The sequence below is a fragment of the Micromonospora sp. NPDC051196 genome (genome assembly GCF_040682415.1).
Taxonomy (GTDB): Bacteria; Actinomycetota; Actinomycetes; order Mycobacteriales; family Micromonosporaceae; genus Micromonospora.
Window position 1 is genome coordinate 1 of the sequence record NZ_JBFBAY010000001.1, and the last position, 113,579, is coordinate 113,579.

General features: G+C 68.9%; 109 protein-coding genes, 1 tRNA gene and 3 pseudogenes. 42 read left to right on the forward strand and 71 right to left on the reverse strand.

Annotation, left to right across the window (positions count from 1 at the left end; all coding sequences use genetic code 11):
- The 9 genes from AB0M35_RS00005 to AB0M35_RS00045 form a co-directional block, all read right to left on the reverse strand.
- On the reverse strand, positions 1 to 1,509 hold a 1,509-nt coding region (locus AB0M35_RS00005), incomplete at its 3' end, for a recombinase family protein (RefSeq protein WP_363740042.1).
- Positions 1,506 to 2,003, reverse strand: a complete 498-nt coding sequence (locus AB0M35_RS00010; protein WP_363740043.1) for a hypothetical protein — start codon at positions 2,001 to 2,003, stop codon at positions 1,506 to 1,508. The genes AB0M35_RS00005 and AB0M35_RS00010, both read right to left, overlap by 4 nt.
- Positions 2,004 to 2,318: 315 nt before the next feature.
- Positions 2,319 to 2,444 carry a hypothetical protein gene (locus tag AB0M35_RS00015; protein ID WP_363740044.1) on the reverse strand — a complete coding sequence of 42 codons (126 nt, stop codon included), beginning with the start codon at positions 2,442 to 2,444 and terminating at the stop codon, positions 2,319 to 2,321.
- Between the two features lie 1,198 nt (positions 2,445 to 3,642).
- On the reverse strand, positions 3,643 to 4,569 hold the full coding sequence (locus tag AB0M35_RS00020; RefSeq protein ID WP_363740045.1) for an LLM class flavin-dependent oxidoreductase: 927 nt from the start codon (positions 4,567 to 4,569) through the stop codon (positions 3,643 to 3,645).
- On the reverse strand, positions 4,569 to 5,627 hold the full coding sequence (locus AB0M35_RS00025) for a phosphotransferase (RefSeq protein ID WP_363740046.1): 1,059 nt from the start codon (positions 5,625 to 5,627) through the stop codon (positions 4,569 to 4,571). Before AB0M35_RS00025 ends, AB0M35_RS00020 begins: the two co-directional genes overlap by 1 nt.
- 12 nt (positions 5,628 to 5,639) lie before the next feature.
- Entirely contained in the window at positions 5,640 to 6,698 is a 1,059-nt protein-coding gene (gene trpS, locus AB0M35_RS00030) for a tryptophan--tRNA ligase (RefSeq protein WP_363740047.1), read from the reverse strand.
- A 29-nt stretch (positions 6,699 to 6,727) separates the two neighbouring features.
- Complete coding sequence (locus tag AB0M35_RS00035; protein WP_363740048.1) at positions 6,728 to 8,710, reverse strand: aminotransferase class I/II-fold pyridoxal phosphate-dependent enzyme; 1,983 nt, start codon at positions 8,708 to 8,710, stop codon at positions 6,728 to 6,730.
- A complete protein-coding gene (locus AB0M35_RS00040; protein ID WP_363740049.1) occupies positions 8,707 to 9,546 on the reverse strand; it encodes a hypothetical protein in 840 nt (279 codons plus the stop codon). Before AB0M35_RS00040 ends, AB0M35_RS00035 begins: the two co-directional genes overlap by 4 nt.
- Positions 9,543 to 10,208, reverse strand: a complete 666-nt coding sequence (locus tag AB0M35_RS00045) for an HAD family hydrolase (protein ID WP_363740050.1) — start codon at positions 10,206 to 10,208, stop codon at positions 9,543 to 9,545. Before AB0M35_RS00045 ends, AB0M35_RS00040 begins: the two co-directional genes overlap by 4 nt.
- 245 nt (positions 10,209 to 10,453) lie before the next feature.
- Between AB0M35_RS00045 and AB0M35_RS00050 the strand changes: the two genes are divergently transcribed.
- From AB0M35_RS00050 to AB0M35_RS00065, 4 genes are all read left to right on the forward strand, one after another.
- Entirely contained in the window at positions 10,454 to 11,647 is a 1,194-nt protein-coding gene (locus tag AB0M35_RS00050; RefSeq protein WP_363741793.1) for a helix-turn-helix domain-containing protein, read from the forward strand.
- Complete coding sequence (locus AB0M35_RS00055; protein WP_363740051.1) at positions 11,644 to 12,321, forward strand: HAD family hydrolase; 678 nt, start codon at positions 11,644 to 11,646, stop codon at positions 12,319 to 12,321. The genes AB0M35_RS00050 and AB0M35_RS00055 overlap by 4 nt, the downstream gene beginning before the upstream one ends.
- Positions 12,322 to 12,475: 154 nt before the next feature.
- Positions 12,476 to 13,486 (forward strand): hypothetical protein, encoded by a 1,011-nt coding sequence (locus AB0M35_RS00060; RefSeq protein ID WP_363740052.1) that lies wholly within the window; start codon positions 12,476 to 12,478, stop codon positions 13,484 to 13,486.
- Positions 13,487 to 13,823: 337 nt separating this feature from the next.
- The gene (locus AB0M35_RS00065; RefSeq protein ID WP_363740053.1) at positions 13,824 to 14,810 is read left to right on the forward strand and encodes a restriction endonuclease; all 987 of its coding nucleotides are present in this window, start codon (positions 13,824 to 13,826) and stop codon (positions 14,808 to 14,810) included.
- Between the two features lie 34 nt (positions 14,811 to 14,844).
- Here AB0M35_RS00065 and AB0M35_RS00070 read toward each other — a convergent pair whose 3' ends face one another.
- From AB0M35_RS00070 to AB0M35_RS00105, 8 genes are all read right to left on the reverse strand, one after another.
- Entirely contained in the window at positions 14,845 to 15,129 is a 285-nt protein-coding gene (locus tag AB0M35_RS00070; protein WP_363740054.1) for a hypothetical protein, read from the reverse strand.
- Between the two features lie 129 nt (positions 15,130 to 15,258).
- Positions 15,259 to 16,620, reverse strand: a complete 1,362-nt coding sequence (locus tag AB0M35_RS00075) for a hypothetical protein (protein ID WP_363740055.1) — start codon at positions 16,618 to 16,620, stop codon at positions 15,259 to 15,261.
- Between the two features lie 192 nt (positions 16,621 to 16,812).
- A tRNA-Arg gene (locus AB0M35_RS00080) sits at positions 16,813 to 16,885 on the reverse strand.
- Between the two features lie 283 nt (positions 16,886 to 17,168).
- Positions 17,169 to 17,738: a nucleotidyltransferase family protein gene (locus AB0M35_RS00085; protein WP_363740056.1), complete on the reverse strand. Its 570-nt coding sequence runs from the start codon at positions 17,736 to 17,738 to the stop codon at positions 17,169 to 17,171.
- Positions 17,739 to 17,772: 34 nt separating this feature from the next.
- Positions 17,773 to 18,006 (reverse strand): hypothetical protein, encoded by a 234-nt coding sequence (locus AB0M35_RS00090; protein ID WP_363740057.1) that lies wholly within the window; start codon positions 18,004 to 18,006, stop codon positions 17,773 to 17,775.
- 104 nt (positions 18,007 to 18,110) lie between these two features.
- On the reverse strand, positions 18,111 to 18,956 hold the full coding sequence (locus AB0M35_RS00095) for a hypothetical protein (protein ID WP_363740058.1): 846 nt from the start codon (positions 18,954 to 18,956) through the stop codon (positions 18,111 to 18,113).
- Positions 18,953 to 19,534, reverse strand: coding sequence for an RNA polymerase sigma factor (locus AB0M35_RS00100; RefSeq protein WP_363740059.1), 582 nt, complete (start codon positions 19,532 to 19,534; stop codon positions 18,953 to 18,955). The genes AB0M35_RS00095 and AB0M35_RS00100 overlap by 4 nt, the downstream gene beginning before the upstream one ends.
- A 129-nt stretch (positions 19,535 to 19,663) precedes the next feature.
- Entirely contained in the window at positions 19,664 to 20,779 is a 1,116-nt protein-coding gene (locus tag AB0M35_RS00105) for a hypothetical protein (RefSeq protein ID WP_363740060.1), read from the reverse strand.
- Between AB0M35_RS00105 and AB0M35_RS00110 the strand changes: the two are divergent.
- Positions 20,767 to 20,961, forward strand: a pseudogene (locus tag AB0M35_RS00110) (hypothetical protein); the annotation flags it as partial. The gene AB0M35_RS00105 and the pseudogene AB0M35_RS00110 overlap by 13 nt on opposite strands.
- Positions 20,962 to 21,102: 141 nt before the next feature.
- Complete coding sequence (locus AB0M35_RS00115) at positions 21,103 to 22,365, forward strand: ATP-binding protein (protein WP_363740061.1); 1,263 nt, start codon at positions 21,103 to 21,105, stop codon at positions 22,363 to 22,365.
- 47 nt (positions 22,366 to 22,412) lie between these two features.
- Here AB0M35_RS00115 and AB0M35_RS00120 read toward each other — a convergent pair whose 3' ends face one another.
- On the reverse strand, positions 22,413 to 22,640 hold the full coding sequence (locus tag AB0M35_RS00120) for a hypothetical protein (protein WP_363740062.1): 228 nt from the start codon (positions 22,638 to 22,640) through the stop codon (positions 22,413 to 22,415).
- A gap of 261 nt (positions 22,641 to 22,901) precedes the next feature.
- Here AB0M35_RS00120 and AB0M35_RS00125 point away from each other — a divergent pair, with 261 nt between their 5' ends.
- A complete protein-coding gene (locus AB0M35_RS00125; protein WP_363740063.1) occupies positions 22,902 to 23,546 on the forward strand; it encodes a hypothetical protein in 645 nt (214 codons plus the stop codon).
- Positions 23,547 to 23,846: 300 nt separating this feature from the next.
- On the opposite strand, the gene AB0M35_RS00130 is transcribed toward AB0M35_RS00125, so the two are convergent.
- Positions 23,847 to 25,505 (reverse strand): cellulose-binding protein, encoded by a 1,659-nt coding sequence (locus tag AB0M35_RS00130; RefSeq protein ID WP_363740064.1) that lies wholly within the window; start codon positions 25,503 to 25,505, stop codon positions 23,847 to 23,849.
- Between the two features lie 263 nt (positions 25,506 to 25,768).
- Here AB0M35_RS00130 and AB0M35_RS00135 point away from each other — a divergent pair.
- Positions 25,769 to 25,981, forward strand: a pseudogene (locus AB0M35_RS00135) (hypothetical protein); the annotation flags it as partial.
- Positions 25,982 to 25,983: 2 nt separating this feature from the next.
- Positions 25,984 to 26,247, forward strand: a complete 264-nt coding sequence (locus AB0M35_RS00140; RefSeq protein WP_363742000.1) for a hypothetical protein — start codon at positions 25,984 to 25,986, stop codon at positions 26,245 to 26,247.
- Between the two features lie 54 nt (positions 26,248 to 26,301).
- Here AB0M35_RS00140 and AB0M35_RS00145 read toward each other — a convergent pair whose 3' ends face one another.
- The 5 genes from AB0M35_RS00145 to AB0M35_RS00165 all read right to left on the reverse strand — a co-directional run bounded on the left by AB0M35_RS00145 (position 26,302) and on the right by AB0M35_RS00165 (position 30,296).
- Complete coding sequence (locus AB0M35_RS00145) at positions 26,302 to 26,505, reverse strand: cold-shock protein (RefSeq protein ID WP_013283833.1); 204 nt, start codon at positions 26,503 to 26,505, stop codon at positions 26,302 to 26,304.
- Positions 26,506 to 26,847: 342 nt separating this feature from the next.
- Positions 26,848 to 27,144 (reverse strand): helix-turn-helix domain-containing protein, encoded by a 297-nt coding sequence (locus AB0M35_RS00150; protein WP_349879237.1) that lies wholly within the window; start codon positions 27,142 to 27,144, stop codon positions 26,848 to 26,850.
- A gap of 1,128 nt (positions 27,145 to 28,272) precedes the next feature.
- On the reverse strand, positions 28,273 to 28,842 hold the full coding sequence (locus AB0M35_RS00155; protein WP_363740065.1) for a nucleotidyltransferase family protein: 570 nt from the start codon (positions 28,840 to 28,842) through the stop codon (positions 28,273 to 28,275).
- A gap of 324 nt (positions 28,843 to 29,166) precedes the next feature.
- The gene (locus AB0M35_RS00160) at positions 29,167 to 29,541 is read right to left on the reverse strand and encodes a RidA family protein (protein WP_363740066.1); all 375 of its coding nucleotides are present in this window, start codon (positions 29,539 to 29,541) and stop codon (positions 29,167 to 29,169) included.
- 56 nt (positions 29,542 to 29,597) lie between these two features.
- Entirely contained in the window at positions 29,598 to 30,296 is a 699-nt protein-coding gene (locus AB0M35_RS00165) for a PAS domain-containing protein (RefSeq protein ID WP_363740067.1), read from the reverse strand.
- 218 nt (positions 30,297 to 30,514) lie between these two features.
- Between AB0M35_RS00165 and AB0M35_RS00170 the strand changes: the two genes are divergently transcribed.
- Positions 30,515 to 31,762, forward strand: coding sequence for a pyridoxal-phosphate dependent enzyme (locus AB0M35_RS00170; RefSeq protein WP_363740068.1), 1,248 nt, complete (start codon positions 30,515 to 30,517; stop codon positions 31,760 to 31,762).
- 158 nt (positions 31,763 to 31,920) lie between these two features.
- Positions 31,921 to 32,631 carry an ElyC/SanA/YdcF family protein gene (locus AB0M35_RS00175; protein ID WP_363740069.1) on the forward strand — a complete coding sequence of 237 codons (711 nt, stop codon included), beginning with the start codon at positions 31,921 to 31,923 and terminating at the stop codon, positions 32,629 to 32,631.
- Between the two features lie 27 nt (positions 32,632 to 32,658).
- Here the strand turns inward: AB0M35_RS00175 and AB0M35_RS00180 are convergent, their stop codons facing one another.
- The 11 genes from AB0M35_RS00180 to AB0M35_RS00230 all read right to left on the reverse strand — a co-directional run bounded on the left by AB0M35_RS00180 (position 32,659) and on the right by AB0M35_RS00230 (position 47,230).
- The gene (locus tag AB0M35_RS00180) at positions 32,659 to 33,306 is read right to left on the reverse strand and encodes a CGNR zinc finger domain-containing protein (protein WP_363740070.1); all 648 of its coding nucleotides are present in this window, start codon (positions 33,304 to 33,306) and stop codon (positions 32,659 to 32,661) included.
- 117 nt (positions 33,307 to 33,423) lie between these two features.
- Positions 33,424 to 34,422, reverse strand: coding sequence for an aldo/keto reductase (locus tag AB0M35_RS00185; protein WP_363740071.1), 999 nt, complete (start codon positions 34,420 to 34,422; stop codon positions 33,424 to 33,426).
- Between the two features lie 244 nt (positions 34,423 to 34,666).
- On the reverse strand, positions 34,667 to 35,992 hold the full coding sequence (locus AB0M35_RS00190) for a UDP-glucose/GDP-mannose dehydrogenase family protein (RefSeq protein ID WP_363740072.1): 1,326 nt from the start codon (positions 35,990 to 35,992) through the stop codon (positions 34,667 to 34,669).
- Positions 35,993 to 36,000: 8 nt separating this feature from the next.
- The gene (locus AB0M35_RS00195; protein ID WP_363740073.1) at positions 36,001 to 36,960 is read right to left on the reverse strand and encodes an NAD-dependent epimerase/dehydratase family protein; all 960 of its coding nucleotides are present in this window, start codon (positions 36,958 to 36,960) and stop codon (positions 36,001 to 36,003) included.
- Between the two features lie 157 nt (positions 36,961 to 37,117).
- Positions 37,118 to 40,099, reverse strand: coding sequence for a BTAD domain-containing putative transcriptional regulator (locus AB0M35_RS00200; RefSeq protein WP_363740074.1), 2,982 nt, complete (start codon positions 40,097 to 40,099; stop codon positions 37,118 to 37,120).
- A gap of 583 nt (positions 40,100 to 40,682) precedes the next feature.
- Complete coding sequence (locus AB0M35_RS00205; protein ID WP_363740075.1) at positions 40,683 to 41,027, reverse strand: hydroxyisourate hydrolase; 345 nt, start codon at positions 41,025 to 41,027, stop codon at positions 40,683 to 40,685.
- A 302-nt stretch (positions 41,028 to 41,329) separates the two neighbouring features.
- Positions 41,330 to 41,677 (reverse strand): SRPBCC family protein, encoded by a 348-nt coding sequence (locus AB0M35_RS00210; RefSeq protein ID WP_363740076.1) that lies wholly within the window; start codon positions 41,675 to 41,677, stop codon positions 41,330 to 41,332.
- Positions 41,674 to 43,227 (reverse strand): aldehyde dehydrogenase family protein, encoded by a 1,554-nt coding sequence (locus AB0M35_RS00215; protein ID WP_363740077.1) that lies wholly within the window; start codon positions 43,225 to 43,227, stop codon positions 41,674 to 41,676. The genes AB0M35_RS00210 and AB0M35_RS00215 overlap by 4 nt, the downstream gene beginning before the upstream one ends.
- Positions 43,224 to 44,375 (reverse strand): acyl-CoA dehydrogenase family protein, encoded by a 1,152-nt coding sequence (locus tag AB0M35_RS00220; protein WP_363740078.1) that lies wholly within the window; start codon positions 44,373 to 44,375, stop codon positions 43,224 to 43,226. The genes AB0M35_RS00215 and AB0M35_RS00220 overlap by 4 nt, the downstream gene beginning before the upstream one ends.
- Complete coding sequence (locus AB0M35_RS00225) at positions 44,375 to 46,015, reverse strand: AMP-binding protein (protein WP_363740079.1); 1,641 nt, start codon at positions 46,013 to 46,015, stop codon at positions 44,375 to 44,377. Before AB0M35_RS00225 ends, AB0M35_RS00220 begins: the two co-directional genes overlap by 1 nt.
- 15 nt (positions 46,016 to 46,030) lie before the next feature.
- Positions 46,031 to 47,230 carry a glycosyltransferase gene (locus AB0M35_RS00230; protein ID WP_363740080.1) on the reverse strand — a complete coding sequence of 400 codons (1,200 nt, stop codon included), beginning with the start codon at positions 47,228 to 47,230 and terminating at the stop codon, positions 46,031 to 46,033.
- 255 nt (positions 47,231 to 47,485) lie between these two features.
- Between AB0M35_RS00230 and AB0M35_RS00235 the strand changes: the two genes are divergently transcribed.
- Entirely contained in the window at positions 47,486 to 50,104 is a 2,619-nt protein-coding gene (locus AB0M35_RS00235; RefSeq protein ID WP_363740081.1) for a LuxR C-terminal-related transcriptional regulator, read from the forward strand.
- Positions 50,105 to 50,191: 87 nt separating this feature from the next.
- On the opposite strand, the gene AB0M35_RS00240 is transcribed toward AB0M35_RS00235, so the two are convergent.
- From AB0M35_RS00240 to AB0M35_RS00295, 12 genes are read right to left on the reverse strand one after another with little or no spacing between them, the layout of a single operon-like run.
- Positions 50,192 to 51,433 (reverse strand): GTP-binding protein, encoded by a 1,242-nt coding sequence (locus AB0M35_RS00240; RefSeq protein ID WP_363740082.1) that lies wholly within the window; start codon positions 51,431 to 51,433, stop codon positions 50,192 to 50,194.
- Positions 51,434 to 51,435: 2 nt separating this feature from the next.
- Entirely contained in the window at positions 51,436 to 52,326 is an 891-nt protein-coding gene (gene cysD, locus AB0M35_RS00245) for a sulfate adenylyltransferase subunit CysD (protein ID WP_363740083.1), read from the reverse strand.
- Complete coding sequence (locus AB0M35_RS00250) at positions 52,323 to 53,105, reverse strand: SDR family oxidoreductase (protein WP_363740084.1); 783 nt, start codon at positions 53,103 to 53,105, stop codon at positions 52,323 to 52,325. Before AB0M35_RS00250 ends, cysD begins: the two co-directional genes overlap by 4 nt.
- Positions 53,106 to 54,008, reverse strand: a complete 903-nt coding sequence (locus AB0M35_RS00255) for a sulfotransferase (RefSeq protein WP_363740085.1) — start codon at positions 54,006 to 54,008, stop codon at positions 53,106 to 53,108.
- Positions 54,008 to 54,886 (reverse strand): family 3 encapsulin nanocompartment shell protein, encoded by an 879-nt coding sequence (locus AB0M35_RS00260; protein ID WP_363740086.1) that lies wholly within the window; start codon positions 54,884 to 54,886, stop codon positions 54,008 to 54,010. The genes AB0M35_RS00255 and AB0M35_RS00260 overlap by 1 nt, the downstream gene beginning before the upstream one ends.
- A 10-nt stretch (positions 54,887 to 54,896) precedes the next feature.
- Positions 54,897 to 55,790: a transketolase gene (locus tag AB0M35_RS00265; RefSeq protein ID WP_363740087.1), complete on the reverse strand. Its 894-nt coding sequence runs from the start codon at positions 55,788 to 55,790 to the stop codon at positions 54,897 to 54,899.
- Entirely contained in the window at positions 55,790 to 56,563 is a 774-nt protein-coding gene (locus AB0M35_RS00270; RefSeq protein WP_363740088.1) for a 1-deoxy-D-xylulose-5-phosphate synthase N-terminal domain-containing protein, read from the reverse strand. The genes AB0M35_RS00265 and AB0M35_RS00270 overlap by 1 nt, the downstream gene beginning before the upstream one ends.
- On the reverse strand, positions 56,563 to 58,407 hold the full coding sequence (locus tag AB0M35_RS00275; protein ID WP_363740089.1) for a M20/M25/M40 family metallo-hydrolase: 1,845 nt from the start codon (positions 58,405 to 58,407) through the stop codon (positions 56,563 to 56,565). The genes AB0M35_RS00270 and AB0M35_RS00275 overlap by 1 nt, the downstream gene beginning before the upstream one ends.
- Entirely contained in the window at positions 58,398 to 59,426 is a 1,029-nt protein-coding gene (gene argC, locus AB0M35_RS00280) for an N-acetyl-gamma-glutamyl-phosphate reductase (RefSeq protein ID WP_363740090.1), read from the reverse strand. Before argC ends, AB0M35_RS00275 begins: the two co-directional genes overlap by 10 nt.
- Positions 59,423 to 60,301, reverse strand: coding sequence for a RimK family alpha-L-glutamate ligase (locus AB0M35_RS00285; RefSeq protein ID WP_363740091.1), 879 nt, complete (start codon positions 60,299 to 60,301; stop codon positions 59,423 to 59,425). Before AB0M35_RS00285 ends, argC begins: the two co-directional genes overlap by 4 nt.
- Positions 60,294 to 60,476 (reverse strand): lysine biosynthesis protein LysW, encoded by a 183-nt coding sequence (locus AB0M35_RS00290; protein WP_363740092.1) that lies wholly within the window; start codon positions 60,474 to 60,476, stop codon positions 60,294 to 60,296. Before AB0M35_RS00290 ends, AB0M35_RS00285 begins: the two co-directional genes overlap by 8 nt.
- A 17-nt stretch (positions 60,477 to 60,493) precedes the next feature.
- On the reverse strand, positions 60,494 to 61,198 hold the full coding sequence (locus AB0M35_RS00295) for a 2OG-Fe dioxygenase family protein (RefSeq protein WP_363740093.1): 705 nt from the start codon (positions 61,196 to 61,198) through the stop codon (positions 60,494 to 60,496).
- Between the two features lie 630 nt (positions 61,199 to 61,828).
- Here AB0M35_RS00295 and AB0M35_RS00300 point away from each other — a divergent pair.
- From AB0M35_RS00300 to AB0M35_RS00320, 5 genes are all read left to right on the forward strand, one after another.
- The gene (locus tag AB0M35_RS00300; RefSeq protein ID WP_363740094.1) at positions 61,829 to 63,049 is read left to right on the forward strand and encodes an MFS transporter; all 1,221 of its coding nucleotides are present in this window, start codon (positions 61,829 to 61,831) and stop codon (positions 63,047 to 63,049) included.
- Positions 62,988 to 63,851, forward strand: coding sequence for a glycosyltransferase (locus AB0M35_RS00305; RefSeq protein ID WP_363740095.1), 864 nt, complete (start codon positions 62,988 to 62,990; stop codon positions 63,849 to 63,851). The genes AB0M35_RS00300 and AB0M35_RS00305 overlap by 62 nt, the downstream gene beginning before the upstream one ends.
- 685 nt (positions 63,852 to 64,536) lie before the next feature.
- Positions 64,537 to 65,796: a nucleotide sugar dehydrogenase gene (locus tag AB0M35_RS00310; RefSeq protein ID WP_363740096.1), complete on the forward strand. Its 1,260-nt coding sequence runs from the start codon at positions 64,537 to 64,539 to the stop codon at positions 65,794 to 65,796.
- 48 nt (positions 65,797 to 65,844) lie between these two features.
- Positions 65,845 to 66,558, forward strand: coding sequence for a PIG-L family deacetylase (locus AB0M35_RS00315; RefSeq protein ID WP_363740097.1), 714 nt, complete (start codon positions 65,845 to 65,847; stop codon positions 66,556 to 66,558).
- Between the two features lie 57 nt (positions 66,559 to 66,615).
- Positions 66,616 to 67,647 (forward strand): NAD-dependent epimerase/dehydratase family protein, encoded by a 1,032-nt coding sequence (locus AB0M35_RS00320; protein WP_363740098.1) that lies wholly within the window; start codon positions 66,616 to 66,618, stop codon positions 67,645 to 67,647.
- 48 nt (positions 67,648 to 67,695) lie between these two features.
- On the opposite strand, the gene AB0M35_RS00325 is transcribed toward AB0M35_RS00320, so the two are convergent.
- Positions 67,696 to 68,259, reverse strand: coding sequence for a dihydrofolate reductase family protein (locus AB0M35_RS00325; RefSeq protein ID WP_363740099.1), 564 nt, complete (start codon positions 68,257 to 68,259; stop codon positions 67,696 to 67,698).
- A 102-nt stretch (positions 68,260 to 68,361) separates the two neighbouring features.
- Entirely contained in the window at positions 68,362 to 69,078 is a 717-nt protein-coding gene (locus AB0M35_RS00330) for a TioE family transcriptional regulator (RefSeq protein ID WP_363740100.1), read from the reverse strand.
- Between the two features lie 54 nt (positions 69,079 to 69,132).
- On the opposite strand from AB0M35_RS00330, the gene AB0M35_RS00335 reads away from it, so the two are divergent.
- Positions 69,133 to 70,743 (forward strand): DUF6194 family protein, encoded by a 1,611-nt coding sequence (locus tag AB0M35_RS00335; RefSeq protein ID WP_363740101.1) that lies wholly within the window; start codon positions 69,133 to 69,135, stop codon positions 70,741 to 70,743.
- 123 nt (positions 70,744 to 70,866) lie between these two features.
- Positions 70,867 to 71,274, forward strand: coding sequence for a nitroreductase family deazaflavin-dependent oxidoreductase (locus AB0M35_RS00340; RefSeq protein WP_363740102.1), 408 nt, complete (start codon positions 70,867 to 70,869; stop codon positions 71,272 to 71,274).
- 110 nt (positions 71,275 to 71,384) lie between these two features.
- On the opposite strand, the gene AB0M35_RS00345 is transcribed toward AB0M35_RS00340, so the two are convergent.
- The 6 genes and pseudogenes from AB0M35_RS00345 to AB0M35_RS00370 all read right to left on the reverse strand — a co-directional run.
- Positions 71,385 to 72,206 (reverse strand): aminoglycoside phosphotransferase family protein, encoded by an 822-nt coding sequence (locus AB0M35_RS00345; RefSeq protein WP_363740103.1) that lies wholly within the window; start codon positions 72,204 to 72,206, stop codon positions 71,385 to 71,387.
- Between the two features lie 112 nt (positions 72,207 to 72,318).
- On the reverse strand, positions 72,319 to 73,878 hold the full coding sequence (locus AB0M35_RS00350) for an MFS transporter (RefSeq protein ID WP_363740104.1): 1,560 nt from the start codon (positions 73,876 to 73,878) through the stop codon (positions 72,319 to 72,321).
- Positions 73,875 to 74,432 carry a hypothetical protein gene (locus AB0M35_RS00355; RefSeq protein ID WP_363740105.1) on the reverse strand — a complete coding sequence of 186 codons (558 nt, stop codon included), beginning with the start codon at positions 74,430 to 74,432 and terminating at the stop codon, positions 73,875 to 73,877. Before AB0M35_RS00355 ends, AB0M35_RS00350 begins: the two co-directional genes overlap by 4 nt.
- A gap of 409 nt (positions 74,433 to 74,841) precedes the next feature.
- Positions 74,842 to 77,505: an HAD-IC family P-type ATPase gene (locus tag AB0M35_RS00360; protein ID WP_363740106.1), complete on the reverse strand. Its 2,664-nt coding sequence runs from the start codon at positions 77,503 to 77,505 to the stop codon at positions 74,842 to 74,844.
- Positions 77,506 to 77,998: 493 nt separating this feature from the next.
- The gene (locus AB0M35_RS00365) at positions 77,999 to 78,586 is read right to left on the reverse strand and encodes an ATP-dependent Clp protease proteolytic subunit (protein WP_363740107.1); all 588 of its coding nucleotides are present in this window, start codon (positions 78,584 to 78,586) and stop codon (positions 77,999 to 78,001) included.
- 685 nt (positions 78,587 to 79,271) lie between these two features.
- Positions 79,272 to 79,508, reverse strand: a pseudogene (locus tag AB0M35_RS00370) (helix-turn-helix transcriptional regulator); the annotation flags it as partial.
- A gap of 197 nt (positions 79,509 to 79,705) precedes the next feature.
- Between AB0M35_RS00370 and AB0M35_RS00375 the strand changes: the two are divergent.
- A complete protein-coding gene (locus tag AB0M35_RS00375; RefSeq protein WP_363740108.1) occupies positions 79,706 to 80,719 on the forward strand; it encodes a potassium channel family protein in 1,014 nt (337 codons plus the stop codon).
- A 72-nt stretch (positions 80,720 to 80,791) separates the two neighbouring features.
- On the opposite strand, the gene AB0M35_RS00380 is transcribed toward AB0M35_RS00375, so the two are convergent.
- Positions 80,792 to 81,829 (reverse strand): 2-oxoacid:ferredoxin oxidoreductase subunit beta, encoded by a 1,038-nt coding sequence (locus tag AB0M35_RS00380; protein ID WP_363740109.1) that lies wholly within the window; start codon positions 81,827 to 81,829, stop codon positions 80,792 to 80,794.
- Positions 81,822 to 83,669: a 2-oxoacid:acceptor oxidoreductase subunit alpha gene (locus tag AB0M35_RS00385; protein ID WP_363740110.1), complete on the reverse strand. Its 1,848-nt coding sequence runs from the start codon at positions 83,667 to 83,669 to the stop codon at positions 81,822 to 81,824. The genes AB0M35_RS00380 and AB0M35_RS00385 overlap by 8 nt, the downstream gene beginning before the upstream one ends.
- Before the next feature lie 218 nt (positions 83,670 to 83,887).
- Here AB0M35_RS00385 and AB0M35_RS00390 point away from each other — a divergent pair, with 218 nt between their 5' ends.
- Positions 83,888 to 84,265, forward strand: a complete 378-nt coding sequence (locus tag AB0M35_RS00390; protein ID WP_363740111.1) for an NADH-quinone oxidoreductase subunit A — start codon at positions 83,888 to 83,890, stop codon at positions 84,263 to 84,265.
- Between the two features lie 9 nt (positions 84,266 to 84,274).
- On the opposite strand, the gene folP is transcribed toward AB0M35_RS00390, so the two are convergent.
- Positions 84,275 to 85,144: a dihydropteroate synthase gene (folP, locus tag AB0M35_RS00395; RefSeq protein WP_363740112.1), complete on the reverse strand. Its 870-nt coding sequence runs from the start codon at positions 85,142 to 85,144 to the stop codon at positions 84,275 to 84,277.
- 140 nt (positions 85,145 to 85,284) lie between these two features.
- Here folP and AB0M35_RS00400 point away from each other — a divergent pair, with 140 nt between their 5' ends.
- The 4 genes from AB0M35_RS00400 to AB0M35_RS00415 all read left to right on the forward strand — a co-directional run bounded on the left by AB0M35_RS00400 (position 85,285) and on the right by AB0M35_RS00415 (position 87,641).
- Entirely contained in the window at positions 85,285 to 85,854 is a 570-nt protein-coding gene (locus AB0M35_RS00400; RefSeq protein WP_363740113.1) for a DivIVA domain-containing protein, read from the forward strand.
- Positions 85,851 to 86,348, forward strand: coding sequence for an SRPBCC family protein (locus tag AB0M35_RS00405; RefSeq protein WP_363740114.1), 498 nt, complete (start codon positions 85,851 to 85,853; stop codon positions 86,346 to 86,348). The genes AB0M35_RS00400 and AB0M35_RS00405 overlap by 4 nt, the downstream gene beginning before the upstream one ends.
- 74 nt (positions 86,349 to 86,422) lie before the next feature.
- Positions 86,423 to 87,010: a DNA-3-methyladenine glycosylase I gene (locus AB0M35_RS00410; protein WP_363740115.1), complete on the forward strand. Its 588-nt coding sequence runs from the start codon at positions 86,423 to 86,425 to the stop codon at positions 87,008 to 87,010.
- A 4-nt stretch (positions 87,011 to 87,014) separates the two neighbouring features.
- Positions 87,015 to 87,641, forward strand: coding sequence for a hypothetical protein (locus AB0M35_RS00415; protein WP_363740116.1), 627 nt, complete (start codon positions 87,015 to 87,017; stop codon positions 87,639 to 87,641).
- 3 nt (positions 87,642 to 87,644) lie between these two features.
- Here the strand turns inward: AB0M35_RS00415 and AB0M35_RS00420 are convergent, their stop codons facing one another.
- Together AB0M35_RS00420 and AB0M35_RS00425 are read right to left on the reverse strand one after the other, a co-directional pair.
- Complete coding sequence (locus AB0M35_RS00420) at positions 87,645 to 88,436, reverse strand: enoyl-CoA hydratase-related protein (RefSeq protein WP_363740117.1); 792 nt, start codon at positions 88,434 to 88,436, stop codon at positions 87,645 to 87,647.
- A complete protein-coding gene (locus tag AB0M35_RS00425) occupies positions 88,433 to 89,257 on the reverse strand; it encodes a PaaX family transcriptional regulator C-terminal domain-containing protein (RefSeq protein WP_363740118.1) in 825 nt (274 codons plus the stop codon). The genes AB0M35_RS00420 and AB0M35_RS00425 overlap by 4 nt, the downstream gene beginning before the upstream one ends.
- Positions 89,258 to 89,447: 190 nt before the next feature.
- On the opposite strand from AB0M35_RS00425, the gene AB0M35_RS00430 reads away from it, so the two are divergent.
- Entirely contained in the window at positions 89,448 to 89,615 is a 168-nt protein-coding gene (locus AB0M35_RS00430; protein ID WP_013283866.1) for a DUF3117 domain-containing protein, read from the forward strand.
- Between the two features lie 272 nt (positions 89,616 to 89,887).
- A complete protein-coding gene (locus AB0M35_RS00435) occupies positions 89,888 to 91,354 on the forward strand; it encodes a leucyl aminopeptidase family protein (protein WP_363740119.1) in 1,467 nt (488 codons plus the stop codon).
- Positions 91,355 to 91,433: 79 nt separating this feature from the next.
- On the opposite strand, the gene AB0M35_RS00440 is transcribed toward AB0M35_RS00435, so the two are convergent.
- On the reverse strand, positions 91,434 to 92,021 hold the full coding sequence (locus tag AB0M35_RS00440; RefSeq protein ID WP_363740120.1) for an O-methyltransferase: 588 nt from the start codon (positions 92,019 to 92,021) through the stop codon (positions 91,434 to 91,436).
- A gap of 281 nt (positions 92,022 to 92,302) precedes the next feature.
- On the opposite strand from AB0M35_RS00440, the gene AB0M35_RS00445 reads away from it, so the two are divergent.
- Together AB0M35_RS00445 and AB0M35_RS00450 are read left to right on the forward strand one after the other, a co-directional pair.
- A complete protein-coding gene (locus tag AB0M35_RS00445; RefSeq protein ID WP_363740121.1) occupies positions 92,303 to 93,625 on the forward strand; it encodes a trypsin-like peptidase domain-containing protein in 1,323 nt (440 codons plus the stop codon).
- Between the two features lie 73 nt (positions 93,626 to 93,698).
- A complete protein-coding gene (locus tag AB0M35_RS00450) occupies positions 93,699 to 94,118 on the forward strand; it encodes a preprotein translocase subunit TatB (RefSeq protein ID WP_363740122.1) in 420 nt (139 codons plus the stop codon).
- Between the two features lie 87 nt (positions 94,119 to 94,205).
- Here AB0M35_RS00450 and AB0M35_RS00455 read toward each other — a convergent pair whose 3' ends face one another.
- The 3 genes from AB0M35_RS00455 to AB0M35_RS00465 form a co-directional block, all read right to left on the reverse strand.
- Positions 94,206 to 95,354 carry a P-loop NTPase gene (locus AB0M35_RS00455; protein ID WP_363740123.1) on the reverse strand — a complete coding sequence of 383 codons (1,149 nt, stop codon included), beginning with the start codon at positions 95,352 to 95,354 and terminating at the stop codon, positions 94,206 to 94,208.
- 66 nt (positions 95,355 to 95,420) lie between these two features.
- Positions 95,421 to 96,050: a DUF1003 domain-containing protein gene (locus AB0M35_RS00460; RefSeq protein ID WP_363740124.1), complete on the reverse strand. Its 630-nt coding sequence runs from the start codon at positions 96,048 to 96,050 to the stop codon at positions 95,421 to 95,423.
- A complete protein-coding gene (locus tag AB0M35_RS00465) occupies positions 96,043 to 97,323 on the reverse strand; it encodes a CBS domain-containing protein (protein WP_363740125.1) in 1,281 nt (426 codons plus the stop codon). Before AB0M35_RS00465 ends, AB0M35_RS00460 begins: the two co-directional genes overlap by 8 nt.
- A gap of 33 nt (positions 97,324 to 97,356) precedes the next feature.
- Between AB0M35_RS00465 and AB0M35_RS00470 the strand changes: the two genes are divergently transcribed.
- The 3 genes from AB0M35_RS00470 (at position 97,357) to AB0M35_RS00480 (ending at position 99,964) form a co-directional block, all read left to right on the forward strand.
- A complete protein-coding gene (locus AB0M35_RS00470; RefSeq protein WP_363740126.1) occupies positions 97,357 to 98,226 on the forward strand; it encodes a PhzF family phenazine biosynthesis protein in 870 nt (289 codons plus the stop codon).
- An 84-nt stretch (positions 98,227 to 98,310) separates the two neighbouring features.
- Entirely contained in the window at positions 98,311 to 98,775 is a 465-nt protein-coding gene (locus AB0M35_RS00475; RefSeq protein WP_363741796.1) for a hypothetical protein, read from the forward strand.
- A gap of 226 nt (positions 98,776 to 99,001) precedes the next feature.
- Positions 99,002 to 99,964 carry a DMT family transporter gene (locus AB0M35_RS00480; RefSeq protein ID WP_363740127.1) on the forward strand — a complete coding sequence of 321 codons (963 nt, stop codon included), beginning with the start codon at positions 99,002 to 99,004 and terminating at the stop codon, positions 99,962 to 99,964.
- 7 nt (positions 99,965 to 99,971) lie between these two features.
- Here the strand turns inward: AB0M35_RS00480 and AB0M35_RS00485 are convergent, their stop codons facing one another.
- The 3 genes from AB0M35_RS00485 to AB0M35_RS00495 form a co-directional block, all read right to left on the reverse strand.
- Positions 99,972 to 100,691: a GNAT family N-acetyltransferase gene (locus AB0M35_RS00485; RefSeq protein ID WP_363740128.1), complete on the reverse strand. Its 720-nt coding sequence runs from the start codon at positions 100,689 to 100,691 to the stop codon at positions 99,972 to 99,974.
- 82 nt (positions 100,692 to 100,773) lie between these two features.
- The gene (locus AB0M35_RS00490) at positions 100,774 to 101,619 is read right to left on the reverse strand and encodes an SDR family NAD(P)-dependent oxidoreductase (protein WP_363740129.1); all 846 of its coding nucleotides are present in this window, start codon (positions 101,617 to 101,619) and stop codon (positions 100,774 to 100,776) included.
- Positions 101,620 to 101,716: 97 nt separating this feature from the next.
- The gene (locus AB0M35_RS00495) at positions 101,717 to 102,241 is read right to left on the reverse strand and encodes a DUF4190 domain-containing protein (protein ID WP_363740130.1); all 525 of its coding nucleotides are present in this window, start codon (positions 102,239 to 102,241) and stop codon (positions 101,717 to 101,719) included.
- A 119-nt stretch (positions 102,242 to 102,360) separates the two neighbouring features.
- On the opposite strand from AB0M35_RS00495, the gene AB0M35_RS00500 reads away from it, so the two are divergent.
- Positions 102,361 to 103,266 (forward strand): SDR family NAD(P)-dependent oxidoreductase, encoded by a 906-nt coding sequence (locus AB0M35_RS00500; protein WP_363740131.1) that lies wholly within the window; start codon positions 102,361 to 102,363, stop codon positions 103,264 to 103,266.
- Between the two features lie 6 nt (positions 103,267 to 103,272).
- On the opposite strand, the gene AB0M35_RS00505 is transcribed toward AB0M35_RS00500, so the two are convergent.
- The 4 genes from AB0M35_RS00505 to trxA form a co-directional block, all read right to left on the reverse strand.
- Complete coding sequence (locus tag AB0M35_RS00505; RefSeq protein WP_363740132.1) at positions 103,273 to 103,785, reverse strand: DUF4190 domain-containing protein; 513 nt, start codon at positions 103,783 to 103,785, stop codon at positions 103,273 to 103,275.
- Positions 103,786 to 103,917: 132 nt separating this feature from the next.
- Positions 103,918 to 104,361: a CoA-binding protein gene (locus AB0M35_RS00510; RefSeq protein WP_363740133.1), complete on the reverse strand. Its 444-nt coding sequence runs from the start codon at positions 104,359 to 104,361 to the stop codon at positions 103,918 to 103,920.
- A gap of 59 nt (positions 104,362 to 104,420) precedes the next feature.
- Entirely contained in the window at positions 104,421 to 105,464 is a 1,044-nt protein-coding gene (locus AB0M35_RS00515) for an Rv2578c family radical SAM protein (protein WP_363740134.1), read from the reverse strand.
- 147 nt (positions 105,465 to 105,611) lie between these two features.
- Positions 105,612 to 105,974, reverse strand: coding sequence for a thioredoxin (trxA, locus tag AB0M35_RS00520; protein ID WP_363740135.1), 363 nt, complete (start codon positions 105,972 to 105,974; stop codon positions 105,612 to 105,614).
- Between the two features lie 691 nt (positions 105,975 to 106,665).
- On the opposite strand from trxA, the gene AB0M35_RS00525 reads away from it, so the two are divergent.
- From AB0M35_RS00525 to AB0M35_RS00565, 9 genes are all read left to right on the forward strand, one after another.
- The gene (locus AB0M35_RS00525) at positions 106,666 to 107,169 is read left to right on the forward strand and encodes a hypothetical protein (RefSeq protein WP_363740136.1); all 504 of its coding nucleotides are present in this window, start codon (positions 106,666 to 106,668) and stop codon (positions 107,167 to 107,169) included.
- A gap of 49 nt (positions 107,170 to 107,218) precedes the next feature.
- Positions 107,219 to 107,842 (forward strand): RNA methyltransferase, encoded by a 624-nt coding sequence (locus tag AB0M35_RS00530; protein ID WP_363740137.1) that lies wholly within the window; start codon positions 107,219 to 107,221, stop codon positions 107,840 to 107,842.
- A 141-nt stretch (positions 107,843 to 107,983) separates the two neighbouring features.
- Positions 107,984 to 108,667, forward strand: coding sequence for a TFIIB-type zinc ribbon-containing protein (locus AB0M35_RS00535; RefSeq protein ID WP_363740138.1), 684 nt, complete (start codon positions 107,984 to 107,986; stop codon positions 108,665 to 108,667).
- 116 nt (positions 108,668 to 108,783) lie between these two features.
- Complete coding sequence (locus AB0M35_RS00540) at positions 108,784 to 108,942, forward strand: hypothetical protein (RefSeq protein ID WP_007455302.1); 159 nt, start codon at positions 108,784 to 108,786, stop codon at positions 108,940 to 108,942.
- A 6-nt stretch (positions 108,943 to 108,948) separates the two neighbouring features.
- The gene (locus AB0M35_RS00545) at positions 108,949 to 109,836 is read left to right on the forward strand and encodes a PH domain-containing protein (RefSeq protein WP_363740139.1); all 888 of its coding nucleotides are present in this window, start codon (positions 108,949 to 108,951) and stop codon (positions 109,834 to 109,836) included.
- A gap of 101 nt (positions 109,837 to 109,937) precedes the next feature.
- Positions 109,938 to 110,771 (forward strand): SigE family RNA polymerase sigma factor, encoded by an 834-nt coding sequence (locus AB0M35_RS00550; protein ID WP_363740140.1) that lies wholly within the window; start codon positions 109,938 to 109,940, stop codon positions 110,769 to 110,771.
- Between the two features lie 50 nt (positions 110,772 to 110,821).
- The gene (locus tag AB0M35_RS00555) at positions 110,822 to 112,051 is read left to right on the forward strand and encodes a hypothetical protein (RefSeq protein ID WP_363740141.1); all 1,230 of its coding nucleotides are present in this window, start codon (positions 110,822 to 110,824) and stop codon (positions 112,049 to 112,051) included.
- A gap of 9 nt (positions 112,052 to 112,060) precedes the next feature.
- Positions 112,061 to 112,921, forward strand: a complete 861-nt coding sequence (locus AB0M35_RS00560) for a PHP domain-containing protein (protein WP_363740142.1) — start codon at positions 112,061 to 112,063, stop codon at positions 112,919 to 112,921.
- Between the two features lie 32 nt (positions 112,922 to 112,953).
- On the forward strand, positions 112,954 to 113,568 hold the full coding sequence (locus AB0M35_RS00565) for a MarC family protein (RefSeq protein WP_013731434.1): 615 nt from the start codon (positions 112,954 to 112,956) through the stop codon (positions 113,566 to 113,568).
- Positions 113,569 to 113,579 lie beyond the last annotated feature (11 nt).

Consider the following 113,579-nt stretch of genomic DNA (forward strand, 5'->3'; position numbering starts at 1 on the left):
CTCGCGGTCACGGTCGAGTTCGGCTCGTCGCTCGGCGATCTCCGCGAACACGCTGCCGTCCGGGTCGTCGTTCTCCTCGATGACCCGTAGGAGGCGACGGCGGCGAGCGGCGATGTCGTCCAGAGTCCGCCGCAGCACTGCGATCTGTCGCCGTTGCTCCTCGGCGGCTTGCTGGGCGGCGATGTCCAGGCTGCGGGTAGCGAGTTGCACCCGGTCCGGACCGAGGACGTAGGTGTTGAAGAACCGATCGGCGAAGTCGAGCAGCACGTCCTCGGTCACGGAGATCATGCTCGGGTGGCCCTCGGGGATGGCCCTCTCGCGGGGTTGGCAGGAGTAGTAGGTGTAGCCGGTGACGGTGCGGCCGAACATGCGCCGCTGGCACGGCGCGCACCAGACGTAGGAGCGAAGCGCGTAGACCCGTTTGGTCTGCCGGTGCCGGTTGGGAGAACCCTGGCGGGCGTCGGCGCGGGACCGTTCCCGAGATCGGCCCACGTTCTGTGCAGCGAGGAACGTCTCGATCGGCACGATGCCCGAGTGGGTGGGCTGTTGGGAGACGACCCACTGCTCGCGTGGGTTGACCTTGCCGGGGTGCAGTTTGTCTTTGGTCGAGCGCCGGTTCCAGACCATGTGGCCGGTGTACTTGGGGTTGACGAGGATCTCGCGGACCGCCGAGCCGGTCCATCGTCCGACCGCGCGGGCTGGGTCGACGGGTTGTGGTGGCGGGTAGCGGTCGAGGTCGGTGTTGAGCCGGTCGGCGATGGCTCGGTAGGACAGCTTCTCGTCAATGCGCCAGGCGAAGATCTGCTCGACCACCGGCCCCCGGTCGGGGTCGATCTTCAGCTTCGTCTTGTGCTTGCCCTGTGCCCGCTTCGCGGGGACAGGGTGTTTGTGCTTCTCGGCGAGGTAGCCGTATGGCGGCTTGCCGACGTTCCAGCCCTGACCGGTGTGTTCCTCGAAGCCGTCCCACGACTTCTCCAGCATCTCGATCATGTACCACTCGGCCACGCCCTGCTTGGTGCGGCGCAGGAGGATCTGCGCGGCGCGTTTGCGGCTGTTCGACTGCGTGATCGGCTCGTCGGCGGCCAGCAGCGGCACCCCGGCGAGTTCGAGGTCGTGCTCGATCTTGGTGCCCTGGTGGGTCCAGCGGGCGATGCGGTCGATCGACTCGCAGATCACGACATCGAAGCGGCGATCCGGTGAAGTGGCCTCGTCCAGCATGTCGGCGAGGCCACCGTCGCGGCGAACGCCGATGTTGAACTTCTGCCACGCTGTGCTTCGGCCCCGCTGGCTGAGTTCCTTGCGGGAGGACTCCACGTCCCAGAACCACGCGACGATGACCATGTTGGGCAGCAGAGCCCGTTCGGAGTTGGTCAACTGTCGGGGGATGGACAGGGTGGGGTCCTGCTGCTCGTCGGTGGAGGTACGCCCGAGGAACGCGACCCGTATCGTCCGCTGGGGTACGGGCGTGGTGGCGGGTGAGCGTAGCCAGTCGGGCAGCGTGCTCGTCACAGGTGGCCTCCTTCGCTGATGAGTTGGGTCAGGGCGTTGATGTAGGCGACGCTGCGCAGCCGCCAGGGCATGACCGGCAGCCGGTCACCGTCGCGGATCTCGGGGGCGTGGAGGAACTCGATGCCGGCGACCGCGAGCGTGCGCAGGAGCGCGGTCCTCATCGCCGTGTCGCGGGACAGGCGGTGGAGGTCGGTGCTGATCACGAAGTCGAACCGGCGATCTGGCCGGTTCGCCTCGGTGAGCAGGTCATCCAGACCACCGTCACGGCTGATCTCCCGCTCGTGGCCGAGGAACAGGCGGGCGGGTGCCCGCCGGTAGTCAGGCCGGGTACCGAGGTCGGAGAACACCGCCGTGATCGCGCCGTCGGGCAGCACCGAGACGCACTGCTGGTACTGGCCACCGAGCACGAGGACCGCCGTGGCGAGGTCGCCGGCATCGGCGGTCCGGCCGTAGAACGCCACACGCGGAAGCACTGTCGCGCGGTGGATGTTCATGCCTCGGCCAGAGTGCCGGAAGTGCGGTCAGCGGCCCCCGATGGGCATATGGCGGCGGTGACTGCCCCATCGTTCGGCGCTGTGGCCGACGTGTCGTGGGGGCCGTAGACGACGATGCGCCCGGTGTCGTCGCGGGTGACGGTGGCGTACATGACGTGCGTACCTCCTGCGGTTGGTGTCTGGTCAGGCCACGGGTCGACCGCCGGTGCTGCCCGACCCGTTGGCGTCGATCACCGCGCAACTCGGTGAAGGGATCAAGACCGCCCCGACGGGGGCACACTCCACGGCACGCCGAGTGGCCCGGAGGGTGATCGGTCAGACGGGCTCGGCATGGTGCCGCTGGTCGTGAAGCCAGGTCAGCACGTCGAGGATCACCTCGGCTTGCAGCACGGCCAGCCGCCGACCGACCTCACCATCGAGCACGGTGACGTCGAATCGCACCTCCGGTGCATCACCGCGGGCGACCGCGACCTCTGCCGACTGCCCGTCACCGCGAGCCGGAGACTCCCGATCGGGCGAGGTCGACGCCCTGCGTTGTCTGCCGTCGCCGGGCTCAGGGGCGGACGGTCCGTGCCCGTCCGGTACGCCCGGATCGGGGGTGCGGGGGACGTGGGTAGGGGGAAGGAGGAACCCGGCGGTTGCCGGCTGGGGCCGGTCGCCGGGGGTGGTGGAACTGGGCTTCGGCATGGGCGTGTGAGCCACGTCCGCCGACGAGCGCTGACACTAAGGGATTACAAATCCGGGCCTCGGATTGGAAACCGCGCTCCGCGCCGGACAACTCGCGTCGCCCGAGCCGCCCGGTTGAACAAGATCCTCAACGGGTTGAACACACAGGTCAGGCCCCTGAGGTGCCAACTCTCGGCGGCACTGGAGCGGCGCGGAACGCCGATACGATCAGTGACAGGTTGCACAGAATCTCCTACTTGAACAAGATCATCCTCTACTCGAACGCGCGGCCTGGTTGACCGCCTCCGGCCATGGACGAGATCGCCACGAAGTACGGTGCGCCGGCCCGACCCGTCCGCGCCCCCGTCCGCCGTCCCGGACGGTCGGCGACCCCGTCCGCGCCCGGTCCTGCAAGGCCGTCCGCACCAACCAGCACGACCCTCGCCACCCCGGTCCGCCGTCCGCGCCGGACGGCCTCCGTCCCCGCCGCCGGCTCGCCCTGTCTGACCGTCCCCACCAGCGGCGCTCGTCCCACGGAGAGGTGATCAGCAGTACGCCCCCAGTGAGGAGGCCCCGATCAGGGCTCGAAGGTTGCGCGGCGAGACCGCACCGCTGCTACAAAGCCCGAATCCTCGGCCACCCGCCGAGCCCGCATCGGTCGAGCTGATTGGTGCCGCAAAACGTTCGCTGTTCAGGGTGAGGGTTCTAACGGGAGGTCTAACGAGCGATCCAACGAGGAACGCAACGACCACGAACAGCCGGGTGAACACGCCCCCTTGAACACGTCGTACGAGCACGTCAACGGGGGTGAGGAGGGCCGGTGGACCGGAACCGACTGATAAGAGATATCCCTCCTACCCGCACATCTGCCACCGGCAGTCCCCGCCTCGCAGCGTCCGTCGTGGCCGCCGAACTCGGCCGGCTCACCCCCGAGACCGACTCCTGACCCTCGGCGCTGGCAATATCGTTCCGACTACGGCCCCTTCGAGCCGGATAAGATCGTCAGCGCGTCTACAGCAAGCTCAAGCTGCTGGTTATCGTGAACGGCGAATGGCGCTCCAAATGAGCAGATGACCTGCTCGACCCCGGCTTCGCCCCACCGACGGAGCTGTTGGGCCACTTCCTCCGGTGTACCGACCAGGCGGGACCGTGCCCAGCTCCGCAGGGAGATATCAGCCAGAGCGCCGCCGGGAGCCCAGCGCTGCAAACTGTGCCACCGTCTCTCAAGATCGTCGTTGTCTCGGCCGATGAGCGTCGTCAGGCCAAGAGACCGGTGAACCGCCGCAGGGTCACGCCCACGACGGTGGCATGCTTGCCGCACCATCGCATCCCGGTGCCGGTACTCAGCCATTGTGCTGTCCCACGCGGTGTTCCAACCGTCCGCGAGCGCGGCGACCTCAAGTAGTTTTGGGCGCTTCCCGGCAACCCAGACGGGCACGCCCGGCACCCGCCGCCGAAGAAGCCCGACTGTGTCCTCAAGCGATACCAACCGTTGTCTTGCAGGCGGGAAGTCAAGGCCGTTCGCTCGGTGTTCCGACTCGTTCCACCCAGCTCCGACGGCGACGTCGAGTCGCCCGGCGGCGAGTTCGTTCACGGTCGCCGCCATGCGTGCGAGGAGGTTGGGGTTCCTGAACCCGATAGGCGTGGCCAAAGAGCCGACGCGGATGCGGTTGGTGCTGGCCGCTATCGCGGCCAGCAGGGTCCAACACTCAGCCGGCTCCTGCCGTTGCTCCGGTTGCCCTGCAGTGGCGACGTCGACCCAGAAGTGGTCGGAGACCCACACTTGGTGGAATCCCGCGTCCTCGGCCAAGGCGGCGTACTCGATCGCTCGTCGGGCGGTGGAGGGCTGCGGTGTCGGGAAGGAGAACGGGTAGTGGGGCAATGCCAGTCCGAGTCGCATTACATCGCCGCCCCGACCGGCGTCCTGAGTAGCCGGATGGCGGGATGATTCGAGTGCTCGCCAGTGGTGAGCCGGATGCACTCGCCGAGCAGGGGTGCGATGAGGTGACGTCGCCCAGCCAACACCGCTCGGGGGATCTCCCGGAGCAGAAGAAGCGCCACGTACCGAGCAACATCACTGAGATCCTGCTCTGTTCGGGCCGGCGTCGTCATCCGCCGGAACGCGTCGGCTGCCGGGATCCCGAACTGGCGTAGTCGGGGGGTTTCACCGATGGCATAGTCCAGCACGAGCCGGTCGGGTGTCGCTGAAGCCGTGCCGGAGGCGTGGTCTAGGAGTTCGCGTACGTACCAGCTACCGAGCAGGTGGCTGACCATCATGCGCCAGTCGTGATGGTCACCGGACCATTCCCAGTCGATGAGGTGCCAGGTCCCGTCGGAGGCAACCAGTACGTTGCCGGCGTGCGGATCGCCGTGACAGGTGATATGGGAGTCGGGCCTGCCGACGACGAGGAGCTGCTCGAAGGCTCGAAACCAGGAGCCCATGTCGCTTCCGTTAATCATGATGCTCAACCAATGCGAGGGCGGTCCGAGGTCTGTGGTGAGCACCTCCTCCAGCCCCTGATGGCCACGACGACACCGAAGATCATGATTGCGAGTGGCCCGGCTGGGATCGAATCCGGGCTCGGCGGTTGACCGCCATACCGTGACGAGAGTATTCACCACGTCTTGCCAGATCAGGTAAAGCTCCGGTGTCGGTCCGACACGAGCGATGGCTTCGTTGAGGCTCCACACCGCAGGTGCCGCCGTGACGATGACGTCAAGCGCGGCCTCGGTTGCGGTCCCGAGCACCGCCGGGGTGTGCGAGGCGAAGTGCTTCGCCATGACGGCGTGCCGTTGGGCCTGCACGGACGAGCTGACCCTTGGGTTGCGGGTGACCTTCGTGGCGACAGCCGCACCGCCGGGTTGTCGCAGCAGGAACACCTCAGCTCCCGAGGTCCCCGACCTGATTTTTCGCAGCAGGAAGCTGCCGGCCTGCCGGCCGGCTTCGTGGCGACTCATGAGGGTCCTCTTCTACACGGTGGTGGCTGCGGGTTTGCGGGACCGTTCGGCCTTGCGGCGGAGCTGTGTGTAAACGCCGGTGAGGCCCATCGCCTTGCGGGCCTCGAAGACGGTCTGCTGGACCTCGCGTCGGGTGCGTTCCGTGCCCTCCACGATCAGTTCGTCGACCAGGCCCTTGTCGGCCTCGTAGCGGGCACGCCGCTCGCGCATGGGATCGAGGAACGAGTTCAGTGCGGTGGCGAGTTTCTCCTTGACCTCGACGTCGCCGACCTTGCCCTCGCGGTAGCGGCTCTTGAGGTCATCGACCTCCGTCCGGTTCGGGTTGAAGACGTCGTGGTACTGGAACACGGGGTTGCCCTCGACCGTGCCGGGCACGTCCGCGCGGATCCGGTTCGGGTCGGTGTACATGCCCATGACCTTGCGGCGGACCTCGGCCGGCTCGTCTGAGAGGGCGATGGCGTTGCCCAGGCTCTTGCTCATCTTGGCCCGGCCGTCGGTGCCGACCAGGGTGGGTGTCTCGGCGCTAACCAACTCGGGGACGGGGAAGACCTCGCCGTAGAGATGGTTGAAGCGCCGGGCGATCTCCCTGGTGACCTCGACGTGCGCGGCGTTGTCCTTGCCGACGGGCACAACGTGGGCCTTGACGCAGAGAATGTCGGCGGCCTGCAACACCGGGTACCCGAGCAGACCGTACGGCATCTCCTCCTTGCCGGCGTCGCGAGCCATGTCCTTGAGCGAAGGCACCCGCTCCAGGCGCGGCACGGTGACCAGGTTCTGGAAGAGGGTGTTGAGATCCCCGACCTCCTGGATCGCAGACTGGAGGTAGAAGGTCGCGGTGTCGGGGTCGATCCCGGCGGCGAGGGAGTCAACCACCATGTCACGAGCGTTCTGGGTGGCCTTGGCGATGTCGTCCCGGGTGTTCTTGGTGGTCAGCATGTGCAGGTCGGCGATGATGAAGAAGCTCTCGTACTTCCGGTGCAGCCTCACCCGGTTGGCGATGCTGCCGACGTAGTGGCCGAGATGCAGTTTTCCGGTGGGACGGTCACCGGTGAGCATCCGCTGAGCGGTCATGACGATGGGGCCTTTCGCGGCGTGACGGGTCAACAAAGGTCGCGCAGGGCGCGCACCAACGGGGCGACGGTCGCCTCGTCGATGAGATGGACCTGGATCATCGACGGAAGTTGCCATCGTGCGCCGTCACGGAACCGCAGGCCACGCGCCCGCAGCAGGGCAAGGATCTGGTCGCGGCGGTCCCCGAGATCGATCAAGAGGAAGTTTGCGTCCGACCGGGCGTATCCGATGTACAGCCGGTCGAGTTCGGCGGTCAGCGTCGCGTACGCCCGCCGGTTCAACCCGATGGTGCGCCGGAGGCTTCTGTCGTCGCCCAGGGAGGCGCGTGCCGCCGTGGCAGCCAGCGCGCTGACAGCATACGGAAGCCGGTGTCGACGCAGCCGGTCGGCGTAGCCAGCGCTGGTGACGGCGTATCCGACTCTGGCACCGAGTAGGCAGTGTGCCTTGGACAGCGACCGGCACACCACCAGCTCGTCGCGCTCCTCAAGGAGTCGCGGTGTCAGCGAGAGGGGATGTGCCATGAACTCACCGTAGACGTTGTCGATGACCAGCTTCGCCCCGCTGGGCAGTTGAGGCGCGACTACAGCCAGCAAGTCGGACAACGGTACCGAGATGGCGGAGATCGTGTGCGGGATATCCACCACCATCGCGGCATGATCATTCTTCAGCGCGGCTCGCAGCGCCGCCAGGTCGTGTCGCAGTGCTCCGCCGTCCCACGCAACCTCGTCATAGCGCAGTTCGTTCCTGGCGGCGAGCTGCCCGTACAGCTCGAAGGTGGGGGCGGTCGCGAGCACCGCCGCACCGGCTGAAGCCTGCTCACACATGATCCAGTCGAGGATCTCGGTTGTGCCGTGACCGACCACGACCTGTTCCGGCACCACCCCGACGTACCGGGCGATCTCGGCCTCCAGGTCGACCGGCTCCCGGCTCGGTGGTCGGTGCAAACTGGGAACGACCCCGGCAACCGCCTTCGGTACGGCGGAACTTGTGCCGACGCGAGCGAGCGCGACCTGTCGACCGTCACCGCGAACGCCGGCAATCACATCGTCGAGGTGTTCGATCTTGCACTGCCCGCACAGCACCTCGCCGGCTCGGCATCGACGCGCCACGGCGGTCGCCCGCTCAGGTGCGGACAGTAGTTCGATGACCTCGAAGGTCGGGCAGTCGTTGGGGTTGCCCCCATATTGGCGCTGCTCCTCGGCGCGGGCTCGGCCGCCGGTCACCGCGCCGATGAACTTTTCCCGGACGGTGTCGGGACGATCGGTCAGGAGGATCGTGGAGGCCGGATCGTTGATGCTGGCCCGGCCACCACGACGCCGCAGGTTCGGAACCAACCGTCGATAGGCAACGTACGGCGTTGGTGCCGCGAGGCGATCCGACACGGTCCTCATCAGCGCCGTATGCGTCACCTGACCGGCGTCGACCAGCGCGATCGACCCTCTCGGGCTCTGCTCGTACAGGAAGAAGCTCATCATCGTCACCGCGTCCCGCAGCAGGCTCAGCCTGGTGTCATCGGACCAGCCATAGACCTGCCGCATCCGGCGCAACACCAGCCCGGACAACACATCGTCCTCGAAGGCCCGGACCTCGGCCGCGTCGAGGTCGATGACGCGATCGGGGGCGCGTCCGTCGAACTGCTTCACCCGTTCTGCCAAGAGTTCGACAACCGTTGCGGAGGCCGTGGTGCGGGTTTGGCGGCTGATGAGGGTCACGGAGTGGCCCTTTTCCCGCAGCCAGGCGACGTCCCGCGCGAGACTGAGATGGCCGAGGTGCAGCCGACTTCCGGCAACACCGACGCGCACGTCCGCACGGTCGTCACCCGTCGCGGCCAGTGCTGGGCTCGCAGGCTGCCAGGCCCAGATGGTCCGGCCCGCCAGGTTGTCGATCACCGGCGGTAGGCCCTCGGAGTCGGGAGCGAGCAGTCGGAGCCCGAAACGGCGTGCCCTTTCGGCGTGCTCGTCCGCTACCAGGCTATTGCGGGCCGCGTGCCACTCGGCGAGCAAGGCGCTCATCGGCCGGCCCGCCCACGCGAGATCCGTTGCAGCGACTCGTAGACTCGCTGCCGCTGCCCGACGGTCGTGCGCTGGCGAGCCTTGTCGCGGTAGAGGTCGGGGAAACGGACGTCGCTGTCGTGGCAGACCGCGCCGAACGCCCAGAACCGGGCCGCCGCGATGGCTCGCTCGTGCCGAAGGTCCCCGATCGCTGCCTGCCGGGAGTAGGCGTAACGGCCGTCCGCTGTGCGATCGATCATCTGCGCCTGTTGATAGGCGTCCACGATCACCTGCGCCTGCCGTCGCCACAACGGCGATGCCAGCACCGGTGTCTCCAGGACTCGGGCCACGTAGCTGTCGAAGTCTGGATAGATATCGAGAAACGCCAGGTAGGAGTCGGCAAGGATCTGGTGGCGGGTCCTAGTGGTCACGTTGAGTCGGCCGGCCACCTCAGCGGCCAGCGGAGCCAAGAACCGCGCCACGCTCGTCAACAGCTCCGCGGCCTCGTCGGCCGGTGTGCAGATGAACGGGCTGAACAGCTTTAGCGCGAAGTAGCCGCCGTACGCGCGGTCCTGCCCGTCGCGGTACAGGTCCGACCAAGGCAGCGAGTAGACAGTCACCGGAGCGTCGCGATAGGTGGTGCCAACGCGGGTCGGTGGAACCTCGTTCTCGCGATGGAGCATCATCACGTCTACATCACTGGCTGCGGTTGCCGTGCCGGTGATTCGGCTGCCGTAGAAGACCCAGACCCGGTCTTCAGTCGGGATGCTCTCTATCGCCGCACTCAGGGTGTCGATGAGTCGAGGGATCTCGTCGAGGAAGCTCTGGGCGGCGATGTCACGGTAAGGGCCGCTCACCAGGTCCTCCGCGTTGATGCGGCAAGCCAACCATCGACGACGGCGGTCCAAGAGCCGGACGTGTCGGCCTGGACGCCGTCGACCCCCAGCCTCCGGAACGCTTCGACGTTGACCTCCTTGTCATCGACGTACAGGAGGTTGTCACCGGGTGACGCCTGCTCAAGAATCTGGACGTAGGCGGAGGGACTCGGCTTGACCGCGCCGGTCTGGCTGGAGATAAAGATCCGATGGGTTTGACGGTGCAGGCCGGCCGCCTGCAGCGCGGGCACCAACCATTCGTGGCGATGGTTGGACAACAGCCAGATCTGCGCCCCTCTCGACCAGTTGCGTAGCCGGGAGACGGCCGGTAACGGCGTCATCGTCGACCGCAGCACCGACCGCCAGGCAGGCGACGGCTGCCCGAGACCGCAAGCCGCTGCGAACGCCGGCCAGAACGCGGACTCGTCGAGCAGCCCAGACCACAACGCGTCCCGAAAGTAGTGGCGGAAGATCGCTTCGACCCGGTCGGAGGAGGTCCCGGCCTCCTCGGAGACAACTCGAAAGAGAGGTGCCATCGGCTCCGCCAACAGAACCCCGCAGACGTCCAGCACCAGGACGGGCCGTGACCGTGAGTCCTCGTGAACCATCATCGGCCCGTACCTCTGGGTGTTCGCGCCGTGCATGTGCCCTCCCGTGGGATGAGAGGCACCGAGGCGGCGGGTTCAGCTCGCGGGCCGGGGGAAGCGCGCGTGCTCTCCGACACCGCCTCGGTGCCGGCTTGGGTATCGCCGCCGTCGATGCGGTTGCTGTGCACATCGAGCTTGGTCGGTACGGTGTGTGCGTCGGAAGCCACAGGGTGTAGGCCCACGGTGGCCTACACCTGGGCACTGGTCAGGGGGACCGGGTGGACGGTGAGACTTTCGGGCAGGTGCTACGCCGGCTTCGTCAGGAGCGACGGTTGTCGCTCCGGAAGTTGCAGGTGCTGACCAGCTATGACTTCACGTACCTGGGGCAGGTCGAGCGAGGTGAGAAGCCAGGTTCGATGGAGCTCGCCGAGGTGTGCGACCGGGCACTCGGCGTGGACGGCCTGCTCGTGAAGACATACGGTCGGGTTCCAGCGGCCCTGACCCGACCTGGGAGCCAGGAGGATGAAATGCGCCGGCGGACTGCGATCAAGGCTATGGCGGCTTCCCCGCTCGCTTTTGTCGATCAGGCTGGAGTGGTTCCAGAGCTTCAGGTGAGCCGACTCGAACGCAATGCGGAGGTGTACCGGCACCTCTACCACGGGTCTGGGAAACCTGGCGATCTGCTCAGCCTGGCACGCGATCACCTCGAGACCGCGGTCGACGTCATGCGGCAACTGCCCGACGGAGGACTCAAGCGCCGAGTCCTGCGCACCCGCAGCGAAGTCGCCACGCTGGCCGGCCGGCTGACGTTCTTCGACCTCCAGCGACCGGCCGACGCGCGGGGCTACTTCGGGCTCGCCCACGAAGCGGCCATCCAGGTGGGGGACGACCTCCTCGCCGCAGCCGCGCTCGGCCATCTCGCCTTCGTGCCGGCGGCCGAGCACAACACCTCGGCCGCCATCAGCTATCTCGCTGGCGCCGCTGATCATGCCCAACGAAGTGGTGTGCCGGTAGTCCAGTCATGGATCGCGGCGGTGGAGTCCGAGGTCCTGGGCACAGCGAACGCGGCCGGAACGCTGCGAGCTCTCGACCAAGCAGCCGCACGCCTTTCCCGACCCGCAGACGCGGCACCGCCCGCATGGTTCGACTACTACTCGGCGGACCGTCTCGACGGATTCCGCGGCCGGGCATTCCTCCAGCTCGGTCGACCCGAGGAGGCCCGATCCGCCCTGACAGCTGCACTACGTGGACTCGGTCCCGTGGCGGTCAAGCAGAAGGCGGTGTTCCTCATCGACATAGCCAGCTCGTATCTCGGCGACCACCCGCAGCTCGACCAGGCATGTGACCTCGCCGGAGACGCTGCCGCGACGCTGGCGATGGCCGGCTACGCAACCGCGAGCACCCGCCTTCAGGAGTTCCGTACCCGGCTGAGGCCGTGGGACGATGCCACCGTCGTTGCTGACCTTGACGAGCGATTGGGTGCGTTGACCGCATGACCATCCAGACCTCTTTCCCACGGCGAATCCGCGCTGTCTACTTCGACGTGGGCGAGACGCTGATCAACGAGTCCACCGAGTACGGCACCTGGGCGGACTGGCTCGGCGTTCCCCGGCACACATTCTCTGCGGTGTTCGGGCAGGTCATCGCGCAGGGGCGGGACTACCGCGAGGTCTTCCAGCACTTTCAGCCTGGATTCGACCTCGCACTGGAACGGCAGCGCCGGGCAGAAGCCGGATTGGCCGAGCACTTCAACGGCCGCGACCTCTACCCTGACGTCCGGGACTGCCTCGCCGCGCTGAAGGCCGACGGCTACTTCGTCGGTGTGGCGGGTAACCAGACCGCCCGCGCCGGCCGGCTGCTACATGAGCTGAACCTGGGTGTGGACCTGATTGCGACGTCGGACGACTGGGGCGCGGAGAAGCCGACCCCTGAGTTCTTCGTCAAGCTGGTCGAGTCGGCGGGGTGCGCGCCAGAGGAGATCGCATACGTGGGCGACCGCCTCGACAACGACATTCTCCCCGCGTTGGCCGCCGGCCTGACGACCGTGTTCATCCGACGTGGACCATGGGGATACTTCTACGCGACTCGCCCCGAGGTAGAACAAGCACACATTCGCATCGACAGTCTCCGGGATCTTCCGGGGCGACTGCAAGACATTCAGCTTCGGTGATTGACGGCGGCTCCACGAACCCCTTGCATGGTTGACCGACGGAGAGCGCAGCCCTTCGTCGGGTTCCGGGGCGCTCCCGACAGGGCCTGTTTGATCTATATGACGAGACCTGTGCCATGTGACTGGCACTGCGGTGGCGCACCGGGAGGCATCGTTGAAGTTCAAGCAACACACGCTGACGCTGCTCGGGGAGATGGTCGTCGGTAACCCTGGCAAGGGCGACGATCCGGAGCACTACTTCTTCCTGTACCGAAGCAGCAGCTTCATCACCGACTTCTTTCACGAAATCGACACCGAGTACACGCACGACGGCTCGACGCGTCACCGTTGGGCTGCGGAGGTCGTGGAGAAGATCCTCCAGAAGCCCCATGCTGGTGAACACATCCCGCCGGATACGTTCGCTCGCTTGATCCGCAGGCTGATGGACCCGGACGATGCCATCAACGAGGGGCGCGATCGACCGCAGGCGCTTGCGCGTCTGAACGCCGCGCTGTCTCGCGAGAACTTCGAAGCGTTCTACGCGGAGGACGGCCAGTGCTACTTGCGCCACGTCCCAACGAACACGATCGCCATGCCAGCGCCGAGCCCCCACCGACCCTTCTCACCGGCCGAGATCGCCAGGCGCGACCAGCTCATCGCCTACCTAGATCGTGCGAGTGAGGACCAGCTGATCGAGGAAATCCTGCTTCCGCTGTTCCGGCAGCTCGGGTTCCACGGGATCACTGCGGCCGGGCACAGGGACAAGGCACTGGAGTACGGCAAGGACGTGTGGATGAGGTACACCCTGCCGACCCAGCACGTTCTCTACTTCGGCATCCAGGCCAAGAAGGGCAAGCTGGACTCCTCGGGCGTGACCAAGGGCAGCAACCACAACGTCGCTGAGATCCACAACCAGGCCTTGATGATGCTGGGCCACGAGATCTTCGATCCGGAGATCGGCAAGAACGTCCTGGTGGATCACGCCTTCATCGTGGCCGGCGGGGAGATCACGAAGGCGGCGAGGAACTGGCTCGGCCGGAAGTTGGACACCTCGAAGCGCAGTCAGATTCTCTTCATGGACCGGGAAGACATCCTGAACCTGTACGTGGTGACGAACCTGCCCTTACCAAGCGCGGCCTGGCCACAGGCGGACGCTAGACCTTGGGATTCGGAGCCACCGTTCTAACTGTGGCGGCCTACTCCATCAGCATGATGCCACGCGACCTTGCGTGGGTGACGGTCTGCCCGAGCTGCCAAATCGGTTGCAGGTTGGCGGTTTCTAACAGGCTTCTGCGCCGACGATCGACCCGTTGCCTGTGGTCGCGCCATGTCGTCACCGTGCCAGCGCCGACGCACGCATCTGGCCGATGCGAATGTGTCGGGCCGCCGCCCGAAGGGCTATCAGGTGTATGCCATGGCTGGCCTTCCGAGCCCGGCGACCCTGCGGTAATGACGGCGGTAGCTGCGCATAGGGGACCGCAGAGGGTATTGGCCTAACGATAACCGGATGGCATGATCCCTTCATGGAAAACTCGGCGGAAAACGGCGACGACTGGCGTGCTCAATTTTTAGCTCTCGAGAGCATTCCGCAGGATGCGTCTGGGGCCGAAAAGCGACAGCGTGGGCAGAGGTTCGAAGGAGTGCTTGAGGCAATGTTTGCAAATGCCGGCCTAGATCCTCGTACAAGATACCGGCCCAAGGGTGAAGAAATCGATGGCTCCTTCGTTTTTCAGGGTCGCCCCATGCTACTTGAAGCAAAGTGGACCAAAGACCCTATCCCGGCATCTGCCCTTTATCAGTTTAAGGGCAAGCTCGATGGTAAACTCTCCGGAACCATCGGGGTCTTCATTAGCATGGGCGGCTATTCTGGCGATGCTGTGGATGCCCTCATTGCGGGAAAGTCCCTCAATCTGATTCTTTTCGACGGCTCCGAAATTCGTGAAATCGTGCGGCCTGAGGGTGTCGGAATCGTGGAAGCGCTGGCGATTAAGCTGAGGGCGGCGGCAGAGGCGGGCACTCCATTCTTTTCTATCGCTCCCCAGTCTCAAGCCCGGTCACCGAAGTCGCAGAAGCTCCTGTTTATTGTCGAAGGCGCGTACGACCTCCGGCTTATGATCTCGCTCGCTGAGCGATCAAGTAATCCACCGGACTTCAATATTATTCCCGCAGGAGGCTTGTTGAATATTGCGCCGGTTGCGTTGGCTCAACTGCAGATGCATCGCGAGGTTGATCGCCTAGTCATCGTTATTGACAGTGATGGCAAGGCGGGCTGGAATCAGAAGCGCATTGCCGACCGCTTACGAGTCGGCGATTTTTCAGACGAAGTCGAAATTGAGTTCATCACTCTCGATCCCACCTTCGAGGTGGCGCTAGGAATTACAGATACGCCTCGGCGTCGACCACAACCGGGAACTTTGGGTAGAAGCATCGCGGATCTAGATATCGACGCTCTTGCCGTCCAGTCAAAGGAGCTTCGCCGACTATTCCGACTACTAGAGATTCTTGGCTGAGGCACGGCTACTTATTGCGCTACTTCGCTGCTGCTTAATCAACGAAATGGCGCTCCGAGTCCATGAATCGACACTTCGATCCATTCGTTGTTCTACTCAAGTCGTCGCCAGGAAGGTAGGCGCCGGCCAGGTCCCCGGCGAGCGGTGTGAGGACCTGTCCGGAAATCGTCGTCACGCCGAGCACGCCGAGTGCGAGGAGGAGCACGCCGATCGACGGTGCCAGCGCGCACAGCAGCAGTGCGACGGCCGAGGTCAGCAGCATCACCGGGACGAATCGGCGGCGGTCGAGGACGTCGCCGAGCGGCACGAGCAGCAACACGCACCGTCATCGTGGTTGGCCGCGACGCACTCGTCTAGCCGATGAGCGAGCACCTGATCTTCAATGGCGGACCTGCTCTCGCAGACACGCGCCCCCATTCGCGGCGGACTGAACACTGGATCCGCCGCGTCAGTCTTCCCTGAGGAACACCGAGCTAAATAGGTCGGCTGCGTCGATGAGTTCGTCGGTCGGCAGATCGAGAGCGCCACTGGTCACCTCATCATTGCCGTCCTCGGTGAGGATCCAAGTGATTTCTACCGAGGTTGCCTGAGGATCCCTCGCGACGATCACGTAGTCGTCCTGGTCGCTCGTCCAGGGGACGTTCGGACGAAACGACTCTGGTGTCAACACGACTTCGGCGTCGTTTTCGCGATTGCGCCATGCCACCGGGTAATTGTGGGAGTGGGCTCGCAGGGCGGCGAAGTCGACGGGCGCTCCGAGCGGATTACTTTCGCGAAGAATGGGTTCGACCGCCGTCGCGTAGTCCGCGTCATCAGGATCGCGGTAGTCGAGCATCTCGCAGCCATGGAAGGTCACGATCAGGTGCGGCTTGGCGACGAACCTGTCCCGGCTGACGACGCGAACGCCGACACCCCTGAGCGCGACGCCCAAGAAGTGCTCACGGCCTCTCGCGATATGCTCGGTTCTCCCTTTCCGCCACGTGGCTAATGCCCGCTCCCGGTCTTCTGTAGTCAGGTGCGCTATGCCGCCGAAGACGCTCGAGGCCAGCCGAATCGACGTTGCCGCGAACGCGTCCTTCGCGAGCTCTGGCTCATTGCCGAACTGCTCTTCTTCGTAGTCGCGGAGGCTCTCCAGGACCTCTTCCACACGTTCAACTCGGCTGATCGGGCCAAGCACTTCCATCTCAAGTGTGATCGGCGGCTTCCTGCCACCGCGCACTCGTTCGACGAGTGCCTCGATCTCTCCGGAGCGAGCCGGCCTGGTGTTGCTTGTGCCCCGTACGTAGACCGCTCCGTCTTCCAGGTTGTCGCGGCGGTCGTCTCCCTGAAAGCTCTTGTGGCACGCGAAGATCGTATGCCCTTCCTGCGGTGGTTGCGCGATAACGAACAGCACCTCGTGCTCGGCGTCTACACCGATCCTTCCGAACTCGAACGCCGGGAACTGCGGCCCGAGGTAGGGACGGAGGCGATCTTCGAGTTCGTGTGCCTCTGTCCCGCGTGGTACGCCTGATGCGCCGTCCTTCTGCGCACCAATCACCAGCACCGCGTACCCACGGAAGTGCCTGGCGGCTTCGTGCGGACGCCGATTGGCTGCGCCCAGAAGGAACTTCGCGATCTTGGCTGCGGCGGCCTTGCCGTTCATGTCGAGAGTGCTCTTGACCTCAAGGTAGGTCGACTCAGCCTCGTCTCCGACAGCGATCACGTGGTCAAGGACGCCCCGAAGAGCGCGTTCACCGAGAGGGGTGATGTCGGTGTCCAGCCCTGAGCGCACCGAGCTCGAGCCGATGAGAGTACCGTAATCATGGGGCATGGCACGATTTTCTCATTAACCTCTACTCGCTCTCGGCTCGCTGCGGGGCTCTGTTGCATCGTGCGGCTGCGTGTTGAACGTGAGGATGCCCCGGGCGGTGCGCCCGGGGCATCCTCGATCGCTCAAAGCGTGAAGCCGACGTCCACAATCAGTGATTGAGCGGTCGCGCTGCGCGTTTGCAGTTCTGTGACGTGCCCCCGGCAGGATTCGAACCTGCGACACACGGTTTAGGAAACCGATGCTCTATCCCCTGAGCTACGAGGGCGCGAGGGCCCAGTCTAACGGCCTGCGGGTTGACCCGGGGTGGCAGGGAGTGGCCTGCGTTGACCTGGGTTGTCGCGGCAGGTCGGGGCGGCCGGTGACCACACGTCGATCACACCGACCACGTCTGTGGTTGTGATGGTTGGCCTGCTTTGAGCTGGTGTGGCATCGGTTGACCCAGGGTGGTTGCGGCTGGAGAGCACACGTCGCACACATCATCCAGGATCATTGTTGGTCGTCCGGGCTGCGGTCTCGGCGGCAACCCTTCATGGGTTTCGAGGGCCGGCTCAGGTCACGACGCGGACGCCGGGCCAGCGTTCGGTGGGGCGATGGCGGGCGAGTCGTTGCCGGGAGATCTGCGGGCTGACCCTGCTCGGGTTGCGTCGCCACACCCCGTCGAGCAGGTCGTCGAGGCCGTGCGGCGCGCACACCGTGATCTGGTCGTACGCGTCGAGGCGTACGGCGACGGCGGTGGCGTACTCGGGCCAGGTGGCAACGGCATCGGCGATGGTGCGCAGCGGGGCCACCGGGCCGTCGCCGAATTTGGCCGCGTACCAGGTGTGCACGGCGGCCTGGTTCTTTGCCTCCCACGGTGGCTCCGGCCAGGCCGTCACCAGCCGCCGGGTGGCCCGGTCGTCGTTGTCGCGGCTGAGGTCTGCCGCGTGGAGGAAGACGACGTCGACGTCACGCACCAGCGCGGGGTCGAACCCGTCGCCGTACCGCTCGCTCCAGACCAGGTCGCGGATGGCGCCCGCGCCGATCCAGGCGTCCGGCAGTTCGGAGTCCCGGACGACGCCCAGTGCCCGGATCAGCCATGGGCTGCGCTGGACCAGGTCCCGCAGTTCGTCTTCCCGCATCGGTTCCCCCGGTTGCCACTGTTGGGATTCCTGGTCAGTCGAACAACCGGCCCACGAGAGCGCCCTGGCCGGACTGCAGGACGTGCGCGGCCCGTAACGGTATCCAGAAGCACTCGAACCGGGTGGGCTCCTGCTCGCCGTCGTGGTCTTCCTGGCTCGCCCACCGCTCGGGCGTCGCCCCGTGCAGCACCAGCTCGAAGACGTGCCGACGTTGGATCTCGAAGCGGAGCGGGCTGATGTCGTACTCGATCTCCCCCAGCTTGCGCACGACGCTGAAGCCCGTCAGTCCGACCCGACGAGGACGCGCTACCACCGGGGCTGGTCCGCGAGTGACGACTCGCGTCCCGGGGCAGCAGTCACCCTCGATCATGGCTAACGCCCCCACTTCTCGGCAGGACGGCAGTTGCTGGTCGGTTTGCCGTAGATCCGCTTCCTGTCCGGGCCCGCGTAGCAGTGCTCGAGTTGGTCTTCGGCCTGGAACAGCGGGCGCCTGTCGACCTCCGTCCCCTTGGCGTCGTAGCTGACCAGTTCAGGGGCGTTGCCTGCCTTGAGTCTGGCGTCGCTGGTCATCAGGCCGAACGCCCCTTCGGAAAGTCGTGCTGCGGTGGTGTGGCCGTCACCGTGGTCGAGTACGAGCCGGTGGACGCGTCGGCTGACCCGGCCGCTGACGCTGACGTCTCCACCGTCGGGCTCGGTGGAGGTCAGCAGCAGTCGCTGCACCGGTCCGGGCAGCCACTCGCCGTGCGGCCAGGGATCGGTGGCGCCCCCGCCGGACTCGCGGTCCGTTCCCGGCGACTCGACGTCGCAGGTGGCGTAGCCGACGTCGTTCATGAACAACACCAGTGCGCGGTCACCCCGCTCGATGGCCACCGCCAGGTCGGCCAGGGACACCGGGACGGGTCGCTCTCCCGGGTCCTGGCGGGTCTGCCGTTGCGGGGAGTTCCACCGCAGGCACCGCTCGGCCGCATCCCGCAGTGTCGGCGACAACTCACCTGGTCCCATGGCCAACACTTGCACAGTCGAGTCGTCCGGCCGGTCCCACACCACCGCTGCGGCCCCGGACGCCACGGCCAGCAGCACTACCCCCGCCACGGCGGCTCGCAGTCGTGGCCTACGAGCTGGGCGCGGGCGCACCGAACCAAGGATCCGGGCCCGCATCACGTGCGCCGCCTTCGGCGGCAGGTCCCGCTCCGCAGGTAGGTCGAGAATGTCGTTCACCGCTTCCCCTCCTGAATCTCCTCGGGCAGCAGTCGCGCCAGGCGGCCGCGGGCACGACTGACCCGGGACCGCACCGCGACCTCACTGATGCCCAACACGGCTGCCGCGTCCGGGTACGACACGCTGGACCACAGGCACAACGCCACCGCCTCCCGCTCGGCCGGTGGCAACCGGCGGACCACCGAGAGGACCTCGGTCATCCGCCGCTCGTCGTCGAGCCGCGCGGAAACCTCCTCGGCGAGGTCACCATCGGCGTAACGCTCCGCCGGTAGACGCCGGAGCAGCGCCAGCCACCGACGCGCCGACCGCCACTCGGAGCGGACCCCGTTCGTGGCAATAACCAGCAGCCACGGCAGCGCCGAGCCCTCCACCAACCGGGCGTCGTGACGACGGCGCCACGCGACCAGGAACGTCGCCTGGGTGACATCCTCGGCCATCGACCACGACCCGGTCAGCCGGAACGCGTGGTTGTAGACCGGACGGGAGTAACGGTCGAAGAGCCGACCGAACGCCGATTCGTCACCGGCGACGATCGAGGACCACAGTTCCTCATCCGACGGCCGTACCTGATGCCTCACACCACACTATGGCCGCCCACGCCGGCCCTGTTGCAGGCAGACGGTCAACGTCTGAGGCCGTGGCGCCGGCGCGAGAGCAGCAGCGCGGGTAAGCGATGGTGGCCAGCTCACCGGGCGGCGAACCATGCGTCAGGTGTCGAGGCCTGCGAGGTTGAGGCGTTCGAGCAGGCTGGGCTTGCGGGCGTGCACCGCCCGTAGCTCGGCCAACCGATGTCGGAACGACATGCTGTCTCCGCCACCTTCGGCAAGATCGCGCAGGTCGACGAGGAGTTGAACGGCGGTGTCGTACTCGCGGGGTTTCTTCGTGGCGATGAGTTCGTCGACCCGCTGCCATGCGGCGGGTTGGTCGACTGCGAGGGTGTCAAGGTGCCGTTGCCGGGCGGCTGCGGCGGACCGTTCGCGGCGAATCCGGTCGCGTTCACGCTGCTCGGTGTCCCGTCGTTCCCGCTGGGCGCGCAACTCCGCGGCGGTGGCGAGCAGTTCCCCGGCGGTGCGGGCGACTGCCGGGGTGGGCGTATCAGTGCGGTGTTCGTCGCGGTAGCGGCGCAGCAGTCGGCTGCGCAGGTGGCTGTCGCCGCCGGTGATCAGGTCGGTCAGGATGACGTCCTTGTCCCGTACGGGCAGTCCGACGACCCAGGTCCGTAGTTGCGCGGCGGTCGGTTCGCCGGAGGTGGCCGGCGCCGACCCGGCCGCCGCGGCCGCGATCAGGTCGGGGTCGATGCGCAGGAACTCGGCGACGGCGGTGAGGGGCGCGCCGAGGGTGCCCATACCGCCGGGGACGGGCGGTTCGGGCTCATCGTCGGCGATCTCCTCGGACTGTACGCAGCGCAGCCAGGCCAGGTACAGCAGGCGCAGGTCGCCAGCGGCGAGGCCGGCCCGGACCGGGACGATCGAGGTGAGCAGACCGTGGCCGTCGATGTCCCACTCGTCGGTGCCGTCCTCGTCCTCGTCGTGGAGGTCGATGATGACGTGCTTGCCGGCAGTCCACGCGGACGCGCTGTCGCCCTGGCAGTACCGGGCGACGGTGGCGGGGTCGAGCACGTGTTTCGGTAGCCGCAGCACGAGCCGGCGGGTGCCCCAGTTTGCCAAGTACAGGTGCGCGTCGAAGTACCGTTCCATCAGCGTGCGCGGGTCGCCCTTGAAGTCGCCCCACTCGTAGGTGTTCACGAAGCTGGTGGCGGTGATGTCGGCCCGGGTCGACAGCGACCGCAACTCGGCCCGATCCCGGCCGGGATCGGGCCGCACGCCTGGCCAGCATGTTCAAGGTGGTACTCACCGAAGCCAGTACCGTCGAGGATCTCAACGCCTGGCTCGACGCGGACCTCCTCCGGCGACTCTGGCCCACCCTCTGGCTGCCGCCCCAGCTCCGCCAGCACTGGGAGGACGCCTTCCCCGAACTCGCCGCGACCCGCAGCAACGCGACGTAGCCGTGGACCCCTTCCACGAACCGCCCCGTCCGCCTGGCCCGCAGATCGAACATCAAATGACCGCGTATCGAACGCTTCGGGTGCCGCAAATCGAAAGCAAGTGGCTTCGCAGATCGAAAATGCGGCGGTTATGATGACGCCGTGTCCACACCGCATCTAATCCCCCGCCACGCCGCCGCGCAGGTCAACGCTGCTCTGGCGGACACCCGCGTCGTCTTGATCAGCGGGGCACGCCAAGCGGGCAAGAGCACCCTGGTCCGCCTCGTTGCCGGCGATCGTCTGGCCGAGCGCCGCGATCTTGATCGGGCTCAGGACCGGGCGGCGGCGATCGCCGATCCGGTCGGGTTCGTGGACTCCTCCGAACTCCTGGTCATCGACGAGATCCAGCGCGCTCCGGAGCTCCTGTTGGCCATCAAGGCTGCCGTCGACGAAGATCCCCGTCCTGGCCGGTACCTGCTCACCGGATCGTCTCGGCTGTTCGGCATGGTGGCTGCGCCGGACGCGCTGCCCGGTCGGATGGAAACCGTCGAGCTCTGGCCATTTTCCCAAGGCGAACTCGACGGAGCCCTGGACGGATTCATCGACGCCGTCTTCGCGCTCGGCCCGGACCTGCGACACGAGTCGGACGTGACTCGCGCCGACTACGCGGCCAGGATCGTGCGAGGCGGCCTACCCGAGGCCACCGCCCGCACCGACCCGCGCCGCCGCCAACGGTTCCTCGACGCCTATGTCCAGGCGCTCATCGACCGCGACGTCCGGCAGCTGTCCGACATCCAGCACAAGGGCGAGCTACGCAGGCTGGTACGCCTCCTCGCGGCCAGGTCCGCGACCATCATCGCCGCGAACTCCCTCGAATCCGCCCTCGGACTGAGCCGGCCGACGATCGTCCGCTACCTCCAAGCCCTAGAAGAGATCTTCCTGATCAAACGGATTCCCGGCTGGTCCCGCAACCTCGGCACCCGTGCCACCGCCGCGCCAAAGCTGATCTTCGTCGACTCGGGCATCGCCGCCAACGAAATCGCGACCGACGCCCGGGCACTGCTCCGGCCGGGCGCACCGTTCGGGCCGCTGCTCGAGTCATTTGTGCTGTCCGAGCTGTCCCGGCAGCTCACCTGGTCTGAGCAGTTCGTCGACCTGTCTCACTACCGCGACCAGAGCAGGTACGAAGTCGACGCGGTGCTCGAGAACCGAGCTGGTCAGGTGGTCGGGATCGAGGTCAAAGCAGCCAGCACCGTCGGACCCGACGACTTCCGCGGCCTACGCCGACTCGCCGACCGCCTCGGCGACGACTTCATCGTCGGCATCGTCCTCTATACCGGAACCGCCACGCTGCCGTTCGGCGACAGACTCCGCGCCATGCCGGTCAGCGCCCTATGGCAGGTTTCCGCCTCGACAGCAGACTGACCTCGCTCGCAGGCCGCTCCTCAGCCGTCATGGGAGTGGGCATGCCATCAGCCGGGCGGGGGCGGTGGTGTGGTGGCGACGAGCAGGGTGAGTTCCCGGACCAGGTCGTCCAGGGACTGGCCGGTCTGCGCGCGGACCAGCCCGAGGGCGAGGTCGGCGAGCAGGTAGAAGCCGAGCGTGCGGGCCTGGTCGGTGTCGAACGAGGCCAGCAGCGCCTCCGCGCCGGGACCACCACCAGCAGGCTCAGGCCGATCAACGGAACGGCGAGCTTCCACCGTGTGCCGGCGTGCATCGCCGTTCCCTCATGCCAAGTAGCGCCAGCGGGCGGATGCTGTCGTGGGCGTGGTGGCGGTTGGCGGCGGCGATGTTCGTGACGCCGCGGGATCGTAGCGAGGCATGGATAGACTTCGCTGTCACCGGCGGCCGGCGAAGCATCCGGTGGTGAGGAGGGTCCCGTGATACCTCAACCGTGTACGGACGGCACGCTCCAGCACCTGTCTGTGGATCTCAGCGACGAGGGCGGCGGGGAGGGCGGGATGACGGGTTACACGCTGTGTTCGGCTCCGGAGCGTCCGGTCCGGGGCAGCGACCAGGAGGCGACGGACATCCCGTACGACATGTATCGCACTGACGCGTGGGTCGAGATCGCCGCGTTGCCGCCGTGTGAGAAGTGCCTGCGGGTGGCGGAGCTACTGGCCGACCCAGATACGGCGCCGCCGCTGCATCGGAGTCCCCGGCTGGACTTTTCCTCCGAGTCGACCGGTGATGGGATTCGGGGCCTTCTCGCCACCGACATCGCGACCGGCGCCACGCTCGGCCGGCGGGCCGCCGTGCATCTGCTGACCTTCACGGCGGTTCCGGACCAGCCGGGCTTCGGTGACTTTGTGGAGCGCATCAGTCTGGTGTGGGACGCGGATGCCACCGTGGAGATAGGGCAGGTCCGCGATTGGGCGGCGGTGGTCGGCTTCGCGGCGGTCGCCGACGTGCCGGACCGTGACCGGCAGATGGTCGCTGTGGCCGCGAGCCTCGCCGGCGGGCCGCCGGTCGGCCTCGAAGCCGCCGTCAGATTCGTCGATGATCTGGCAGCGGCCCGACGGGTGATCGAGGCGATCGCGATCGCCACGGGTCACGGCGACCGGTGGGAACTCACGGAGAGGCCGACCCCGAGCGCCCACACCTGACCGCGGTCAGGTGCGTGCCCCGGCCCGAGAGGCACTGGGATGGCTGCCGCCCGGGCAGGTCTCCTCCACCTCGATGAAGACGCCGTACGACACGAGTCGTATAACGGGATATCGCCACATGCGGTTTTGCGAGTGGCCCGGGATGAAAGTTTCCCGGGCCACTCGGCATGGAGGCGCGAAGTTCGTTGGGCCGCTTTCTGGCGTTGTTTGGCACTGCGGGTGAGCGGCAACTGAGGCTCGACTCACTCAACGACGGCAGAGCGGCGACGATTCACGGGTGGCGCCGCGCCGTCGCTGGTGTTACGGGGTGACCACTCGGCCGCCGAAGGTCACGACGAGCCGGCCGTCGGACGCGAAGGACCAGCCCAACGCCCCCGAGTACGACGAGCATCGGGAGCCGTTGGTGCCGGACCAGAACTGGTTCGAGCTGTCGGCGTTGCCGATGATCCGGTCGTTCGAGCCGCCGTTGCACGAGGTGTTGTTGCGGAACACCGAGGAGCCGCCGTCGAAGTTGAAGTTGCGCTCGGTGTTGCCGATGTTGGCGTTGTTCGACACCGTCATCGTGCCGGGGTTGCGGTTGTAGGTAAACCCGTGCTTGCCGTTGTCGTAGGCGATGTTGCCCCGGATAGTGTGGTTCACCGCGATGTCCTCACCACCGAGCTTGAAGCCGTTGCGGTCACCGTTGCCGGCCTGACCACCGTTGCTCAGGGTGCCGTTGCCGTAGGCGAGGGAGGACTCGATGGTCACCGCGCCGATCGCGCCGGTGTCGCTCTTGGTGTAGAGGTCGTACCCGTCGTCGATGTTGTTGTGCGCGACGGTGTAGCGGAAGACGTTGCCGGAGCCCACGGTCAGCTTGGGGGCGAAGCCGTCGGCGTCCTCACCGTCGGAGTCCACGTTGTCGTGCGACACCGTGCTCACCACGAGGTTGTTCGAGGGCCACTGGTCCCGGGGCGCGTTGGCGATCAACCGCGAGAGCTGGAGGCCGGAGTCCCGGTTGTGGCGGGTCACCACCCGCTCGACGATGTTGTTGTTGCCGGCGAGCAGGATGCCGTTGTCCCCGGCGCGCTCGACGACGATGCCCCGGACGTGCCACCACGACCCGCCCATTTCGAGCCCCCGGTTGGCCGGGTCCTCGCTCTGCGCCGAGAAGTTCAGGATCGGCGTCTCCCCCGCGTACGCGAAGATGTTCTTGCGGGCGCTCGACGTGCCGTTGTTGCCTTGGCCGATGGTGATCGTCTGCGAGTAGCGGTAGGTGCCGCCGCGCATGAAGATCGTGCCGCCCGCGGCGATCCGGGTGATCGCGGAGGTGAGCGTCGTCGGGCTCGCCAGCGTCCCGGGCGCGCTGTCGGTGCCGGTCGGTGCCACGTACAAGGTGCCGGACGAGGGCGGCGGGGTGGTCGGCGGCGGGGTGGTCGGCCCGGTCGTCGGCGGCGGGGTGGTCGGCGGGGTGGTCGTGCCGGAGGCGTACGTCTCGAACTCGGCGACCCTCGGCGTGCCGCTCGCGCTGGTGATCTCGAAGTTGATTTTGCGCAGCGAGGTGGCGGCGAAGGTGATGGTCCCGGCCCCGGTGCCGCTGGCCAGGGTGGCTCCGGTGTCGTTGTTGACGAGTCGCCAGGCGCCGATCACCCCGACCGCGCCGGACGCCTCGCGGATGGTGACCGAGCCGACCGTGATGGCGGAGCCCCACTTGACCGAGATACGGCCGGTGGAGCCGGACGGTGACCAGTATGTGCCCACATCGCCGTCGATCACGTTGCCGTAGCTGGTGCCGCTGGCCTTGCTGGAGCCGTCGGAGCCGGCCCCGATACTGAGGTTGGTCGCGTTGGCGGCGGCCGACGCGGCGGCGAGGCCGTCAGCCGCGCCCGACGCGTGGGTCACCGGCAGCGCCGCGGCCACCACGGCCGCCGCGACCACGGCGGTGCCGCCGGCCAGAAGCCTGTGTCGCACTGTGGTTCTCACTGGGTGGTCTCCTCAGAGGTGAGCGCGGCGCGAGACATGTCCTGCACAGCCCGACACCGCGGGTGGCTACGTTTACGCAAGCCTCGATGGCTATAGAGCGAAACGTCGATGTAACCTCAGGCTAGGAAAGCGCTTACCCACGCACAAGAGCAGGGATGTGCAGGTTTGTTGCAGGATCCAAACACTTGTCGGAGAGTCGCGGGAAGATCACCGCGATCGGGCGACGCCGTCGCCAATGTCCGAGCTACCGGGGGAACCTCAGGCACGCCGAGTACGACCTCAACCGGACCGCGCGCCTGGCCAGTATGTACAAGGTGGTGCTCACCGAAGCCGCCACGGTCGAGGATCTCAACGCCTGGCTCGATGCAGACCTCCTCCGGCGGCTCTGGCCCACCCTCTGGCTGCCACCCCAGCTCCGCCAGCGCTGGGAGGACGCCTTTCCTGAACTCGCCGCGACCCGCAGCAACGCGGCGTAACGGTGGACCCCTTCCACGAACGCCTCGCCCGCACCGGGCTCGCGGCGGCTACTCGATTCGGCTTCGCTTTGGCCGGCGGTTACGCGGTCCAGGCCGCCGGGCTTCTCGAGCGGCCCAGCGAGGACGTCGACCTGTTCACCGCCTGGGACCGCCGCGACGAGTTTGCCGGAGGAGAACACGGGGGCAATGCTGGGCTGGCTCCAGACCGAGATGGCGGGCCTTCTGCCGATCAGATGATTTTCGCGATGGCGTCGGTGAGCGCATGAAACGCCGAATGGCGGCCCGCTGAACCAGTCGGGCCGCCGTTCAGAGAATGTGGATCAGAGCGGGCGGATGTTCTCCGCCTGCGGGCCCTTCTGGCCCTGGGTGATGTCGAACTCCACCTTCTGATTCTCGTCGAGGCTGCGGAAGCCGCTCGCCGAGATCGCGGAGAAGTGGGCGAAGACGTCGGCGCCGCCGTCGTCCGGGCTGATGAAGCCGAAGCCCTTGTCGGCGTTGAACCACTTCACGGTACCTGTAGTCATGTCTGCTCCTTCGCAGGCTGTTGGAGACCGCACTGTGCGGACCCTTACGCCGCCGCGTTGATCACCCGCGTCGAAACGACACGAAAAACGAAAAGCGCCTGGATGGGTTTCAGATGCCCCATCAGGCGCCGGAAAACGTCTACGGAAATCAAAACTGCAACTCAGCTACCGTAGCACATGATCCGTCGCCGATCCGATGGCGGTGAGTGGACCTGGCCACTGAGCTTGCTCCCCTGCGGAGGCGCGCCCGGATCCACGCCGCGCTCGGCGACCCGGCGCGCCTGGCGATCGTGGACGCGCTCACCGAAGGGTGGCCAGTCAGTCCTGTCGCCGCGGCCCCCGCTACTGCTTCTCGTTCTGCCGGAGGGCTTCCTCGAGTTGGTCTTCCAGAATGATGATCCGGCAGGCGGCCTCCAGGGCGGTGCCGTCGTCGACCATTTCGCGGGCCCGGGCGGCCAGGCGCAGCTGATAGCGGGAGTAGCGGCGGTGCCCGCCGCTGGAGCGGTGCGGGTTGATCAATTTTGCCTCGTCCAGGCGACGCAGGAAGTCCTGCGTGGTGCCGAGCATCTCCGCGGCCTGCCCGATGGTGTAGGCCGGGTAGTTCTCATCGCCGAACATGTCTTCGGGGTTTTGCCCCATGTCACCTCCACGTCGAGGGCCCCGGCGCTTGTGCGCCGGGGCCCAGGGTTACGGGTCAGAACACCATCTACCGACCGGAACGTCGGCTTGTCGTATCCGCACCAGCCGTCATTGACGGCTTCGGGTGCGAGGATCGCATATGCGTGACCGGAGACCACCTCTCGTTCGATGGAAACTGCGGTGTCCGCCCGGCCTGACATAACGGCCGACGGCGGGCGATCCAACGGTGAACGGCCCTCCCTTTCCTCTGCTACTTTTCCCTTGCTGTCGTACTGTCTGCCGGCGCCGGAGCCCACGCGACTTCACAGCCCCGACACGTGCGGCGAACATCAGCTGGAGCCCTGAAAGAACTTTGGCCCCACCTGCACCCCGGCTGTGTCACGCCGGAACTGACGTGCTCTTACTGCCTCTCGGGAGGAACGGTGAAGCATGTTCCTCTCCTAGCCGCCCGTCGTGTCCTCACGGCCGGACGGCCCGTCTGCGTCTTGACGGATCTTTCCTCTCGACTCGAAGAAGAGTATGCCATACCGCAGAGGATGTCTAGCCGTTCCAACCTAGATTTCCTGGCCGACGGTCACCAGGATGACTGGTCCGCCGAGCAGCCAGGGCGCGAGCCATGGCGACAACGACCCGACGCCGATGCCACCTACCGGCCGATGAAGACCGCCGCACGGTCGACGACGCACCCGGGCCGGCCGCGTTGGTCGCGTTCACCGCCCACGACGCAGCCCTCCGGAGGCCACCGCCGGCGGATACGGCCCCGCGCACTCCTCGCCATCGCCGTCGTTCTTGTCGGCATCGTCGCGACGGCCAGCGAACCCGGACACTCCTGCTGGCCGGCTTCGACCGCACCGCACGGCGGCCACGTCGTGGCTCCGTACGACGGGAGGGGGCCTGCCGGCTGTCCTGCAGCAGTGGCGAACCGACGCCGCACGCAGGGTCTGCGAATAAGACCGACGCCCACCCCGCCGGCGTGGCCAAGGCTTCTTATCGCGACGAGGCCGTGATCGGTCAATGCCAAGACGCCGAGGTGGCCCTAATGGCTGTCGGGCTCGGGCTCGGGGTCGGAGGGCCGCTGGCGGGCGGGTGTTGGCCGTGGCGGCGGCTGCCGAGGTGGGCGTGGGTGGTTCAGGTGATGACGCGGACGCGGGGCCAGCGTTCGGTGGGGCGGTGGCGGGCGAGTCGTTGCCGGGAGGTCTCGGGGCTGACTCTGGTGGGGTTGGGTCGCCATACGCCGTCGAGGAGGTCGTCGAGGCCGTGTGGTGCGCAGACGGCGATGTGGTCGTGTGGGTCGAGGCGGATGGCCACAGCGGTGGCGTATTCGGGCCAGGTGGCGACCGCTTCGGTGATGCTGCGCAGTGGCGGCACCGGGCCGCCGCCGAACTTCGCCGGGTACCAGGTGTGGACGGCGGCTTGGTTCTTTGCTTCCCAGGGTGGCTCCGGCCAGGCTGCTTCCAGCCGTCTGGTGGCGCGGTTGTCGTTGTCGCGGGTCAGGTCTGTCGGGTCGAGGAAGGCGACGTCGATGTCGCGTACCGATGTTGGGTCGAAGCCGTTGCCGTACCGTTCGGCCCAGACGAGGTCGCGGATGGTGCCGGCGCCGATCCAGGCGTCCGGTAGGGCGGAGTCCCGCACGACGCCCAGCGCCCGGATCAGCCAAGGGCTGCGCTGGACCAGGTCCCGCAGTTCGTCTTCCCGCATCGCGTCCCCTGGCTGCCGCTGTTCGATCCTGGCCAGTCGAGCAATCAGCCCGCAAGGGCGCCGGATTGCCCGGACGTTGCGCGGCCCGTGACGGCTATCGTTCAGCCTGAGCCCACCGGCGCAAGGTAACCAAACCTCCGGCACACCAGGGCACCTCAAGGCGAGGTCAGCCTGCTGACGGGGCGGAGACCTGCCACAAGGCACTCACTGGCGGCGCGCCGGGGCCAGTTGCCAGCCCCGCGTGGTCAGTTCCCCGCGCGGGAGCGTCCGTCCGGACTTGCACCGCACCGGCAAGTCGGCGGCGGCGAAGTTCCGGTCGCCCGGTCAGTCGAGGGCCGCAATGGCGTGCACCTCTACGGCGGACCCGTAGTGCAGCTCCTTCACGCCGGCGACGGCGCGCTGAGGGCGGTGGGCGCCGATCCAGTCCTGATAGAGGCCGTCGAAGGCGGGCCAGTCGGCGATGTCGATGACGTACACGGTGACGGACAGCAGCCTGTCCCGGCTGGTGCCGGCGATCCGCAGGCAGGCGTCGACGTTGTCGAGTACCTGGCGGGCCTGGACCTCGAAGGGCTCGCCGGACAGGCTGCTCCCGTCAGGCGCCAGGGGAAGCTGCCCCGAGATGTAGGCGACTCCCTGGTGGGTGGCGACGTGCGAGTAGTGGCCCGCAGGGGGCGTCAGCTCGGCACTGTCAGCCGTCATGATCGGCGATCGCGTGGTGTCGACGTCGCGGGGAGGCGTGTGGGTGGTCATCGTTCTCACTTCGTGTAGGTGTAGACGCTGGCGCGGGAAATGCCGAGAAGGTCGGCGATGGTCTGCGCTGCGTTGCGGGTGTCGAAGTAGCCGTCCGCGTACAGGCGGCGCACGAGGTCCTTCTTGTCGTCCCGGGACAGGGAGCGGGGGGTGGTGGAGCGTTCGGCCGCAGCCGTCTCGATGACCTCGCGCAGCTCGCGCCAGGAGCGGTCACGGAGGTTTTCCAGCGGGACGTCGCGGTGCGTAGGGTCGGTTGCCACCAGGTTGGACAGGGCCAGGGTGACCGGGGAGAGGGTCGAGACGTCGAGGTTCAGGCAGAGTGCCGCGATGTACTCGCCGGCGGCGTTCTTGATGCCGATCGAGGTGCTCTTGGCGGGGCGTCCGTCAGGGAACTGGTTGGCGTAGTTCTGGATGACGCTGGGGTAGTTCGGGTCCTGGATGCGGGCCAGTCCCAGCTCGGTGGCCGAGTCGCCCACCTGCCGTCCGGACAGGTTGTTCTCGATGGCCCGGATGGCATGGCGCGGATTGCGTAGATCGTGCAGCACCACCTCGCAGAGGCCGGGAAACATGCGGCCCACCGCGACAGCGATCTTCTCGGCCTCAGCGAGGATGTGCTCGTCAACGGTAGAGGCGGGCGGCGCTGGCCCTTCCGCCTGCCGATCGTCTTTCTCAGCGCGCCGGATGCTCTCGTCCTTCACGGACATCCGCTTGCTCCTTCCGGGTCGCCTGTGCCGGGCCCATCGCTGCCGTCACTCGCCGGTCTTTAGATTTCCTGTCTCAGGATAGACAGAAAATCTATCTGGATCTAGAGTTCCTGTCCCGAGGCGATGAGGAGGCTCGCCCGGCGTCGTCACGCAGCCGATCGCACCGTCACGCGCCTACCGAACTCTTGCGTCAGCTGAGTTCTCAGGAAGGACGCTTGATGCCCTCCGCGCGCCGGATCCAGTTCCTGGACACCGGGGCCACTGTCGTCGGCATGGTCTCCTCACCCTCCTCAACCAGCACCGACGAAGGAGCGTCACCCGCGATGTCCGACAACATGCCCCAACTCATCGACCGCAGTGGCCGCCGCTACGCATCCGATCAGCCCCGCTGGCGCGGTGACGACGGATCCCCGCTGATGATGGAGCCCCTGCCCGGCATCGCCCGCGAGCAGATCGACACCGGCGTCAACTCTCAGTGGCGCTACCGGGCCGCGCTGCCCCTGCCCCAGGTCGATCCCGTCACCCTGGGCGAAGGACGCACCCCCCTGCTGTCGCGGACCTTCGCGGGACTCCACGTGGCAGTCAAGCCCGAGTCCATGAACCCCACCGGCAGCTTCAAGGACCGCGGCAGCTCCGTCATGATCACCGCGCTGCGTCACCAGGGCATCGGGCAGATCCTCGAAGACTCCAGCGGCAACGGCGGCTCCTCCATCGCCGCCTACAGCGCCGCCGCCGGCATCGACGCCCAGATCATCGCCCCCGCCTCCACGTCTCCCGCAAAAATCGTGCAAGCTCGCCTGCACGGAGCCGGCGTGGATCTCGTTCCAGGCAGCCGCCAGGACGTCGCCAATGAAGCCATCCGCCGCGCCGACACCCGCTTCTACGCCAGCCACAACTGGCATCCCCACTTTCTCCAGGGCATCAAACTGATCGCGTACGAGATCTGGGAGGACCTGGGCTTCACCGCCCCCTCGGCCGTCCTCGTGCCGGCCGGCGCCGGCAGCCTCGTCCTGGGCTGCGCCATGGGCTTCGCCGAGCTCAAACGCGCAGGAGAAATCGACCAGGTGCCCCGCATCCTGGTCAGCCAGCCCGACCACTGCTGCCCCCTCGTCAACGCCCTCGCGGGCGGCGACACCGCGGTCGAGGCCCGCACCTGGCCCAAGACGCTCGCCGAAGGAACAGCCATCGCCCAGCCGGTACGCGACCGGGAGGTCCTCGCGGCGATCCGCGGCAGTGGCGGCGCCGCCACCGCAGTCGCCGAGGAGGAACTCCTACCCGCCGTGCGTGAGCTCGCCCGCACCGGAGTGTTCGTCGAACCCACCAGCGCCCAGGTCCTGCCCGCCCTCCGTCACTTCCACGCCGACGGCCACATCAACCCCGACGACACCGTGGTCCTCGTCCTGACCGGCTCCGGCCTCAAGGCCGGTCAGGCGCTCAGCAATCTCATCGAGGACGTCTCCCCGTGATCTCGTACCCGGGATTGTTCTGCCGCGACTGCCGGTCCGCGCAGGTCGAGCCGTCGCCGCTGATACCGGTGGCCCGGCACGACCGGCGTGCTGAGATGGACCTGCTGGGTCCCGAGTAGTGTCCATGGTCCGAACTACAGGATTGGCCGAAGAACTTGATGAGCCCGAGCAGCACGACTCCTCGGATCGTGAGGGAAGATGACGTCGCCGGTTTCACCACCGGCCAGTTGCTGGCCGTGACGAAAGCTCTCACGATGATTCTGGCTCTGCCGCCGTCGGCCGCCGACCACGTCGATGCGCTCGTCATAGCCAGCGGCCAAGGTGAAGAATGGCGTTTCACCCATGCGATTCGCGACTGGGAGGCGAATCCAGACCTTCGCTACCTGCTGGTGGCGAACGGCAATCCGGCCGAGCGGACCTACGTCGAGATCACGCTCGGCTACCTGCGCAGTCTCGGTCTCCGACGCGTCGACGGGGTGCACATCCAGACCGAGCCGGCTCCGAACACGGCCCTGCAAGCCGCATGGATCGTCGACCAGGTCAGGTGCCATAACATCAGGAGCCTCGCCCTCGCAGTCTCTCCCTACCACCTGCCCCGCGCCTACCTCACGCTCCTCAAGGCCCTCGATAAGACCGCTGTTCGCATCCCGATCATTCCGGTCCCCGTGGCCGTCTCCCCGGACGAACCGGTTCCGGAAACCGGAGCAAGTGCCTACGACCTCATTCCTGGGGAAGTGAAGCGCATTCTGACCTACATGGACAGGGGATGGGTCGCGACGCTTGAGGAGCTACAGCAGTACCTGCAGTGGCTGTGGAGCCGTCACGAATCCCTCCTGAGTGGGCGGGAGCGTGTCAGTTCCCGGCTCTGACCCGGGTGTGTTCTCGTCGATGTCGGTTCACGAGTCGGGGAGCCGGGCGGCACGGCGGCGCTCGGTGAGCCGTCGCGCCTTCACCGCGTTGCCGCAGTCGGCCATGCGACACCAACGGCGGGATCCGTTGCGGCTCTGGTCGAGGAACATCCAGCCGCAGCCGCCTTCGAGCACCGGGCACCGGCGCACCCGGGTGAGGTCGGCCGTCAGCATGAGGTCGAGGGCGGCCTCGGCGAATCGGTCGGGCACCAGCGTGGCCGGCACGGTGCCGTAGACCAGCCGTATCCGCGACGGGTCGAGCACGAGTCTTGCTCGGGCTGCCGCGCCGGACCAGCGCTGATGTAGTGCGACCAGCGCTGCGCCGGCCGTGACGGGGTCACCCTCCGATTCGCCGTCCGGGGAAGTGATCGCCGCGAGCATCACGGGATGCAGCCCTTTACGGATGTCCCGTACGGCGTCCAGCCCCGCGTGCGCCGCCGCAGGCTCGTCGCGCCATGCTCGACCGACCTGGTCGGCCTCCGCATCGCTGATCACGCTCACCCGTACCGCCCAGCGCAGCAGTGTGGGGCCGTCGGTCAGGAAATCGTGAGGCGAATCCCCACGTTCGAGCGTGTTGATCAGATCGAGTGCAGGGTGTCCGCCGACCAACGGTAGCTGGCACACGTCGGGTGGCATGCCACCCAGGCTACCATCAAAATTGTCTATGACGGTTACGCTCCTTTCAAGCAGCCGGTCGTCTCTGGTATCCGGGAGACTGGGTGGGGAACTTGACGAACGCCTTGGTCGCGAGGCTCAGGCGCCAGCGGCGTCGAGCCGCTCGACATGTGCGGCGTCCAGCTTGACGTCGAGCGCCGACATGGCGGAGTCGTACTGGTCGAGGGTCCGCGGCCCGATCAGCGGCACGATGCTCGGCGACGTCTGATGCAGCAGCCACGCGAGCACCAGCTGGGTAGGCCTGACATCCAGCTCGGCGGCCAGCGCGGTGAGTGCCGCGAGACGCGCCTCGGCGTCCGGGCCCTCGTACGGGGACATGATGTCGTGGCCCTGCCGCTTCTCGGGATCGTCGTAGACACCTTTGAGGATCGGCGAGTACGCGATCAGCGTCAGGTCTTCGTGCTCCCGCAGGTAGTCGAGCTGCTCGCCGTCCACTATGGATTTCTGATCGAGCCCGGCACGACTGCGGAGGTAACTGTGCTGCTGTTGCACCGCGACCGGCGCCGGCCAGCCATGCCGGTCACAGAGTTGCCGGATGCGTTCCAGCCGCCAGGTGCGTACGTTGCTCCAGCCGATGTACCTGGCCTTGCCGGCACGCACGATGTCCGCCAGGACGGACAGCGTCTCCGTCAACGGCGTCGACCGGTCGTCGACGTGTACGTAGTACAGGTCGACGTGGTCGGTGCCGAGCCGCCGCAGACTGTGGTCGATGCCCCGGCGGATCGTGTCACCGCTCGCCCCCTCGAACCGTGCCTGGACCTCCTCCCACGTCTTGCCGCGTGCCTCTTCCGGGTCGGGTATCCGCGCACCACACTTGGTGGCGAGGAAGACCTGATCGCGTCGGCCGCCACGGGCGAGCCAGCGGCCGAGCAGGCTCTCGCTCTCGCCGCCGGTGTTGCCGGGGGCAGGCCACCACGCATAGCAGTTGGCGGTGTCGAGGAAGCTGCCGCCGGCGTCGAGGTACCGATCCAGCATCTCGAACGACGACGCCTCGTCGGTCAGTGTCCCCATCAACATGCACCCGAGGGCGATCTGGCTTACCTGCTCTCCTGTGCGCCCCAATTCAACAGTTCTCATGAGCGGAAAGCTATCTGTCCGGGCACACACCACGTCAACCTGCCGGACTACTTCAAAACCGCTTCTGTCGTACGCCTTTGGGAAATCGCGAACAGGGCGCGCTGCACCGCTGCCGGCGCGTGGCGATCGGCCTGCGTGCGGGCGCGCCCTCGGGTGCCGCCACGGGTCCGCCGCATTCGCTCTGTCGCATTGTTCAGCTCGAATGGGTGGACCCGAACGCGGTGGCAGACCTTCACGGAACATTTCAGCCTTGCAACATGGGGCGGCCGGGCGCGAGATAGTGCCATCCTGCCCGGCGCCACTCCTCGGCGTTGAGCAGGTGCCGCGCGTCCACAACGTTCCGGCTTCGGACTTCCTTGCCGAGAACCAGCGGATCGATGGTGGCGAACTCCTGCCAGTCGGTCAGCAGGGCCACCGCGTCAGCGCCTCGTACCGCGTCGAGCGGACTTGTCGCGTAGGTCAGGTGGGGGAATGCGCGCCGGGCGTTCCCCATCGCCTGCGGGTCGTAGACGGCGGCCTCACCGTCCTCACGGCTGATCAGCTCAGCCACGTGCAGCGCCGGTGAGTCGCGGATGTCGTCGGTGTTGGGCTTGAAGGCGGCCCCGAGAACCGCGACCCGCCTTCCGGTGAATCCCCCGCCACACTGCTTGCGCAGCAACTCCACCACCCGGTCGCGGCAGCGCAGGTTCACGGCATCGACCTCGGCCAGGAAGGCCAGGGCGTGGCCGACGCCGAGGTCGTGGGCGCGGGCCTGGAAGGCACGGATGTCCTTGGAGATGCAGCCGCCGCCGAAGCCGAGCCCGGCCTTGAGGAACTGATCACCGATGCGTGGATCGCGTCCGAGCGCTTCGGCGACGACGGTGACGTCGGCACCGCTCGCGTCACAGAACTCCGCGATCGCGTTGATGAAGGAGATCTTCGTGGCCATGAAGGAGTTCGCCGCCGTCTTGATCACTTCGGCGGTGGGCAGGTCGGCCACCACCACCGGAACGCCCGCCTCGATCAACGGGGCGTAGACCTCGCGGAGCACCTTCTCGGCGGCGATGTCGGCCACACCCAGCACGAGGCGGTCCGGGCGCAGGGTGTCGGCCACCGCCGTGCCCTCGCGCAGGAACTCCGGGTTCCAGGCGACCGACACCTTCTCGGCGTCGGGCACGAGAACGCGGAGCATCTCGGTCAGGTGGGCCGCGGTGCCGACCGGCACGGTCGACTTGCCGACGACGAGGCATTCCTCGGCGAGGGACGGTGCCAGTCGCTCGACGGCGTTGTACAGGTGGCTGAGATCGGCTGCGCTGGCGTCGCTGCGTTGCGGCGTGCCGACACAGACGAAGTGCACGTCGGCAGGGGCGGCCTCCTCGAACGAGGTGGTGAAACGCAGTCGCCCGGCGGCGAGGTTGCGGCTGATCAGCTCGTCCAGCCCGGGCTCGAAGAAGGGCACCCGACCATCCGTCAACGCGGAGATCTTGTCAGAATCGATGTCGATTCCGATGACCTGATGCCCCAACTCGGCCATACCGGCGGCGTGGGTGACACCGAGGTACCCACAGCCCAGTACGGAGATCGTAAGCACTCTGCCTCCTAGTTCCAGTCCGCTGAGGGTCTGCGCGCGGCCGCTACCGTTCGCCGTAGCCCCTCCTCGAGGGCGACCTGTGGCCGCCAGCCCAGTTCCCGCTCCGCCCGGCTGATGTCGGGGCAGCGCTGCCGGGGGTCGTCCGCGTCGGGCTCGATGAACTTCAGTGGTGAACGGCTGCCCGTCACGTCGAGGACCATCTGGGCCAGATCGTGGATGGTGATCTCCTGGGTGTTGCCGATGTTGATCGGCCGCTGATAGTCGCTCTCCGCGATCGCCAGGAGTCCCCGCGCGGTGTCCTCGACGTAGCAGGGTGATCGCGTCTGGTTGCCGTCACCGTGGATCAGCAGGGGAACGCCGTCGAGGGCCTGGGCGATGAAGCCGGAGATCACCCGGCCGTCCGGCCGCATCCGCGGTCCGTAACTGTTGAAGATGCGTGCGATACCCACGCTCAGCCCGTGCTGCTTGCCGTACGCCGTGGTGAGGGCCTCGGCGTACCGCTTTGCCTCGTCGTAGACCGATCGGGCACCGATCGGATTGACGTTGCCCCAGTACTCCTCGTCCTGCGGATGCTTCAGCGGATCGCCATAGATCTCCGATGTGGAGGCCAGTACGAAACGGGCTCCATAGCGGTGTGCGATACGCAGGGCGTTGTGCGTCCCGTGGCTACCGACGAGCAGGGTCTCGATCGGCAGCCGATAGAATTCGGGAATCGACGCAGGTGATGCCAGGTGCATGACGAGATCGACCGGTCCCGGCGTCTCGAAATCCTGGATGACGTCCGCTTCCAGCAGCGTGAAGCCTGGGCGGCCCATCAGGTGTTCGAGATAGCTGCGGTGCCCGGTGGAGAAGTTGTCGACGCTGACCACCTCCACTCCGCAGGAGAGGAGCTGCTCGCAGACGTACGAGCCGAGAAAGCCTCCACCGCCGGTGACCAGAGCTCGTCGGAATCTACTGGCATGCGACACGGGAACCTCCTTACCACTGGGTGGACAATGCTGTCGGAACTCGACTGAGCACCACTTTCCGGTGGAATGAACGTACTGTCGGCCGGGTACTCTGCACGCGGCTCGAATGGCACTCAATGGATGCTCGTGCCTACGGTTGCGGCGGAAGGGCGGTACCTCAGGAGGCAGGCGGCGAGACAGCTCGGTCGCGGAAGCTCTGCGGTCGCTCAGCCGCTTCGTCGCGGATCTGCCCGAGCAACTCGTCGGCCTCCAGGCGACCCAGCGGTGCGTGGAACTGGTCGAAGATCCCGATGGCCCGGGAAGCCCACTCCAGCGCCGAAGGGTAGTCCTGCCGAGCCCGGTGCAGCCGCGCGAGCGCCAGGCAGAATCGCGCGGTGGCGAGCCGGTCGCCGTTGCGGCGGGCGATCGCGTACCCGTGATTGAGCGTCACCGCCGCCTGGTGGTGCTGGTGCTGCCGAAGTTTCACGAGGCCGAGCCCGTGCAGCACGTGTGCCTCGCCCGCTCGATCACGGCCTTCGCGCACCAGTCGCAGTGCCTTGGTCAGCTCTTCCTCGGCCCGGGTGAGGTCGCCGTCGTCCAGGTGCATCTCGCCCAGCCGGTGCAGCACCATCGCCTGGACCCGCGTGCTGTTGACCTCGGTCACCTTCCGCAGCGCATCGGCCAGCAGATCGGCGGCGGAGGCACGTTCGCCCAATTCCAGTTTGATCCGCGCCATGCCGCTGAGGATGTGGGCCGTGCCCGCTGCGTCCCCGAGCGGACGCAGCGCGGCAAGAGCCTCGCTGTAGCGCGCCCAGGCTTGATCGAGGTCACCGTGCACCCGGTCGAGGAAGGCCAGGTGCCGGAGAGCGAGCGCGCGACCGCGGGCCTCGCCGATCTCTTCGAACACTTCGAGCGCCTGGGTCAGCCGGACGCGGGCATCGTCGAAGCGCTGTTCGACGATGTTCAGTGCGCCGAGCGAGTACAGCATCGCGGCCGTACCGACTGGGTCGTCGGCCTGCCGCGTGGTGAGCAGGGCGATCTCGTGGGTGACCCGCCAGTCGTCGAGGTAGCTGCCGGTCTCGAAGAGCGCCACCATGGTGATCGCGAGATCCCAGCAGTAGTCGGCGGCGCCAGCCTGGGATGCCTGGCTCACCGCGGCCACCGCGGCGGCGCGCTCACTCTCGAACCACATCAGCGGATCGCGTAGCAGGTCGTGTACGAGCTGTCGAGGCAGCGTCCAACGCTGCGCGTTGCTGTGGATCACGGTGTAGTCGCCGCCGTACACGACGCGGTGCGCCTCATCGACGAGGAACAGCCACGCGCCGAAGAGGCGCCGGGCGGCTTCGAGCCGGTCCGACGCGGTCTCCTCGGCGGCGAGCCGCTCACGGGCGTAGACCCGGACCAGGTCGTGCATCCGGTAGCGGGTCTCGACGCCGAATCCACCCACGACTTCCAGGAGCTGTGCGTCCACCAGCGCGTCGAGCGTGTCCGCCGCGGTGGGCACATCGATGTCGAGCAGCGGCGCTCCGGTCCAACTCGGAAAGTCGTGCGGCTTGAGCAGGCCGAGCCGCCGTAGCAGCCGCTGCGCCTGCTCGTCGAGGCCCTCGTAGCTGACCGCGATGTTGGTCCGCACGTCCAGGCCGCCGTGCGTCAACTCGTCCAGCCGCCGGCCCTCGTCCTCGAGTCGTTCCGTGAGCTGCGACATCCGCCAGTGCGGACGGGCGATCAGCCTCGCCGTCGCGATCCGTAACGCCAGCGGTAACCGGCCGCAGAGCTCGACCAGGCGTACGGCCTCGCGTGGTTCGGCGGCGGCCCGATCCGAGCCGACCATCCGCGTCAACAGTTCGACGGCGTCGTGTTGTTCGAGCGCACCCACCTCGACCAGCCGGGAGCCGGGGACGCCGGCCAGGCGACGCCGACTGGTCACGATCACACCGCAGCTGGGGGTGCCCGGCAGCAGGGGATACACCTGGCGCTCGTCGACGGCGTCGTCCAGGATGATCAGCATCCGGGAGGCCGCGATCTGGCTTCGAAAAGTCGCCGCGCGAGCCTCCAGCCCTTCGGGTATCGAGGACCCGGGCATGCCGAGCGCGCGGAGGAAGCCGTCGAGGATCTGGGAGAGACCACCGCTGTGCGACTGCTCCGGGCCCAGCCGGGTGAACAGCTGCCCGTCTGGAAAGTCGGCGGCCAGCTCGTGGGCCAGATGTACGGCGAGCGTGGTCTTTCCCGCGCCACCACGGCCGGTGATCGTCAGGACCGGCACGGTGTCACGGTCGGAGTGCTCGCCAACGTTGCACAAGAAGTCGCGCAGCTCGGTCAACAGCTCGCCGTGGCCGGTGAAGTCCGGTATGTCGGCAGGCACCATCCGGGGCACCGAGGGGGTCGGCTCGATCGGTTCCGGTAGTTCCGGCTCCACCGCCGGGCCCGGATCGAGGTTGCCGTTCAGGATGGCGCGTTCCAGCAGCCGGAGTGACTCGCTCGGTTCCAACCCGAGGTCGTCGATCGAGGCCTGCCGCGCCGACCGGTACGCCGCCAGCGCCTCCGCCTGTCGTCCGGCCCGGTACAGCGCGGTGATCAACTGTTCCCACAGCCGTTCCCGTAGCGGGTGCTCGGTGACGAGCGACATCAGTTCGTCGATGATCTCGCGATGTCGACCGAGGTGCAGCTCCAACTCCAGACAGTCCTCAACGACGGCGAGCCGCCGCTCGGCGATGCGGGCCGCCGCCGCCTCGATCAGCCGGCTGTCCACACCACCGACCGGAATCCCGCGGTACAGCGCCAGGGCCTGCCGAAAGCCCGCGACGGCGTCCTCCAGTCGTTGCTCGCGTAGCGCCGCGCGGGCTTCGGTGAGAATGTCGTTGAAGATGTGCAGATCCAGCTCGCCCTCGGCGATCTTGATCTGGTAGCCGGCCGAGGTGGTGGTGATCCGATCGTCCAGACCAGCCGCCCGTAGCGCACGTCGCACCGCCGATACACAGATCTGGATCTGGCTTTTGGCTGTCGAAGGTGGGTTGTCCTCCCAAACCGCGTCGATGAGCCGCCCAAGTGGGACCACGTTGTTGGCCTCCAGTAGCAGCATCGCGAGCACGATCTGCTGCCGGGAGGCGGTGATGGTGGCGTTCTGCACGTGCAGCGGCCCGAGGATACGGAAGACCTGCACATTTCCTCCCCGTCAACCACGACGCATCGCGTCGGCCCTTCGACGCCCTCGAACTGGCCGGAATAACCGTTTGACGCCCCGCGTAGGAGAACGATCACATCGTAGCGAAGCAGGCCAGCGGACACCAGGAGAGATGCAGAATAGTCGATGTTCGGGGCATATCGTAGATCAGGTTGCCAAATTGTGGCACCGCGCGGTAGCGGTACCGATGGGCGGCCTGGTCGCATATGGGCAGGCGGCAGAGGATGTACCGGCGAAACCCTGTTTGGCGGAGACATCTCGGATCGCGCTGGCCATGTTAGCGTCGGGCAGAACAATTCGGCACCGCCACTGTCCGGCTGCGCGAGGGCCTCGATCCGCAGCACCGCCAACGCCTTGATCGACAATGCGGCAGGGCGCCCTCTTCGGCCCGAGGCCGCTAGTCTGGCGCCCAGAAACGTTCACCGGGACCATTGGATTCACTCGACGCCCGACAGCGGCGGACTGTGTTCCGAATGCGACAACGGGATTCAGGAAGGACCCGCCTCGCCGGATTATCGCCTGGGCCCTACCCGTCACACCACCCGGCTTGTCGGACACCGCACTAGCCGCGTTCTCCGTAGACGGCGAAACCCGCCGCGCTGAGATAAACGGCCATTCGCAGATCCGATTCGTCGTCCCGCATCTGGGTGTGCACCGTGAACTCGCGGTACTCGGCGACGGTACCGAGTCCTGCGAAATAGCGGGAGGGGTCGAACGTGAGCTGATGTGCGCCACGGCTCACCTGGACCTCCTCCAGCGCCGGCAGTTGGCCGTCATTGCCGGTGAACCCGGAAACCAGTGGCGTCCAGCCCTGGTCGTCGCGGCGGTCCAGTCGCACCAGCACGCTCGGGGCAGGTCGGCCGGACGCGCAGTCAAGAATGCGAACGCAAAAGACTGACATCGTCATCCTCTATCTTCTTCGATGCTTCGGGTGAATCTACATCCGCCTGCTTTCGTTCCGCTATCAAGTGGGTAAGCAACCTCCTCGGCTCGGTTAAGCACGACGATGACCGACCGACAGCAATCGAATATCAGGTCGACAGCGGGCGCTGGTGAACTCGGTTCGTGGTCGAGATCGAAGGGGGAGCAGAATCATGAGCCGTGACACCAACTGGGGCTGACGCATCGGGCCCGGGCGCCCACGACGTAGATGGTCCCTCAAGTCATCCACCGACTTGAGGGACCATCCTCATTCTTGCGGAGAGGCACCTACCAGCGAGATACCGTCATCCGAACAAAGTCCGCGAGTGCCCGCTCGACCAGCGAGTCGAGAATCCGGTCATATATCGGCACGCCTATGTCGTACGTTAACTCCAGCAACACCTCGCAGCCTTCCGGTGTGGGCGTCGTCTGCCATGCGCCGGACATGTTTCGGAAATCACCAGCGGTCTGGGTGAACGAGAGGCGGCGCTTGCCCGGCGCCGTTTCACACTGTTGCCGCCAATGAATGGATTTCCCTCGAAACGGCACCGTCCACTCGTTGCCGAGACCACTGATCCGGTCGAACGCGGCGTCCGCTGACAGTGCCGTCCGAGCTGCTACTCGAATCGTCCTCATGAGCTGCTCCGCAATGAGACCGCCTGGAGATGCGTCGTCCGGATCATCATGTAGCTGGCTTCGCCGAAGACCCCGCCCGTGAGGCCGGTGCCGCCGTGCGAAGGCAGGTACGGGAAGAACCCGGCGTGTGATTCGTCGTTCACCTTGATGACGCCGCCGTTGGTCACGGCGGCCACGAAGCGCTCCACGACCGCGTCGTCCTCCGACCAGAACGAGTTGCGCAGGCCGTACGCGTTGGTGTTGACGAAGTCGAGCACGTCCTGCAGCAGCGCGTCGTCGCTGCGCCCCGACTCGGGAACCACCACCGGTAGCAGCGGGAAGAAGGTCTCCGCACGGACCGCCGCCAGCTCGCGGCTACGCGCCAAACCGTCGACGCGCACCACGGTCGGTTCCACGAAGTAGCCGGTGTCGGACGGCGTGCCGTCCACCTCCAACTGGCGTCCACCGCACACCAGCCGGGCGCCCCCGGCCAACGCCTCGTCCAGTACCGCGAAGAAGCCCTCCCTGGCCAGGACCGGAGTGAGTTCCACGCCCGCATCGTCGGGGTAGCCGGGTCGGATCTGCCCGGCGGCGACGCGGAGCCGATCGAGCAGCTCGTCGGCGATCGCCGGATGCGCCACGACCTGGTTGGGGACGTTGCAGATCTGCCCGGAGGCGTTGAATGCCTCAGTCAGCGCGCGGACCGCCACGTCGAGGTCGGCATCGCGCCAGACCACCGCGCAGTCGTTGCCGGCCAGCTCCAGGATCGGCTTCTTGCCTGCGGCGATGCAGTCGTTCTGGAAGACCAGCCCCTTCTCGCTGCCCCCGAAATAGATGATGTCGTCGACGTGTGGGCTGGCCATCCAGTCGGTGAGCATCGGTGGTCCGCACACGACATTAACGGTGCCGGGTGGCGCGCCGATCTCATCGAGGGCGGGCGCGATGATCTCCCGGATCGCGTACATCACGCCGAGCGGCAGACTGCGCGGCGCCCGTACCACGACGGTGTTGCCGGAGAGCAGGGCCGCCGCACCGTAGATGGCGTTGGAGTGTGGTGCGTTCTGCGGCGGTGCCACGCAGACGACCCCGTCCGGACGGCGACGCAGGACGATCCGCCGGCCGCCGTGTGAGAACTCACGGTGCAGCAGCTCCGCGCACCAGGAGAGGGTCTGCTCGCTGAAGATGTGCAGCAGACCATCGATCTCGGCGTGCGACGGAGTGAGCGGCCTCCCCTCGGCCACCATGAGCTCCACGAACTCGTCGCGGGTCGCGACGAGCCGCCGGCGGATCTCCTCGCCCAGGCGCAACCGGGTACGCAGGGGTGTCCTGCCCCACTCCGGTTGGGCCGCGGCGGCCGCGGCCAGTGCCTGCCCGACGGTCTGCGGGTCGGCCAACGCGCACCGTCCGACGATGCGCGGGTCGTCCTCGTCACCGGGTTCACCGGACTCCAGCCGCCGCTTCAGGCGCAGCGCACCGAACGTGTCCTCCAGCACCGCGCGGGCCGAGATGCCGTAGACATGCCGGGCGGAATCGACGTCCTTGCCGGCCACGTACGACGGGAACGTTCTCATGGCGCGTACTCCCGCCCGAGTAGTTCCCGCGCCACGACCAGCTTGGTGGCGTTGGCGGTGCCGTCGGCGAGCTGGGTGCCGATCAGGTCACGTAGTCGCTGCGCCATCGGCTGTTCCTCGCTGTAGCCGAAGTGGCCGAGTGTCAGCAACGCCTGGTGCGCCGCCTCGACGGCCACCTTCGGCGCCCACCATTTCGCCATGTTCGCCGCCAGGCGGTGCTCCAGTCCGGCGTCGTTACGCCACAGCGCCTCGTACGCCACGAGCCGGGCCGCGTGCAGATGGGTGGCGAACTCCGCGAGCGGGAAGGCGATGCCCTGGAAGTGGCCGAGCGGCCGGTCGAACGCCCGCCGGTGCCGGGCGTGGGACAGCGCGTCGTCCAGCGCGGCCTGCGCCACGCTGACGGCCATCAGCGCGATCAGCGCCCGTGAGTAGTCGAAGCCGCGCATGCCCTGGGCGAAGCCGAGTCCGGTTGCGCCCACCACCTCCGACGCGGAGACCGGTAGGCCGTCGAAGACCAGACTCGATCGGCCGCCGGACCGGCTACCGAGGTCACGCAGGGGGGAGCGCACCACGTACTGGTCGTCCAGGCGGGTGTAGAAGGCGGTGACGCCCCGGGCCCGGGGCGCGTCACTGGTACGGGCGAAGACCATGCCGTGCGTGGCGTACGCACCAAGCATGATCGAAGTCTTCTCGCCGACGAGCCGCCAGTCGTGCGGACCGGTCGGCTCGGCGCGAAGCTTGACGGCGGCCGCATCGGTCCCGTGACTGGGCTCGGTCATGCAGAACGCCACCACCGCGTCCCCGCGGGCGATCGCCGGAAGCCAGCGCGCGCGTTGCTCGGCGGTCCCGTTGGCGGTGATGATGCCGGCGACCAGGGCCGCGTTCAGCACCGGATAGCACGCGGTGAGGTCGCCACGGGCCAGTTCCTCCAGGGCGACGCCGGTGCTTACCGCGTCCAGCCCCAGCCCGCCGTACTCGACCGGGACACGCAGTTTGAACAGGCCCTCGGCGGCCAGCTCACCCAGCAGACCGGCGCGGAACTGTCCCTGCCGGTCGCCGTCCTGGGAGTACGGCACGATTCGTTCTTCGGTGAAGGCGCGCACCTGCTTGGCCAGCGCGCGCTGCTCATCAGTAAGCGAGAAATCCATCACGCAGCCCTCAATCGTTCCCGCAGGACGAACTTCTGGACCTTTCCCGACGGTGTCTTCGGCAGTTCGTCGACGACACTGATCCGCTCCGGCCAGTACGGCTTGGCCATGCCCAGCCCGGTGAGGTGGGCACGCAGGTCGTCGAGGGAAGGCGCCTCGCCGGCCGGCACGATGACCGCGCACGCCCGTTCTCCGAGCCGCGGGTCCGGGTACCCGACGACGGCCACCTCCCGGATCGCCGGGTGTCGCAGCAACGCCGCCTCCACCTCGGCCACCGGCACCTTCTCGGCCCCCCGGACGATGACGTCCTTGACCCGGCCGACTATGCGGATGCCGCCGTGCCCGTCATCGCGCGCGAGGTCACCGGTGTCGAACCAGCCGTCGGGCGTCAGCGACTCGCGATACAGGTCGGGACGGCGGTAGTAGCCCAGGCACTGGTTGTCGCCGCGTACCTGGAGCCGCCCGACGGCGCCCGCATCGACCGGTTCGCCGGTCTTCTCGTCGACCATCCGGACCTGCATGCCGGGTACCGGTGTGCCGTCGCTCTCGGCCGCCCGCATCAGCGGGTCCTCCGGACGGGTCACCGTCACGCAGCCGTTCTCCGTCATGCCCCAGACCGCGTAGACCCGACAGCCGAGAACCTCCTGCGCCTCCTCCACGAGAACCGGTGGCACCGGCGCGCTGCCCGTGCCGAAGGCCCGGAGTGCGCCGACGTCCCGCCCACCGCGCCGTTGCTCGTGGATCAGGTCGCTGAGGAACGTCGGCGCTCCGTAGAAGAAGGTCACCTGCTCCGTCTCGAAGATCCGCAGCATCAGCGACGGATCCCAGGAGTCCACCTGCACGGCGCTGGCACCCAGCATCAGCGGCATGACGAAGTTCCAGGTGTACCCGCCCTGGAGGGTGGTGGGCGAACCCATCGCCGTGACCTCGTCCGTGGTCAGCCCCAGCACCTCGATCTGCCGCCGGTTGATGGCGTAGAGCGTCCGGTGGCTGTGCATGACACCTTTCGGTTCACCGGTGGTGCCGGAGGTGAACATCACCTGAGCCAGGTCGTCGGGGCCGGCTTCCCGGCCGTCCCACTCGTCGCGCGGCAGCTCGTGCTCCCAGGCCCGACCGAGCAGGTAGGCGTCGAAGTCGAGGGCGCCTGGAGTGCTCGGCGCGCCGATCAGGACACGGTGGCTGAGGGACGGCACCGCGGCGGCCACCTCCGCGCTCATCTCGTCGTACGAGAATCCGCGGTAGGAGGCGGCCCCCACGTACACCGGGCTCTCCGTGAGCCGGGTCATGAACTCCACCTCGCGGCGGCGCATGACCGGCGCCACCGGCCCGGCCACGGCGCCGATCCGCGCGCAGGCCAGGGCGAGCGCGACGAGCTGCCACGAGTTGGGCAGTTGCAGGGTCACCACCTCGCCGCGCCGGACGCCGAGCCCCGCCAACCCGGCCGCCAACCGCTCGACCGTCGCACCCAGCTGGGCGTAGGTCAGCCGCTCCGTCGGCCTCCCGTCGGCGTGCCAGCAGATCACCGCCGACCGCTGCGGATGCCGGACCACGGCCTCCCGGAGATGGTCGAGCATGGTCTTGCCGTCGTGCAGCCCGGCGGCCTGCGGCCGCCGAACCGCCGTACTTGCCTCTGTGGTCACGCCGTCCTCCGGTGACTAGACGCCGGCCGGGGTGAACTGTTCGAGCTGCCCGATCGGGCGGGTCGGCTGCCAACTGCCGGGCACCAGGTGCGCGTTGATCAGCTTTCCGTCGGCGCGGAGCTCGGAGTAGGACGGGTGCCGCATGTGCAGCAACGGCTCGTCGTAGGCGTCGTACGCCGCGTCGAAGCCGAAGCGGTAGTTGAACTCGATGTCCTCGCCGCCCCAGCCCTGGAAGCGCTCGTCCATGCCGCCGGTCCGGTAGTACAGCTCGGCGCGGGCGAAGAAGCACAGCCCCGGTCCACGACGCAGCGTGAAGGCACGCAGGCGACGCGGGTCGGGCGCGGCGGCGCCGCCGTGCAGCCGCTCGCGGATCGCCCGCCAGGTGGCCGGGTAGTCCATCGCCACCATGTCCCGGTACGGCAGGTGCCCCATCGTGCCGGGCTCGCGCATGCGGTCGACGTTGCGCGCCAGGAAGTCCCGGTCGGCCAGCACGTCGGCGTCCATGTGGCAGATGATCTCGGTCGGCCCGGGCGTGTTCGCGACCCCGACGTTCATCGCCCACGACTTGTTGAACACGCCGTCCTTACGGGCGTAGATGTAGTTGTCGGCGAACCGGCTGATCACATCGCGCCAGCGGGACTGCTCGTCGCTCTCCACGACCGTCACCTGATACTGCTCGCGCGGCAGCGACTGGTCCCGCAGCGAGCGCAGGCACGCCAGCAGGTTGCGCAGTCGTTCGCCGCCGCCTTGGAGTCGGCTGTGGAACGGGATCACGACGAGGACCTCCGGAGCGGCACCCTCGGGCAGCCGTCGTCCGGGGTCGAACGCGGCCATCTCCTCCACGGTCACCGGGACGGCGTCGCTGGTGTAGTCCTCGTTGAGCACGTGGCCGAGGCGCGAGTTGCACTCGGCCCGCCAGCCGAGGGTGAGGATGTCGTCCACCACGGAGTCGCGGCCGTGCCGCTCCACCAGCGCCGCGTGCAGCGCCCAGTACCGCAGGTGATCCGTCGGGTCGTCGAGCACGCTCTCGCCGAGCGTACGGATCGTCTCGGTGGGGCACGCCCGTACCGCCTCGACGACCTTGTCGCGCCAGGGCCGGGAGATCTCCCAGTAGTAGAGACCCGAGGCGGGTGCGTCGGGGTCGGCGGCGACGACGAGGTTGTCGGCGACGGCCTTCGCGAGTACGGCAGGATCGGTCGGCTTCAAATACGACATTATCGCTCCAATTCATGAGAGCTGATTCTGGTCGGCTTGCCGGCAGTGGCGACAATACTGCGAACCCATTGCGGCAAAGGCCCGCTCCTCTCTACCGAGTTGCTCCGGAGAAGTACTCAATCAGTCCGAATTCTTGATACGCAGGGACTGGTCCGGGTACTCAGGGCCGGGTCGACCTCGTACATCGCTGTGGTCGGGTGTCGGTTGATGGTTCAACGAAAGCCGATCGATAGCGGGTGATGCGACAGTGCGGCGGTGGGATCCACCGAGATAGCCATCAGGGATCGCCTGCGAGATGTTTTCGCCGGCCGGCACTCAGAGCTACGGCGAATCGCCGCAGCGACCGACCGGCGCGGATCCGCCGGCATTGCTTTGATCGGCGCCGAAGGCGTGGGCAAGAGCCGACTACAGGCCGAGGCCACCAATCGGGCCGACCCGACAAGACATCGTGTCATCCGGGCTGTCACCACCGTGGCGACCGCGAACGTACCGTTCGGCGCGCTCGCCGAACACCTGCCGTCAGGGCTGCTCCGCTCACCGTTCACCGGCGATGCGCTCCGGGGGGCAGCCGAGGCGTTGCTCAAGCCAGCCGGCAAGCGTCGCCTGACCCTCGTCGTGGACGACACCCAACTGCTGGACGAGGCGTCCGCCGCGCTGGCGGTGCAACTCGCCCGGCGAGGCGAACTCTTCCTCCTCACGGCGTTGCGTCCCGATCGGCGGCTGCCCCGACCGATCGGCGACCTGTGGACCGACGGGCTCGCCGAGTGGGTCGAGGTCGGCCCGCTCAGCCGCGATGACGTCCACCAGGTCCTCGGGGAGGCGCTGGGCGGCCAGGTCGAAGGCGTACTGGTCCAGCGGTTCTGGGAGGCCACCGCAGGCAACGCCTTGCTGGTGCGCGAGCTGCTGACCGCGCAGTTGGAGGCGAACCGGCTGGTGGCAGACGACGGCATGTGGACGCTCCGGGGCCCCTTTGCCATCCCGTCGTGGCTCGCCGGACTGGTCGACGAACGGCTCGTGGCGGCGCCGCCGGAATGCCGTGCCGCGCTGGAGCTGCTCGCTGTCACCGAACCTATCTGTCCAGGCGTGCTCGCCGAGCTCGTACCGGCCGACGTACTCGAAGCGGCCGAAGCGCGCGGTCTCATCAGGATCGAGCGGACCAACGGTCAGGAACTCGCGCGCCTGACGTACCCGATGTACGGAGAGGTCCTGCGTGCCGTCACACCACGCCTGCGGGCGCGACGATGGCTCAGCCAGTGCGCCAGTATCGTCGAGGCCACCAGCCAGAATCCGGTCGACCTCGCGCGGGCGGTGAGCTGGCGGCTGGCCTGTGGTCAGCGACCATCGCCGGAGAACATGGCGATCGCCGCTCGGGCAGCCTGTTCAGCGATGGACTTCGAGCTCGCCGGGCAGCTCGCCACGGCCGAGTCGGTCGCCGGTCGGGCAGCGGCGGTGATCGAGCCGCTCGGATACGGTTTCCTCTTCACCGGCCGGTCTGCGGAGGCTGAGTCCGCGCTGTCCGGCCTCGGCCGGCTGGATCACGAGGTGGACCGCGCTCGGGTGGCCTCGGTGCGCGCGTTCAACCTCTACTTCGGTCTGGACCGGCAGGCACCCGCCGAGGCGCTGCTGGCCGCGACCGTCGACGCGACCGTCGACCCGGCCACCCGCCGTCGCCTGGTCGCGCGGCAGGCGTTGCTGCGCGCCCTCTCGGATGCCCCGCAGGACGCGCTTGAGCTGGCTGCCGGCGTGCCGGACGAGCCGGAGGCCCGGGTGGCGGCCGGCCTGGCCCAGGTCTTCTCCGGTCGCCCGCACGAAGGGCTCGACCTGCTGTCCGGCGGCTGGCCGGACGACGCACCGTGGCTGCCGATCCTCGCCGACCTCGGTACGGTCCACGGCCTGCTGTGGACCGGCCAGTTCGTCGCAGCGGAGGAGCGGTCCGGCACCGGTTACGATCGGGCGCTCGCCAACCGGTGGCAGTTCGGCATCCTGGTGTCGTGCCTGCAGCGCGGCCTCGCCGCCCGGATGCGTGGTCAACTGCGAGACCAGATCACCTGGTGCCGTGAGGGCATCTCGATCGCCCGTGAGCAGGGCTCGAACGGCATGCTGGCCGTTCTGCTGGGGCTGCTGGCGCACGGCTACGCGCTGACCGGCAAGACCGACGCGGCGGCGCACGCGTTGGCCGAAGCCGACCGGTTGGCCGGGGTGTCCCTGCGGTTGCTGGGCCCGTGGACGGAACTCAGCCGCGCCTGGGTCATCGCCGCACGCCGTGGTGACGCGGCGGCACACGCGCAACGGACCGCACGGCTGGCCCGTGACCGGGGTGCGGCCGGCTTCGAGGCCCTCGCCCTGCACGACGCGGTACGCCTGGGCGCGCCGAAACACGCCGCCGACCGGCTGCGGGCGCTCGCCGGTCAGTCCGATCGGTGCCTCGGGCACCTCTACGCAACGCACGCCCGGGCGAAGGCGGAAGGTGACGCCGCCGCGCTCGCGGGGGTGTCCGCCGACTTCGCCGAGCTGGGCAGCCCGTTGTTGGCTGCGGAGGCGGCCGCCGAGGAGGCCGAGCGGCACCGGTCCGACGGTCGCCTGGCGATGGCGTCCACGGCCGCCGCGCGTGCCCTCATGTTCATGCGTCACTGCGAGGAGGTGCCCCGCTCGCCCGCGCTGTCCGCGCTGGCGACACCGCGCCTGACGCCCCGGGAGGGCGAGATTGCCGAGTTGGCCGCCCGCGGGCTGTCCAGCCGCGAGATCGGCCGCAACCTGGTGCTCTCCGTGCGGACCGTGGAGAACCACCTGCATCGGGTCTACCGCAAGCTCGGCATCAACACCCGTGGGGAACTCGACGCCCTGCGGGTCCTGCTCACCGTGCCGCAGGGCTGAAGCCTCGCCACTGTTCATGCTCCGAACCTGTGGCCGCCCCCACCAGAAGCTGGTGGGGGCGGCCACAGGTTCGGGCGGTGTACGGCGTCAGTTGATGACGCCGGCGCCGACGGTGTGATTGGTCGCCTCGTCGATGAGGATGAAGGAGCCGGTGAGCCGGTTGCGCGAGTACGGGTCGCACATCAGCGGCTGGGTCACTCGCAACTCGAGCCGGCTGATCTCGTTGCACCGCAGCTCGGTGGCGTTCGGGTCCCGACGAAGTGTGTTGACGTCGATCCGGTACCGCAGTTCCCGGACGACCGCGCGAACGGTCCGGGTGGTGTGCTTGAGCAGCAGCCGAGCCGGCGGCTGGAGCGCTCGTCCGCTCATCCAGACCACCATGGCGTCGATGTCCTGGACCATGGCCGGCGCGTTATGCGGCCGGCAGATCATGTCTCCCCGGGACACGTCGAGGTCGTCGGTGAGGCGTAGGACCACCGACATCGGCGGCATGGCCTCGTCGACCGGCCCGTCCGGCCCGTCGATGGCGGCGATCCGGGTGGTCAGCCCGGAGGGCAGGTGCAGGACCTCGTCGCCAGGGCGCAGCACACCACCGGCGACCTGACCGGCGTAGCCGCGGTAGTCGGGGTATGCGCGCGACTGCGGTCGGATCACGTACTGCACTGGGAAGCGGACGTCGACCAGGTTGCGGTCCGAGGCGATGTGCACGTTTTCCAGGTGGTGCAGCAGCGAGGCGCCTTCGTACCAGGGCATCTCGGACGAGCGGCTGACGACGTTGTCGCCGTGCAGCGCGCTGATCGGCACGAAGGTCACGTCCCGGGTGGCCATCCTCGTGGTGAAGGCCGCGAACTCCGCCCGGATCCGATCGAACACGCCCTGGTCGTAGCCGACGAGATCCATCTTGTTGACGCAGACCACGAGGTGCGGTACGCCCAGCAGGCCGAGCAGGAACGTGTGCCGGCGGCTCTGCTCGACCAGGCCCTTGGTTGCGTCCACCAGGACGATGGCCAGGTCGGCCGTGGAGGCACCGGTCACCATGTTGCGGGTGTACTGGGCGTGGCCGGGGGTGTCGGCAAGGATGAACGTGCGCTTGGGCGTGGCGAAGTAGCCGTACGCCACGTCGATGGTTATGCCCTGCTCCCGCTCCGCCCGTAGGCCGTCCATCAGCAGTGCGAGGTTGGTGTACTCGTCGCCGCGCCGGTGGCTGGCGTCCTCGATCGCGGCGAGTCGATCGGTGAACGTGGACTTCGAGTCGTAGAGCAGCCGGCCGATCAGTGTGCTCTTGCCGTCGTCCACCGAGCCGGCGGTGGCGAACCGGAGGATGTCCATGATCAGAAGTACCCTTCCCGTTTGCGGTCCTCCATGGCGGCCTCGCTGGTCCGGTCGTCCGCGCGGGTCGCACCGCGTTCGGTGACCCTGGTGGTGGCCACTTCCTGGATGATGTCGGCAACCGTCCGGGCCCCGGAGAGGACCGCCCCGGTGCAGGTCATGTCGCCCACCGTCCGGTACCGCACGGTCGCCTCGGACACCACTTCCGCAGGCTCCGGCGACTGGTACGGGTTCTCGGCCAGCAGCATGCCGTCCCGCTCGAACACGCGCCGCCGGTGGGCGAAATAGATCGGCGGCACGTCGAGTTCGTCCCGGCCGATGTACCGCCACACGTCGAGTTCCGTCCAGTTGGACAGCGGAAAGACCCGGATGTGTTCCCCCGGCCGGATCCGGGTGTTGAACAGGTTCCACAGCTCCGGGCGCTGGTTCTTCGGGTCCCACTGGCCGACGTCGTCCCGGAAGGAGAAGATCCGTTCCTTGGCACGGGCCTTCTCCTCGTCGCGTCGGGCGCCGCCGAAGGCCACGTCGAAGCGGTGCTCGGCGATGGCATCCAGCAACGTCGTGGTCTGCAACCGGTTGCGGCTGGCCCGCCGTCCGGTCGGCTCGACCACCCGTCCGGCGTCGATCGAGTCCTGCACCGAGGCCACGATGAGCTGTACACCCAACTCGGCGACGCGCTTGTCGCGGTATTCGAGGACCTCCGGGAAGTTGTGCCCGGTGTCGACGTGCATCACCGCGAACGGCATCGGCGCGGGCCGGAACGCCTTCTCCGCCAGGCGGAGCATGACGATCGAGTCCTTGCCGCCGGAGAAGAGCAGCACCGGCCGTTCGAATTCGGCGGCGACCTCCCGGATGATGTGGATCGATTCCGCTTCCAGCATGTCCAGACTCATGTGACACCTCGCGTGTTCCCGCCGTCCACCAACAGCACCGTGCCGGTTACGAAGCCCGCCTGCTCGCTGGCGAGGAAGGCGGCGAGCGCACCGAAGTCCGCGGGCCGCCCGACCCGGCCGAGCGGCACCTCGGCGATGATTTCCTTGAGCGCGGTCTCGCGGTCCACGGCGGGCCGCGCCGCCACGAAGCCTTCGAAGGCCGGCGTCTGGTGGACGCCGGGGGCCAGCACGTTCACCGTGATGCCGCTGGCACCGAGGGAGTGCACCACGCCCTTGGCGAAGCCGAGCACACCCAACCGCGCGGTCGCGGACATCGCGGTTCCGGGCAGCGGTTGGCGTACGGCCTCCGAGGTGATCAGCAGGATCCGACCCCAACCCGCCTGCCGCAGGTGCGGTAGCGCCGCCAGCGTGGTCGAGACGTGGGGCAGCATCGTGCCGTCCACCGCCTGCCGATAGTCGTCCACCGTGAACGCGTCGGCCCGGCCGTGCGGCACGCCGGGAGTGTTGGTGACCACGACGTGCAGCGCACCGAACTCCTCGACAGTCTGGTTCACCCAACGTGTCACGTCCGCGTCGTCACGGACGTCCACCTCGACGCTCAGCACATGCCCGGTGCCGACCTCGTCGACCTCCTTGTGCGCTGCGGCCAGTCGCTGCGGGTCGCGGGCGCAGATGGACACGTTCGCGCCCTCGGCCGCCAGCGCCCGGGCGACGGCCAACCCGAGGCCGCTGCTGGCACCGGCGACCAACGCCGTCCGTCCGGCCAGTCCGAGGTCCATTCAGGCCGCCTTTCCCGCCAGCACCGGATACCCGTAGCGGCGTAGCAGCGGCAGTGCCAGCGCCGTGGTCGTGGCGGTCGGCAGTGCCGGCAGTTCGGTACGCCAGCGATCGTCCGGCCGGATCAACACCGTGCCCTGGCCGAGACGGTCGGGATTACCGGTGACCGTGTGGTTGACGCCGAGGGTCACCTTGCCTTCCTCAGTAACCGGTGGCTCGTCGTCGAGTCCCGCGAAGCGCAGCACGTCGGCCAGCACCTCATAGGGCCGTCGGGTCAGGTCCTCGTGCCGGATCCGGAGATAACGCCCGTCCGCCGCGGCACCGACGTACTCGGAGGCGACGTTGAAGCCGACCCAGTTCGCCGTGCTCTGCGCCGGGCTCATCGGCTCGATGTACCGCTTGCTGCGCTGGTACGAGTAGGTGGTGGCGCGCGGGTCGCGGACGATGTGCAGCACCCGCAGATCCACGTCGGTGCGCCTGAGCAGGGCGGCGGCCTCGGCCGGGTACTTGGAGCTGTCCACGACCGCCCGCTCCGCTCCGCGCCGCGCCAGTTCCCGGTAGACGGCGACCGTGCGGTCCATCACCGCGGTGACGTGGTCGGGCGTGGTGGCGAGGCGGGCGCGGGTGTGCCGGGTCCGGAGACCGGCCCGTTGCCACGCCATCATCTGTCGCGCCAGCCGGGTGGGCTCGACGTCGCCGAACCCGGCGATCACCGACGACCACAGCGCGCACTGCCGGATCTGCTCGCCGCAGCCGCACAGGGAGTTGGTGCCGCTGTCGAGCAGGCCGTTCTGCCACAGGTAGTGCAGCTCACCGACGTGCAGCACGCCAGGTAGTTCGTTGAGCACGTTGCCGAGAATGGTGCTGCCGCTACGCAGCCAGCCCGTGATGTAGACGACCTTCATCACGCACCGTCCGTCAGCAGGAGGAAGTGCTGGGGCAGGTGGACGGCCAGGCCCACGGAGGTGCGGGCCTCCACGACGTCGCCGCGCAGCACCAGCGCCGACCGACTGGGGTCGAGCAGCGTCACGGCGGCCCGGAAGTCCCCGAGCAGGGCCTGGCCCCGCGGCATCATCCGGGTACGCGAAACCTTGATGCCGGCCTCGGCGAGCCGGCCGAGCAGTCCGTCACGGACCAGCTCCCAGTAGTGAACGGGGTGCACGACGATGCCGTCGCAGGAACCACCGGTCTCCTCGACCGTCCCCGCCGCAGCCGTCAACGCCGCACCGAGGTCACCGGCAACCGTCGACCTGCGGATCTCGGGCAGTTTCAGCAGTCCCGCTATGCGGCCGTCGGCTGTGCCGTGCAGCAGGGCCTGGTTCTCCACCACGCCCAACCGGACGAGTACCCGGTAGTCGACGAACGCGGCGAGCAACGCGGGCTCGTGCCGCAGGTCGGCCGGTACCGGCACCGACACGCTCAGCTCCGTCAGTTCGGCGTACTCGACGGTGGGCTCGAAGCCGGCCTCCGGGGTGCTGGCGTACGCCGTGCCGGCGGACCCGTACTCGCTCTTCGGTGCCTCGCGTACGTAGGCAAGCGTCTGGTCGGAGACGGAGGCCACCTTCAACAGATGCCGCACGGTGTACCGGGGGCGGCTCTTGAAGAGCGGGAAGGAGGCGGTCAGGTGCGCCCGGATCGGCACCACCACGTCGGCGCCGTTCTGCTGGCGGGCCACCGTCAGGGAGAACTCCTCACCCGGGCTGCGTCGGGTCAGCGTCGGGTCGGCCAGCGTCTGCCGGGTCACTTCCAGCGCGCTGGCGCTGGGTTGCATAGTCGTGGTCATGTCATCCCCTTCAGACGGCGCTGAGCACGGCGGACGTGGTGAGCCCCAGCGCGGCGAGTGTCTCGTCGTGACTGCCGCCCTCGGTCGGCCAGTCGGTGCCCGCGTTCACACCCCGCACCTCGCGGTCGGGCAGCAGTAGCGCGAGGGTGGATGCCACGCTGCCGGCCGGACGATGCTCCTCGACGACCACCAGCCGCCGCGCACTCGCGAGGTGCGGTAGGGCGAGCGTCAGGCTCTCCGCGTCCACCCAGCACAGGTGTGCGTGACCGAGGTCCGGCCGCTGCTCGGTGACGGCCTGGCACAGCGCCGTCGGCTTCTCGCCGACGGACACGAGACAGGTGTCGCCGCTCGGCGGGTTCAGCCAGGTGACGTCGCCCTGGCCGGCCGGCGTGAACGGGGCGTCGAACACCTCGTTGCGTCCCAGCCGTACGTAGCACGGCTGGTCGCCGGCGGCTGCCGTCCGGATCGCCGCGCGGGTCTCGGCCTCCCCCGCGGGCACCGCGATCCGGACACCCGGCAGGCTCTGCATCACGGCGAGGTCCTCCAGGCAGTGGTGGGTCGGCCCGAACCACGCGCCGGACACCCCGCCGTACGGGCTGACCAGGACCACGGGAGCCGCGAGGTACCCGAGTCCGAGCTTGACGCTCTCCGCCGCGCGGAACGCCGCGAACGTGGCGAACGTGCTGACGAACGGCCGCAGCCCGGCGGAGGCGAGCCCGACCGCGATGTCCACGGCGGACGCCTCGGCGATGCCGAGGTTCAGGAACCGGTCGGGAAACCGGTCCCGGAAGCAGTGCGAGGCGCCGCCGAGGTCCGCCTCCAGGCACACGATGCGCGGGTCTTCTGCGGCCAGTTCGGTCAGCTCGACCCGGTACGCCTCGCGGGCCGACATGGTGGACGTCATCACCGGATCGCCGCCTTCCACTGCCGGGCCCGAGCCGGACTGATCTTCACGTAGTGCGAGGCGGCCTTTCCCTCGGTCGCCGGTACGCCCCTGCCCTTGACGGTGGTGGCCAGCACCGCGAGCGGCCGCTCCGTGGGCACGATCGTGGCCAGCAACTTCTCGATGTCGTGCCCGTCCACCTCGGCCACCGAGAATCCGAACGCGGCCAGCCGAGCCGGCAGGTCGGTGAGTGGCGAGATGTCCGAGACGTAGCCGTCGTTCTGGCCACCGTTGAGGTCCACCACCACGGTGAGTCCTTCGACTCGCTTGGCCTGGGCCACTTGCAGCGCCTCCCAGACCAGGCCCTCCTGCAACTCGCCGTCACCGACGACGGCGATGGCACCGCCGGGCCGGTCCAGCAGCCGCCGGGAGAGGGCCCAGCCGACCGCGTACGCGAGCCCGTGGCCGAGGCTGCCCGTGGGGAACCGGACTCCGGGCACCTTCGGGCCGGGGTGCCCGGTGTAGGGCGATCCGGCACGGCCGTACCGGGGTGCCGGGTTCTCCTCGATGACACCCATCTCGTGCAGCACCGCGTAGAGTGCGGCGGCAGCATGGCCCTTGCTCAGCACGACCTCCGTGCCCGGCCGGGACCGGGCGACGGCGTACGCGGCGACCAGGATGTCCACCACCGAAAGGCTGCCGCCGAGGTGACAGCCGACCTCGCTGGCGGCCATGTCGACCACCAGCCGGCGGGCCCGGGCGGCCTGTTCCCGAAGCAGGTCGATTTCGCTCATCACCGTTCACACCAATCCCGTACGGCCACCGACAGGACCTCTCGCGCCCGCCGGTACTCGTCGGCTGACAGCCGCTCGTCCGGCGTGTGGTCCAGGTGCGCGTCGCCCGGTCCGTACGCCACCATCGGCACGCCCTGCCACCGGGTGGCGAGCGTGTTCATGTCGCTGCTTCCCTTCTTGGCCAGCAGCCGTGGAGCGTCACCGGTCACCGTGCGGAGAGCCCGGGTGAACGCCCGCACCAGCGGATCGGTCCGGGGCGTCGTGACCGGGGGAGTGGCCAGCAGCAGCCGACCGTCGTCGAAGGCCGGCAGCAGGTCGTCCACCTGGGTTCCGGGCGGCACCCGGATGTCCAGCACCGCCGAGGCGGTCTGCGTGGCGCCGGTGCCGCCAGCGGCCAGGTCGAGCACCGCGAACAGCGCCTCCGGGCTGCGCTTGCCGACCTCGGCCTCGACCTCGCCGATGAGGTCGACCAGGCTACTGGCGGCAGTGCGTCGGTCCTTGCCCGCGGTGTGGCCGGTGGCCCGAGCCACGTCCATCCGCACCTTGCAGACGCCGTGGTAGCCGATGGTCACCGCACCGGCGCCACTCGGCTCACCGATGATGACCGCGTCCGCCGGGTAGTGGTCACGCGCGTAGAGCGCGCCGGCCGCCGTCCGTTCCTCCTCGACGGTGCCGACCACCCGAACCATGACACCCTCGGGCGGCTCGAACTCGACAAGCGTCTGTAGGAAGGCGGCCAGGCTGGCCTTGGCGTCCACGCAGCCACGCCCGGTGAGCACGGCATCGTCCCAGGCCACCGGCCACCGGTAGGGGACGGTGTCCAGATGGCCGAGCATGAGCAGCTGACGCGGCCCTCGGCCACGCGTGGCGACCAGGTTGCCGGCCGGGTCGATCATCGCGGGCACGCCCTGCTCGGTCAGCCACCTGACCAGGAACTGCGCCAGCTCACGCTCGCCGCCGGAGACCGACGAGATCTCCACCATGCGGGTCAGCAGATCCAGGTCGGGCTCGGGCGCGGCGGCACGCCAGAATCGGGTACCGCCTTCGGTGTCGACGGTGTGGGGGCCGGTGATGGCCACGTCCGCGGTGCCGTGCAGGGCCAGCTCCGCCGCCCGGACCTTCTGCCGCATCCGCCCGCGTGCGTACGCCATGCCTTCGCCCGGGCCCAGATGCGGCAGGGTGCTGCTGCCCTCGGTCGGGTCGGCGAGCAGGCCCCGAGTACCGGTCACCAGGCGTAGGTGGTCGGCGTCGAGTGCGTTGGCCAGCTCGGCGGCGAGCACGTCGGCGTCGACGTTGATGGGCGCCCCGCCGTCGTCCGCCGCCACCGGCGGCGACACGCAGACGACGTCGAAGGCGTCCAGGAGCGAGCAGAGTCGCGCCACGTCGACGGCGGTGACCCGGCCGGCCCGGTGGTCGCGGACCAGCCGCTGCCGGTCGCCCTCCACCACCCGCAGCGGGCGATTCGGGGTACCGGTGACCAGTCCGTCCGCCGCCGTGGCCGCGAACGTCGTCAGCTGCCGCAGACCCAGGTTCTCGCGGATCCGAGGCAGGGTCCCCCGCTCGTACGCCGCGACGATGTGTGGCATCTCCTCGGGCGGGCAGTACCGCACCTCGTCGCCGGTGACCAGCCGGAGCATCCGTATCGGACGCCCGACATCGGCATAGTGATCGGTGATGTCGGCCGCTCCGCCGGCGACCAGCAACAGTCGGGCACCGCGCGCCTTGAGCGCGGCGAGATCGTCGTAGACGGACGCGTGACGAAGGCTTGAGCTGCCCACCTTCACCACGTACAGCGGCAGGTAGGGGGAGACCCGCGCCAACGCGTCGTTATCCATCATGGCCATCCGCCGGCCTCCGGTAGTCCTAGCCGCTCGTCCATGCCGTAAATCCGATTCAGCGCCTGCACCGCCTGGCCGGCGCCGCCCTTGATGAGGTTGTCCAGGGCGGACACCACCACCCAGCGGTCGGCGGCCACGGAGATTCCGACCTCGGCGACGTTGGCACCCACGACGGTCTTGAGCATCGGCATCCCCATCGGGGTACGCCCGCCCGCCACCCGCACGAACGGCGTGTCGGCGTACGCCCGGGCGAAGGCCCGTCGCACGTCACTGCCCCCCGCACCAGGCTTCAACCGTCCATACGCCGAGACCATCACGCCGCGTGCGACGGGCAGGCTGAACGTCGAGAACTGCAGTTCCGGCGCACGCCCGGTCAGGTCGGTCAGTGCCTGCCGTACCTCGGGAGCATGCCGGTGGCCGTGCAGCCGGTGCACCCGTACGTTCCCGTCGCGTACCGCCGGATGCTCCACGCTGCCGGTGCCGCTGCCGCTCGATCCCGACTTCGCGTCCACCACCACGTCCGCCGCCACCAGATCAGCCTGGAACAGCGGGTAGAGCGCGTAGATGGTGGCCGCCGCCATGCAGCCCGGCAGGTTGAGCACCGGATCCGTCGGCGTGGGCGTGAACTCGGGAATGTAGTAGGGGATGGGCTGCCGCCAGCCGCCGGCCGATGCGGGGTAGTGGCGCTCGATCTGGTCCGGCCGGCGCAGCCGGTAGTCGCCGGCCAGGTTGATCACGACCTTGGCGCGGTTGGCCACGTCGTCGAGCACGGACGGCAGTACGCCGTTGGGCAGGCAAGCGAACGCGACGTCCACCTCGGGCATCTCGTCGAGCTTGCGCATGTGGTGTCCGCCGATCGACGAGTTGCGCAGTCCCGGCACCACCTGCCCGACGCGTTCACCGGCGTGTCGGACCGAGGAGACGAACGTCGGCACCACCCGGGGATGGGCGGTCAGCAGCCGGATCAGCTCGGCTCCGATGAATCCGCTGCCGCCGAGGACGGCCGCGCTGATCCGATCGCTCATGCCGCCACCCCCGTCGAGGCGAACACCGAGTCGCGCACGTACGCGGCGACGTGGCCGGCGATGTCGACGCCGTGGATCTCGGAGGACCGGGCGAAGTCGGGGTTGGTGTTGACCTCCAACACGTACATCTCGCCGGTCTCCCGGGACTCGGCCAGATCGATGCCGTAGAAGCCCGGACCGAAGCACGCCACGACGCGGGCGCACAGCTCGCGCGCCCGATCCGAGATCGGGATGGGCTCCACGGCGCCGCCCTGATGGGTGTTGGTGCGCAGGCCGGCGCCGACCTGGCGGTACGCCACGATCGGACGGTCACCCACCACGTGCACCCGCTCGTTGAAGCCCGGCTTGGGCACGTACTCCTGCACCACGACGGGAAACTCCTTCCCGGCCGGGTCCAACGCCTCCCGGCCGCCGGCCCAGGCGTCGAACTGCGCCTGGTCCGTGATCCGGACGATCCCGCGCCCCCACGAGCCGCTGATCGGCTTGATGACGGCGTCCCCGCCAAGCGTGTCCACATACGCGCGGACCTGCTCGACGGTGAACGCGATGTGCGTGTTCGGGTGCGGGACACCGTGGTTGGCGAAGGCGATCGCCTGGAGGTCCTTGGCGAGACACAGGCGCACCGCGTGCGGCGTGTTGAGCGTCTCGATGCCGGCCTGCTCGAACCGACCCGCCGTGGCCGCCAGCTCCCGATGGGACACGTTGCGTAGCAGCACCTTGCGTGGCCGCGGTGCGGCGTTGTTGAGGATCGCGGCGGTGTGCCGAGGCAGCGCCGACCGCGCGGTCAGCCCGGTTGCCCGGAGTGCCCCCAGGAGGAGGCGTTCCTCCGGGCGCACCATGGTCACGCAGACCAGCACATCGGCCGTCTCACTCACCCCAGTCCTCCTCAACCTCGGGCGCGAGTTCGAGCCGGATGGGCGTGACCTCGACTACCTCGTGTTCCTGGCCGCAGCCGCGGCAGGACAGGATGTCGCCCAGCTCTGCCTCGGCCGGTAGCGCGACCTCGGTGTCGCATTCCAGGCAAACCGGTGCGGTGGTCAGATTGGACATGGGATCCCTCCGGAAGGCTAGGCCCGCTCGAAATCGATAATCATCATGTCCCGGATAGCGACAGGCGCATCCTCGGGACCGATGGGGGTGACTTCGTGCTCCATGACGCGATCGTCGAGCACAATGGTTTCCATCGGATTCAGCATCGTGTGCACGAACAGCGGCTCCGCCTCCCCTTTTCGGAAGATCCGGCTGACGCCGCCGGTGCAGTTCTGCCGACCGATCAGGTGCATGACCACGTAGTCGTGACCATCGCTGTGCCGCCCCTCGGGGGCCGGCGCCGACGTGGCGTCACCGGCGGCCGTCACGCGAATCACGTGTACGGTGATCAGCCAGTCGCCGTCGTATCCGCTCGCGCGTCTGATGAATTCCAGGTCGTGCGCGAGGGTGGTCTGGAAGTGCGCGTTCCCGTACATCTCCGGGGTGATCGGCCCGAACTGCCTGGCCTGCCCGCCGTAGACCCGGTTCACGTCCGTCGCCTGATAGAACGGCTCGGCGGGCAGCGCCTCGAGGCCACCCTGAGAGCGTCCCAGCAGTCGTCCCAACCGGCGGTACCGGGACGTCCGATGGCTCGGTTGGACGTACGGGTCGATTGGGAGATCGTCCCAGAATTTCGCGAATTCGTACCACCCGTCGCTCACGGAAGCGTGAAGTTGCCCGTGGGTCCATCCGTTTTTCACGATGTCCTCTTCGCGAAGCAGGACGACATCTTCGATAGACATTTCTGTGCCTCCCTTCTTATCCAGGCATGAACGTACTCGCGGGGCGGTACTCTGCTCCCGGTCAAGCTCCACTCAATACATCAGAAAATGGCACCCATAACCTGATCGAGTCCTCACCCAGGGCGCTGTCTATCAGGTGGACAGATGGGTGATGCCGTCACTGGTCTCGCTCCGGACAGGACACGACCGGGCGTCGGACCGGGCGCCGAAGTCCCCGATAGAGGCGTGGCGGAGTCCAGGCGGCGTAATCCTGATCGCATGTTCGGCCACAGCGTGGCCATCCGGCAGTGCCCGACGCGACGGCGGCCTGCCCGGAAGATCGCGTGCCTGGCTCGGCGGTCTCCGCCGGAGCGCCAGCTTCCTCCTATCCGCCTAAAGGCGGTAGCAGTACCCGGCAGTCCCCGCGCCACAGTGGACCTTGATATGGCTCCTGGCCTGCTGTAAGTGTGGCCCTCGCGTGTCCACAACAGGAGGATCTTCCTTGCTGTGCTACCCTCAAAACCCAGTTAGCCGGATGCAGATGGATGGATCTGCGATTGAGTAGCGCCATCGAGATGATCGAGTGTCCATTCCACACCACTTGCGTGGCGACTTCTTGCTACACCTTTTCCAGGACTCGGGAGGTAATCAATGGCGCACCAACGACGCGCGGTCTATGCCCTCGTCGCATTGTCCGCCGCCACTTTCTGTTACGTGACCACCGAGGTGCTTCCGATCGGGCTGCTCACGCTGATCGCACCAGACCTGGGACGCTCGCGGTCCGAGGCCGGCCTGCTGGTGACCGGGTACGCCCTGGTGGTCATGATCGTGGCGCTCCCGCTGACCCGGGTCACCCGACGCGTACCCCGGCGCCCGCTGCTCGCCGGCGCTCTCGGTGTGTTCGCCGCAGCGACCACGGTCTCGGCCCTCGCCACCTCCTATGAGGTGCTGCTCATTGCGCGGCTGGCGTCCGCCGCCACCAACGGTGTCTTCTGGGCGGTGGTGTTCCCCGTAGCGATCTCGATGTTCCCCGCGAACATTCGAGGTCGCATCGTGGCTCGACTGTCGATCGGCAACGCTCTCGGCCCGGTCCTCGGCGTACCGATCGGCACCTGGTTGGGGGGGCAGGCCGGGTGGCGTGCCGCTTTCCTCGCCATGGCCGTCTTCGGGCTCGTCACCTGTATCGCGGTCGCCGTGCTCCTGCCGAACGTCAGACCGCAGGAGAGCGCGGGCGACACCGGACCGATGCCGGACCGACGCCGTTTCGTGGTGCTCCTCGTCGCCACCGTCCTCGCGGTCACCGGCGCCATGGGCGCGTTCACCTACATGACCGTCTTCCTCCTCGACGTCAGCGGGTTCGCCGCAGCATCCCTCGGCATGCTGCTCTTCGTCCAAGGCTCGTTCGGTGTCGCCGGTACCTGGGCGGTCGGCCGGCTCCTGGACCGGTCTCCGCTCGGAGTGGTGCTGGGTCTACTCGGGCTCATCACCGTCGCGATGCTCGGCCTCTGGGGGCTCGGCGCGAGCAAGGCATTGACGATCCCGTTGCTCGCCGTGGCGGGGATGTCGTTCAGTTCGCTGATCGCGGGAATCCAGCACCGCATCATGCAGGTGGCCCCCTCGACCACCGACATGGCGTCGGCCAGCCTCAGCGTCGCGTTCAACTTCGGCCTCGCCGCCGGCTCGTTCGTCGGCGCGGGTCTGCTGGCGACGGCTGGAGTACGCGTCATCCCGTTGTTCGGTGGCCTGCTGACGGCTGCGGCGTTCGCGTTGCTCGCCGTCCACGAAGTGTCCCGCAACAGAAGGAGAGGCCATGAAACTGTCCGTCGTAATCCCGACCTACAACCGGTCGGACATTCTGCGGCTCACGCTTGAGTCCCTTGTCCATCAGGACCTGGATCACGACGACTACGAGGTGCTCGTGGTCGACGACGGATCGTCCGACGACACCTCGGACGTGGTGAAGAAGTACATGGACCAGATGAACCTGCGGTACTTCTTCCAGGAGGACGAAGGTTACCGGGCGGCCGGTGCCCGCAATGTCGGCATCAGCCACGCCAAGGGTGATATCACCGTCTTCATGGACGCGGGTGTGATGGCACACTCCAGCCTTCTCCGCACCCATCTCGCCACCCACGAGGCGACTAGTGAGCCGATCGCTCTCTGCGGCTACGTCTACGGCTACAGCCTGGACGGCCAGAACGCCGACGAGGTCCTCGCCGACCTCGACCTGGACAATGTGGACGGGACGATCGCGGAGTGGCGCGCGAAGGGTCTTCACCCCGACATCCGGGAGGACTTCTTCGTCCGGGAGGGCGACGACTTCTCCGGCGCGCCTGCGCCCTGGCTCATGTACTGGACGTTCAACTCCTCGGCGCGGACGGACCAGCTCCGGCGGGTCGGCATGTTCGACGATGCGTTCCGCGCGTGGGGCGGTGAGGACGTCGACCTCGGCTACCGGCTGCACCGCGACGGGGCCCGCATGTTCCTGAACCGCGACGCGATGTCCCTGCACTGGCCGCACGAGCGCGACGGTGAGGGCGCCGACGCCGTCGCCAACTACCGGTACATGGCCCGGAAGTACGACACGCCGATCACGCGGCTGTTGGACATCGTCCCGACCATCAACTTCTTCGTCATCAATGACGTCATCCGGGGTCGGAAGCTGACCCACTGACGGATCACCGCCGATATGTGGCTGGTATCGGCCGGTGGACTCATATCAGCGTGGTGCCCCTCGCGAGCCGGCCCGGGTCGATAGGACCCGGGCCGGCTTTTCGTACGCGATCATCGGTCCCGGACGGGCCACATTCCGGCCGGCCGCTCCCGTCAAGCTCGGCTCAGTAGTAAATCCCCGTTCCAATGAGCAGTTCCTGCGAACGTCTTGAGTATCCGGTATAACGCTGATGCGGTACCCGGGCCGGAGTACGTTGCTGCTACGAATACAAAGGACTGCGAAAGGACGGGATCGCGTTCAGGCTATTGGGAGAGCGGGCACGAATTGTGCGCTCTCCCGTCGTTGGTTCCAGCGAGTCGCACGACAGGCGCGTAAGAGATGATGCGAATCCCGCCAGGGGTCGACGTCATCCGGCAACCCGACCAAGAAAAGGTCGTCCCCTTTGGTCGCGGGACTCCCGACAGGCAGGTCCGGTGCACCCGCAAGGAGCTCGGGCAGGGTCGGCGAGGCCCGGTCACGGGTACGCGGTCCGGCAGACGGTAAGCAGTCTGGTCGAAATGAGGCGGTCATGAGACAAGAGTCGGTTACCTCCATGCTATTGGACGATGCTCCGTCGCATCGGTCATTCGAGAACGATTACCTACCTACATCTACCGCGGACGGATCGGCAGCGCAGCGTCCCCGAGTGTCGTACGACCTGGCAGTGATCGGTCTTGGCTACGTCGGACTACCTCTGCTGAAGGAGGCGTCGGCTGCCGGACTCCGTGTCATCGGGGTGGACATCGACGTCAGTCGCGTCGACATGTTGAACAGCGGGAAATCCTACGTCGACGACATCTCCAAGGACGATCTCGGCGAGATGCTCTCCGCCGGCTTCCGGGCGACGGCGGATCCGTCGTCACTTGCCGAAAGCGCGGCCATCACCATCTGTGTGCCGACGCCACTCAGCGATGACAACGGACCGGACCTGTCGGCCGTGCGGAGTGCGGCACGGATGGTGGCCGCCTATCTGACGCCGGGCACGCTTGTCGTCCTAGAGTCGACGACGTATCCCGGAACGACCGAGGACGTCGTCCGGCCGATCCTGGAGGAGTCCGGCCTCATTGCGGGCCGCGACTTCAGTCTGGCGTACTCGCCGGAGCGCATCGATCCGGGAAACGGCCAGTTCGGACTGCGGAACACGCCGAAGGTCGTCGGCGGCCTGACCGAGAGCTGTCGCGATCACGCCGCCACGCTTTACGGCAAGCTGGTGTCCCAGGTTGTTCCCACCTCCGGTCTGCGCGAGGCCGAGATGGCAAAGCTGCTGGAGAACACGTATCGCAACGTGAACATCGCCCTGGTCAACGAAATGGCGATCTTCTGCGAAGAACTTGGTATCGACCTGTGGGAGACCATCGAGGCCGCCGCCACGAAGCCGTTCGGCTTCCACAAGTTCCTCCCCGGCCCGGGAGTGGGCGGACACTGCATCCCGATCGACCCTTCCTATCTGTCGCACACCGTCCGCAGGCTCGGCTACACCTTCCGGCTGGCGGAGACCGCCGGCGAAATCAACGGACGGATGCCGAAGTACGTCGCCAGTCGGCTGCAACGAGCGCTGAACCGGGAACGGAAGTCGGTGAACGGCGCGCGAGTGATGCTGCTGGGTGTGACGTACAAGCCGGACATCGCCGACGACCGCGAAACCCCGGCCCTGCCACTGGCCCGCGAGTTGCTGGCGCTCGGTGCCGAGTTGCGCTTCGCCGATCCCTACATCCGCAACTGGAGTGTCGACGGGGTGAGCATCACCCCGGTGGAGGCACCCCTTTACGCGGTCGACGAGTGCGACGCCGTCGTACTGCTCCAGGCGCATTCGGCGTTCGACCTCGTGGCCATCGCCCGGCGGGCCCGGCTGGTGCTCGACACCAGCGGCCTGATGGGTTGCCACGAGAACGTCGAGCGACTCTGAAGCGCGCGCAAACGCCTTTGAGACCGACTTACGGAAACGGACAATACGATGACCTTGAACTGGTCGCAACAGCGCATCCTGATCCTTTCGCCGCATCCCGATGACGAGATCCTCGGCTGCGGCGGATTGATCCACAAGGCGAAGTCCGCCGGCGCCGAGGTCTTCATCCAGTTCCTCACCGTCGGCAACACCACCGACCGCTCCTCGTCGGTGTTCTCCTCCCCGGAGGAACGGAACGACGAGATCAAGCGGGTCGCGGACCACCAACAGTGGGACGGATGGCACATCGCGTTCCCGGGGGACGAGTACCACCTCCGGCTCGACCAGACTGCCCGGCTGGAACTGGCCAACATGGTGGAGCAGGAGAGCCCGCTCGCCATCGCCAGGCTGCGGCCCACGGTGTTGATCGCCCCGCACCGCACGAGCTACAACCAGGACCATCAGGCCGTGGCGGAGGCGGCCCACACCGCGACGCGACCGTCCAACACTCGGCTACGCCATCACCCTGATCTCGTCCTCGCCTACGAAGAGGCGGCGGACCAGTGGCGGGCCGAACCGGTCTCCATGCCGAACCTCCTGGTCGAACTCACCGAGGAGGACCTCGACAACAAACTCGAGGCCATGCGGCTGTACGCCACCCAGGTACACGAGCACCCGCACACCCGGTCCGAACAGACCCTCCGCAGCCTCGCGGTTCTGCGGGGCATGCAGGCCGGCGTACGGCTGGCCGAGGCGTACCACATCATGCGGTGTCTGGCCTGACGGGCCGGTTCCGGCTGTCTCGCTCACACCCACCCTGCTGCCGAAAGGAAGCGAGCGATGCGAGTTCTTGTCACCGGGGGCGCCGGTTTCATCGGTTCCCACCTGTGTGAGTTCCTGGTCAGGCAACACCACGACGTCACCGTGCTGGACGAGCTTTCCACCGGTTCGGTGGCGAACCTCGCCAGTTGCCTCGACGCCGGCACCGTACGCCTCGTGGAGGGGTCGATCCTCGATCGGGATCTGGTCAGCGAGTGCGTCCGGGGCAAGGACGCGGTCTTCCACCTCGCCGCAGCCGTCGGCGTACACACGATCGTCGACAGCCCTCTCCAATCCCTGCGCGTCAACCTGTACGGCACGGAAAACGTCGTCGAGGCGGCTGTGACGCACGGCGTGCCCTTCGGCATCGCGTCGACCAGCGAGGTGTACGGCAAGAACGATGCCGACGGGCTCTGCGAGGACGCCGACCGGGTCCTCGGGTCCCCGCTGCTCAGCCGGTGGTCGTACGCGGCGGCCAAGGGCCTGGACGAGTTGGTGGCACACACCCGTGCCGCCGAGACGGGCACGCCGTGCGTGAGTTACCGACTGTTCAACATCGTGGGCCCACGGCAGACCGGCCGGTACGGCATGGTCCTGCCACGTTTCGTCGCGCAGGCGCTCCGCCACGAACCGATCACGGTGTACGGCGACGGCACGCAGCGTCGGTGCTTCGGGTCGGTCTACGACGTGGTACCCGCGATGGTCGAACTGCTGGGGACCTCTGCGGCGCACGGCAGGGCGGTGAACCTCGGCGGGCGGGAGGAGACCACCATCCTCGGGCTCGCCGAGATGGTCAAGGACTGCACCGGGTCGACGAGCGACATCCGTACGGTCCCATACGACGTCGCCTACGGTAGCGGCTTCGAAGACATGCGCCGCCGTATGCCGGACCTTACGCTGGCCCACGAACTCATCGGTTACACCGCCCGGTACGGCCTCGACGACATCGTGCGATCGGTCGTCGGCGCCGCGCGCCGCGCGGACCAGACCCGGAGCAAGGCCGGCGCGCAGCGTGTCGGCGAAGCCTTCGGCCATGGCGAGTTGGTCGCGTAGCGCAGGTGCCGGATTGCGTCGGGTCTGCCAACCGGACGGCGCTGTCGGTCACTGTCCGCGGGTTCGATAGCGCAGGTGCAGGACGCCGTTTCCGAATCGACGCTCATCGAGCAGTTCGAGGTCGGTCCGTACGCCGGTCGGCAGCCCTGGCTTGCCCCCGCCGACGACCACGGGCCAGACGAACAGCCGGCACTCGTCGATCAGCCCGGCCTTGAAAGCCTGCGTGGCGAGGTTCGCGCCGCCGATGGTGAGATCGCCTTCGACCGTGGTCTTCATCTCGTGTACCACGGCGGGGTCGAAATGGCGTTCGAGTCGGGTGTTGGCGGTTGACACCGCGGCGAGGGTCGTGGAGTAGACGACTTTGTTCGGTGCCTGCCAGACGGTCGCGAAGTCGGCCATGAGGTCGGACTGCGCGGCCAGAGCGGCGTTGGTCTCCCAGACGGCCATCGACTCGTACAGGCGCCGTCCGTAGAGGAGCGTGCCCACGGACCGTAGGAGGTCGGTGGTGAATACGAATACCTCGTCGTCGGGTGGGAGCCAGTTGAAGGCGCCGCGTTCGTCCTCGATGTAGCCGTCAAGCGACAGGTTCGTCACGTAGATCAGCTTCGCCATGCCGTTACCTTTCGGTGATCAGCCGCAAGTGCCTGGACATTCGCTCAGCCTTTCATCCCGTATGGATCTGGCAATCGTGCCCCCACGTCACGTTCCTCGGGGTCATCCACCGATGTATTCGGCGAGCCGGGCGGCGCCGGTGAGCATGGCTCGGCCGCGCGCGGTGAGTTGTTCCCGCCACTGGCGCAGCGACGCGGCGAGCGGTTCGGCGCCGCCGGCTTCGCGTACCCGGCGTAGCACGTCGGTGATGTGGTCGAGCCGGTACCCGCCACGGCGCAGCAGGTGAGCGAGTTCGGCGTCGCGGACATCGTCCGGTGAGTAGACGCGGTAGCCGGTCGTCGGGTCGCGCGCCGGCCGCAGAATGCCAGCCTGCTCCCACTTGCGCAGGGTCGCGGGGCGTACGCCGAGTTGGTGGGCCAACACGCTGATCGGTACGGCTTTCCGGCTCTGCGGTGGCCGCTTCGAGCCGGTGAGAGTGGCGACGGCCGCCTCGACCGCGTCCAGGGTTTCTCGGTCGCGTTGCAGCAGCACATGGCTGTGGTCGATGGTGCGTAACGCCGTGTCGATCTCACCCCGGTTGACGGCACGCATGATGTCGCCGCCGGCTGCGTAGCCGTGGCCTGCGATCAGCGCGAGGTAGGCGCTCAGCGCCTTGGCGTGCACCTCGGTGAACCGGCGGTAGCCGGTCGGGCTGCGCGGGGCCGGCGGCAGGACGCCGTCGCGTTCGTAGTTGCGCACGGCCTGCGCGGAGAGGCCGTGTCGGCGCGCGAGGTCGACTGGTCGGCGTACCCCTGGGGTGGAGGGTTTCGTGGCTGTCACCGCGTTCCGTCGCTTGGAAGTTTCAACCGCTGGTTCAACGATACGGTCGATGCAATGACCTCCCTTCTCGACCTGTTTGCCGTACCGCCGGCTCTGCTCGCACTCGGTGAGCCGACGCACGGCGAGTCCGCCTTCCTCCAGATCCGCAACGAGGCCTTCATGTCGCTGGCCGAGCACGGCTACCGGTCGATCGCGCTGGAGAGCGACCGGGCTGCGGGGCTGATCGCCGACGAGTTCGTCCGAGGCTCCGCCGTCGTCACGCTCGACCGTGCGCTCGCCGAAGGGTTCAGCCACGGGTTCGGGGCCGCTCCGGCCAACCGTGACCTGCTGCTGCGGATGCGTGAGTACAACGTCGGGCGGTCGGCTGCCGAGCGCCTGACGTTCCACGGCTTCGACGCCCCGCTGGAAATCGAGGGCGCGCCGAGTCCACGGCGCTACCTCACCCGGGTTTGTGACTTCCTCGACCTCGACCGCTGCGCGGAGATCGACGATCTGATCGGCGACGAGGCGCGGTGGAGCGACACGGCAGCGATCTGGGAGCCCGGCAGGTCGATCGGGTGTTCGGCCGACGCGCAGCGTCTGCGGGTGATCGCCGACGACCTGCTGACCGAGCTGTACCTGCAGGCACCCCGCCGACCCGAGGGCTGGCACACGGCGTTCGTACACGCCACGTCCGCCGTCGCGGTGCTGCGTTACCACGCCGCGGCCGCTGCACCACTGAAGCAGGAGGAACGCTTCGCCCGCCTGGTCGAGGTCCGGGACGCGCTGATGGCCGAGAACCTGCTCGCAATCCGGTCGGCCGAGGCACACCGCGGACCCACCCTGGTCTTCGCGCACAACACGCACCTTCAGCGCCACTTGAGCACGATGACCATGGCCGGAACGGACGTCTCGTGGGCCGGCGCCGGCGCGATCATCGCCGCACTGCTCGATGACCGGTACGCGGTGATCGTCGGTAGCCTCGGCGCGAGCCCTGCGCTCGGCATCGAGGCGCCCGCCCCGTCGACCTACGAAGGCCGGCTCCAGCAGGGAACCACTCTTCCCCGGTACGTCCGGGCATCCGACATCGAGACGGCCGAGCAGCGAACGCACGACTACCGCTACTTCCCGCTGGATCAGGCCACCATCGAACACGCCGACGCGGTGCTGCACATCCCGAGCGGCGTCAACGCGGCCATGCTCGCCGACCGGATCCTCGCACTGCCCGGCGTCGAACAGTTCGTGGCGAGCGAGGAGAACGGGTCGCCCGAGAGCGCCTGGGGCGATCGGTTCTTCTACGTCGGTCCGGACCGTCGCCAGCCGTTCGCCACCATCGTCGAACACGACGTGCCCGGCTTCGACGTGGCCTCCCAACTCGACCGTCCCGGCGTCTTCCGCCTCAACCTGGACCTGGGTCGAGCCGAGTTCGAGAATCTGTTCGGCTTTCCACCCAGGGCCTTCGAGGACCACCGGCACGAGTTCGACTTCGCCCGGCTGGACACTTTCGTGCCGCACCCGGGCTACGCGCTGTACGGCTTCGGCAGCATCGTCATGCCCGGCCCGCACATGCTGCCCGAAATCGACCGACTGCTCGCCATCGCCCACGCCCGAGCAGTCAACCGCCACGAGCGCGCCGAGCGCCGCGCGGCTGACCAGCAGACTCACGCGGCTGACCAGCAGGACTGAGCCCGGCGCTGAGTGTTGTCGATGCCAGGTTCGTCGGTGCCCGGCCGCGTCGCGGTGTCACGCTGCGGCCAGGACTGCCAGAATCGGATGCGGGGAGTCGGTGCGCGGGGGTGAGGAGAAGCCATGAGTGACTGGAACGACAAGATCATCGCTGAGTTTCGCGCCAATGGCGGGCAGGTGGGCGGTCAGTTCGCCGGCGCGCCGCTGCTGCTGTTGCACACCGTCGGGGCCAAGAGCGGTCAGCCTCGCGTGAACCCGATGATGTATCAGAAGGTGGACGGCGGCTACGCCGTGTTCGCGTCCAAGGGCGGCGCGACCACCAATCCCGACTGGTATCACAACCTGCTCGCTCGTCCGCAGGCCCAAGCGGAGATCGGCACGGACAAGGTCGAGCTGGTCGCCAGAGTTGCCGTCGGGGACGAGCGGGAACGGATCTGGAGCGCGCAGAAGGCCGCGTATCCAGGCTTCGCCGACTACGAGCGCAAGACCAACCGCCAGATCCCGGTCGTCGTACTCGAACCTGCACGGTAGGCGGCGGCGACACAACCCGTTGGCGTCCGAGCGCGGTGATGAGCGGTCACCATGGGTGCGGTCCACCGGAAGTTCGCCCGGCTGGGCAGTGGGTCGCATCCCATGGCTGACTAGCCGATTCCGTCCAATGCCTCGCGGATCGTGGCTTCGACCCGGCCAGGCATCCCGGCCACGTCGAGCGGAGCCCGCCCGCCGACCTGGACCGGGATGAAGCGCTGCCAATCGAGGTCAAAGCAGAGCAACGCTCGCAGGTCGGCTCGCCGGTCCACCCGTACTCCCGCAGCGCGCTCGTACGTCACCAGATAGTCCTCAGCCGTCCTGGTGTCGAACAACACCGCCAGGTTGAGTCTGCAGTGGCCGACGTCGCTGCCCCGGTTGCCGGTGGCCGCGTTCGGCCAGTCCACGACGCCGCTCAGCCGACCGTCACGCCACAGCACGTTGAAGTGCTGGTAGTCGCCGTGGACCAGGACCTTCTCCGCAACAAGCGCCCCTGCGGCAGCCTCGCGGGCGGCATCACGCAGGCCACGGTCGACCAGCCAATCCAGCGTTGCGCTCTCGGTATACCAGCCATCCCACCGGGTCTGCGGGTGGTTGGGTACCGCGTGGACAGCGGCCTGGGTGGCCGCGAGCTGACCCAGCCAGGACTGCATATCGTCCGGGGACAGATCCGGCTGCCCGATGAGCGCGGACGTGAGCGTACAGCGCACCCCGGTTTCGGCCCCGTCCTCGTCGATCGCGATGAGTCGGGGTGCGGCAACCCCGCAGCCGCGGACGGCCGCGAGCGCGTCGGCTTCGCGGGTCACCAAGCCCTCGGTCCAGTCCTCGCTCGGCCAGCGGCGCAGCACCACGTCCTTGCGGCCGGTCGGGGAATCGACGGTGATCCGGTCCATGTCCGCAGTGATCCCGCCTCGCAAGGGCACGACTGCGGTCACCCGGGCACGTCGATGAACGTGGTGTGCCACCCACCGCAGGACCTCCGGTGTCGGAGGCTCGTACTCGCGGGGCATCCGGTCAGTCTGGCAGCCCGTACCCCGACCGACCACTTCAGTGGCCCTTGGTCACGTCCAGTTCCTTGGGAGTCAAGGCGAACACCACGACCATCGAGACCAGCATGATCGCGGCACCGATGGCCCCGACCAGCACCAGCCCGTTAGTGAAGGCCTCCTGGGCCTGGGCGGCGGCTGCGGCCCCGGCCGGACCCAGACCGTTCAGGACGTGCAGGGCGCCTCCGAGGGACTCCTGGGCCACCGACACCTGACCGGTGTTCAATCCGGCGGCGGCCAGGTCCGAGACCGGAAGCTCGGCGCGGTACAGCGCCGCCGCCGCGCTGCCCAGCACGGCCACGCCCAGGACCGCGCCCAGTTCGTAGGAGGTCTCCTCGATGGCTGCGGCGCTGCCCGCGTGCTCGGCCGGGGTTCCCGACATGATGATCGCCGAGGCGATCGCCAGGGCGCCCATTCCGGCCCCGAGCAGGGCCAGGAAGATCCCGACGGGTGGGTAGCTGAGCGGCTTGGGCGCTACGGCCAGGATCGCGAAACCCAGACCCGACGACGCCAGGCCGCCCACCAGGACGGTGCGGGCACCGATGCGCTGGGCCAGTACGGGGGCCAGTGGGGAGAACACCACCGAGGCGACGGCCAACGGCAGCAATGCGACGCCGGCCTGCAAGGGCGACATCCCCTGCACGAGTTGGAGCCACTGTGCCGCGAGCAGCAGCGCCGACCCCATGGCCAGCATGGTGAACAGCGCCGCCAGCGTTCCGGCCGTGAACGAGGGGACGGCGAACAGGCGTACCCGCAGCAGCGGGGAGTCGCTGCGGAGGCAACGCAGCACGAACCACACCAGCAGGGCCAGCCCCACCGTCAGCGCCGCCAGGGCCAGCAGGTCGGTCGGGCCTTCCTTGGCGATGCGCTTGATGCTCCACACCAGGGCGGTCATGCCCACGATCGACAAGGCGGTGGCCACCGCGTCCCAGCGGCCCGGGTTCGGATTGCGTGCCTCAGGCAGCAGGAACAGGGCCGCGAGGATGGCCGCGGCCATCCAGGGCACGTTCAGCAGGAACGCCGCCTGCCAGGAGAAGTGCTCCAGCAGCAGTCCGCCGACGATCGGCCCCACGGCAGCCCCCAGGGAGGCCACCGCCGCCCAGATGCCCAACGCCTTGGCGCGTTCGGCCGGGTCGGTGAACAGACTGCGGATCATCGACAGGGTGGCCGGCATGATCATCGCTCCGCCTACACCCAGCAGGGCGCGTACGGCGATCACCGCGGGGGCCGACTCGGCCACCAGGATCAGCAGGGACGCGCCACCGAAGATCGCGAAGCCGGTCAAGAGCATCCTCTTGCGGCCCCACCAGTCGCCCAGGGTGCTCATGGTGACGAGCAGCCCGGCCAGGATCAGGGAGTAGATGTCGACGATCCACAGCTGTTGGGCTGCGGTCGGTGACAGTGCCGTGGCCATGTCGGGCAGGGCGACGTTGAGGATGGTCATGTCCATGACCACCACCAGCAGGCTCGTGGACAGCACGGCCAGGGCGGCCCACCGGCGACGGGCGGACAGGTGCCCGGCGGTAGCCGTGGGTGCGTCGGTGGTGCGCGTAGGGCTCACCGCTTCTCCTCCAGGGACGTGCTCATCAGTGCGGCGATGGCCATGCGCAGGGCAGGCTCGTCGATGGGCCGGTCGTGCAGCAGGGTGTGCAGGATGACGCCGTCCAGGTAGAGGGCCGTGGCCTGGGCGGCTTCGGGTGCGGCGTAGGCCGAGAGGATCTCGGTGATCCCCTTGACCCAGCGCTGGGCTAACGGACGCAGCTCGGGCTGGTAGACGCCGGCGTAGTAGAGCAGGTTTTCGGCCTGTATCTTCGCGCGGTCGCTCAGGTAGGCGGCGAACAGCGCGGCGATACCCGCCGGGCTCCCCTGACAGGCATGGATGCTCTCTGCGACCTGGCGTATCTCTTCGTCGGCCTGGGCGACGATGACCTCCAGCGCACTCGTGCGCAGGTCGTCCAGGGATTCGAAGTAGTAGGTGGTGGCGCCCAGCGGCACCTGGGCCAGTTCGGCCACCCGCCGGTGCGTCAGTGCCGCGTACCCGTTGGTGATCATCTCCTGTGCGGCGACTTCGAGCATGGCGCGCCGGCGCCCCTCGGGATCCCTGCGGAAGGTCATGGGAGCGCCCGGTGCGTGGGCCACCCGGCGATCGGCAATGTCATCTTCATCCTCACGAACTAGTACGTCGGTACAAGTACAAAAGTACTAGTAGGGGAGCGCCTCCCCGGAATGACCTGACCAGGCCGCTCGTGCCTCGGAGAACTGCCGAAGAACTCGTCGACGATCGTCGCCAGCCGGCCAAGCTCGATGAGCCGGGACAACATCCCGGGCACCTGGGACGGCAGTCCCTGGTGACCGGGTCCGTCGCCCGGACAGACTTCGAGGCGAAACAGCCGCTACCGGCCCGCCGGGGGGATGGCGGATCGGGAGACCGGGGGGGCCTCCCGATCCGCCGACCACCCATCCGATCCAGCAGAAGGAGCGGGAGATGAGCCTGGCCGCGATACGCGGCCGGCTGCGCCGGTCGTCACATCCGGTGCTTCCGGATCCGCTTGTCGATCGCGACCACGGCGGCGGTTGCCACCCCGACCGCGAGGATGCGCAGCCAGACATCGCCGCCGATCGGCGCGGTGTCGAAGACGTTGTTCATGACCGGCAGGTAGGTGATGGCGAGTTGAGCGACGGCCTGTAGCGCCACGCCCGCCAGGATCCACCGGTTGGTGAAGAGACCGACCCGCCAGGCGGACGTGACCAGGGAACGGCAGCTGAACAGATAGAGCGCCTCCACCACGACGAAGAGGTTCAGTGCCGCGGTTCGTGCTTCGGCCACATCGGCGCCGCGGTTCTGTTCCCAATGGAACAGCCACCAGGTGCCGGCGACGAGCAGGGCGGCCACCAACCCGATCCGGCCCACGAGAGCGCCGGTCAACAGAGGGCGGCGAGGATCGCGCGGCCGTCGCCGCATGATGCCGGTCTCCTTCGGCTCGAAGGCGAGCATCAGGCCGAGCAGAACGGCGGTGGTCATGTTGATCCACAGGATCTGTGTCGGTAGCAGCGGAAGGGTCGCGCCCAGGACGATGGCGACGAAGATGACCAGCCCCTCACCGAGGTTCGTCGGCAGCGTCCAGACGATGAACTTGGTGAGATTGTCGAACACTGCGCGGCCCTCCTCGACCGCGGCTTCGATGGTGGCGAAGTCGTCGTCGGTGAGCACCATGTCGGCGGCCTCCTTGGCCACCTCGGTCCCGGTACGCGCCATGGCGATCCCGATATTCGCCTGGCGCAGCGCAGGGGCGTCGTTGACCCCGTCACCGGTCACCGCGACCACGTGGCCGCGCTGCTGGAGTGTCTCGACCAACCGCAGTTTCTGCTCCGGTGACACCCGGGCGAACACCGCAGCGCGGTCGACCGCTTCTCCGAACCGTTCGGCCGGCAGTGCCTCCAGATCCCTGCCGGTGAGCACCTGCCCTCCATGATCGTCACCAAGTACGCCGACTTCGGTGGCGATGGCGGTGGCCGTCGCCGCGTGATCGCCCGTGAGCATCTTGACGCCGATTCCGGCGGTGTGACACGCCTGTACCGCAGGCGCGGCGGCGCTCCTGGGCGGGTCCAGCATGGCCTGCAGACCGGTCAGGCTCAGGGTGCCCGGCAGTTGTCGCTCGTCGAAGCCGTCGGATCGGCCACCAGGGCCGACGGCCGTCGCGAGCACCCGAAGTCCGCCGCCGGCCAGCTGCTCCGCCGAGCGCAGGGCCGCCTCGGCGTCCAGCGGGCGGCTTTCCCCGTCGGCGCCCATCTCGGTCCGGCACATCGCCACGATCCGTTCCACGCTGCCCTTGACCAGCACAACCTCGCGTCCGGAGTCGCGTTCACCGTGCAGGGTGGCCATGTACTGCCGCTCGGAGCTGAAGGGGATCGTGGCGATACGGGGACAGCCGTCCTCGAACCGGTCCCGGTCGATGCCGCCCTTCCCGGCGACCACCAGCATCGCCCCCTCGGTCGGGTCGCCGGTGAGGATCCACTCGCCGTTCTCCTCGTGTATCCGGGCATCGTTGCAGCCTGCACCCGCGAGCAGCGACCAGTGCAGCGCCCTGTTCGCCTCGCCGGCCGGGGTGCCCGAAACGTCGCGGATCTCCCCTTCGGGTCGGTAACCCGAACCGGTGACGATGAACTCGCCGTCCGGCGTCCACAGCGCCCGTACCGTCATCTGGTTCTCGGTCAGCGTGCCCGTCTTGTCAGAACAGATGACCGTGGTGCTACCCAGCGTCTCGATTGCCGGTAGCCGGCGAATCACCGCCCGCCGCCGCGCCATCCGGGTGACACCGATGGCCAACGTGACGGTGACGGCCGCCGGTAGCCCCTCGGGGATCGCCCCCACCGCGAGAGCGATGGCCGCGGTGAAGGTCTCGGCCGCGTCCTGCCCGCGCAGCACACCGACACCGAAGGTCACCGCCGCCAGGACGAGGATGGCCAACGTCAGCACCTTGCTGAACCAGGCCAGCTTGCTCGTCAGCGGGGTCGCCAACGCCTCGGCTGCGCCCACCAACCGGTGGATCTGCCCCAACTCGGTCTCGGTGCCGGTGGCCACCGCGATGCCGGCGCCACTGCCCGCCGTCACCAGGGTGCCCGAGTAGACCATGTTGCGCCGGTCCGCCACGTCGGTCACATCCGGCAGTTCCGCTTCGTCCTTCGTCACCGGAACCGACTCACCGGTCAGCGCCGACTCGTCCACCCGCAGCTCGGCCAGGCGGACCAGGCGCATGTCCACCGGCACCTTGTCGCCGGCCTCCAGCACGATCAGATCGCCCGGAACCAGTTCGTCCGAGGAGACCAACCTTTCCTGCCCGTCACGCACCACCCGCGCCGCGGTGCGCACCATGGACCGCAACGAGTCCAACGCGGCCTCCGCCTTGGACTCCTGCACATACCCGACCACGGCGTTGACCAGCACGACGCCGAAGATCACGATGCTGTCGACGTACTCGTCGAGCACCGCCGTGATCACCGCAGCCGCCATCAGCACATAGACAAGCGGGTGGTGGAACTGTCGTAGGAACCGGCGCAGGACACCACCGCCCCCGGCGGCCGGCAGCACGTTGGGCCCGTACCGCCCCAGACGACGCTCGGCCTCCTCCCTGCTCAAGCCGCGGCGCGGATCCGTCTCCAGCAGGAGCACCACCTCATGGGACGGCATGGAGTGGTGCCCGTCCCGGCGAGGTGACTCAGCCGGCTCGCCAGAACCCACCGTCACCTCGCAATCGGAAGTCGTACCCGCATCGCCCGCGCCGGAGCCGGGATCACCGTGCCCGCAGACTTGAGCCGCAGCCTGAGCAGTTGATGAAATCTTCGACCAAACCAACACCCGGCAACCGACAAACACCCCAAAAAATCAACCCCACCGGTACGCCACGCCAGCAGCCCGATGACGATCGCCCAACCCAGCCCCCACCCTCTTGCGCACCCGATCCGCTCCCTTCCTGCGTGCCGCGCCCGCTCCTTCCCGCGTCGATCTTGCACTTTTCGTCGCGGCAAATGGTGCCTACCGGACATTTCGCCGACCAAAAGTGCAAGATCGACGGGCTGAGAGGGGGGGGCGGGCGGGCTGAGAGGGGGGCGGGCGGGCTGAGAGGGCGGGGAGGGAGGGCGGGGAGGGAGGGCGGGGAGGGAGGGCGAGGGGCGGGGAGGGGTTAGGGGGTGGAGAGTTGGGTGGTGGTGGTTACGACCTGGTCGATGAGGCCGTAGGTGCGGGCCTGTTCGGCGGTGAACCAGCGGTCGCGGTCCCAGTCGCGTTGGATCTCGGCCAGGTCGCGTCCGCTGTGGTGGGCGATCAGGTGCTGCATGGTCTGCTTCACGTGCAGCATGTTCTCCGCCTGAATGGTGATGTCGGAGGCGGTGCCACCCATTCCGCCCGAGGGTTGGTGCATCAGGATCCGGGCGTGTGGCAGGGCGTACCGTTTGCCGGCCGTGCCCGCGCAGAGCAGGAACTGACCCATCGATCCGGCCATTCCGAGCGCCAGGGTCGCCACGTCGTTGGGGACGAAGCGCATGGTGTCGTAGATGGCCATGCCGGCGCTCACCGAGCCGCCGGGCGAGTTGATGTAGAGGTGGATGTCGCGTGTCGAGTCCTCGGCGGCGAGCAGGAGGATCTGTGCGGTGATCCGGTTGGCGGTCTCGTCGGTCACCTCGCTGCCGAGGAAGACGATTCGTTCCCGCAGCAACCGCTCGAACACCTGGTCGCCGAAGGTCCGCTGCCCGTCGTCCAGCATCGTGATCATCTCGTCCACCCTCCGTTCGCCGGTGGGCGAGGCGACCGCCCGGGGACCGGCACCTTTCAGCCTGGACCGGCCGGAGGTCGGGGTCCCAGTGGTTCTGCCCCGGGCAGATCAGCCCTGGGCAGAACCACTAGTGGTTGGCGAGGTCGCGCGAGGGCAGAGACAGTTGGGCGAGTACGCCAGGGGCGACCTGGATAGCGAGTCGTTGCGTACGCCGGGCGGCTCGCCGAGGCCGGGTGTCGCGGTGGGAGGGCGTACGCATCAACCGGGCCGCAAGCACGGCGGACCGCAGCCGGCGGGCCCGGCGCAGTGCGCTGCCGCTGGGCCGCGGCGCCGTCATCGGCCGCCGCAAGGAAGCCCGGGCGAGCACGCGACCGGGCTGTGCACCGACCTCAGCGACCTCAAGGCCGACCGGGTCGCTGAACACCACGACCCGCAGTCCTCCGGCCAGTCCACCGATGGGCGTGAGACCGCCGATGGAGCTGAGACCGCCGCCGATGGGCGTGAGACCGCCGGGCATGCCGAACCCGCCGGCTTCACCCACCCAGCCGACTCCGCCGAGCTGGGCGACCGGGCGCCGGGTGCCGCCGGAGGTGGCCCGGGTGGCAGCGGTCACCGAGCCGTCGTGCCGGGTGGTCGGCAGTTGGCCGCCGAGTGGAGCCCTGCCCAGTGGGGTGGACGGTATCCGGCGCTCGACCCGGCGCAACTCGTCGCGGACCGCTTCGAGAAGGTCGGAGAGGTAGATGCCGAGTGCGCGGCAGATGGCCGCGAGCACTTCGGACGAGGCTTCCTTGCGCCCCCGTTCGACCTCGGACAGGTAGGGCACCGACACCCCGGCGACCCGGGCGACCTCTCGTAGCGTCAGGCCTTGGCGCTGGCGTTCCCGGCGCAGCACCGCGCCGATCACCCGTCGCAGCAACGACATGCGGGCCTCACTCTCGCCGGTCCTGCGCTGACCTACCCATCATGCCCGGCTGCGGTCGCCGATGCCGTCCCGCCGCCTTTCCGTCGGCACGCCCAACTGCTGTGCGGAGCTTCGTGCTCGGGTGCCTCGGCGTGCGGATTCCCGGCCAAGGGCTATGTTGTGCTCGTGCAGGCGACGGAGGCGGGGCAGGTCCCGCGGTGATCCACTTTCCCGCGCAGCGGCGTGGCCCGCTGAGCGCGCTGAGCCTACGGCTGGCTGCCGCCGTCGGGCTGGTGCTCGCCGTGGTGGCGGTGGTCTATCTCGAACGGGACCAGTACCGCGACATCAACGACGACGGCCTGACCCTGCTGGACTGCTTCTACTACGCGGTGGTCTCGTTGTCGACCACCGGCTACGGCGACATCGTGCCGGCCACCCAGAGCGCTCGGCTGGTGAACGTCCTGTTCATCACCCCGGCCCGGGTGCTGTTCCTGATCATCCTGGTCGGCACCACGCTGGAGGTGCTGACCGAGCAGTATCGGACCGGGCGTCGCCTGCACCGGTGGGAGAGGAAATTGAAGGACCACGTCATCATCTGCGGCTACGGCACGAAGGGCCGCAGCGCGATTTCGGCGCTTCAGGAGAACGGGCTCGACAAGTCCCGGATCGTCGTGGTGGAGCGCAACGGCTCGGCGTTGCGGCAGGCCACCTCGAACGGGCTGGTCGCCATCGAGGGCTCGGCGACCCGTTCCTCGGTGCTCAACCAGGCCCATGTGCGTACCGCCAAGGCGGTGATCATCGCGACCGACAGCGATGACGCCTCGGTGCTGGTGGCGTTGACCGTACGCCAGCTCACCGCCGGCCAGGTACGAATCATCGCCGCCGCCCGGGAGGCGGAGAACGCCCCGCTGCTCAAACAGAGCGGCGCGCATCACGTGATCGTCTCCTCGGCAACCGCGGGTCGGCTGCTCGGGCTGTCCACCTCCGCGCCACCGCTGATCGACGTGGTGGAGGATCTGCTGACCCCCGGTCAGGGTATGGCGCTGGCCATGCGCTCGGCCGAGCGGCACGAGGTCGGCCGGAATCCCCGCGAGCTGGAATCGCTGGTGATCGCGCTGGTCCGGCGCGGCAAGGTGGTCACCCTGGCGGACCAGGCGGGCGCGGTCGTCGAGACCGGCGACATGCTGGTCCACGTACGCGACGACCGGCCCACCGCCAACACCCTGCCCTGACCCCGGCAGGGTCGCCGAACGCAGGAAGCGGGGCGCTCCGAGATGGAACGCCCCGCCCTTCGCGTACGGTCGTCAGCCGACGATGGTCCAGGTGTCGCCGCTGCCCAGCAGGCCGGCGAGCTGCTGCTCGGGGGTCTCGGTGACGTTCGCCTTGGCCTCGGCCACCTGAGCCTGCACCACGCTGTCGTAGGACGGTCGGGCCACCGAGCGGAACACCCCGATCGGGGTGTTGCGCAGGTCGAACCCGGGCAGCCGGGAGAGCGCGAACGCGTACGCCGGGTCGGCGACGCCCGCGTCGTGCACGACGATCTCCTCGACCGGGGTGCTCGCGGTCTCACGGACCTCCAGGCCGAAACCACCCGGCGGGTGTACGACGCAGAACTGCCCGTCCTTGCCGAAGGTGATCGGCTGGCCGTGCTCCAGGCGGATCAGGTGGTCGTCCCGGATGCCCGGATCCTTGAGCTGGTCGAACGCCCCGTCGTTGAAGATGTTGCAGTTCTGGTAGATCTCCACGAACGCCGAGCCTTCGTGTTCGGCGGCGGCCCGCAGCACCGACTGGAGGTGCTTGCGGTCGGAGTCGATGGTCCGGCCGACGAAGGTGGCCTCCGCACCCAGCGCCAACGAGATCGGGTTGAACGGCGCATCCGCCGAGCCGACCGGAGTCGACTTGGTGATCTTGCCGACCTCGGAGGTCGGGCTGTACTGACCCTTGGTCAGGCCGTAGATCCGGTTGTTGAACAGCAGGATCTTGAGGTTGACGTTGCGGCGCAGCGCGTGGATCAGGTGGTTGCCGCCGATGGAGAGCGCGTCACCGTCACCGGTGACCACCCAGACCGACAGGTCCGGCCGGGAGACCGACAGGCCGGTGGCGATCGCCGGGGCCCGGCCGTGGATCGAGTGCATGCCGTACGTGTTCATGTAGTACGGGAAACGCGACGAGCAGCCGATGCCCGAGACGAAGACGATGTTCTCCCGGGGGATGTTCAGCTCCGGCATGAACTGCTGAACGGCCGCGAGGATCGCGTAGTCACCGCAGCCGGGGCACCAGCGCACCTCCTGGTCGGACTTGAAGTCCTTGGCGGTGAGCTTGAGGGCGACGGGCTCAGACATTCTTCAGGACCTCTTCCAGCATCGTCTCCAGCTCGGCGGCGGTGAACGGCAGGCCGCGGACCTGGTTGTAGCCGATCGCGTCGACCAGGTACCGCGCCCGGATCACCTGGGCGAGCTGGCCGAGGTTCATCTCGGGGATGACCACCCGCTCGTAGGAGCGCAGCACCGCACCCAGGTTCGCCGGCATCGGCGCGAGGTGCCGCAGGTGCGCCTGCGCGACCGGCAGCCCCCGTTGGCGCAGCGCCCGGCAGGCGGCGCCGATCGGGCCGTACGTCGAACCCCAGCCGAGCACCAGTACCCGGGCGTCGCCGTCCGGATCCTCCACCTCCACGTCCGGCACCGGGATGGCCTCGATCCGGGCGGCCCGGGTACGCACCATGAAGTCGTGGTTCGCCGGGTCGTACGAGATGTCGCCGGTCTTGTCGGCCTTCTCCAGCCCGCCGATGCGGTGCTCCAGGCCGGGCGTGCCCGGGACGGCCCACGGCCGGGCCATGGTCTGCGGATCACGCAGGTACGGCAGGAAGGTCGTGCCGTCCTCGCCGTTGGGTGCGGTGGCGAACTCGACCCGCAGGTCGGGCAGCGATTCCACGTCCGGCAGCAGCCACGGCTCGGAGCCGTTGGCGACGTAGTTGTCCGAGAGCAGGATCACCGGGGTGCGGTACGTCAGCGCGATCCGCGCCGCCTCCAGCGCTGCGAAGAAGCAGTCGGACGGCGACTTCGGGGCGATCACCGCCACCGGAGCCTCACCGTGCCGACCGAACAACGCCATGCTCAGGTCGGCCTGCTCGGTCTTGGTCGGCATGCCGGTGGACGGGCCGGCGCGCTGCACGTCGACGATGAGCAGCGGCAGTTCCAGCGCCACGGCCAGCGAGATCGTCTCGCTCTTGAGAGCCACCCCCGGGCCGCTGGTCGTGGTCACGCCCAGCGCACCGCCGTACGACGCCCCCAGCGCGGCGCCGACCGCGGCGATCTCGTCCTCGGCCTGCATGGTGGTCACGCCGAACCGCTTGTGCTTGCTCAACTCGTGCAGGATGTCCGACGCCGGGGTGATCGGGTACGCCCCGAGGAAGACCGGCAGGCCGGAGCGGACCCCGGCGGCGACGATGCCCAGCGACAGCGCCGCGTTGCCGGTGATGTTGCGGTAGGTGCCCGGCGGCATCTTCGCAGGCTTGACCTCGTACCGGACGGAGAAGTCCTCGGTGGTCTCGCCGAAGTTCCAGCCGGCCTTGAAGGCGGCCACGTTCGCCGCGACCAGCTCCGGTCGCTTGGCGAACTTGCGTTCCAGGAACCGCAGGGTCGAGGAGTACGGCCGGGAGTACATCCAGCTGAGCAGGCCCAGCGCGAACATGTTCTTGGCCCGCTCGGCGTCTTTCTTGGACACGTCGAGGTCGGCCAGCGCGCCGATGGTCATCGAGGTCAGCGCCACCGGGTGCACCGCGTACCCGTCGAGCGTGTCGTCGTCGAGCGGGCTGCTCGCGTACCCGACCTTGGCCAGGTTGCGCTTGGTGAACTCGTCGGTGTTGACGATGATGTCGGCGCCGCGGGGCAGGTCGGTGAGGTTTGCCTTGAGCGCCGCCGGGTTCATCGCCACCAGCACGTTCGGTGCGTCGCCCGGCGTCAGGATGTCGTAGTCGGCGAAGTGCACCTGGAAGCTGGAGACGCCCGGCAGGGTGCCGGCGGGTGCCCGGATCTCGGCCGGAAAGTTGGGCAGCGTGGAGATGTCGTTGCCCAACTGGGCCGTCTCGGAGGTGAACCGGTCACCGGTGAGCTGCATGCCGTCGCCGGAGTCACCGGCGAATCGGATGACCACTCGGTCCAGTTGGCGGATCTGCTTGGTCACGCCCGCACCTCGCTTCGCTGCGCGCCGCGGCGGCGCGTCGTCCTCACCCGAGAGCCTACGTCGAATCGGCCTCGCACCTTCCCCGGAGGTCCGCCGACTGGGAACGGATTGTGAGGGTTTATGCGGTGTGTTGCGCCGTTTCGCGCCGTCCGGGTAATCCAGATCACCGCCGCGCTGCCGGTCGTGGCCTCGACCGCCGGGCGGTAGGCTGGCCTGCTGTGACCGGCTATCTGGGCTCGTACGCGACGCTCGGGCTGCTGCTGCTCGTCAGCGTCCTTTTCTTCGTCGTTGCGTTCTCGGCGAACCGCGTGCTGCGCCCCGCTCGACCAGCCGATTCGCCCGGAAAACGCGCCAGTTACGAGTGCGGCGTCGACCCGGTCGGCGGGGACTGGGCGCAGATGCAGATCCGCTACTACGTCTACGCCTACCTGTACGTGTTGTTCGCCGTCGAGGCGGTCTTCCTCTTTCCGTGGGCGTTGATCTTCGACCGTCCCGACTTCGGGCTGGTCACCGTCGTCGAGATGGCGATCTTCGTGGCCGTGCTGGCCCTCGGCCTGCTCTACGCCTGGCGGCGCCGGATCCTGCACTGGACCTGACCCGCCGGTTCAGGCGAGCCCACGCCGACTGAGCGCGGGCGGGCGGCTGCCCTGGATGCTGGCGACCATGTCCAGGACGCGGCGGGTCTGGCGCACCTGATGGGCGCGGAAGACCCGGGCGCCCAGCCAGGCGGAGACCGCGGTGGCGGCCAGCGTGCCTTCCAGCCGCTCGGTGACCGGCAGGTTCAACGTCTCGCCGACGAAGTCCTTGTTCGACAGGGCGACCAGCAGCGGCCAACCGGTGGCGGCGAGTTCACCGAGCCGTCGGGTGATCTCCAGCGAGTGACGGGTGTTCTTGCCGAAGTCATGCGCCGGGTCGATGAGGATCCCGTCGGGGCGTACGCCCAGCGACACCGCGCGCTCGGCGAGCCCGGTCACCGTCGCCACCACGTCGGCCACCACGTCGGGGAAGGCGGCCCGGTGCGGGCGGGTACGCGGGCTGAGCCCTCCGGCGTGCGAGCAGACCAGGCCGGCGCCGGTCCGGGCGGCGACCTGGGCCAGCGCCGGGTCCGCTCCCGACCAGGTGTCGTTGAGCAGGTCGGCGCCGGCGGCGACCGCCTCCACCGCGACCTCGGCCCGCCAGGTGTCGATCGAGATCACCACGTCGGGGAAGGCGGCCCGGACCGCGGCGATGGTGTCGACGGTACGGCGGATCTCCTCGGCGACGTCGACCTCGGCGCCGGGACCGGCCTTCACCCCGCCGATGTCGACGATCTCCGCGCCCTCGTCCACGGCCCGCTCCACGGCCCGCAGGGCGCTGTCGGCGGCGAACGTCGCGCCCCGGTCGAAAAACGAGTCGGGAGTGCGGTTGACGATCGCCATCACGACCAGCTCGTCGGGGTCGAACGTGCGTCCACCGAGCCGCAGCACCCCGGACACGCTGCCTCCTTCACGCCGTACGCCGCCGGCGACCCGCTGCCGGACACCGTGACGCTATCCGGTCGCAGGTCGCAAGGCCCGTCCGGTACGGCGCGCCGAGTGGGGTCGCTCCGCACCGCTGGACATGCCACGATCAGTACATGGGTCAGCTTCTGCTCCTGCTGGTCGTGGCGGTCACCGTCGCGGCGGTGGTATTCGGCGTAACGTCCCTGGCCACCGGTCGGGATCCCGGCCTGGTGGCCACCGAGGCGGACGGGCGGTCGGTGCCGTTGCCCGGCGACCGCCCACTGCGCGAGTCGGATGTCGGTGAGGCACGCTTCGACACCGCGTTGCGTGGGTACCGGATGACCCAGGTCGATCAGGCGATGCGCCGGGCGGCCTACGACATCGGGTACAAGACCGAGTTGATCGGCGTACTGGAGGCCGAGGTGACCGCATTGCGGGAGGGACGCACGGCGGAGGCCGACGCCCTGCGCAGCGCCCGTGCGCAGTCCGCGAGTCTGGCCCGAGGCCCGGCCGCCGACACCGACGCGGTGAACGGGAGCGGCACGGCCGACATCGACCTCGGCAAGCTCGACGCCGAGTCGAAGGACCCAGCGCCGAAGCCCGATGACCCGGCGGTCAAGCCGGGCGACCCGGCGGCGGAGTCGGGCGACGCGGTCGCGGAGGAGGAACCGCGGGCGTCGGCGGTGCGCGCGGAGTCGCCGTGACCGATCCGGGCGCACCGGAAGAGCTTCGCGAGGCGGCCCGGCGGGGCGCCGGTGAGGTCACCGCCGCCGTGATCGTCGATGCCCCGGCGGAGCGGGTCTTCGCGGCGCTGCTCGCCTGGGAGCGGCAGTCCGAGTGGATACCGTTCACCACCGTGCGCGTGGTCGAGGGTGACGGCGGCGAGGGCAGTCTGGTCGAGGCGGTCACCACGCTCGGCCCGGCCGTGCTGCGGGACAGGATGCGGGTGGTCCGGGTGGACGCGCCGTACGAGATCGGTGTGGTGCACTGCGGCACGCTGCTGCGGGGCCCCGGAGTGCTGCGCTGCACCCAGTTGGCGAGCGGGCGCAGCCAGGTGGTCTGGCACGAGTGGTTCCACCTGCCGGGTGGGCCGGCTGGCCGGGTGGCCTGGCCGGTGCTCTGGCCCGGCTCGAAGTTCGGCCTGACCCAGGCGTTACGGCGTTTCGCCCGGCAGGTCGAGCAGGGTCGCCTGCCCTGAGGCGTCCCCCGGCCGACGGCGCAGGCGCTGACCACGCCGGCAGCATGTCGGTGGGCGGGCCTAGCCTGGACGCCGTGACTGACCTGGTGATCGGGGCCGACGGGCTACCCCGCTGCGCCTGGGGCGCGGGCACGACCGACTATGCGGTCTACCACGACGAGGAGTGGGGCCGCCCGGTGTGCGGAGACGACGCCCTCTACGAACGGATGACGCTGGAGGCGTTCCAGTCCGGGTTGTCCTGGCTGACCATCCTGCGTAAGCGCCCGGCGTTCCGGCGGGCCTTCGACGACTTCCGGATCAGCGCGGTCGCCGGTTACGGCGAGGCCGAGGTGGACCGGCTGCTCGCCGACGCCGGCATCGTCCGCAACCGCGCCAAGATCGAAGCAGCGATCGCGAACGCCCGGGTCGCGCAGGAACTGCCCGAGGGCCTGTCCGAGCTGCTCTGGTCCTTCGCACCACCGACCCGCTCCCGGCCAGCCAGCCATGCCGAGGTGCCGGCGCTGACCGACGCATCCACGGCGATGGCCAAGGCACTCAAGCGACGCGGTTTCCGGTTCGTCGGCCCGACCACGGCCTACGCGCTGATGCAGGCCACCGGAATGGTCGACGATCACCTCGCGGGCTGTCACGTCGTGCCACCCGGGGCGACCGTGATGGGATAGAGGCATGACGACCGACACCGCACCCCGGGTGGACGGGGTGAGCCAGACGGACGGTACGGGCACCTGGGCTGTGCTCCTGCCCGCCGGCCGGTACGACGCCGAGCGACTCGTTCACCATGACACGCTGGAGCTGACCGGGCTGGCGGACGTCATCGCCCTGCCGCGCGCCGGCGATCAGGTCGCGGTGCTGGCCGACGAGCCGCTGCGGCTGGTGGCGGTGGGCCGGGTGGCCGCGCCGACAGCCCGGCGTCCGGAGGATCCGGACGACCCGCAGTCCGACCGCGGACCGGAGACGCTTGTGGTGACGTACACCAGGCGGGCCTTCGACGAGCCGGTGCCGGCCGACACGCTAGCCCTCGGCGGCCCGGTGACCGCGCTCGACGCAGGGGCCTTCCGTGAGCTGGTCAACCGGCTCGGCCCGCCGTCGCAGCGGCGCTCCTGGCTGGTCAGCCTGGATCTGCCGATCGAGGCCGACTCGCCGGCGGAGGCGGTCCGCCTGTTCTGGGCGTACGTTCAGGAGCTCGGCCCACGGGAGCTGCCCGCGTTCGTCTCGCCCTCCGGTGACGAGCTCGCCATGCAGGCGTTCGTGCTCGGCGCCGAGGCGAACCAGGATCCGGAGGAGGACGACTGACGCTCAGCGGCCTTCGAAGACCGGCCGTTGCTTGTTGACGAAGGCCATGGTGGCCGCCCGGTGGTCGGCGGTACCGCCGCAGATCGCCTGTGCCTGTGCCTCGGCGGCCAGGGCGTCGGCCAGCGTACCGGCGTCGGCGACGGAGAGCTGACGCTTGATCGCGCCGTACGCCACCGTCGGGCCGGCAGCCAGTCGGGCGGCGAGTTCCTGGGCGGCCGGCAGCACGCCCTCGTCGTCGTCCACCATCCGGTTGATCAGGCCGAGCCGGCATGCCTCGTCGGCGCGTACCGGTTCGGCGAGCATCAGCAGCTCGACGGCCTTGGCATGACCGACCAGCCGGGGCAGCGTCCACGACGCGCCGGTGTCGGCGGCGAGCCCGACCTTGGCGAACGCCATCAGGAAGCTGGTGGACGGCCCACCGATGCGGATGTCGGCCAGGAACGCCAGCGAGGCGCCGGCCCCGGCGGCCATGCCGCGGACTGCGGCCACCACCGGTTTGGGCAGGCTGGCCAGCCGGGCGGCGATCGGGTTGTAGTGCGCGTGGACCGTGTCCAGAGGCTTTCCGGCGCCCGATTCGAGGGTGGTCACGTGCTCGCGCAGATCCTGCCCGGCGCAGAACGAGCCGCCGGCGCCGGCCAGCACCACCGCCCGGCAGCTGCGGTCGGCCTCCAGTTCGGCGAGGGTGTCCCGCAGCGCCTCCTTGAGCGCCACGTTCAACGAGTTCATCGCCGACGGACGGTTCAGGGTGAGGGTGACGACGGCATCGGTGCGGTCGACGAGCAGCGGCTCGGTCACGTCTGGTGTTCCTTCTGTCGGAGAATCCGGTTACCACCGTCGAGGCAGTGCTCGACGTACCGATCCGCCGCCGGCCGGAGCCGGGCCGCGTGCCGGTCGAAGAAGCTGGCGGCGGCGGTTCCGGGCCAGCGTTCGGGCAGCAGCGCCGGGGGTAGCTGCGGGTCCCGGAAGAGGAAGGTACGCCACGCGTGCACCAACCGGAATCGGGCCGCGTACGCCTCCTCGTCGCCGCTGCGCGCGGTGATGCCGGTCAGCAGGGCACGTTGCTCGGCGACGAACTGCTCGTACGCCCGGCCGATCTCGGCCAGGTCCCAGGCCCGGCGGACCAGGCCCATCGCGCCGGGGGTGCCGGCGGCGTGCGCGGCGCTGAACCGCTCGAAACGTACGCCCGCCTCGTCCAGCAGCAGGTCGACGTCCTCGCCGGGTCGGGTGGCCACCCAGATCTGCTCGTCGAGTGTGCCGTAGCCGAGGTAGCGGAGGTTCGCGGAGAGGCGCTGACGGTCCCGCCGGGCGGGCGGGGCGTCGAGCACCAGCAGGTCGAACCGCCCGTCCCAGGTGACCCGGCCGGTGCGGTAGATCCGGGAGGCCGCCTCGTCGAGTCGGCGAGCCGCCTTCGATGTGATCGAATATCCGGGACCGGACATCAGTTTGACCGGTTCGAGCCAGCCTTGTCGCACCATGCGGGACACTGCGGTCCGAACGGCCGGTGGGGCGATCCCGAGCGGCGCCAGGAGTTTGACCAGGGCAGCAACCGGTGCCCGGCCACCCCGGGGTCGGAGATGGTCGCCGTACAGGTCGAATAGTGCCGACCGTGCCTGCATGACCGCACATTGTGACAGGCCATCTCGGGATAAGCTAGATGCTGTTACATCAATGCTGCTTCGGTTTGGGTCCGGCGGTGTTCATCAGGGAAAATCGTTGGTCGACGCCCCCGTGCAAGTTGCGGGTGGTCATGGCGAAGTGGCTGTGGGGCAACCCACCGACCCTGGTGTAGGTCTGAGGGGAGACAACATGGCGGCGATGAAGCCGCGGACGGGCGACGGTCCGCTGGAAGTCACCAAGGAGGGCCGGGGCATCGTCATGCGGGTCCCGCTGGAGGGCGGTGGCCGGCTCGTCGTCGAGATGACTCCCGACGAGGCGACGGCGCTCGGTGACGCGCTGAAGGCGGCCGCCGGCTGAGATAAGGCCGGTTCAGTCGGCGAGGTTCGCCGCCGAAGGCGGCCGCCGGCCGGCAAGGCCGGTTTGGTCGGCGAGGTTCGCCGCCGAAGGCGGCCGCCGGCTGGCAAGGTTGGTCTGGTCGGCGGCTTTTGCCGCCGCGGACGGTTCGTTCGGGCGTGGCTCCTGGAGTCGCGCCCATGCCCTGAGCCACCGGTCGAACCGGTGGCTCAGGGCCTTCATACCATTTCGCGGGCGATTCGACCCGCAATCTTCTTCAGGAGGTACGGCTCCGCGTGCTCGCCATCCGTCTGACCGTCGAGCCGGACCGGCTCGACGCCGTGGCCCTGCCCCTTCGACCGGGGGCTGCCGACGGCACGTCGGCCGAGCCGGTCCCGACTGCCGTGGCGCTGCCCGCCGGGGTCGCCGACGAGGCCGCCGCGCTGGCTTCGATGGCGGGGCTGACCGGCCGGGTCGGCGAAGTGCACCGGCAACTGCGACCGGGTGCTGCCCCGGCCCGACTGCTGCTGGTCGGCGTCGGGGAGGGCGACGAGTCGGGTTGGCGATCAGCGGGTGCGGCGCTGGCGCGAGCGGGCAAAGATGAGACCCATATCACAGTAGCGCTGCCGGCCGGTGTGTCCTCGGAGGCGGTTCGTGGTCTGGTCGAGGGGCTGCTGCTGGGCTCGTACCGGTACCGGTTGGGCGCCGACACCGAGGCCCCCGCGCTGACCGGCGTGGACCTGGCGGTCGCCGAGCCCGACGCCTACCAGCAGGCGGTGCAGGTGGCCCGCACCACCGCCGAGATGACGCGGTTGGCCCGCGACCTCACCAACGCCCCCTCCTCGGTCAAGAACCCGCAGTGGTTCGCTGGCCAGGTCGCCGCTGCCGCTGCCGACCTGCCCGGCCTGCGGCTGCGGGTACGCGAGCCCGAGGAGTTGGCCGCCGAGGGATTCGGCGGCATCCTCGCCGTGGGCGGCGGCTCGGCCAGCGGCCCTCGTCTGGTCGAGCTGGACTGGCAGCCGGCCGATGCCGGCATGCATGTGGTATTGGTCGGCAAGGGCATCACCTTCGACACCGGCGGCATCTCGATCAAGTCGGTGCCGGCCATGAAACTGATGCGCAAGGACATGGCCGGTGCGGCGGCCGTCGTGGCGGCGACCCTCGGTGCGGCGGCGCTGCGGCTGCCCGTGCGGATCACCACGCTGGCTCCGCTGGCCGAGAACATGGTCAGCGGTGCCGCATTCCGGCCCGGCGACATCGTCCGGCACTACGGCGGATTGACCAGTGAGACGACGAACTCCGACGCCGAGGGGCGGCTGGTGCTCGCCGACGCCATGGCGTACGCGGTCCAGGAGCTCAAGCCCGACCTGCTGATCGACCTGGCCACCCTGACCGGGGCGAACGCTGTCGCCCTCGGCACCCGTACCGGCGCGCTGTACAGCGACAACGACCAACTCGCCGCCGACATGCTGGCGGCCGTCGCCGCGGCTGGCGAGTCCGCCTGGCGGATGCCGCTGCCGGCCGACTACGTCGAGCATCTCGGCAGCGAACTGGCCGATCTGCACAGCGCACCGACCCAGGGCGCCGGTTCCGTGCTGGCCGCGCTCTATCTGCGCGAGTTCACCGGCGCGCTGCGCGAGAAGTGGCTGCACATCGATATGTCAGCGCCCTCCTGGTGTGAACGGGACGACGCGGAGCTGACCCGGGGTGCGACCGGTTGGGGCGTACGTGGCCTGCTGCGTTGGCTGGCCACGCTCTGCTGAGGCCGCGCTCTTTCGAGGCAGCCATGCTGGCAGGCCCGATGCTGGCAGGCCCGATGCTGGCGGGTCCGGTGCTGGCAGGTCAGCAGCGGACTGCGGCGAGCAGGCCGTGCCCGACCGGCAGCAGCGCCGGGATCCAGTGCTCCGACTCGCGGATGGCCTTGATCGTCTCGCGCACCGTCACCGTCTCCGCGTCGCGGGCCGCCGGGTCACCGATCCGGCCACCGGCGAACGCGCCGTTGAGCACCAGCACACCCCCGGGCCGCAGCAGCCGCAGCGCGGCATCCACACAGGCGGTGAAGCCGGTCGCCTCGGCGTCCACGAAGACCAGGTCGTACGCGCCGTCCGCGAGCCGGGGCAGGACGTCCAGCGCCCGACCGGTGATGATCCGCGTCCGGCCGGCGACGAAGCCGGCCTCGGTGAAGATGCGTCGGGCGATGCGCTGGTGCTCCACCTCGACGTCGATGGTGGTGAGCACACCGTCGGCGCGCATGCCACGCAACAGCCACACGCCGCTGACTCCGGTGCCTGTGCCGATCTCGACCACCGCGCGGGCATTGCCGGCCGCGGCCAGCAGGCGCAACGTGGCACCTGCGCCCGAGGTGACCGCGTCGAGACCGACCTCGTTGGCCAGGCTGCGTGCGGTCCGTAGCACGAGGTCCTCAGTCACGTACGACTCGGCGAAGTGCAGCGCCGGGTTCGCCGAACTGCCGGAACCAGCGACCGTGGCGATGGGACACCTCCGGGCAGCGAGCGTGAAGTGCGGGGCGGGTGGGCATTGTGACTCTAGAGGCGGCCCGCCACGGGCGCAGCCGGGCACCCACCCGCAGTGACAACCGCTGACCCCACGCGGCACATCCGTGCAATCCTGGAAGCGGTATCCCGTCGACCGCACGTCCGACGGCGTCCATCGCGGATCGTGGATACCGGGGACGGACTGGGAGGCACCGAGTGACCGACGGCTGGGACTGGCGCCAGCCCGGCGCGAGCGGCGTACCGGCGGGACAGCCGGGGCCCGGACACCCGCCGGGAGGCTCACCGACGACGCCGCCGTACGGCGGCCAGCCGGTCGCCTCGCCGTGGTGGTCCGATGCGCTCGCCGACCCGTGGCGGGACCCGCACGCTCCGACGGCGGTGGTGATACCGGCCGCGCCGATCCCCGGAACCGAGCCGGAACCGGTCACCGACCCGGACGCGCCCGGCCGCCCGAAACTGCGCCAGATGCTGCTCATTCCCCTGATCACCGCGTTGCTCGCGGGCACCCTGGGTGGCGCACTCGGCTATGCCTTCGCGGTGCGCGGCGGGGTGGCCGCGCCGGTGCTCGGTGCCGCGCCGGGATCGGCGCCGACGCTCGCCCAGCGTCCGCCGGAGTCACTGGCCGGGGTCGCCGAGCGGGTCCTGCCCAGCGTGGTCACCGTCCGGATGGTGGGGGTGGGCGGCACCAGCGAGGGCTCCGGATTCATCGTCAGCGCCGACGGGCACGTGATCACGAACGATCACGTGGTCGCCGGTGGTACAGGCAAGGCGTCCGTGATCTTCAACGACGGCAGTACGGCCTCGGCGACTGTGGTGGGACAGGACGAGGAGTCCGACATCGCGGTGATCAAAGTCACTCGCAGCGGGCTGCGTCCGGTCGAGTTCGGTGACTCCGACGCGCTCGCGGTCGGCGACCCGGTGCTGGCCATCGGTTCGCCACTGTCGCTGGCCAACACGGTGACCGCCGGCATCGTCAGCGCCCTGGACCGGACTATGCAGGCCGGCGAGCCGGGCGGACCGACGCGCTACTACGCCGCGATCCAGACCGACGCGGCCGTCAACCACGGCAACTCGGGCGGTCCGCTCGTCGACGCGGCCGGGCGGGTGATCGGCGTCAACTCCACGATCAAGTCACTGGTGTCGGAGGGGCAGGAGGCCGGCAACATCGGGCTCGCCTTCGCCATTCCCATCAACCAGGCCAAGCGGATCACCCAGGAGATCATCGGCACCGGCAAGGCCCGCCGCACGGTGATCGGCGCCCAGGTGGGTGGACCCGGGTCGAACACCAACGGTTCCGGCGTACGCCTGGCCGCCGTGGAGCCGTCCGGCCCGGCGGCCGGCGCGGGGCTGCGGGCCGGTGACGTGATCCTGCGGCTCAACGGCCGGCCGATGACCGAGCCGACCGACCTGATCGCCCTGGTCCGCAAGTACGCGCCCGGCTCGGTGGTGACCGTCGAGTACCGCCGAGGCTCCAGCCGGCAGAACACCTCGGTGACCCTCGCCGCCGATGCGAAGTGACCTCGTGCCCCCCTTCTGGCAGGCCGCTGACGTGCGTAGTCTTGCTGCGTAGCCCGGTGAGGAGGCCCCAGGGGTGTTCGAGAACCTGAACGTGTGGGAGGTCGGCGCGCTGCTGCTGGTGGCGCTGCTGATCTTCGGTGACCGGCTGCCGGCGGTGATCGGCGACGGGCTGCGCATGGTGCGCAACCTGCGCACCATGGCCCGTAACGCCACCACCGACCTGAGCAAGGAACTCGGCACCGACATCCAACTGGAGGACCTGCACCCGAAGGCGTTCATCCGCAAGCACCTGCTCAGCGAGGAAGACGAGCAGGCGATCCGCAAGCCCCTTCAGGGCATGTACGACGATCTCCGGACGGATGTCACCAACGTGCAGAAGGACATCAAGAACGTGGCCGCCGCAGCGGATCCGCGTACCGGCTCCTCCTCGACCGGCTCGTCACCCGCCGCCGCCCCGGCACCGCGTACCGCCGGCTACGACGAGGTCACCTGAGCGCGCGGGACCAGGTTGGAATCACGTCAACGCCGAACCGCCGGCCACCCCTGAGGTGGCCGGCGGTTCTGGTTCGAACAGGGCCGGTCAGCGACCGGCAGGCTTGAGCCCGAGCGGCTTGCCGAGCAGCGACTCGCGGCGTAGCGCGAGCCGGTCGGCGACCTTGCTCAGGGCCTTCGCTGCCGGGGAGTCCGGCTCGGTGAGCACGATCGGGTTCCCCTCGTCGCCGGCCTCCCGCACCCGGGTGTCGAGCGGTACCTGGCCCAGCAGCGGCACCTGCGCGCCGATGGTCTGGGTCAGCGAGTCGGCCACCGTCTGGCCGCCGCCGGCCCCGAAGACCTCCATCCGGGAGCCGTCCGGCAGTTCCAGCCAGGACATGTTCTCGATCACACCGACCACCCGCTGGTGGGTCTGCAGCGCGATCGCACCGGCCCGCTCGGCCACTTCGGCGGCGGCGGTCTGCGGCGTGGTGACCACCAGGATCTCCGCGTTGGGCAGCAGCTGGGCCAGGGAGATGGCCACGTCACCGGTGCCTGGAGGCAGGTCGAGCAGCAGCACGTCGAGGTCGCCCCAGTACACGTCGGCGAGGAACTGCTGCAACGCCCGGTGCAGCATCGGCCCGCGCCAGACCACCGCAGCGTTGCCAGAGGTGAACATGCCGATCGAGATGACCTTCACGCCGTGCGACTGCGGCGGCATGATCATGTCTTCGACCCGGGTGGGACGGCCGTCCGCGCCTAGCATCCGCGGCACGGAGTGTCCGTAGATGTCGGCGTCGACCACGCCGACCGACAGGCCACGAGCGGCCAGTGCGGCGGCCAGGTTCACCGTCACGCTGGACTTGCCCACGCCGCCCTTGCCGCTGGCCACCGCGTACACCCGGGTGCGGGAGCCGGGCTGGGCGAACGGGATGACCGGCTCCTCGGTGGCGCCGCCACCACGCAGCTTGGCCTGGAGTTCCTGGCGCTGCTCGGGGCTCATCACGCCGAATTCGATCTCGACGCCGGTGATCCCGCTCACCGCGCTGACCGCGGCGGTGATGTCCGAGCGCAGCTTGTCCTTCAGCGGGCATCCGGCCACGGTGAGCAGCAGCTCGACCCGGACCACACCGTCCTCGCCGACCTCGGCGGAGCGGACCATGCCGAGTTCGGTGATCGGCCGGCGGATCTCCGGGTCGTTGACGGTGGCCAGGGCGGCCTGAACAGCGTCGTTGACGGTGCTGACGGGAGCTGACATGGCGGCAATGTTACGTCGGTGGTGGACCGTCACCGGCGCCAGCGGTGGTGGTTGTGAGCGATTCGATCAGGTTTCCGGGCGGTGCGGGGCGCCGGTGTCGCGCCGGCCGTCCCTCGGATGATCACCATCCAGCTCGTCACGCGGCTCGTCGAGCCCGTCACCGCCGGCCCGCGCGCCGGCACCCTCCCGCTGCCGGCGTTCCAACCGTTGCCGGCGCTGCGCCGCCTCGTCCAATTCCTCGGCCAGCCGGGACAGCTCCGAGCGGACGAAGTCCCGCGTCGCCACCTCACCCAGCGCGATCCGCAGCGCGGCGATCTCCCGGGCCAGGTACTCCGTGTCGGCCTTCTGCATCGTCGCCCGGCGCCGGTCCTCGTCCAACGCCACCCGGTCGCGGTCGGCCTGCCGGTTCTGCGCGAGCAGGATCAGCGGCGCCGCGTACGAGGCCTGGATCGACAGCACCAGGGTGAGGAAGGTGAAGGTGTACGGGTCGAAGTGCAGGCTCGCGGGGGTGAGGGTGTTCCAGACGAACCACATGGTGATGACCAGCGTCATGTAGACGATGAAGTTCGCCGTACCCATGCCGCGGGCGATGCCCTCGGCCCAGCGGCCGAAGGTTTCCTGGTCGACCCGGGGCAGCTTCAGCCCACGGGGCTCCCGCGGCAGGTCCAGCCGTTCCGCCCGGCGCTGTTCAGACATCGGTGTCCTCCGTGGCCGGGTCGGCGTGGGTGCTCATGGCGTCGCGGTCCCGCCAGTCCCGGGGCAGCGAATGATCCAGCACGTCGTCCACGGTGACCGCGCCCACCAGCCGATTGTTCCGGTCGATGACCGGCATGGCCACCAGATCGTAGGTGGCCATCCGGCGGGTGATCTCCGGCAGGGGCGTGGTCGGGCGCAACGGGTCGATGTCGTTGACCACCACCCCGCCGAGCAGATCGGCGGGCGGCTCACGCAGCAGCCGCTGGAAGTGCACCATCCCCAAATAGCGACCGGTTGGCGTGGTCATCGGCGCGCGGGCCACGAACACCTGCGCGGCCACCGCCGGGGAGAGCTGTGGCTCCCGGATCCGCGCCAGGGCCTCCGCGACCGTCGCGTCCGGCGGCAGGATGACCGGTTCGGAGGTCATCACGCTGCCGGCCGTGCCCGGGGTGTACTTCAACAGCTGCCGGACCGAGTCGGCCTCGTCCGGCTCCATCAGGTCGAGCAGCATGTCCTGCTCCGGTGGCGACAGCTCGCCGAGCAGGTCGGCGGCGTCGTCCGGGTCCATCTCCTCCAGGATGTCGGCGGCCCGTTCGCGGTCCAGCGCGGCGAGGATCTCGACCTGGTCGTGCTCGGGCAACTCGCTCAGCACGTCGGCCAGCCGCTGGTCGTCCAGGGCCGCCGCGACCTCGTTGCGCCGGCTGTCGGGCAGGTCCTGCAACGCGTTGGCCAGGTCGGCCGGGCGCATGTCCTCCAGTACGGCCAGCAGGTTGGCGGTGCCCCGGGTGTCGGCGACGCCACTGAGCCCGCGTACGTTGTCCCACTCGACCTGGTGCAGGTTGCCCCGGCGGGCGAGCCGGCCGGTCTGCTCCCGTACGGCCACCCGGGTCAGCGACCACTCGCGGCCACGGCTGCACTCCATCGCCACGTCGACCACCGTCGCCGCCCGGCCGTCCGGCTGGACCTGCACCCGGCGGTCCAGCAGTTCCTGGAGCACCAGCAGTTCGTTGGGACGCTTCTCGAACCGGCGCAGGTTGAGCATGCCGCTGCCCAGCACGATGGCGTCGGCGTCGATGGAGGTGATCCGGTTGATGGAGAGGAAGATGCGCCGACGCATCGGCATCTCGGCGACCAGACCCACCACCTCGGGTGGGCGCTGGCCCGGCCGCAGCCGCGCCACCGCGTCGCGGACCCGGCCCACCTGGTCACCGTTGGGGTCGAAGACGGCGACTCCGGCGAGGCGGGCGATGTAAACCCGGGTCGGCGTGCTCACGCGCACCAGCCTAAGCGCCTAGGGTTTATCAACATGTCGACCTTGGGTTACGAGATCGTGGACGTGTTCACCGATCGTCCGTACGCGGGAAATCCGCTCGCGGTGGTGTTCGGAGCCGAAGGGCTGGCCACCGAGCAGATGCAGGCGCTGGCCCGGGAGTTCAACCTTTCGGAGACCGTCTTCGTGCTGCCCGCCACTCAGGTCGGCGTGACATACCGGGCCCGGATCTTCACGCCGGTCGAGGAACTGCCGTTCGCCGGGCACCCCAGTGTGGGCGCGGCGGTCACCGCGAGCCGGCGCGGTCTGTTCGAGCCGGGGCAGGTCACCCAGGAGTGCGGCGCCGGGGTGCTGCCGATCGAGGTGACCGAGGGCGGCGCGACGCTGACCGGCGGCATGCCCACGCTCGGGCCCGAACTGGACCCGGAACCGTTGCTTGAGATGGCCGGCCTGGCGGCCGGCGACCACGTTGGTCCGGCGCCCCGGGTGGCCGGCTGCGGCCTGGAGTTCCCCTTCCTGCCGGTGCACCCCGACGCGCTGGCCCGGGCACAGGTCGATCCGGTCGCGGCACGGCGATACGGAATCGAGCATGTCAGCGTCTTCTCCTGGGACGGGCCGACGCAAACCGCGTACGCCCGGGTCTTCGTTCCCGGCCTCGGCGTTCCGGAGGATCCGGCGACCGGCTCGGCGGCGCTCGGGCTGGGGGTGTGGTTGGTCGCCAGTGGTCTGTTGCCGGGTGACCGGCGATCGTCGTACACCGTCCGGCAGGGCGTCGAGATGGGTCGGCCGTCGTCGTTGGCCTGCACGGTCACCGCAGCCGGCGGTACGGTGCTGGGCGCCACCGTCGCCGGTCAGGTGATGGCGGTGGCCAGGGGAGAGATCCTGATCCCGCCCTTCATCGGCTGACCGGGCTGCCGCCGGACGGGCGAGGTACGAGAGGATGCCGTGGTGACCGACGAGCACAACAGCACCCCGCTGGTCGACGAGGCGATGAAGAAGGCCTCGGTCGCCTGGGTCGCGGTGGCCGGCGGTCCGGCACTGGCGTTGTGGTGCGTACCGCTGGAGGGTGCGCTGTTCGTGATCAGCGGTCCCGGAGAGCAGGCCGCGCCGGGGCTGGCCGAGGCCGACGAGGCGCAGGTGACGCTTCGCGGCGACCACGGCGGCCGGATCGTGACCTGGCTGGCCCGGGTGTCCCGGGTGGCGCCCGGGACCGACGAGTGGGACACCTTGGCCCCGCTGGTGGGAGCCAAACGGCTCAACGCACCCGGCCCGACGGCCGAACTGGTGGCCCGCTGGGCGGCCGACGGCTGTGCGCTGGTCCGGCTGGCACCCGCCGGGGACGCGGTGCACGGCGGGCAGTTGCCGGCCGACTCGCTCGCCGAGCCGCCCCGGCCGGCGCCGGTGGTCCGGGCCGTGCGAAAACCGTTCCGGCTGCACCGGGTACGCCGCCGCTGACCGTCAGCCGGGCCCGGTCAGGAGAGCACCGCCGTCGACCAGTTCGAGCACCTCGCCGAGGGCGGCCAACGCCGGACCGACCCAGCCGCTGTCCACGTTGTAGACCAGGTGGTCGACCAGGTCGGGAGTGTGCCGAAGAAATCGAACAGCACCGCCTGAAACCTGGCATGGGCAGGTGCCTCCGGCGCGATCATGTTGGCCCGTCGACGTGTGAGGATTACCCCTCGTGCCCCTCGAACCGCATCGCCCACCGCGGGACCTGCTCACCACCGGCGCACTGGCCCTCGCCGTCGTCGCCGTGGCCTCGTCCGCTCCGCTGATCGCCTTCGCCGCCGCGCCCGCGCTGGCCGTGGCGTTCTGGCGCAACATGATCGCAGTCGGCGTGCTCAGCCCGTTCGCGCTGATCAGGCGGCGGGCCGAGTTCCGATCGTTGCTCACCGGTGCCGGGCGGCGGGAGGGCATGTTCTGCGTGCTGTCCGGGGTGGCGCTGGCGGCGCACTTCGCCACCTGGATGCCGAGCGCGAAGCTCACTTCGGTGGCCGCGGCGACCGCGTTGGTCGCCACCCAGCCGGTCTGGCAGGGGCTCATCGCCCGAGCCCAGGGTCGCCGGCTCCCGTCCGGGGTGTGGGCCGGCATCGGAGTGGCGGTCGTCGGTGCCGTGCTGGCCACCGGCGCCGACTTCACGGTCTCCGCCGAGGCCTTCGCCGGTGATCTGCTGGCGCTGGCCGGCGGATTGTTCGCGGCGGTCTACATGGCGCTGGGGGAGCGTGCCCGCGTCACCGTCAGCACCGCCACCTACACCACGATCTGCTACGGGGTCTGCGCGCTGATCCTGCTGGTGGTCTGCCTGATCGCCCGGGTGCCGCTCGGCGGCTTCGACACCGGGACCTGGCTGGCCGTGCTGGCCCTGGTGGGCGGCGCCCAACTGCTCGGCCACTCGATGTTCAGCTATGCGCTGCGGCGGGTCTCGGCCACCACGGTCAGCGTGTTGATCCTGCTGGAGGCGCCCGGTGCGGCCCTGATCGGCTGGGCCTGGCTGGGTCAGCTGCCCGACCCGGTGACCCTGCCCGGCCTGGCGCTGCTGCTGGGCGGGGTCGCGGTGGTGGTGCTGACCAGTGCCCGCACCGCCCGCCGGGTCACCCGGGTGACCACCGCGGTGCCGGCGGACGCCGCACCGATGCGCGACTGACGGCCGTTCAGACCTCGTGAACCTCCAGTACCCGGGTGTCCGGCGCGGCGTCGCCCAACTCCGCCCGCAGCGCGACCCGCTGCGGATCGGCCAGGAACGACGTGTAGCCGGCCCGGGTGTCGAACCGGATGACGTGCACCTCGGTACGCCCGTCGCCGGTACGCAGCCGCCGTTCCACCCGGCCACCGTGCCGGGCCAGTAGGGCGAGTACGTCGTCCTCGTACCGCTGCCCGGCCTCGACCGCCGTGGCCGCCAACTCCACCAACGCGACCAGGCGTACCGCGGCGGCCGAATCGGTGACCAGCGACTTCCAGAACTGGTGGTCGACGTGCCCGCCCGGGATGCCCTCCCGTCGCCCGGTGTCGAGGTACCCGTGGCGCCGGTAGAAGTCCGGGGCCTGGAACGAGAACGAGGCGACCGAGATCTGGGTGCAACCCCGCCGTCGGGCCTCCTGGTCGGCCGCCGCCAGCAACCGGCCGCCCCAGCCCTCGCCCCGGCGGTCCTCGCGGACCCACACCATGTTGATCCCGGCGCAGCCGCCCCAGGTCCACCCGGTCAGCCCGGCCACCAGTTCACCGTCGGCGTCGGTGACCCGTACGGACAACTCCGCCTCGTCCTCGGCCCCGGTTGCCCGCCGGTTGTACGCGGTCAGCTCCGCGTCCAGCCGCTCGGTGAGTTCCTCGTCTCTGTCGAGCACTTCGATGCTCGCGTTCCCCGTGGTCGCCACCGGCGGAGTATCCCAATGTCCCGCGATTCCGGCGACCCCGTCGGCAACCGCGCCGTGCCGTGCCGGTCCGACGCTGCTGCGCTCAGGCGGGCAGACCGACCGCTGCGGCGCTGGCTGCCCAGAGTCGGGCGGCGAGCTGCGGGTCGGCCGCCTTGCGCAGCGGCCGGCGGGGCCGGCAGTCGAAGTAGTAGCCGCCGTCGAGCAGCCGGGACCGGTCCTGGTTGGCCAACCACACCAGGGTCTGGGCCCCCTTCTCCGGGCCGCGTAGCGGTAGCAGGCGCATGCCCACGGCAACGAGACGGCTCTCGTTGCCGAACCTGGTCCGTACCACCCCCGGATGGAAGCAGTACGAGGCGACCGTCGGCCAGCGCCGGGCCGCCTCCGCGGTGAACAGGATGTTCGCCTGCTTGCTGGTGCCGTACGCGGTCATCGGGCGGTAACGGCGCAGCGCTGCGTTGAGATCGTCCGGGTCGAGCGTGCCGCTGCGATGGGCGCCGGAGGCGGTCACCACCATCCGGTGAACCCGGTCGGCCAGCAGGTTGCCGAGCAAGAACGGGGCCAGATGGTTGGCCTGGATGGACAGTTCGAAGCCGTCGACGGTGGTGGCCGGCGCAAGCACGATCGCACCGGCGTTGTTGGCGAGCACGTCGATCCGGTCGTACGCGGCACGCAGTTGCTCGGCCAACTGCCGGACGTCGTCGAGTACGGCGAAGTCCGCGCGGAACACCGCCGGCCGTTCACCGGAGGACTCGCGTACCTCGTCAGCGGCGGTGCGCAGCCGGGACGGGTCGCGGCCGACCAGCACCACCTGGTCACCTCGGCGCGCCAGGTCGATGGCGGCGGCCAGTCCGATGCCGGAACTGGCGCCGGTGACCACCACCAGTCGACGGTCATTGAGATCTTCCGCAGGTCCATTCACCCCGGTCACGCGACGAGGTTACCGTGACGCCGCAACGGCTTCGGGGATGTTGCGCGAGCAGGCGACGGGCCCGCCACGACTTCGCGCGCGGGCGGGCCCGTCGCCGTCAGGCGGTGGACGAGTTGGCGATCGCGAAGACGATCAGGAGTACGTAGACGCCGATCGCCAGCACCAGCAGGCCGGTGAGGATCCAGCCGACGATGATGGCGGCCTTCGCCATGCCTTCGCCGCTCTCGCCCCGCTCGCGGATCTGGCGCATGGCGACGTGTCCCATGATCGCGCCGATCGGCGCGGTGATGCACGAGCCGATACCGATCAGGGAGAGCACCAGCGCGACGATGGCCAGCGAGTTCGTCTGCTGCGGCGGCGGATAGCCGTACCCCTGCTGGGGATATCCGTATCCGGGCTGGGGCGGCGGTGGGTAGCCGGCGGGCGGGTACGGCGCGGGAGGCTGCGGCGTGCCGAAGTCGGATTTCATGCCGCCGTACGGGTCGGCGGGCTGATAGGGGTCGTAACCGGCAGGCTGGGATGGTACGGGCTGCGGACTCGCCGGCAGAGTGGGGTCGACCGGCACATTGGAGGGCTGGCCGGTCGAAGGGTCGGGCCAGCCGCCGGACGTGGGCTGTGTCATCGAGCTCACTTCCATCGCAGTATCGGGCAGTCAGCGTAGCCACCTCGGGCCAGAACGCGCCGACACCGTCCCCCGGGTGCCGCGTTGCCCGAGGCGGTGACGCAGGGCAGGATCTCGGCATGGGCATTGACGCGCGAGCGGCGGACCGGTCCGGCAGCAGACCGAGGCGGGACAACAACCGACCGGGTGTGGTCCGGCGGACCCGCGCCGCGGTGGCGGCCGGGGTGGAGGAGCACGACTCGCCGGCCGTGCTGCCCGAGCCGGTGACCATGCGGTTGGACGGCAAGGTGGCCCTGGTGACCGGTGCCGGCAGTCCGGACGGCATCGGGTACGCCACCGCCCGGCGGCTGACCGACCTGGGCGCCCGGGTGGCGATCGTCTCCACCACTCGGCGCATCCACGAACGGGCCGGCGAACTCGGGGTGACCGGATTCGTCGCCGACCTCACCGACGAGTCGGAGGTCGGTGCACTGGCCGACGCCGTGGCCGAGCAACTCGGTGACGTGGAGGTCCTGGTCAACAACGCCGGGCTGGCCAGCCGGGCCTCCCCGGAGGTGCTGCGCCCGGTCGCCCAGCTCAGCTACGACGAGTGGCGGGGCGAGATCGACCGGAACCTCACCACCGCCTTCCTGTGCAGCCGAGCCTTCATCGGCGGGATGGCCGAGCGGGGTTGGGGACGGATCGTGAACCTGGCGGCGACCGCCGGGCCGGTCAACGCGCTGCCCACCGAGGCGGCGTACGCGGCGGCCAAGGCGGGTGTGGTGGGGCTGACCCGGGCCCTGGCGATGGAGATGATCGCCGACGGGGTGACGGTGAACGCCGTGGCGCCGGGCACCATCCACACGGCAGCGTCGACGATGGCCGAGCTCAAGCAGGGCCTGGGTACGCCGGTGGGACGCCCAGGTACGCCGGACGAGGTGGCCGCCGCGATCACCTTCCTCTGTTCGCCGGCGGCGTCGTACATCACCGGGCAGATGCTGGTGGTGGACGGCGGCAACAGTGTGCGGGAGGCCGAGTTCCGCTGAGCCGGGTCAGGTGTACTGACTGTCCGAGCCGGCCCAGAGCACCAGCGCCAGCCAGCCACAGCAGGCCAACAGGTAGAGGCCGGTGAAGATGTAGCTGAGGATCAACCCCCAGTTGGCGAGCTGGTCGCCCTGCTCGCCGCTGGTGCGTAGCTGCCGCCTGGCCAGGTGTCCGAGGACGATGCCGGCGGGCGCGAAGACGAACGCGAAGACCAGCGACAGGACGGCGAGCACGTTGGTACCACCACCACCGCCACCCGGCGGCGACGGTGGGCCGTACTGCCCGTACGGCACCTGCGGGGTGTACGGCGGTTGCTGTCCCCACTGCTGGCCGTGCGGCGGCTGACCCGGCTGCTCGTACGCCGGCTGCCCGTACGCGGGCTGACCCGGGTGCGGCTCGTTCGGCCGCCCGTACGACGGCTGCCCGGTCTCGTTGGGTGGCCCGTACTGCGGCTGTCCGTACGGCGATGGCGGCGGCTCGTACGGCGATGGCGGTTGGTCCGGCTCTGGCGGTTGGCTCACGCTGATCTCCTCCGTCCGCCGCACGGTGCCGGTAGCTGTCGGATGACGCCCCCATGTCGGGACGCTACCTGCACCGGAGGTTGTTTCACAGCGGTTCGGTGGACTGCCCGCGCAGGCTCTGCTGCCGGCGGTTCAGCTGCTCCTGGCGGTTCGGCCGCTCCTGGTGGCTGAGCCCAGCCGGGTCAGGCCCGCCACAGCCCGCTCGACGGCGAGGCAGCGGTTCTCGACATAGTCGATCCCGGCCTGCTGCGCGATCTGGCGGGCCTGCGGGGAGACGATGTCCAACTGCAACCACACCGCCGGGGCGCCCATCGCCACCGCCTGCCGGACCACCTCCACGGCGTCCTCCGCCGGCCGGAACACGTTCACCAGGTCGACCGGGTGCGGGATGTCGGCAAGCGTGCGGTACACCGGCTCGCCGAACAACTCGTCGGCGAACGGGTTGACCGGGATGATCCGCCAGCCATGCCGTTGCATCTGCGCCGGCACGCTGTGGGCCGCCTTGCCCGGGTCACGGGAGGCACCGACGACGGCGATCACGGCGGATTCGGCGAGAATCTGGCTGGGGGAGCGCACGTGCCGACTGTAGTCGTACCGGCGGTCTCGGTGCGGACGACGTCTGGGTGGGCACCCCGCTAGAGCAGGCTGAGCTGTTCGGGTGCGGGGGCCGGTGATGCTGGCACCTGGCGGTGCTCACCCGGGTCGGGCCGGTGCAGGCCGTGCCGCCGGGCGGCGATGCGTACCCGGGCGGTCAGTTCCCGCTGGTAGGACTGCGGCGCGTAGGCGCCGGAGCGGTACAGCTCCCGGTAGCGGGGGACCAGGTGGGGGTGTTCCCGGGCGAGCCAGCGGGCGTACCACTCGCGGGCGCCGGAGCGCAGGTGCAGCGGCAGCGGTGTCACGCTGGCCGCCCCGGCGGCGGCGATGGCCCCGACGGTGGCCTCGATGGAATCGTCGTCGTCGCTGAGGCCGGGCAGTATCGGCGCCATCAGTACGCCGACCTCGAAACCGGCGTCGGTGAACTGGCGTACCGCGTCGAGTCGTCGCCGTGGGCTCGGGGTGCCCGGCTCGACCGAGCGCCACAGCCGCTCGTCGACGAAGCCCACCGAGAACGACACCCCGACCCGGGCAACCTGCGCCGCCTGCCGGAGCAGGGGCAGGTCGAGCAGGATCAGCGTGCCCTTGGTCAGGATCGAGAACGGGTTGGCGAAGTCGCGCAGCGCCTCGATGATCGGCGGCATGAGCCGGTATCGCCCCTCGGCCCGCTGATAGCAGTCGACGTTGGTGCCCATTGCCACGTGCGCGCCTCGCCACCGTGGTGCGGCCAGCTCGCGGCGTAACAGCTCACCCGCGTTGACCTTGACGACCACCTGCCGGTCGAAGTCGGCGCCCGCGTCGAGATCAAGATAGGTGTGGGTGTTCCGGGCGAAACAGTACAAGCAGGCGTGGCTACAACCTCGGTACGGGTTCACCGTCCACTCGAACGGGACGCGGGAGGTGCCCGGAACCTTGTTGAGGATCGACCTGGCACGCACCTCGTAGAAGGTCATGCCGGCGAAACCGGGGGTGTCGAAGGTGCGGACGACCGCGCCGGGCAGCGCCAGCGGCAGGGGTGGCGTCGCTGGCGCTGCCCGTGCGGGATCTCCCTCGACCGGGGGAGCGGCGAGGTTCTCCCAGCGCATGGGCATCATTCGAACACATGTGCGACAGCTGTCGCAAGAGGTGCGCCGGGGTGTCGTCGACGGGACTCGTCCGCCACTTTGGAAGTCGACCTGACGCGACGGGACCGGGCCCGATTCGGGCCCGGTCGCTGGCTCTGCCGCAGGCTGTCAGTGCTTGTGCTCGGCGAGCTTCTTGCGGACGTCGTCCATGTCCAACGCCCGGACCTGCTCGATCAGGTTCTCCAGCGCCGACTCCGGCAGTGCGCCCGGCTGAGCGAAGACGATGACGCCGTCGCGGATGGCCATGATGGTGGGGATGGAGCGGATGTCGAACTTGGCCGCGATCTCCTGCTGCGCCTCGGTGTCGACCTTGCCGAAGGTGATGTCGGAGTGCTTCGCGGACGAGCGCTCGTAGACCGGAGCGAACCGCTTGCAGGGGCCACACCAGTCGGCCCAGAAGTCGACCAGAACGATGCCGTCGCTCTCGGTTACCTGGTCGAAATTAGCGGTGGTCAGCTCGACGGTTGCCATCTGAATCTCTCCGATCATGCGGAACAGCTACGTCTGATGGAACTCTGCACCACCCCGTCGCATTCCCGTCCGAGTGTCACCGAAACCCGGATCGGAGCGCAGCGCTGGGGCAATGCACGCATCGACAATCATCGCTTGATCCGAGCATCGGCTGATCGCAAATGCATGTCGCATTTGCGTGACGGCGGGTGATGGGAGCGTTTCCAATAAAGACTGGCGCGAAACGCTCTACTCAACGGTAACTTGGGTGTTGACGGGCACCGATGCGACCTGCGGAGATCGCCTGGAAGGCGACCTTCTGTCACGCAGAGTAATGTAACAAAAATATAAATGTGACCTCGGTCTCTGTGCAGCCGGACGGGTGTACGGCAGAATCTTGAACCATCAGAGCGTGGGCGGCGGGTGCCGGGGAGGGCCCCGCCGCTCATTGCGTCCGGCCTCGGTTTGCGGCCTTCGCCGCTGTGGCGACCCAGTTGCCCGAGCCAGGTGAGGCCACCTGACCCACGTGACTCCGCGCCGCCTCAAGGTGCCGCGCCGCGCATCGCCACCGGCGCTGGGTTGTTTCGCCACCTGCGCGGATTCGTTGCGGACCGGGACTTGACCAGCGGTATGGCGCATATGCTGACGCCGGAGGTCCCGCCATGAGCGAGCGCAGCGAGCGAGTCAGCGTGCGCGGCGCCGGAGTGCCGGCATGAGCGAGCGTCGGCGAGCGAACCATCGGTTCAGCGCGTTGGTGCCTCATGAGGGCAGGCCGGGCTACTCCGCAACCGAATGGGACCTGATCACTCGCCTGCCTGGCCGGGTGATCGTGATCGCCGTTCAGCCTGGCCCCGGTCGGCCGTACCCGGGTGTGGCGGCCGGTCTCGCCGGCCTGGAGGCGGTGGCGGCCGGGCGGGCCTTCGACAGCGACCTGGTCCGGGCGGTGGTGGCCGCGATCTACTCCCGCGATGACGGGGCGGTCGAGCCGGCACCCCGCCCCGCCGACCTGGTGGACGTGCTCGCGGCGTGCCGGGCGGTGGTCCGGGTCCTCGATCGGCGGGCCGATCCGGCTGACTCGGCGGCCTACCGGCAGTGGGTGCAGTCGGTGGCGGCCCGGGTGTGCCGCGCCGGGTCGGCCGGGCTGCCGGACGGCATGCTCGCCCCGGCCGACCGTCGCCTCCTCGACCGACTCGGTGGTGCCCTGGCGCTCGGCTGATCCGCGTCGCCACCGGTGCTCACCTCGGTGGGGCGTACCCTGCCTGACCGTGACCGATGAGCAGTTCGACGTCGGCGTGGGCCCCTGGCGCGGGACTCCGCCGGACGACCCTCGGTACGACCCGCAGTTGCTTGCCGAGGGCGACCGGCGCAACGTGGTCGACCGCTACCGCTACTGGCGGCGCGAGGCGGTGGTCGCCGATCTGGATCAGCGGCGGCACGACTTCCATGTGGCGATCGAGAACTGGCAGCACGATCTGAACATCGGCACGGTGGTGCGTAACGCCAACGCCTTCCTGGCCGCCGAGGTGCACATCGTGGGCCGCCGCCGGTGGAACCGACGCGGCGCCATGGTGACCGATCGCTATCAGCACGTACGCCATCACGAGACGATCGACGAGTTCGTCGCCTGGGCGGGGCAACGCGGGCTGCCGCTGGTCGGGATCGACAACCTGCCCGGCTCCCGTCCGTTGGAGAGCACCACGCTGCCGCAGCGGTGCATCCTGCTGTTCGGTCAGGAGGGGCCGGGCCTGTCCGACGCCGCCCGAGCCGCCTGCGACCAGCTCTTCTCCATCGCACAGTACGGCTCGACCCGGTCCATCAACGCGGGCGTGGCGAGCGGGATCGCCATGCACGCCTGGATCCGTGCCTACGCCGGTCCGCCGCCGGGCTGAGCTGGCCCCGCACGGTGCCGGCGGCTGAGCTGGCCCGGTGCGGTGCCGGCTGGCCGAGTCGGGCGGCGCTGCGCCGGCAATGACGCCGCTCCGCTTGACGGCTCGCTCCGGGCGGGTAACGGTGGAGGTGTGACTGTTGCGGTGAGTTGTCCTAGATGCGGCGGCCCGGTGCGACCACCGGACCTGATGCACGGGGAGTCGCGTTGTCCCGACTGCGGCCCGGTCGCCCCGCTGCATGTGCCCGAGCACATCGGCGCCGAGATCGTGGCGAGTGTGGTCGACCGGATCCAGGCGGCCGTGCAGCCGGAGCGGCCGGCGGTGCCGCTGTGGTGCCCGTGGCCGTTGCCGCCGGGATGGACCACCACCGGAGTGGCATGGGCCGGCGACGACCGGCTCGGGGTACGCGCCACCGCCGTCGCCTGCGCCGGCCCGGCGCCGCTCGGCGGTGGGCCCGCCGATCTGGTGTTCGTGGCCGAGGAGCCGGGGGTGGGGCTGGGCGCCCGGTACGCCGGGGTGCCGGGTCCCGACGCGGGCCCGGAACTCGCCGAGGCGTTGACCGAGCCCGGCCCTGGGCATCCCGGGCATGTCGGGCGGGCCGGGATCAAGGTGGCCGGTCACCCGACTCCACTGTGGCTGGTGAATTCTCTGACGGATCGAAGCGCGTACGCCGGCGAGGCTCGGGGATTGTGGTTGTATGCGATAGCCTGGCCGGCGAGTGCGGGGCATCTGCTCGCGGAGGACGTGGTGTTGCACGACCTGGTCGAGTGGACGCCATCCGAGCTCGTGTACGGCGCACCGTCTCCTTACCTGCACGGGAAGGCTTGACAAGCCCCCCGGAATGTCGGAGAACGGACGCAGGTATTCACGGTAAGAAACCACGCTGATACTCTGGGTGCCGCTGCGGTAATGGGACCCGGCGCCGCGCGAGAGGATGGCCCGCCATGGTCAAGAAGGTCCTCACCTGGGCCGGAATCGCATTCTTGATCTTCTTTGTCGCCTACCGGCCAAATTCTGCCGCGGACGTGTTCAAGTCGCTCGGTGGCGGCATCATGGACATCGCCCAGGGCTTCGGCGACTTCTTCACCAGCCTGGTCGCCTAGCCGCCGATGGGAAGCCCCTCCGGCCCGCCCTTCGACCCCGACGATCCCGATCGGGCGCGTCGGGAACAGGACACCGAGCCGATTCCCCGGATCGACCCCGACGACGGCCCCGGCCGTGACCCGGGTCCACGCTCCGACCCATACTCCTCCGACGGTCCGTTCTTCTCCGATGATGCCGGTTACGGCCCGGGGCCGGGCTACGTCGACGAGGATCGGTCGGGGCGGGCCTGGGTGCGGGATCCCGAGGCGGGCTACCAGCCGCCACAGATCTCCGAGGATGAGTTGGCGGGGCTGCGCGCCGATGCCAGTGGCATGACCCCACGCCGGGTCCTGCCACTGGAGGACGAGCCGAGCTCGCTGGTCGCCCGCTACCTCTTCCCCACGGAGCGCTACCGGGGGGAGTGGAAGCGGCACTGGATCCACCTCGCCACACCGATCATCGTCGGTGTCGCGGCCACTTTCGTGCTCGGCTACCTCTCCGGCTTCCTCGCCGGACAGGACGTCGGGGCGCTCACCACGATCGCCGTGCTGCTCTGGTTCGCGGTGATGGGTTGGGTGGCCTGGCGGGTCGCCGACTGGTGGTACGACCGGTTCATCCTGACCAACAAGCGGGTCATGGTGGTCAACGGCATCATCACCCGGCGGGTCGCCATGATGCCCCTGACCCGGGTCACCGACATGAAGTACGAGCAGTCGCCGGCGGGCCGCGCCCTTAACTACGGCACCTTCGTGCTGGAGTCGGCCGGTCAGGAGCAGGCGCTGCGTGAGGTCAAGAACCTGCCCAACCCCAACGAGCTCTATCTGCGTGTGGTCGAGGAGATGTACGAGCCGCAGGCGGTCGAGGCGCGGTTGGGCAAGGAACAGGACGAGGCCAAGGCCGACGACGGTGCCTGAAGGTTTCTGACCGAAAATCGGATCCGCTGCGCACCTTCCGCCCTCGACCTACTGGTCCGGCCGTGGCAGGCTGCCCGCAGAGCCGGGTACGGAGGTGGCGTGTGGCCAGCAGTGATCCGCTGGAGGAGGAGTTTCGTGACTTCGTCACCGCCCGCTCCAGCGCCCTGCTGCGGACCGCGTACCTGCTGACTGGGGACTGGGGCACCGCAGAGGACCTGCTTCAGACCGCGCTGACCAAGACGTACCTCGCCTGGAAGCGCCTTGGCGGCATCGAGGCGATCGAGCCGTACGCCCGGCGCGTCATGATCAACACCTCGACGAGTTGGTGGCGACGTCGCTGGCACGGCGAGCGTCCCAGCGAGATGCTGCCCGAGCGGGCGGCCGTCGACGAGATTGAGCAGCAACTGGACCGGGACGTGCTCTGGCGGCACCTGCGGGCCCTGCCCGCCCGGCAGCGTGCCGTGCTGGTGTTGCGCTTCTATGAGGATCTGTCGGAGTCACAGACGGCCGCCATGCTCGACATCTCGACGGGCACGGTCAAGAGCCAGACCTCCCGGGCGTTGGCCACCCTGCGCCGCAGGATCGGCGCGGACGAGGCGTTCGTGCTACCTGGCGCGGCGTTGCCGAGCACCGACCCACCGAGGAACCGGCGGGCTGGGCGGGCGAGCGCTCCGGCGCGGATCGGCCAGCCGACTCCGACCCGGGGGCCCGGCACCCCGCCGCCCACCGTCGCGCCGAGCACAACCCCGGTCGGGCATGCCGGTGTCCCGGAACCGACCGGCCGGCCCGGTTCTACGACCCCCGCGCGCAGCCAGGACCGACCCGCCGCAGCGGCCGGCACGGCAGCGCCCCCGTCGACGGGCATCAGGCGACCCGCGCAGCCGCCGGTCGCCGTCGCCCAGCCGGATGGCGCCTTGGCGGGAGAACGACGGTGAACGCAGTTTCCGAAGGTCGTGACAACCCGAGCGGAACTCCGAATCGTCCAGTGAACGTGGAGCAGGACGGGCTGGAACGTGCCGTCCGGGAGGTGTTCTCCCGGCAGGCCGGGACGCCGCGTGCGAGCGTCCTCGATCCGGCGGACGCGGTGATCCGGCGGGCGAACCGGATCCGACGCCGCCGCGCTCTGGCCGGGATGAGTCTGGCCGCGACGGCGATCATCGTGGTCAGTGCCGGGGCGATGCAGCTTGGCCAGGCGCCTCCACCGAACGGCAGCACGGTGGTGATCGGCGAGCGGGAGCAACTGCCCGAGGTGAGCGGGACGCCGACGATCCCGCCACCCGCACCGGACACCGGCACCCCGCTCGCCGAGGTCGATCTCGTCCTGGGCGAGACGATCGTCACCGCCCAGGGCCGGCGGGTCACCGTCGTCGGCGCAGGCCGGATCGAACGCGCCCACCGCCTCTCCGAGGATCGCGGCTGGCTGGCAGTCAGCGCGCCGGGCCTGGCCGGGCGTTTCCTCTGGGCGGTGGCGCCCACCGGCAGCGTGCAGGTGCTGCTCGCCGGCGCCGACGAGATCGTCCTGGACAGGGACGGCCGCCAGGTCGCCTGGAAGCAGGGCCCCGTGCTGGCGAGCGCGCGAGTCGTCAACGGCGAGTTGGCCTCCATCGCCCGCGCCGAGGTGCCCGCCGAAGCCATGCCGCTGCGCTTCGTCAGCGGTGCCGTGCTGGTACGGCTGGCACCCGACCGCCCGGGGCACGTGCTGTGGCGCCTGCACCCAGGAGCTTTCGAGCCGGGCACCGATGAGTCGACCAGCCAGATCTTCGGTGCGTTGCCCGACGGCCGACTGGTCGGCGAGGTGGTCACGGGCAAGTCGGGGGCGACCTGCCTGACGTTGCTGGACCCGGCCCGCGACCTCGCCCGGACCGGCCCGGAATGCGGGCCGCGACTGGATGGGGACGGCCTGGGCGCGGTGTCACCGGACGGGCGTTGGCTGCTGGCCAACGGTCGTTCCGACGGCGGGGACAAGGCTCTGCTGGTCGACCTGGCTCGGCTGGACAGCTCGGTTGAACCGGTTGTCGCCGGGCCCGCGATCAGCGGCGCCGTGGCATGGAGTACGCCCGCAACCGCCTACTACCACGCCGACGCCGTCGGTCGCCTGGCCCGGGTGGACGTCGATCGGGCGACCAGTGGCGGTTCCCCGACCCTGGTGGCCATCACCGGTCTGCCCGCCGGCCAGCCGCCTGTGGTAATCAGCGGGGCCGAGCTGAGCCGGTAGCCTCGGGCCATGATCCCCCGGATCGACCTGCACACCCACTCCACCGCCAGCGACGGCACGCTCAGCCCGGCCCAACTGGTCCACGCCGCCGCCGCGGCCGGGCTCGACGTCGTGGCCATCACCGACCACGACACCACCGCCGGCTGGGAGCCGGCGGTGCGGGCCCTGCCGACAGGGCTGCGCCTGGTCCGAGGCGCGGAGCTGTCCTGCCGCTGGGACGGCGTCACGCCGTCGCTGCCGTTGCACCTGTTGGCGTACCTCTTCGATCCGGACGCCCCGGAGCTGGTCGCCGAACTGGCCCGGGTGCGGGCGGCCCGGGTGGAGCGGGGTGAGCGCATCGTGGCGCTGCTGAGAGCCGACGGCATCGACGTCAGCTGGCCGGAGGTCCTGGCCGGGGCAGGCGGTGGAACCGTCGGGCGGCCACACATCGCGCAGGCGCTGATCCGGGCCGGCCTGGTCGCCACCACCAGCGAGGCGTTCGGCCCCGACTGGCTGGGGGAGCGGTACCGACTACCCAAGGAGGACATCGACGTCTTCCGGGCCGTCCGGCTGATCCGGGCGGCCGGCGGCGTGCCGGTCTTCGCCCATCCGCGGGCCACCCGGCGGGGCCGGATCGTGCCGGACGAGCTGATCGCTGAGCTGGCGGCGGCCGGCCTGGCCGGCCTGGAAGCCGACCACGAGGACCACTCGCCGGCCGAACGGGCGCATGTGCGCGGCCTCGCCGCCGAATTGGGCCTGCTGGTGACGGGATCGTCGGACTTCCACGGCACGCACAAGACCGTCCAGTTGGGCGCCTTCACCACCGAGCCCGAGGCGTACGAACGAATCGTGGCCGCATCGTCCGGCGTGATCGAGGTCGCTTCCGGCTGATCTCCGTTCCGACGCACCGCTACGGTGACCAGGTGGATCTCAAGCTCTTCGGCGAGGTTTTCGTGACCCTGCTGGTCATCGTCGACCCGCCGGGCATGATGCCGATCTTCCTCGCCCTGACCAGTCCGCTGGCGGCGCGGGAGCGCAACCGGGCCGCCTGGCAGGCGGTCGCGCTCGCGCTCGGCGTGATCGTGGTCTTCGCGGTCGCGGGGCAGACCCTGCTCGCGTACCTGCACGTCGATCTGCCGGCGTTGCAGGCGGCCGGCGGTCTGCTGCTGGTGCTGGTCGCGCTGGAGTTGCTGACCGGCAAGACCGACGATCCGACCAAGCAGGCCACCTCCAACATCGCCCTGGTGCCGCTGGGCACGCCGCTGCTGGCCGGCCCCGGCGCGATCGTGGCCACCATGCTCTTCGTCCAGCAGGCCGACGTGGCGGCCGACTACGTGGCCATCGCCACCGCGATCGTCGCGGTGATGCTGACCGTCTGGATCGTGCTGCGCTTCTCCGGCGGCATCGTCAAGGTGTTGCGGCCCGGCGGTATCGAGGTGCTCACCCGCATCGCCGGCCTGCTGCTGGCGGCGATCGCCGTGCAGCTCATCGCGGACGCGATCTTCGCCTTCGTGGCCGACTTCACCGCCACCCGCTGACCGGTCGAGCG

Bases quoted from the DNA above. Each gene is read 5' to 3' on its own strand.
- AB0M35_RS00425 (WP_363740118.1), bottom strand. From the start codon at position 89,257: ATGCAGGCACGGTCGGCACTATTCGACCTGTACGGCGACCATCTCCGA.
- AB0M35_RS00150 (WP_349879237.1), bottom strand. From the start codon at position 27,144: ATGGGGCAAAACCCCGAAGACATGTTCGGCGATGAGAACTACCCGGCC.
- AB0M35_RS00455 (WP_363740123.1), bottom strand. From the start codon at position 95,354: ATGTCAGCTCCCGTCAGCACCGTCAACGACGCTGTTCAGGCCGCCCTG.
- cysD (WP_363740083.1), bottom strand. From the start codon at position 52,326: ATGAGTCTGGACATGCTGGAAGCGGAATCGATCCACATCATCCGGGAG.
- AB0M35_RS00470 (WP_363740126.1), top strand. From the start codon at position 97,357: ATGTCGACCTTGGGTTACGAGATCGTGGACGTGTTCACCGATCGTCCG.
- AB0M35_RS00125 (WP_363740063.1), top strand. From the start codon at position 22,902: ATGACGGGTTACACGCTGTGTTCGGCTCCGGAGCGTCCGGTCCGGGGC.
- AB0M35_RS00295 (WP_363740093.1), bottom strand. From the start codon at position 61,198: ATGTCTATCGAAGATGTCGTCCTGCTTCGCGAAGAGGACATCGTGAAA.
- AB0M35_RS00255 (WP_363740085.1), bottom strand. From the start codon at position 54,008: ATGAAGGTCGTCTACATCACGGGCTGGCTGCGTAGCGGCAGCACCATT.
- AB0M35_RS00250 (WP_363740084.1), bottom strand. From the start codon at position 53,105: ATGGACCTCGGACTGGCCGGACGGACGGCGTTGGTCGCCGGTGCCAGC.
- AB0M35_RS00230 (WP_363740080.1), bottom strand. From the start codon at position 47,230: ATGTCGTATTTGAAGCCGACCGATCCTGCCGTACTCGCGAAGGCCGTC.
- AB0M35_RS00160 (WP_363740066.1), bottom strand. From the start codon at position 29,541: ATGACGGCTGACAGTGCCGAGCTGACGCCCCCTGCGGGCCACTACTCG.
- AB0M35_RS00495 (WP_363740130.1), bottom strand. From the start codon at position 102,241: ATGACACAGCCCACGTCCGGCGGCTGGCCCGACCCTTCGACCGGCCAG.
- AB0M35_RS00560 (WP_363740142.1), top strand. From the start codon at position 112,061: ATGATCCCCCGGATCGACCTGCACACCCACTCCACCGCCAGCGACGGC.
- AB0M35_RS00145 (WP_013283833.1), bottom strand. From the start codon at position 26,505: ATGACTACAGGTACCGTGAAGTGGTTCAACGCCGACAAGGGCTTCGGC.
- AB0M35_RS00220 (WP_363740078.1), bottom strand. From the start codon at position 44,375: ATGGATTTCTCGCTTACTGATGAGCAGCGCGCGCTGGCCAAGCAGGTG.
- AB0M35_RS00365 (WP_363740107.1), bottom strand. From the start codon at position 78,586: ATGATCACGATGCTGGACGACGGGCAGCGGACCTTCGGCGACCAGGTG.
- AB0M35_RS00205 (WP_363740075.1), bottom strand. From the start codon at position 41,027: ATGACGATGTCAGTCTTTTGCGTTCGCATTCTTGACTGCGCGTCCGGC.
- AB0M35_RS00045 (WP_363740050.1), bottom strand. From the start codon at position 10,208: ATGCACGGCGCGAACACCCAGAGGTACGGGCCGATGATGGTTCACGAG.
- AB0M35_RS00540 (WP_007455302.1), top strand. From the start codon at position 108,784: ATGGTCAAGAAGGTCCTCACCTGGGCCGGAATCGCATTCTTGATCTTC.
- AB0M35_RS00265 (WP_363740087.1), bottom strand. From the start codon at position 55,790: ATGACGTCCACCATGTCGGCCCGCGAGGCGTACCGGGTCGAGCTGACC.
- AB0M35_RS00075 (WP_363740055.1), bottom strand. From the start codon at position 16,620: ATGCCCCATGATTACGGTACTCTCATCGGCTCGAGCTCGGTGCGCTCA.
- AB0M35_RS00340 (WP_363740102.1), top strand. From the start codon at position 70,867: ATGAGTGACTGGAACGACAAGATCATCGCTGAGTTTCGCGCCAATGGC.
- AB0M35_RS00355 (WP_363740105.1), bottom strand. From the start codon at position 74,432: ATGACCTTCCGCAGGGATCCCGAGGGGCGCCGGCGCGCCATGCTCGAA.
- AB0M35_RS00165 (WP_363740067.1), bottom strand. From the start codon at position 30,296: ATGTCCGTGAAGGACGAGAGCATCCGGCGCGCTGAGAAAGACGATCGG.
- AB0M35_RS00025 (WP_363740046.1), bottom strand. From the start codon at position 5,627: ATGAGTCGCCACGAAGCCGGCCGGCAGGCCGGCAGCTTCCTGCTGCGA.
- AB0M35_RS00020 (WP_363740045.1), bottom strand. From the start codon at position 4,569: ATGCGACTCGGACTGGCATTGCCCCACTACCCGTTCTCCTTCCCGACA.
- AB0M35_RS00260 (WP_363740086.1), bottom strand. From the start codon at position 54,886: ATGACCACGACTATGCAACCCAGCGCCAGCGCGCTGGAAGTGACCCGG.
- AB0M35_RS00430 (WP_013283866.1), top strand. From the start codon at position 89,448: ATGGCGGCGATGAAGCCGCGGACGGGCGACGGTCCGCTGGAAGTCACC.
- AB0M35_RS00320 (WP_363740098.1), top strand. From the start codon at position 66,616: ATGCGAGTTCTTGTCACCGGGGGCGCCGGTTTCATCGGTTCCCACCTG.
- AB0M35_RS00170 (WP_363740068.1), top strand. From the start codon at position 30,515: ATGCCCTCCGCGCGCCGGATCCAGTTCCTGGACACCGGGGCCACTGTC.
- AB0M35_RS00300 (WP_363740094.1), top strand. From the start codon at position 61,829: ATGGCGCACCAACGACGCGCGGTCTATGCCCTCGTCGCATTGTCCGCC.
- AB0M35_RS00035 (WP_363740048.1), bottom strand. From the start codon at position 8,710: ATGAGCGCCTTGCTCGCCGAGTGGCACGCGGCCCGCAATAGCCTGGTA.
- trxA (WP_363740135.1), bottom strand. From the start codon at position 105,974: ATGGCAACCGTCGAGCTGACCACCGCTAATTTCGACCAGGTAACCGAG.
- AB0M35_RS00215 (WP_363740077.1), bottom strand. From the start codon at position 43,227: ATGAGAACGTTCCCGTCGTACGTGGCCGGCAAGGACGTCGATTCCGCC.
- AB0M35_RS00525 (WP_363740136.1), top strand. From the start codon at position 106,666: ATGAGCGAGCGTCGGCGAGCGAACCATCGGTTCAGCGCGTTGGTGCCT.
- AB0M35_RS00325 (WP_363740099.1), bottom strand. From the start codon at position 68,259: ATGGCGAAGCTGATCTACGTGACGAACCTGTCGCTTGACGGCTACATC.
- AB0M35_RS00155 (WP_363740065.1), bottom strand. From the start codon at position 28,842: ATGCGGGAAGACGAACTGCGGGACCTGGTCCAGCGCAGCCCTTGGCTG.
- AB0M35_RS00175 (WP_363740069.1), top strand. From the start codon at position 31,921: ATGAGCCCGAGCAGCACGACTCCTCGGATCGTGAGGGAAGATGACGTC.
- AB0M35_RS00500 (WP_363740131.1), top strand. From the start codon at position 102,361: ATGGGCATTGACGCGCGAGCGGCGGACCGGTCCGGCAGCAGACCGAGG.
- AB0M35_RS00545 (WP_363740139.1), top strand. From the start codon at position 108,949: ATGGGAAGCCCCTCCGGCCCGCCCTTCGACCCCGACGATCCCGATCGG.
- trpS (WP_363740047.1), bottom strand. From the start codon at position 6,698: ATGACCGCTCAGCGGATGCTCACCGGTGACCGTCCCACCGGAAAACTG.
- AB0M35_RS00415 (WP_363740116.1), top strand. From the start codon at position 87,015: ATGACGACCGACACCGCACCCCGGGTGGACGGGGTGAGCCAGACGGAC.
- AB0M35_RS00335 (WP_363740101.1), top strand. From the start codon at position 69,133: ATGACCTCCCTTCTCGACCTGTTTGCCGTACCGCCGGCTCTGCTCGCA.
- AB0M35_RS00085 (WP_363740056.1), bottom strand. From the start codon at position 17,738: ATGCGGGAAGACGAACTGCGGGACCTGGTCCAGCGCAGCCCATGGCTG.
- AB0M35_RS00515 (WP_363740134.1), bottom strand. From the start codon at position 105,464: ATGCGCTGGGAGAACCTCGCCGCTCCCCCGGTCGAGGGAGATCCCGCA.
- AB0M35_RS00065 (WP_363740053.1), top strand. From the start codon at position 13,824: ATGGAAAACTCGGCGGAAAACGGCGACGACTGGCGTGCTCAATTTTTA.
- AB0M35_RS00270 (WP_363740088.1), bottom strand. From the start codon at position 56,563: ATGAGCGAAATCGACCTGCTTCGGGAACAGGCCGCCCGGGCCCGCCGG.
- AB0M35_RS00475 (WP_363741796.1), top strand. From the start codon at position 98,311: ATGAAGAAGGCCTCGGTCGCCTGGGTCGCGGTGGCCGGCGGTCCGGCA.
- AB0M35_RS00305 (WP_363740095.1), top strand. From the start codon at position 62,988: ATGAAACTGTCCGTCGTAATCCCGACCTACAACCGGTCGGACATTCTG.
- AB0M35_RS00210 (WP_363740076.1), bottom strand. From the start codon at position 41,677: ATGAGGACGATTCGAGTAGCAGCTCGGACGGCACTGTCAGCGGACGCC.
- AB0M35_RS00400 (WP_363740113.1), top strand. From the start codon at position 85,285: ATGGGTCAGCTTCTGCTCCTGCTGGTCGTGGCGGTCACCGTCGCGGCG.
- AB0M35_RS00460 (WP_363740124.1), bottom strand. From the start codon at position 96,050: ATGTCTGAACAGCGCCGGGCGGAACGGCTGGACCTGCCGCGGGAGCCC.
- AB0M35_RS00275 (WP_363740089.1), bottom strand. From the start codon at position 58,407: ATGGCCATGATGGATAACGACGCGTTGGCGCGGGTCTCCCCCTACCTG.
- AB0M35_RS00010 (WP_363740043.1), bottom strand. From the start codon at position 2,003: ATGAACATCCACCGCGCGACAGTGCTTCCGCGTGTGGCGTTCTACGGC.
- AB0M35_RS00185 (WP_363740071.1), bottom strand. From the start codon at position 34,422: ATGAGAACTGTTGAATTGGGGCGCACAGGAGAGCAGGTAAGCCAGATC.
- AB0M35_RS00290 (WP_363740092.1), bottom strand. From the start codon at position 60,476: ATGTCCAATCTGACCACCGCACCGGTTTGCCTGGAATGCGACACCGAG.
- AB0M35_RS00180 (WP_363740070.1), bottom strand. From the start codon at position 33,306: ATGCCACCCGACGTGTGCCAGCTACCGTTGGTCGGCGGACACCCTGCA.
- AB0M35_RS00315 (WP_363740097.1), top strand. From the start codon at position 65,845: ATGACCTTGAACTGGTCGCAACAGCGCATCCTGATCCTTTCGCCGCAT.
- AB0M35_RS00055 (WP_363740051.1), top strand. From the start codon at position 11,644: ATGACCATCCAGACCTCTTTCCCACGGCGAATCCGCGCTGTCTACTTC.
- AB0M35_RS00360 (WP_363740106.1), bottom strand. From the start codon at position 77,505: ATGCCGTCCCATGAGGTGGTGCTCCTGCTGGAGACGGATCCGCGCCGC.
- AB0M35_RS00240 (WP_363740082.1), bottom strand. From the start codon at position 51,433: ATGGACATCCTCCGGTTCGCCACCGCCGGCTCGGTGGACGACGGCAAG.
- AB0M35_RS00380 (WP_363740109.1), bottom strand. From the start codon at position 81,829: ATGTCTGAGCCCGTCGCCCTCAAGCTCACCGCCAAGGACTTCAAGTCC.
- argC (WP_363740090.1), bottom strand. From the start codon at position 59,426: ATGAGCGATCGGATCAGCGCGGCCGTCCTCGGCGGCAGCGGATTCATC.